Consider the following 109,566-nt stretch of genomic DNA (forward strand, 5'->3'; position numbering starts at 1 on the left):
GTTGGGCCTGACCGCGGCGCCGGCGATGATCGAGGCCCGCGAGCGCGTGGCGCAGCGGTGTGGCGGCTTCGTTCCGGGCGACAAGCTGGGCGCTGCGCTGGTGCTGGCCGAACGCCGCAAGGCGGCCGCGCAGGGCAACCTGGCCGCAGAAGCATCGTTGTTCGCCGAGGGTGAGCCGTTGCATGACAGTGCCGAGTACCGCCGCGACCTGGTCGAGCGCGTGCGTACTTCGCGTGACCCGGAGGCCTATATGGCGATCGCGCCGGGCATGGGCGTGCGTGCCGCCGGTGACAGCGCACTCGACGGTCTGGTGGCGGGCGAACAGCTCAGTGAGCTTGCATGGCGGCTTGCGGCCTGCGAACTCGGTCTACCGTGTGGAGCGGACAGCGTGCTGGTCAACAGTTTTTGTGCGAACGGAGGGATCTGTTCGCAGGATGGAGCGCAGGATTTCCGGGATTTCGTGTATGACGCTGCGGTATCGCGGCAAGGTGCTGGGAAAATGAAGGAATGGATCAAGCGATTGATTGGAAAGAGGGACGGGCGATGAATTACCGTCGATTCCTGCATGGGGCCAAGTTCTGGTTCTGGGTGGCGCTGTTCGTGGCCTACTCTGCCGGTGCGGTCGGCCTGCTGATGATCGATACCTACGAGGATCGGTACCGGCATCTGTCGAAGGTGGAACTGACCACGGTGAAGGCGCAGGAAGATGTGCGCCGCGCCGGCGCCAGCCAGGTCGCTGCGGTCTATCGCGCGCAGACGGGCATGCCGTTCGCTTCACTGCCGGCTGGCAGCACCTTCCAGGTGGTGTGGCCGGATGGCTCGACCGAGACCATGGTGATCGTCGATCCGACCTCGCCCAATGGCGTGCGGCCGCTGGCCAATTCGCAGATTCCGGCGACGGCGGCGGACGCGCGCTGAGGCCGCATCAGTAGAGCCGAGCCATGCTCGGCTGCACTCGCCCGCAAGCCGGGAACGGCTCGGCGCTGCCGGAAGGAAAACAGAAAAGGGCGGGGATATCCCCGCCCTTTCCATGTCCAGCATCGGGTGACGATCAGGTCAGCGCGATCGGCTTGTTCTTGCGCTCGGCAAGGCGCTTTTCCAGATAGTGGATGTTCTGTCCACCGGCCTGGAAACCCTTGTCGCGCATGATCCGCTGCTGCAGGGCGATGTTGGTCTTGATGCCATCGACCACCATCTCGCTCAGCGCCACCCGCATGCGGGCGATGGCGGTTTCGCGGTCCGGGCCGTGCACGATCAGCTTGCCGATCATCGAGTCGTAGTTGGACGGCACGCGATAGCCACTGTAGATGTGGGTATCCACGCGCACGCCGGGGCCGCCCGGCGGATGGAAGCCGGTGATGGTGCCCGGGCTCGGCACGAAGGTCTCAGCATCTTCGGCGTTGATGCGGCACTCGATGGCATGGCCGGTCAGTACCACGTCGCTCTGCTTGATCGACAGCTTCTGGCCAGCGGCGATCTTCAGCTGCTCGGCCACCAGGTCGATGCCGGTGACCATTTCGGTGACCGGATGTTCCACCTGGATGCGGGTGTTCATTTCGATGAAGTAGAAGCGGCCGTCCTCGTACAGGAACTCGAACGTGCCCGCGCCGCGGTAGCCGATGCGGATGCAGGCTTCGGTGCACACCTTGCCGATCTGCTCGCGCTGTTCGGCGGTGATGCCCGGTGCCGGTGCTTCTTCCACCACCTTCTGGTGGCGGCGCTGCATCGAGCAATCGCGTTCGCCGAGGTGGATGGCGTTGCCCTGGCCGTCGGCCAGCACCTGGATCTCCACGTGGCGCGGGTTCTCCAGGAACTTCTCCATGTAGACCTCGCCATTGCCGAACGCGGCCTTGGCCTCGCTCTTGGTGGTTTCGATCGAGGTCTTCAGCGAGGCTTCGGCGTGCACGACGCGCATGCCACGGCCACCACCACCGCCGGCCGCCTTGATGATGACCGGATAACCGATCTCACGGGCGATCTTGGTGTTGGCGACGATGTCATCGCCCAGCGGGCCGCCCGAACCGGGCACGCACGGCACGCCGGCGGCCTTCATCGCGCGGATGGCTTCGACCTTGTCACCCATCATGCGGATGGTGTCAGCCTTGGGGCCGATGAAGATGAAGCCCGACTCTTCCACGCGCTCGGCGAAGTCGGCGTTCTCCGACAGGAAGCCGTAGCCCGGGTGGATGGCCTGGGCGTCGGTGACTTCAGCAGCGGCGATCAGTGCCGGGATGTTGAGGTAGCTCTGCGGCGACGGCGCCGGACCGATGCAGACCGACTCGTCGGCCATGGCCACGTGCTTGAGGTTGCGGTCGACCGTGGAGTGCACGGCCACCGTGCGGATGCCGAGGGTATGGCACGCGCGCAGGATGCGCAGCGCGATCTCCCCTCGGTTGGCGATGACGACTTTGTCGAGCATGGCGCGCCCCTCAGCCGATCACGAACAGCGGCTGGTCGAACTCCACCGGCTGGCCGTTCTCGCCGAGGATGGCGACGATGGTGCCGGACGTGTCGGCTTCGATCGGGTTGAACATCTTCATCGCTTCGATGATGGCCAGGGTTTCGCCTTCCTTGACCTGCTGGCCCACGGTGACGAAGGCCGGCTTGTCCGGGGCGGACGAGGCATAGAACGTGCCGACCATCGGCGAGCGCAGCACATGGCCTTCCGGCAGCGCCGGGCCCGGCTTGGCGGTGCCGCCGGTGGACGCTTCGGTCGGCGACTGCATCGGCATCGCCTGCGCCGCCGGCGCCGCCGGGGCGGCGTACACCGGAGCTGCGACCGGCGCGGCATAACCAGCGACCGGAGCGCGCGACAGGCGCACCGACTCTTCGCCTTCCTTGATTTCGATTTCAGCCAGGTTCGACTCTTCCAGCAGGTCGATCAGTTTCTTGATTTTGCGCAGATCCATGAGGGCCTCTTTGGTTTCTATCTAGGTGAGGAGAGCGCCGTGGGCGCCCGGGTCGACAATCAGGTGGCGGATACGCGCAGCAGCGCCGCGTCCATCGCGTAGCGGTAGCTGTCGGCACCGAAGCCGCACACCACGCCCACCGCCTTGTCACTGAAGTAGCTGTGCTGGCGGAAGGGTTCGCGGGTATGCGGGTTGGACAGATGGATCTCGATGAACGGCACCGCCACCGCTGCCAGCGCATCGCGCAGGGCCACCGAGGTGTGGGTGAAGGCGGCGGGGTTGATCAGGATGAAAGCGGTTCCGTCGTTGCGCACAGCCTGCACGCGGTCGACCAGCACATGCTCGGCGTTGGACTGCAGGCTCTCCACGGCGTGCCCGGCAGCGGATGCCTGCGCGGCCAGGGCCTGGTCGATGTCGGCCAGCGTGGTGTGGCCGTACACCTCCGGCTCGCGGGTGCCGAGCAGGTTGAGGTTGGGGCCGTGCAGGACCAGCAGCTTCGCCATGGGATCCGGAAGACGGGAAAGGGCGGCAGTCTGGCGGAACCGGTGGATGCTGTCCAGTTCGGCGAAGTTTGCAGCGTTTCAATCGTATGTTTGAAACGTGCCGGAGGGCCTGTGGCTGTATGGCGGACGCCGGATCAAGGCGCGCTGAACGTCTTGCAGGCGGTGGATGCGAGCACATAGGCCGACGATCACGGCAGGGCCGGGCGAGGGGCGATGCCGCAACGGCCCATGATGCGGTAGATCCACGCCATGCGTGGATGAAGGAAGTGCGGTGCGCAGCAAGCTACGCAGCCACCGAGGGGGCTGCGCAAGGTGCGCTGCACACCCCCAGCGCCCCAATCGGACATCCGCTCAGGTTTCCAGCGGCACCGTCGGCACCACGTTCGGGAATACCTCCTCCAACGGCTCCTGTTCCCCCGGTTGTGGCGCCGGCCAGTTGTAGGCGTTCACCGGCTGCGCGCGGTTCACCCACAAGGCGTAATACAGGTGATCGGCGCGACCGTCGCCGGTATTGGGGTGGATCAGGATGGTCAGCCCCAGGCTGTTGAGCTGCAGCCAGGGCACCAGCACCGGCAGCAGGTCGTTGGTGAAGCCGAAGTAGAAAGAGGGCGTGACGTGCGGGCCGCGCGGCTCCAGGTTCCAGTTGCCCAGCTCCACCGGGAAGCGCTCGGCGGCCCAGCGCCGCAGCAGGGCTGCCTTCTCGAAGCTGTCCTCATCGAAATAGATATGGGCGTGGTAGCTCTTGATGTCGGTGTAGGCGCGCGGGGCGGTGGGCAACGTGGCCTCGCCGGGGCGCACGCTGGCCGGGCGCGGGGTCGGTTCGCTGGCCGTGGCCTGGCCCCAGGGGCTGCGGCCCTTGGGCGCTGGCGGAACGATGGCGCGGAAGCCAGGTCGCCCGGGTTCGGTGGTGTTCACGGCGCTGCCGACGCGCGCGGCGGCGGTGGCGGTGGACGCGCTGGCCAGGCCGCCGGCGGCCAGGCCGGCCGACGCGATCAGGCGCCGGCGGGTGGGCGAGAGCAGGTCGGCCCAGTGGGCGTCATCGTCGCCTGCGTCGGTGAGGGGCTGCGGGTCCGGGTGCATGAGGTGCTCCGTGGCGGCATTGTGGGGGCAGGCGTCCACGCTCGGGCAGGGCTGCCGGTGGCGTCCAATGAGCAGCCGGCATCACTTCATGCACGGCTGCCTTCGTCGCCTTGAGCGCGACCGAACGGCGGGCTAGGGTGCAGGTCTACCGCCCCGGAGCCCGCCATGGCCTCGCCTGATGCCGACACCCTGCGCAAGCGCGCCAGCTTCCGCCAGTTGCATGCAGCAGGATGCTTCGTGCTGCCCAATCCGTGGGACGTCGGCAGTGCGCGCTATCTGCAGCGGCAGGGCTTCCAGGCCCTGGCCACCACCAGTGCCGGCTGCGCCTGGAGTGAGGGGCGGCCGGACGGCGCGGTATCGCTGCAGGCCACGCTGGAGCACCTGCGACTGATGGCGGCGGCGACCCCGTTGCCGTTGAATGCCGACTTCGGTGATGGTTTCGGCGCTACGCCACAGGCGGTGGAGGAGGCGGTGGCCGCGGCGCTCGCTACCGGCATTGCGGCGTTGTCGATCGAGGACGCCAGCGGCCTGGCCGATGCACCACTGAGGCCCATCGAGCAGGCGGTCGAGCGATTGCGCGCGGCGCGTGCGGCCATCGACCGCGCGGGCGGCGACGTGCTGCTGGTCGGGCGAGCGGAGAACTTCTTCGTGGGCGCACCGGATCTGCAGGACACCCTGCGGCGCCTGCGTGCCTATGCCGAGGCCGGAGCCGATGTGCTGTACGCACCGGGCATCAGTACGCGCGAGCAGATCAGTGCGGTGGTCGCCGCCGCGGGCTCGAAGCCGGTGAACCTGCTGGTCGCTGAACCCACAGCACTGAGCCTGCAGGACATCGCCGCACTTGGCGTTCGCCGGGTCAGCCTGGGCGGTGCGCTGGCGCGTGCCGCGTGGGCTGGATTGATGCAGGCGACCCAGCCGATCGTGCAGGACGGACGCTTCGATGGCCTGCAGCAGGCGACGTCCGGGGCTGCCTTGAACGCGTTGTTCCAGTAGCCCCGCGCCCTGCATGGCGGGAAGGGCCGGCGACTACAACGCCTCGATCTCCCGCTTGGGCAGGATCACGCCGGGTTCCAGCGCTGGCAGCAGTTGGCGAAGCAGGCGTGGATTGTCCTGCAGCCCCGTGCCATCCAGATACGTCCACCCGGAACCGCCAATGCGGCGCACGGCCACCATGAACGTGGTGCTGCGCATCGGGGTTTCACGCACCCGTACCAGGGATTGGCGTGGCACGAAGCAGACTTCTTCCTCCCCCGCCGCATAGGTCCGGGTCGGCACACCGACGTCTTCGCTGATGACCACCACGCCGCCGCTGTGCTGCTTCTTCAGCGCATCGCGGGTGATCGCCTGGAAGGCCTCATCGCCGCCGGCCAGCCGTTTGAGGCTGGGATGCGTACGCTCGATGAGGAAATCCGCATCGCCGCGGGCGTAGGCAGTCATCAGGGCGCGCACATCATCGCGCAGGGCCTTCGCGTCACTGGGACTGAGCTCACCCGCGAAGGCGGATGGCAGCGACAGCGACAGCAGCAGCGTCAGTATCGTCAGGGGCAGGCGTCGATCCATGTCCGGGTGTCCCACAGGGCATCGCTGCACTATACGTTGGACGCGAAAACAGCGTCCCATCGGTGGCGCTGGTTTCCCCGGAATCGCTACTTACCATTGGTAGGTATTGGTTCCTGGAGATCCCCATGCACAGCCTCATTGTCATCGCCCACCCTGAGCCCGGTTCGCTGACCCACGCGATGGCGCGTCGCATCGGTGATGCCATTGCCGCGGCCGACACCGGCAACACCGTGGCCTATGCCGACCTGATGGCCGAAGGCTTCGATCCGCGCTTCAACCCGCAGGACCAGGCCTTGTTCCGCAGCACCGGCGCGGTACCCGCCGATGTCGCTGCCGAGCACGCGCGGCTGGATGCCACCGATACCCTGGTGCTGGTGTTCCCGTTGTACTGGTGGTCGTTCCCGGCGCTGCTGAAAGGCTGGATCGACCGTGTGTTCACCAACGACTGGGCCTACGCACAGGATGCGCAGGGCAGGCTGGTGAAGAAGCTGCAGCGCCTGAATGTGCATCTGGTCGGCTTGGGCGGCGCCGACGCAGCCATGGTCGAACGTCGTGGCTACGACGCGGCAATGAGGACGCAGATCGACATGGGCATCTTCGACTATTGCGGCGCACGCGTGCTGTCGTCCCACCTGCTGCTGGACGCCGATACCGGTGCCGCTGACGCGCATCTGCAGACCGCGCTGGCGATCGGCCGTAAAATTGGTGTTCCAATGCGCTGATCGCCGTGCTCCGCCGATGCCCGCCAACGCCACCCCCACGCGCCGCCGAATGACCCGGGAGCAACGCACCCGCCAGTTGCTGGATGTGGCCTGGGCACTGGTCCGCGGAGAAGGTACCGGAGCGTTGACGCTGGGGCGGCTGGCCGAGGCGGCGGGCGTGACCAAGCCTGTGGCCTACGATCACTTCGTGACCCGCAATGGCTTGCTGGCGGCGCTCTACGATGACTATGACGGACGCCAGACCGTGGTCTTCCACGAGCGCATCGGCCGCGCCCGGGCGCAACTGGTCGATCGGGCGGCGGCCATCGCCTCCGGCTACATCGACTGCGTCCTCAGCCAGGGCAGTGAAGTGCAAGGCATCCTCGCCGCGCTGGTGGGGGCGCCGGAACTGCATGAGGTGCGACGGCGCTACCAGCAGGATTTCATCGACAACTGCCAGGTCTGGCTGGGCCCGTTCGCCGCCGACGGCACGGTGTCGCTGGCGGGGCGCTGGGCCATTCTCGGTGCGGCTGAAGCCCTTTCAGAGGGCGTGGCTGCCGGCGCGCTGGACAAGGCCGGTGCCGTGGCCGAGCTGCAGCGGCTGATCGTGGCGACGGTCAAGCGGCGCTGAGCCGCACGAGCGGTCAGCCGCCGGCCAGGGCGGCGAATCCCGCGGCCAGCTGGTCGCGCACCAGTGCGTCGCGCGCGTCGCGGCTTGCAGAGCCCAGCACCACGGTGATCAGCCGTACCGGCTGGTCCCGCCCGGGTACTGGCCGGCACGCGGTGGCGGCCAGGCAGAAGCCTGCGGCCTGGGTGTAGCCGGTCTTCAAGCCGTCCACGCCGTCTTCGCCGAGCAGGGCGTTCTGGTTGCTGCGGTTGAAGCTGCCATGGGCGAACGCGCGCTGCGCGGTGATCGCCAGGATCTGCGGATGGTCGTTCAACAGGCGGGCGGCCAGCACCGCCATGTCGCGCGCGCTGGAGACATGGTGCGGTGTGGTGATGCCGGACACGCTGGCAAACCAGGTGCTGCGCAGCCCGAGCTGGCGTGCGTGCCGGTTCATGCGTTCCAGGAATGCGGCCTGCGATCCGTCCAGGTGACGCGCGATCGCCAATGCAGCGTCATTGCCGGAAACCACCATCAACCCTTCCAGCAGGCGTGCCAGAGTGATTGTCTCGCCGGGCACCAGGCCCATGCGCGTTTCATCATCGGCCACGGCATGCACATCGTCGGCGGCGATGGTGACCGGGTCGTCCCACGAGCGTCCGTTCTCTTCGACGCACGCATAGGCGGCATAGGCGGTCATCAGCTTGGTCAGCGATGCCGGTTGCCGCGCGGCTTCAGCGTTGTGCTGGTGGATCACCGCGGAGGTTGCCGCTTCCAGGGTGATGGACGAAATCGGTAGGGGGGCGGGCGCAGCAGACGGCATGGCGGGCGGAGATGGCAGCGACGGTCAGCAAGAATAGTTCTTGCCGGCTGCACGAAGCCGCACTGCCGGAGCGCTGCAGCGTCCACGGCAACGCCCGGTTGCGCCCGGGCTGGGGTCGAGGCAGCCTGCGCACATGCAATCGGATATCCGCATCGACGGTCGTGTCTTCACCTACGTCTTCCCGTGTGCGTGGGAGGACTACGCGAAGATCGGCTTTTCACGTGATCCGCTCGGACGCATCAGCGCATTGCATCGGCGATGGTTCGAGTTCTTCGACCTCGATGCCGGTGCGATGGTGGAAGCGGAGGGCGAGCGCGATGCACGTGATCTGGAGCTGCAGCTGCGTTCGCCGTTCAAGGCGCACCGCGCACCGGCACCGATGACGATCCAGCACAAGGCTGGGGGTCGTACTGAATGGGTACGTGGTGCCAACCAGGCCTTGTCGCTGGCAATTGCTGCGTTGGGTGAACAAGGCTATCGCTGTTACCCGCTGAAGGCATGGCTGCAGGCGGCGCTACGCCTGCGCATGGACCGGCTGCACGACTGGGCTGTGGTGCAGCTTCCGGAAGAAGAAGGCCTGCGGATTCCCGGTGGCCCCGGTGAGGGCGTGCTGCGTGACACGCTCGACGGTTGCCGGGCACTGGATATCGATCCAATGCCCTGTCTGCCTGAATACGTCCAACGCTGGTACACAGGTTGAGCCGCGTTCAACGGGTCCCCGGCTGCTGAACCGGCGCGGCCGGTTGCGCCGCGCACGCAGGGGAGGCGGTGGACGGGCTGGCCAGCTGGCGTGCCAGCTCGGCGTTGGCCACATGGCCGTGCAGGAACAACAGGCTGCCGAAGATGTTCATGAGCGTGCCTCCACTTGAGTGGATTGCACGATACGGGCAGCATGGAAGCGCAAAAAGCGATATTTCCGCAAGCATGCCTTGAGAGGAATTCAAGCCTGATGTCCCGTCCGCCCCTTCATGCCCTGCAGGGTTTCGTGGCCGCCGCGCGGCTGGGCAACCTGTCACGGGCAGCGGCGTCGATGAATCTGACCGTCAGTGCGCTCAGCCATCAGATGCGTCAGCTGGAAGAGCGGCTCGGGCAGCCACTGCTGGTCCGCCAACCGCGTGGCGTCGCCCTCACCCTGGAGGGGCAGCGCCTGCTCGACCAGGTCGGCCCGCATCTGGATGCGATCAACGAAGCTTTCCAGCCCTATGCGGCCCGCGCCGAGCACGTGCTGACGATCAGTGCGGTGCCGTCGATGGCGTCGGCGTGGCTGGTGCCGCGCTTGGGTCACTTCGTGGCTGAGCACCCACAGATCGAGATCAACCTGCAGTCGAGTGAGCGCCTGATTGATTTCGAGCGCCAGCGCCAGTTCGACGCCGCGCTGCGGCTGGGCAGCGGGCAGTGGCCGGGCCTGGTGGTTGAGCCGCTGTTCGACGAGTGGCTGCTGCCGATGGCGAGCCCGGCGCTGATCGAACGCATGGGAGGGATCGACCGGGTGCCACTGAACCAGTGGCCACTGCTGGGGGACCCCGATGGTGCGTGGGGGGCCTGGTTCGCGTTGAGCGGGCAGACCCCGCCGTCGCGCTTCGTAGCGGTGCTGGATGATTCGGAGGCACACCACCGTGCGGCGCTTGACGGGGTGGGCGTGGCGCTGGGGCGGGTGACGCGGGCGCGCTTGTTGCTGGATTCCGGCCAACTGGTTGCGCTGTCCAACCTGCGCCTGAAAACCGCCTGGCCGCATTGGCTGGTCTACCCGCAGCGTTCGGCCCGCCACCGCGGCTTTCTTGCCTTCCGCGACTGGCTGCACGCGCAGGCTGCCGAACACGTGCGGCACACGGCGGACGCTACACTCATCGCACCAGCGTGACCGCCTGCCCGCCACGCGCGAACGCCTCCTCCAGCAGCGAGCCGGCCTTGATCGCCTGCACTTCCTTGAACAGCGCCTGCAGCGCCTGCAGCGCGTCGGCGGGGCGCGATGCCGGCGCCGCCACCGCCTGCTGGATCGCGGTGAAACGGTCGGCCAGCACGCGGTGGCCGGGATGCGCCCGCGCCCATGCTTGCAGCGGCTGGCGCACGCCGGCGGCGGCATCCAGGCGCTGCAGATCGAACAGGGTGATCGCAGCCGCCGACGTCTCGGCCCGTTCGATCGTGGCGTGGCGCAGTTCGCGGCTGAGAAACAGGTCGTAGGCTGCACCGCGGCCCACCGCGATGCGCAGCCCCTCGCGGTCGAGGTCGGTCACCTGCTGCGCGGGACTGTCCTCGCGCACCAGATAGGTGCCTTCGATCTCCACGTACGGAGCACTGAAGGCGATGCGGTCGGCGCGTGCCGGATCGATGGCCAGGAAGGCCAGATCCCAGCCGTCTTCGCCTGCCGCAGCGACCACCGAGGCTGCGGCATCGTGACAGGTGAAGCGTGCCTGCACACCCAGGCGCTGCGCCAATGTCGTGGCCAGCTCCACCGACGGTCCGCGCGGTGAGTGCGCATCGCCCTGCGCCAGCACCGGGTTGCCCAGGTTGATCGCCACGCGCAGGAAACCCTGCGGTGCGAGCGCACTTTGGTGTTCGGCCAGGGACATGCAGGACTCCGCGAGGAAAGGGGCAGCCAGCATGCCAGCACTGCCCTGCAAGGGGTGTCATGCTGCACGACTGCAGGATGGCCTACCTTCCGTTTGCCGACGAGGCCGCAGGTGTCGGTATGGACTTGGAGGTGAGCCTGGCGCGTGGCCGAGATCTGCGACAGTGAAGGCAACCGCATTGCGTTGCAGGCGCACGCAGCTCTGTAGAGCCGAGCCCACGCCCGGCTGCTGTTGGCCCAGCCGCCCAAGCTCAGCCGAGCATGGGCTCGGCTCTACAAGGTCGCGGCGCGTGAGCGCTGCAGCCAGTCGTTGATCGCCGGATCGAGCCGCGGGTCGTCCGGCAGCTGCATGCCGAAGCCTTGCTGCAGCACGTCGCGCACGTCGGCAACATCGTGCAGCGGACGCTTGTCCGGTGCCTGGCCGGGGCGGTACTCGGTGTAGTTGCCGCTGCCGATGGTGCGTCGCCAGTCCGGCCCGGTCAGCGACGCGCGCAGCTGGCCAGGGAAGCTGGAGTCGGGATGGGTGCACACGTACCAGTTGCCCACCACGTTGTCGATCGGTGCCGGCACGTGCAGGTCGAAACGGTACATCGCCCGCCAGCCGTCACCGGATTCGGCGGACAGCACGAAATCCCCCTCGCCGGGCAGCCGCTGCAGCAGATAGCGTTCGTGCGGCGTGGCGTGCGGCTGCGGATCATGCAGCCGCAGCGGCACGGTCGGGGTCAGGCTGCCGAAACCGGCATCCACCAGCCAGTCATCGCCGTCCACCTGCACGCGCAGCAGCAGGTGGGTCCGTGCGGTCAGTTCGCCGTCCTGGGCAGCCAGCAGCACGCGCGCGCTCAATGGCTGTGCATCGAAGCCCAGCGCCTGCAGCAGCGCCAGCAGGCCGCCGTTGAGTTCGAAGCAGTAGCCGCCACGACGGTCGTCGAGCAGCTTGCGCTGCACGCTGTCCAGGTCGATCGGTACCGCATCGCGCAGCAGGCAGCTGAGGGTCTCGAACGGCAGCACTGCGTTGTGGCGCTGCTGCAGCAGGGTCAGGCCGGCCAGCGTCAGCGGTGGCGGGGCATCCAGCTGCAGGCGCTGCAGGTAGCGGGGGACATCGAGCGTCGTCATGGCGGCACCGGGCGGGAGGGGAGGTCCACTGTGCTCCCCCAACCGGGGTTGAGGTCAAGGGCGCTGGTCGTGTCACGCCAGCGTCGCCTGCACCCGGTACAAAGGCCGCGTCCGCCCGTCACCGCTGGGCCAGGACAACGAAAGTTCTAAAGTTGCCTTGAATCCGGCCGATACAGGGGCGTCCTTCTGCCTGGAGTCTGTCATGTCGGCCGTTGTCCCCCACCTCCGGTCCCTGCGCACGCGGCTTGCGGCGCTGCGCCCGGCGTCCTCCGGTCTGCTGCTGTGGCTGCAACCGCATCGGCTGAGCGTAGCCAACAAGCTCAAGGCGACCTTGTGGGTCTGTGGCCTGGGACTGGTCGCAATTGCCGCCGCCTATGCCTGGACCGGGCATGCCAGCACGCAGGCTGCGCGCAGCCAGGCCAGCTACCAGCGCGGCAGTGATCTGGCCGCGCGCCTGGCCACGCGGGTGGCCGAAGCGCGTCGCCTGCAGATCCAGTATGGACGCAGTTTCGATGATGCCGACCGCGCGCAGCTGCTGGCCACGCAAAAGGCGCTGCAGGACGATCTGCAGGCGCTGCGCACGATGCCGATGGATGCCGGCCGGCGCAAGGCCCTGCAGGCGCTGACCGAAGCTGCAGACGCGTTCTCGCAGGGTGTTGCCGCCCTGTTCGAACGGGTCGACGAGATGGGCCGTGGTGAGGCCGGCCTCGCCGCGCAGCTGCAACAGGCTGCAGACACGCTGCAGGGGCAGGTGGATGCGCAGCAGCGGGATGCGCTGGCGTTGTCCCTGCAGAAGATGCGGCGACAGGAGGCCCTGCTGCTGCTCGACGGTGATTCCACCCACGCCGATCGCGCCAGCGAAGAAAAGCTGCCGTTCGATCTCGCGCTGGCGGGCCTGCCCGCGGATGCGCAGGTCACCCTGCGCACCGGGATGGATGCGTATCAGGCCGCATTGCTGGGGTATACCGCGGCCCGCGTCGGCTTGGATGTGGAAGCGCAGTCGCTGCTGGATACCGCCGCGCGCGTAGCGCCTGCGCTGGCCGCATTCCAGCAGGCACAGGTGGCGGCGCTGGCCGGGGCGCAGGCACGCCAGCAGGCCGGCGCGCGCACCATGAGCGTGCTGTTCGCACTGACCCTGCTGCTGGTGGCCGGCGTGCTGATCACCAGTCTGGTCCTGGTGCTGCGTGCGGTGCGCCAGCCGATCCAGGACACCCTGCGCTTCGCCAGCGACATCGCTGACGACTGCTTGGACACCACCCTGCGCGTCTACAACGCCAACGACGAGATCGGCCAGCTGGCGCAGCGCCTGGTCGACATGCAGCAGCGCCTGCGCGCGCGTATCGAGACCGAGCGTGCCGTGGCGCGCGGCAACACCCGGGTGCGCCAGGCATTGGACAGTGCACAGACCGGTTTGATGGTGATCGATGCGGAAGGGCAGGTCGCCTACGCCAACCCGGCATTGCTGCAGCTGCTTGACCTGCGGAACGAAGCGCTGGTGGGCAGCGACGCGGTACGCCTGCATCCGGCGTTGGCCAGCCTGGCCGGCGTGCGCCAGCGCGAAGAGCGCGAGATCGGCCATGCCGGCACGCGTTACCAGCTGATTGCCAACCCCGTCATCGATGAAGGGCAATTCCTCGGCGTAGCGGTGGAATGGCGCAGTCGTGCGCTGGAGACCCTGCTGGAAACCGAGGTCGCTGCCCTGGTCGATGCTGCAGCACACGGCGACCTGCACGGTCGCATCGCGCTGGAGGGCAAGCAGGGCTTCGTGCGCACGTTGTCGACCAGCATCAACCGCCTGCTGGCGACGTTTGAAACCAACCTCGGCGACCTGCAGGCATTGCTGGCTGCGCTGGCCCGTGGTGACCTCAGCGTGCGCATGGAGGGTGAGCTGCAGGGCGTGTTCGCGCGCATGCGCGATGATGCCAACGCGACGGTCGCACAGCTGGGCCACATCGTCACCCGCATCCAGCACGCCACCTCCAGTCTCGATACCGGCGTTGGCGAGATCGTTGCCGGTCATCAAGATCTGTCACAGCGCACCGAGCAGCAGGCCGCCAACCTGGAAGAGACCGCCGCTTCCATGCACGAACTGACCGATACGGTCGGTCGCAATGCTGATGCCGCAGGCCGTGCCGACGCGCTGGTCAAGGGAGCGGCTGCGGTGGCGCAGCGCGGCGGCGAGGCTGTCGGCCAGGTGGTGGCGACCATGCAGGGCATCAGCGCGGCATCGCGGCGGATCGGCGACATTACCCAGCTGATCGACGGCATCGCCTTCCAGACCAACATCCTGGCGCTGAATGCGGCGGTGGAAGCGGCCCGTGCCGGTGAGCAGGGCCGCAGTTTCGCCGTGGTAGCCGCGGAAGTGCGCCTGCTTGCACAACGCAGCGCAGAGGCGGCCAAGCAGATCAAGGGCCTGATCGAGGATTCGGTGGCGCGTGTGGGAGAGGGCAACCAGCAGGCCGAACAGGCCGGCACCACGATGGGCGAGATCGTCGGCAGCGTGCAGCAGCTGGCCGAGCTGCTGGCGGGTATCCGCAGTGCGTCGCAGGACCAGCATGCCGGCATCGCACAGGTGAACCAGACCATCGTGCAGATGGAAGCCAGTACCCAACGCAACGCCAGCCTGGTGGAAGAGGCCGGTGCCTCCACGGCGCAGATGCAGGTCCAGGTGCGTGCCCTGGCCGACGCGGTGGGCGCGTTCCGGTTGCGGTCGATGCCGCAGGCGCGCGCCGCCGCGGCCTAGTCAGCCGAGCGTAGGCTCGGCGCTACATCGGCTGCAGGAACACTGTAGAGCCGAGCCCATGCTCGGCTCACACCAGCGTTCGGCGGCAGGAATCAATACACGTCGCGGCGGTAGCGCCCGTTTTCCAGCAGCATTTCCACCGCTTCATCGCCCAGCGCCGTTCGCAGCACCTGGTCCACGCCCTCGGCCATGCCCTGCAACGACCCACAGACATGGATCACCGCGCCGCGCCGCATCCAGTCGCGCAGCGTTCCGGTGGCCGCCTGCAGGCGATCCTGCACATAACCGCCGTCGCCATCGCGCGAGAACGCCAGGTCCACCCGCGCGAGATGGCCATCGGCCTGCCACGCTTCGATCTCGTCGGCGAACAGGAAATCGTGTGCACGCTGGCGCTCGCCGAACAACAGCCAGTGCCCGTGTTCGCCTGCACGGGCGGCTTCGCGCAACAGGCTGCGCAGGCCGGCGATGCCGGTGCCGTTGCCGATCAGCACCATCGGCGCGCCAATGACACGATGGAAACCGGGGTTGCGATGCACGCGGGCGACGATGCCGGCACCGATCGGCGCATGCAACGACAGCCAGCCCGAGCCCAGCCCGGCTCGACCGGAGGCGTCATGCACCAGCCGCACCACCAGCTCCACCACGCCATCATCCGTGCAGGAGGCGATCGAATACTCGCGGCTGGGCAGCAGCGGCTGCCCGGCCAGCCACAGGCAGGCATCCTGCACTGCCAGCGCGGCATCGGCCTCGGGCAGCTCGCGTTCGCTGGCCAGCGCCAGCAGCGTGCGCGGATGGCCATCGACCAGCAAGGGCAGCAGCGGATCCAGCCCATGCGCCTTCAACACGGCACCGGCATGCTGCGCATTGTGGCGGGGCGCGATGTGCAGGATGTCACCCGCCTGCCACTGCACGTCGGCCGGTGCGGCAAGACGGATACGCCAGATCGCTCCACCGACGCTGCCAGGGTTGAGGCGGTCGCGGCCGAGCAGGCGCCACTCATGCATCTGCGTAGCCGCAGGCAGCACGCTGTCATCGGTGACGATGCCGGTGAGCGCACCCAGCTCCTGCTGCCACCGGCGCAGCGCGGGGACCGAGGCGGCATCGACGTCGACGCGCTCGAACAGTGCACGCGCGCCGTTTCCGATCAACCAGCCATCGACCCGGCGGCCGAAGCCGCAGTAGTGCGGGTACTGGCGGTCACCCAGCGCGAGCAGGCCGAACTGCAGGCCCGAAAGGTCCAGCGCTTGTGCAAGCAACTGCCGCGCTGCGCGCCGTGCGGCGTCGGGCGGCTCGCCGTCGCCGAAGGTGCTCAGCACGAACAGCGCGCTCGATGCACGCAGCAGGAGCGCGGCATCGATGCGCGCCAGCGGCAGCACCTGCACCGCATGGCCGGCCGCCTGCAGCTGGGCCGCCGCGCGCCACGCCAGCTGTTCGCCCAGTCCGCTCTGGCTGGCATGCACCACCAGCCACGCTGCGTTGCCGGCGTCGCTGGCCGGCATCGTTAGCGCCTGGCGCAGCCCGCGCGCGGCACGCTGGCTGCGGCGGCGGTCCAGGTACAGCATCCAGCCGGTGATGAAGAACAGGCTCATGCCCAGGCTGCTGAGCATCACCACCACGCGCCCGGGTACACCGAAGTAGCTGCCCGAATGCAGCGCGAACACGCTGGTGGCCAGCTGTCCGCCCGCGCCCTGGCGTGCGTACGGGCGGGCATCGAGAACCGCACCGCTGGCCGGATCGAGCTGCAGCAGGTCATGCGCACGATCGTGGTGGCCGCCGCGCTGCGACGGATCACCGGCCATCACCCGCACGTTCAGCGCCTGCCCGGGCTTCTCCGGCAGGCGCAGGTCAATGAAGCCGGCGCGCACGCCCGGCAGCGCGTACAGCGTGGCTTCAATGCGGTGCAGGTCCAGCGATGCATCGGTGGCAACCTGGTGCTTGGCCGCCGGTGGGACGCCCAGCAGCGTGCTGGCCGCGCTGCGATACCCGTCGAACGACCACCACAGGCCGGTCAGCGCACTCATCAGGTAGATCAGCAGCACCCAGGTGCCGATTACCGAGTGCAGGCTCCACAGGAAGCCGCGCCCGCTGCGTTTCCACTCCACTGCCAGCCAGCTGCGCCAGTGCCACCAGCGTCGTGGCCAGCGCAGGTAGAGGCCGGACAGGGTGAAGAACAGCAGGGCGATGGCACAGCTGCCGGTGATCCACTTGCCGCGTTCGCCCGCGGCAAGGTGGCGATGCAGGTCCTCGACGAAGTCGAAGAACGCCTGGCCGCGCAGGGCGCTGAAGCGCTCACCGCTGTACGGGTCGAAGTACACCCAGTGGTCCTTGCCGCCGGCAAAGCGCGCGACCGACGGCCGCTGTCCGGTGGCATCGATACGCAGGCGTTGCAGGGGGCGTTCGCTGCCGGCCTGGAGCAGCGGCACCAGTTCACTGAGTGCAAGGGGATGCTGTCCGTCGGCATGGTGCTCGGCGATCTCGGCAAAGCCGGGATTGGCGGCGCGCAGCAGCTCGTCCTCGAAGGACAGCACGGCGCCGCTGAGGCCCATCACGGCCAGGACGGCACCGGCGGTAATGCCCAGCAGCCAATGCAGTTGGAACAGGACGTTCTTGAACATCGAAGGAGAGGGGCCCGGGAGGCTGCCGCCCGCATCCTGCGCAACAGCAAATGAGAATTAGTCGCGTAATTCTCCGTGGCGCCCCGGCTGCGGTCAAGCTGGAGGTACCGGCCGGGCGGCACCCGGCACCCGCGGTAGTGCCGGCCGCTGGCCGGCAACCTCAGAAGCAACAGCCGAAGCAACAGCGGGTTTCCTGTGAGGAGGCGGGGTGGGTCCGGTTGCGGGGGACGGCGCAAGTACGTCCCTGTAGCCTTGGTCACGGCATCCATGCCGCGGACACCCCCTCAACCGGACCCAACCCGCCTTCGACAGTTTCCTGCGATCTGTCGGAACGGCGTTCTGCTTTGGTGGGTGCCGACCGTTGGTCGGCACGGGGTCTGATTCCGTTCTGAATATCGATATCTGACAGATGTGTCGACCAAGGTCGACACCTACCAACAGCCGCCGGAATCTGTCGGAGGCGGGGCGGTGTGGCTGGGCAGGACCGTTGGCGCCATGGATGGCGCCAACGAGCCCCCATGGATGGGTTTACGGCGTGTCCTGCACAGCCGCACCGCCCCGCCATCCCACGGAAATCCGCTTTGGCTCTGGCCGTTGCGGTGGCCTCGGCAGGTGCAGGGCGCAGCCCTGCCGAACCCTCACTTCACCCAGCTGTCGATCTCGCCGTGGGCGAACGGTCCCAGCTTTGCCTTCACCAGCCGCCCCTGCGCATCGAACAGCACGCTGTAGGGCAGCAGCCCCTGTGTATTGCCCAGCTGCACGCTGGCATCGCGCGGGCCCGGTGTCTCGATCACGATCGGGTAGTCCACCGGCACCTGCTGCAGGAAACCGCGCACGTCGTCCGTGGTGTCCAGCGCCAGGCCCAGCACCTGCACACCGTTGTCGCCCTGGGCATCGGCGAAGCGCGCCAGTTCTGGCATCTCTTCCACGCAGGGCGCACACCAGCTGGCCCAGACGTTGATCAGCAGCGGCCGGCTGGCGAAGTGATCGCGCAGGACCAATGGCTGACCCGCCAGGTCCGGCAGTGTCAGCGCAGGCAACTGATCACCCACCTGCAGCGTGGGCTTCACGGCCTTCGCCCTGGAAGCCGTTGCTGGCGCGGCAGGTGCTGATGTGCCGGGTGACAGCCGATGCCCGGCCCACAGGCCGAGGCCGGCGGCCAGCACCGCTGTCCACAGCAGCGCTGGCCGTTGCCACTTCATCGTGCGGTGCGCAGCAGCGCTTCCTCGACCACCGCCTGGGTCAGCAGGGTCGGCAGCACGGTCGGCGGCGCGCCGGGGCCGTACACCACGTACAGTGGTACGCCAACCGCCTTGTGCTCTTCCAGGAACGTGGTGATCTGCGGGTCGACGTTGGTGTAGTCACCGCGCATGTACACCGCATTGGTGCGCTTGAGCAGTTCCTTGAACTCCGGCCGTGACAGCACCGCACGTTCGTTGGCCTTGCAGCTCACGCACCAGTCGGCGGTCATGTTGACGAACACCACGCGGTTGTCGGCGCGCAGGCGGTCCAGCAGCTGCGGCGAATACTCGACCACGTTGTCGCTGGCGGCCTGTGCTGCCCTCGCCGGCGGTGCAAGCTGGGTCACGCCCCAGGCCGGAACCAGCGCACCGATCGCCAGCAGCACGCCGAGCAGGGTCACCGCACGCGAGCCGGTCCAGCGGTTGCGTTCAAACAGCCACAGGCCGAACGCGAACAGCAGTAGGCCACCCAGCACCAGCGCCATGCCGTCCACGCCGCGCTGCTTGCCCAGCACCCACAGCAGCCACAGCGCAGTGGCGTACATCGGGAAGGCCAGCACGTGCTTGAGCGTTTCCATCCACGGGCCGGGCTTGGGCAGGCGGCGTGCCAGCGCTGGCACGAAGCCGATCAGCAGGAACGGCAGCGCCAGGCCCAGGCCGAGGAACAGGAACACGGTCATCGCCTTCAGCGGCGGGGCAATGAAGGCGTAGGCGATCGCACCGCCCATGAACGGGCCGACGCAGGCACTGCCGACCACGCAGGCCAGCGCACCGGTGAAGAAGTCACCGGCCGGGCCGCTGCGGCTGGCCAGCGACTGGCCAAGATTGCCGATGCCGCCGCCGAGGGTGAACACGCCGGACAGGCTCAGGCCCACCGCGAACATGATGTAGGCCAGCGCCGCCACCACGCCCGGGTGCTGCAGCTGGAAGCCGATGCCGACGGCGTTGCCGATCGCACGCAGGCCTACCATCAGCGCGCCGATCCCCGCGAACGCGACCAGCACGCCCAACGTGTACCAGAGGGCATGGCTGCGCGCGCGCTCGGGGCTCTCGCCGCTCTGCGCCAGGCTCAGCACCTTCAGCGACAGGATCGGCAGCACGCAGGGCATCAGGTTCAGTACCAGGCCACCGGCCAGCGCCAGCAGCAGCACCCAGACGAATGATCGGTCCGGGTTCGGGGTGGTCGCCGGCGGACGCGTGCGCAGGGCGTTGCCATCGCGCGCATCGGCGGCGAACTCATTGCGCGCGCCCTCACTGCCGCTGGCGGCGGGAGCGGTGTTGCCGTCGTTGGGTACGGTCGGCAGCAGGCGCAGCGGTACGCCATTGGCGGATTCACGCGGCGCGCCGGCAGCGCCCAGCGCATTGACTGCTTCCTCGCGCACTGGCGCCTGGCCGGTGCCGGCGTTGAGCTTGCCGGCCGGAATCGACAGCTTCACCCGACGGGTCATCGGCGGGTAGCAGATACCATCGGTCTGGCAGCCCTGGAAGGTCACCACCAGGGTGCTGTCGACCGCATCAGTAACGGTGCGGCGCAGCGGCAGCGGCACTTCCACCTGGTTGAAGTACACCGAGACATCGCCGAAGTGCTCGTCGCGATGCGACTGCGCGGCCGGCCAGCGCGGCTTGTCGGCGAGCACGCCGGCGCTGCCTTCCAGCTTCAGCGAAGTGCGGTCGCGGTACAGGTAGTAGCCGGGTGCCGGGCTGAAGCGCAGCAGCAGGGTGTTGCCGTCGCTGGCGATGGCATCGAAGCCGAACGCCTGTTCCGACGGCAGCGGCAGCGCCTGGCTGTTGTTGGCCGCGCCCGGCAGGCGCAGGCCACCGCTGTTGCCGGCACCGGCCAGCGGGTTGTTGAACGGACTGGCGGCACCGGTACGCGCGGCAGGCACCGCGGCCGCCGCACCGGCACCCGGCAGGGTGACCTGCACCACGCGCTTCTGCGGTGGGTAGCAGACGCCGGCATCGGCGCAGCCCTGATAGCGTACTTCCAGGCTGATGGTGCCGGCGGCGTCGGTCGGCGTGCCGGGCAGGGTGGCCTGCAGGCGCTCGCGATAGGTTTCGACCTCGCCGAAGAAATCATCGTGGTGCCTGTCACCCTTGGGCATCTGCAGCGTGCCGGCATTGAAGGCCGGATCCGCCTTGACGCTGGTGCGGTGGCGATACAGGTAGTAGCCCGGTGCGATCTTGAACTGCAGTTGCACCTGGCCCCGTTCGGGGGCAGTGGCGGTCAGCGCGAACGCCTGGTCCACCGGCAGCAGGTCCTTCTCATCCAGGGCCAAGGCGGGCAGCGAGAGCCACAACAGGGCGCACAAGGCAGCGCCACGCGCAAACAGAGTCTTCAATCAGTGTCCTCCCGGGTCTGTGCCCGGATCCAGTCCAGATATGCCGGCAGGCCGGCCCGGGTTTCGACCGCGATGCACTCCGGGAGTTCATACGGATGCAGTTCGACGATCCGGGCGATTGCGTCATCGACGCGGCTCGCGGTGGTCTTTACCAGCAGCTGCAGCTCGGCATCGGTGGTCACCTCGCCCTGCCAGCGGTAGGTGGACTGCGCGCCATCAAGGCGGGTCACGCACGCGGCCAGGCGCTCGCCGACCAGCGCGTGCGCGATGCGCTCGGCACTGGCCCGGTCCGGGCAGGTGGTCAACAGCAGCAGGACGGGATCGACGGTCGGCATGACCGTCGAGTATAGGGCCGCCGCCGGGTCTGGGCCCGGCGGCGGCAGTGGACCGCAGCGTTGCGCGGTCAGTTGGCCAGCTGGCAGGTGGCTGGCTTGGCCGAGGTGAACAGGGCCGGGGTGGCCCACTCGGGGTGATCGATGAAGGGGTTGCGATTGCCCTGGAAGCTGTAGACCACGTCATTGCGGGCACGCTCGGCATCATCCGGCGGATCGGACAGGTGCCAGTCGATCAGCGTCGACAGCAGGCCCATGTAGGCCGGCGAACTGCTGGTCTTGACGATCTTGCTGCGGTCGTCGGTCAGCTCCAGGTCCGGCTCGGACTGACCGGTGGCCGCATCCTTGCCACCCTCATAGCGGATCGCCATGTACATCACCGCACGCGCCATGTCGCCCTTGCGCTTGCCCCACACCTCGAAGGTGCCGGTGTTGCCGTCCGGCGTGCGCACCCAGTTGGAATTGCCCGGGTAGCCACCGCTGCCGCCGCCCTGCCCATTGTTGGCTTCGGTGGCACGCTCGCCGCAGCTGGCATCGCACTTGGCGAACGGCTTGTTGCCACGGTCGGCGTTCCACTGCGCGTCGGTCAGGTACAGCATGTGGGTGTCGGTGTACGGCGCGTAGGGCAGGCCCTTGTCACCGGTGGTGGTGGCAAAGCCCAGCGAGTTCGGCCAGGTGTGCTCGCGGTTGTAGGTCAGGCCGCTGCCGGTGCCCGCACGATCACTGACCTTGGCGTAGCTGCGGTTGCGGTAGGCATCGAGGATGCGGTTCGGGTTGTTCGGATCCTCGTCGGCGATTTCCAGGATGGTCCAGGTGCTGGTGCCCGAGCCGCTGTACGGGTAGGCGGTGTGGCCCTTGATGGTGGCGTGCAGCGAGCAGCGCAGCTGGCTGGGGCTGCTGGTGTTGACCCTGGAGTAGTAGCCGGCCGGCACGCCCGGGTTGCCCGGGTCCGGATTGCCGCCGGTGCTGGCCACGGTGAAGGCGATGCGGCTGTCGGCGGCCGGATGCGCGCCCTGCAGGTCGGTGATGCGCGCGGCGCGGATGTCGAAGCGGCAGGCTTCACCGGCCACCAGCGCGGTATTGGTGGACAGCTTCACGCTGCGGCCGCTGGCCGGGAAGGTCAGCGGCACGCTGCCGGAGGTGCCGCAGCTCAGGGCGAAGGCGCCACTGGCCAGGTTCACCGTCTCGCTGAACACCACTTCCAGGTCGGCGGCAGCGGGGAAGGTGCTGCTGCCCTGCGCCGGGGTGGTGGTGGAGACTGACGGCGGCGTGTTGGGGCCGGGCGTGCCACCGCCGCTGAAGGTCTGGCCGTTGTTGCAGCTGCCGAACGTCTGGCCGGCCGATTCGGCCCAGGTGAAGTGGGCGTACTGGCTGCCGCTGCCGGTCAGCTGCAGCGAGGTGCCCGGCGCGGTGCTGTTGCTTTCGGCCACCGGGATGTTCTGGCTGGTCATGCCCGCGGCAGGGCCGCCGGAGGCGGTGATGGCACCCTCGTAGCTGAGGAACTGGACCACCTTGCCGCTGGCATCGACCAGGGCGATGCCGTCGTTCGGACCATTCTGGAGGCCGTTGGTCGGGTAGTTGACCACGGCGATGGTGGCGCTGCCGCAGCCGGCGGCGGTGCCGGCCGGGACCGGGGTGTTGGCATAGACGGTGGCGGCCGACGGATTGCTGCCGTTGTAGAGGTACAGGCGGTAGCCGGACAGGTCCTCACCGGCAGTGGCTACGACCTCGATCGCTTCGCCGACGTCACCGGCGGCGGTGCTGTCGTCGTAGTGCAGTTCGTTGATGAAGACCTCGGCCTGGGCCGGCGCGGCGGCCAGCGCCAGCAGGCAGGCGGCGGCAAGCGGGGACAGCAATCGCATCGACTACTCCTTGTGATTGGGAATGCCTGACCGAGCCTAAGGCCGATCCAGTGACACTTTGTCGTAAATGAACGTCAGATATCTGACAGTGCGACGCTTGTCACCGAAATTGTCCAGGACCGACGCCTTGGCCGACGCGCGCGGGCGGAAAAATTTTTTTCATTCCGCCCTTGAAAGGGGACGGCGGGGCTCCATCTCTGCCCTGCTCCCGACGTTGTCGGGTTTCTTCACGTGCGGTTCTGGCACTCGCCTGGGGCGAGTGCTAACATCGCCGGACTTTTTTAGACCAATCAATCACTTAAGAGGTCTCCTATGAGCATCAAGCCGCTGCACGACCGCGTTGTGGTCAAGCCGATCGAAGCCGACGAAATCTCCGCCGGTGGCATCGTCATCCCCGACTCGGCCAAGGAAAAGTCCACCAAGGGTGAGGTCGTGGCCGTCGGCCCGGGCAAGCCGCTGGACAACGGCAACGTGCGCGCGCCGTCGCTGAAGGTCGGCGACAAGGTCATCTACGGCCAGTACGCCGGCAGCTCGTACAAGAGCGAAGGCGTCGAATACAAGGTCCTGCGCGAAGACGACGTGCTCGCCGTCATCGGCTGAGCCTCGGCGCGACCTGTTTCAACCTGATCCCAAACTCCCAGCCGCCGGGCCTCGTCCGGCGCTACCAATGAGGTAAATGCAATGGCTGCCAAGGATATTCGTTTCGGTGAAGACGCCCGTTCGCGCATGGTGCGCGGCGTCAATGTTCTCGCCAATGCCGTCAAGGCCACCCTGGGCCCGAAGGGCCGCAACGTCGTGCTGGAAAAGAGCTTCGGCGCCCCGACCATCACCAAGGACGGCGTCTCCGTCGCCAAGGAAATCGAACTGGCTGACAAGTTCGAGAACATGGGCGCGCAGATGGTGAAGGAAGTTGCGTCGCGCACCAACGACGATGCCGGCGACGGCACCACCACCGCCACCGTGCTGGCCCAGGCCCTGATCCGCGAAGGCGCCAAGGCCGTTGCCGCGGGCATGAACCCGATGGACCTCAAGCGCGGTATCGACAAGGCCGTTTCGGCTGCCGTCGCCGAGCTGAAGAACATCTCCAAGCCGACCGCCGACGACAAGGCGATTGCCCAGGTCGGTACCATCTCGGCCAACTCGGATGAGTCGATCGGCCAGATCATTGCTGACGCGATGAAGGAAGTCGGCAAGGAAGGCGTCATCACCGTTGAAGAAGGCTCGGGCCTGGACAACGAGCTGGACGTGGTCAAGGGCATGCAGTTCGACCGCGGCTACCTGTCGCCGTACTTCATCAACAACCAGCAGTCGCAGACCGCTGACCTGGATGATCCGTTCATCCTGCTGCACGACAAGAAGATCTCCAACGTCCGTGACCTGCTGCCGGTGCTGGAAGGCGTCGCCAAGGCCGGCAAGCCGCTGCTGATCGTCGCTGAAGAAGTCGAAGGCGAAGCGCTGGCGACCCTGGTGGTCAACACCATCCGTGGCATCGTCAAGGTCGTGGCCGTCAAGGCCCCCGGCTTCGGCGACCGCCGCAAGGCGATGCTGGAAGACATGGCCGTGCTGACCGGTGGCACCGTGATCTCCGAGGAAGTCGGCCTGTCGCTGGAAAAGGCCACCATCAAGGACCTGGGCCGCGCCAAGAAGGTGCAGGTCTCCAAGGAGAACACCACCATCATCGACGGCGTCGGCGACAAGGCCAACGTTGATGCACGCGTGGCGCAGATCAAGACCCAGATCCAGGACACCTCCTCGGATTACGATCGCGAGAAGCTGCAGGAACGCGTGGCCAAGCTGGCCGGCGGCGTTGCCGTGATCAAGGTCGGCGCCTCGACCGAAATCGAAATGAAGGAAAAGAAGGATCGCGTCGACGACGCCCTGCACGCCACCCGTGCAGCCGTTGAAGAAGGCGTGGTCCCGGGCGGCGGCGTTGCCCTGGTCCGCGCGATCACCGCGCTGGCCGGCCTGAAGGGTGCCAACGAAGACCAGAACCACGGCATCCAGATCGCCCTGCGTGCGATGGAAGCCCCGCTGCGCGAGATCGTGGCCAACGCTGGCGACGAGCCGTCGGTCATCATCAACAAGGTGAAGGAAGGCACCGGCAGCTTCGGCTACAACGCGGCCACCGGCGAGTTCGGCGACATGCTGCAGTTCGGCATCCTGGACCCGACCAAGGTGACCCGTTCGGCGCTGCAGAACGCGGCCTCGATCGCCGGCCTGATGATCACCACCGAAGCCATGGTTGCCGAAGCTCCGAAGAAGGACGAGCCGGCCATGGGCGGCGCTGGTGGCATGGGTGGCATGGGTGGCATGGGCGGCATGGACTTCTAAGTCCACGCCTCCGGCGGTCGTCGCCGGCCTCGGTCGGCACGCCTTCCCGATGTGATGTAAGGAAGAACCCCGCCGCAAGGCGGGGTTTTTTGTTGCCCGGTTGCCGTCGCCGCAGTGCATGCTACGCTCGGTGACCATGCCTACCTCGTTCATCGTCGTTGACGACTTCCTTTCTCCCGCCGATGCGCAGGGGTTGCGCCAGGCGGCACTGGGCCTGGACTATCCCGTCCAGGAGGGCGCATTCCCCGGCCGCAATTCACAGCAGCGGCTGGAGTTGGAGGGACTGTCCGGCGCGGTCTCGCGACTGGTCAACGAACCGCTGCGGCCGGTCAACCCCCTGCAGTCGCACGGCAAGTTCCGCCTTACCCTTGCCGGCGACATCGGCCGCGCCAAGGTACACGCCGACCACTCGCACTGGTCGGGCATTCTCTACCTGAGTGCACCGGAGCACTGCGAGGGCGGCACCGAGTTCTTCCGCCACCGTCGTACCGGCACCGAACGCATGGCCCTGGATGCGGCGGAGCTGGCCGCATTGGGCTACGCCAACGGCGGCGACATGCATCGCGACATCATCGAGCGCGACAGCAACGACGACAGCCAGTGGGAAATGACCATGCGCATTCCGATGCGCTTCAACCGGCTGGTGCTGCTGCGGCCCTGGTTCTGGCACACCGCCGGGCCAGCGTTCGGTGATCGACCGGAGAATGGCCGGCTGGTGTACCTGATGTTCTTCGAGCAGGCGCGCTGAGGAGTGCCATCCACGCATGGCGTGGATGCTCCCCTCCCAGCCGCGTTCGCCATGCAGGCGTCATCGCACCCTCATTCGACGAATACCTTCGCCGCGCCATATTCCCACTGCCACGGCACGCCGGTATCGCCCAGTACGAATGCCACCAGTGCCGGGAACGCAGCTTCCGCCCGTACATCGTTGCCCAGAATCACCACGCAGCGTCTGTAACGTTCGATGCACACCAGCGTGTTGCCGACCGCATCGTCGTGGCCACCCTTGTAGAAGCCCGCGCCCTGCGGGCCGCGGAACGTCACCACGCCCAGGCCCGCAGCCAGATCCTTGCGTTGCTGCGCCACGGGCAGCTCTGGCTGCAACGTGGGGAACTGGCTGGCGGTGGTGATCGGCAGCTGCGGCCGCACCAGTTCCCTGCGCATTGCAGGCGACAGCCCATCGCCGCGGACATAGCCGGCGGCGAAGCGCGCCATGTCGGCGATGGTGGTATCCATCGAACCGGCCGCACGCACGCGGCTGCGTTCATCGTGCGGCTCGGCCGTGCCTTCCGCCGTCCAGCCATCGGCCAGGTTGGCGGCGAAATCCTCACGCCACATCATGCTGGTGCGGACCATGCCGAAGCGGTCGAATACCTGCCGCTGCATCAATGCACCCACGTCCTGGCCAAGCCGTCCACGCTCGATCACGAACTGCAACAGGATCAGCCCTTCGCCGGAATACCCATAACGACTGCCCGGATCGAAGTGGAACTTCAGGCGGCCATCGGGTTCCAGGAACCCGAAGTTGGCAAAGCCACTGGAATGGTTGAGCAGCAGGCGCGGAGTGAGCTGGCGCCAGCGCGCATCATCGGCCAGTACGCTGTAGTCGGCGTACTTCTTCGGCTCTGGCGGGTAGTCCGGCAGCGGCTTGTCCAGCGCCGTGGCGATGCTGGCGTCCAGCTCGATCCGTGCGTCCTGGGCAAGCTGTGCGACCAGGTGGCCGAACGCCATCTTGGTCAGCGAGGCGGCGTACATCACGGTATCGGTGCGCAGCGGCTCGCCTGCGGCGTTGCGTTCGCCGTAGGCGGCCACGTGTACCACCTTGCCGCCATCGATCACCGCCAGCGCCATCCCGCGCGCATGCGCCGCCTGCATCAGCCGCTGTGCTTCGGCATCGATGCGCGCGGGCGAGGGTAGCGGCGGCGCGGCCAGCACGGCCGGCGGGAGCAGCGTCAGCAACAGCAGGACAGCACGGCGCATGCGTGGAACTCCTGGCAGGACGTGGCGCGATGCTACGCCTGCCAGGTCCCGCCGTCATGCGCCGGACGTCAGCCGGGTCGGCGCAGGCAGATCCGCGCGGCACCCGCACCGATGTCCACCTGGCCATCGCGCATCGCGTCGGCACCGAGGATCAAGGCCGGTCGCGCCTCCAGGCCGATCGCCCTGAACACCGGCAGTTCGCTGATCCGGACCTCCATCGGCGGGTGCTGCCAGTTGCCGCCGGTCATGCCGGGCAGGGTGTACAGCCAGGTTGCCTGTGCACCGCCACCCAGCCCCCCGGTGCCCTCTTCACGTGCACGCACCCGAGCATCGCTGCCGTCGGTGCGCAGGCCCAGTGCGCGGGCTGCTTCGGCGTTGAGGACGGTCTGCGCGGCACCGGTGTCGACCACGGCGATGGCGTCCACGCCGGGCGTACCCAAGGCAAGCGTGATGAAGCCGAACTGGCGCAGGCCTTCATTGCGGCCGGGCAGCGCATTGGGTTGGCAACCCGGTCCTTCCAGGTCCAAGCCGCCGGGTGTCCACAGCGCCAGTTGATTTCGGCCGAAGTCCCAACGGGTGTCCCAGCGCCCGGTCAGGTCGTTGCCGATCAAGCCGTCAATGGCCGGATCATCGCCCTTCGCCAGCGATGACAGGTCGACCTGCATGCCGCTGGCCTTCAATTGCCAGCTGCCCAGCTGCCACGCTGTGCTGCGCATGCGCTGCAACTGCGCCGCCTTCGCGCTCGCGCCCTGGGCCTGCGACACTGCCGCTTCCGCATCCTGCAAACCGTAGCGCCGCACTACGCGTGCATCGACCAGGGTTGCCCCGGCGGCACTGTCGACCACGAAGCGCAGCGGCTCTGAACGCCCGTCCAGCGAGACGGCCACTGCCGGATGACCGCCCTGCATCCACATCGGCAGGACGTGCTCGGCGGCATCGGAGGCGAGCGCCGGCAAGGGGATGGCGAACAGGGGCAGCAGGAACAGGCGCAAGGGGAGACTCCGCAGTGATCGTGGGCGACCATTGGCGCGCAGCGGCGTATCAACGCGATATCTGCATTGATACCGTCCTGATACACAGGTGCGGGATACTGGGGCAATGAACACTCCCATCCGCGTCATCGTCGTCGATGACGATGCCAGCATTCGTGACGCCATCGCCGACCACCTGCTGCTGCACGGCTACCAGGTGCGTGTGGTGGCGGATGCAACAGCGCTGGACGTGTTGCTGCAGGTTGAACGTCCTGACCTGATCATCCTCGACTGGATGATGCCCGGTGAGGATGGCCTGTCGGTATGCCGCCGGCTGCAGGCGCGGGCGATCCCGATCCTGATGCTGTCGGCGATGGGGGCCGCGCCGGATCGCGTGATCGGCCTGGAGATGGGCGCGGACGACTACCTGGCCAAGCCGTTTGACCCGCGCGAGCTGTTGGCGCGGGTGCGCGCGCTGCTGCGCAGGCAGGACAAGCTGCGCGCACAGGTGGCCAGCGAGCTGCGGTTTGATGGCTGGCGATTGCTGCCTGACCAGCGTCGCCTGTTCGCGCCGGATGGTGCCGAACTGGCGCTGAGCCGCGGTGAATTCTCCCTGCTGCTGGCACTGGCTGAACGTCCCGGGCGGGTGCTGGCGCGCGAGCAGCTGCTGCAGTTGAGTCGCGGAGAAGCCAGTGACAGCGTGGACCGTGCCGTCGACCTTGCGATCAGCCGCCTGCGCCGTAAGCTCGGGCAGGCCGCGTCCGGCGCTGAAGCCCTTGTGCAGACACTGCGCGGTGAAGGGTACCGCTTCAACGCGGAGGTAGGGGTGTTGTGAGCAGCCGGTGGTCGACCACCCGCTGGATCACGATGCTGGCCTTGGCCAGCCTGCTGCTGGCAACCCTGGTCAGCGTTGCGGTAGTGGGGTGGATGCCCCGGCCCGCGCCGCCACCGATGCGGCTGGACCATGCGATGCAGGTGCTGCGTGGGGAACAGGCGCCGGCGCCACTGGGATTGCATATGTCGACGCAGGACGCGCCACCCCGGGGCAGCGCCAGTGACTGGCTCACCCAGTTGGCGGCGGTGCAGATGGACCTGCCGGCCAGGAATGTACGCCTGGTGTGGACGGGGCAGGGCAGGGCGCCCGATGTGCAGGTCATCGAGGGTGGCGCGGTATTGGACGCCTCCGCTCGTGCTGGCGTGCTGAAATCGCAGGCCGCGTTGCTGACCGCCATGCAGTGGCCGCCGTTCGAACTGGGGATGCGGCAGGCCGATGGCCGATGGCGGGTGGTCGGCAGCGACCACAGTGACCTGGCGGCCTGGCGCCGCCAGGTGATGCTCGCCCTGCTGGGCGGTGCGATCCTGCTGGCACCTCTGGCGGCGTGGGCGGCGATCCGGCTGGGGCGCCCGCTGCGACGCCTGGCTGAAGCCAGCGCACGGGTCGACCTGCAGGCTGAAACGCCATTGCCTGATGACGGTCCACGCGAAGTGCAGGTACTGGCCACAGCGATCAGCACCGGTCGCGAACGTCTGCGCGCCCAGGCAAGGGACATGACGCATATGCTGGCGGCCGTGGCGCATGACCTGCGCACGCCCCTGACCGGCCTGCGCCTGCGCGCGGAGTTCGCTCCCGCGCCACAGGCCGCCAGGATGGTGGCAGACATCGAGCGCATGGATACGATGATCGAGCAGGTGCTCGACTACGCACGCGGTGAGCTGCAGCCGTTGCAGATGCGGATGCTGGATCTTTCAGCGCTGCTGGAGGAGTGCGTGCAGGCGGCGCTGCTGCGCGGGGTCGACATTTCCCTTCAGGGCCCGGATACGTTGCCGTGGCATGGCGATGCGCTGCTGCTCCGGCGCGCGGTCGACAATCTCATCGACAACGCCGAGCGCTACGCGGGTGCCGTGGAGCTGTGGGTCGCCATGGCGGGTGACGGGGTTCAGCTGGACGTGATGGACCGCGGCCCTGGCATCGCCGAGATCGATCGCGCACGCCTGCTGCAACCGTTCCAGCGTAGCGAGGGCTCGCGTAGCCGCGCCACCGGGGGCGCCGGACTTGGACTGGCCGTGGCTGCCAACGTGGCAAAGCGCCACGCAGGCGAACTCCAGCTGCTGCACCGTGAGGGCGGGGGACTGATCGCGCGGCTGCTGCTGGGACGCACTTCCTGAGTCAACTCCGATTTGCTTCCAGTGGCGACTCCTCCATATGATTAGGTGCCTAATCATGATGTGAGGAAAGGATGATCGAAGCCAAGCATCAGGCGTTGCTGGAGGAAGCGCAGCGGCGCGGCCACGCCAACATCGCGCAGCTGCGCCTGTGCTTCCAGCTGCTCTCGTTGTCCTCGTCGATCGATCGCGACTGCGCTGCACGGTTGGCACCGCACGGGCTCAGCGAGGGTCGCTTCATCGTGCTGTTCCTGCTGCATGGGGCCGGCGGCGCACTGGCGCCGCACGCGCTGGCCGAGCGCGCTGGCGTGACCCGGGCCACCATCAGCGGCCTGCTCGATGCCCTGCAGCGCGAAGGCCTGCTGCAGCGTCGCAGCGATGGCGAGGATGGCCGTCGTCTGCAGATCGTGTTGACCGCACCGGGCAAGCGTTTGGTCGAGTCGCTGTTCGAGCAGCACACACAATGGATCAGCGGCCTGTTCAACGGCCTGGATGCTCATGAACGGCAGCAGCTGTCACAGCTGCTGCGCAAGGTCTGGCAGCACACGGACACCGGGCGGGAAGCCTCCGCATGAGCACGCCCATTCACGCGCAACGGCTGCGTGCACTCAACAGCGGTGATGCCGCTGCCACGCATCTGGCCGAATGCCTGGCAGTGGATTTCGCCGCACTGCTACAGGGGGTGGCACCTGTGCTCGAGCCGGAAGCGCTGCAACGTATGCGCAACGCCTCCGGCAAGGGCATCACCCAGCGCATGGCGCTGGCGGCGCGGTTGCTGCGCGAAGCCGGGCAGGGTGATCCCGCGCGCTGGCAGGCACACGCATCAGACACCGTGCGTGGCTGGGCCTGTTACCTGATTGGCAGCGATGCCGGCGCGGCGCTGCCGGCCAAGCTGCGGGCGATGCGTTCGCTGGCTGACGACCCGCACTTCGGCGTGCGCGAATGGGCATGGCTGGCGCTGCGCAGCGACATCGTTGCCGCACCGTTGCAGGCGCTTGAGTACCTGCAAGTGTGGGCGCAGGAAGCATCGCCTAACCTGCGCCGCTTCGCCTGCGAAGCGCTGCGCCCACGAGGCGTGTGGTCCACGCATATCGTGCTGTTCAAGCAGCATCCAGAACTCGCATTGCCGATGCTGGAAGCAATGGCCAACGACCCGGCGCGCTACGTGCAGGACTCGGTCGGGAACTGGCTCAACGATGCCGGCAAGACTCAACCGCAGTGGCTGCGTGAGCTGTGCGCGCGGTGGCAACAGCAGCACCCTGGCGATGCCAATGCCTACATCCGCAAACGCGCCCTGCGCTCGTTGCGGTAGTGCCGGCTGCCGGCCTGCAATCTCATCAACCTCAAGGAAGACCTTCCATGTCCTACACCCTCATCGAGCTCTACACCGCCACCCCGGCCTGGACCGCTCTCCCGCCTGACCAACGCACCGCCTTCTTCACCCGCATCGGCGCAGGCATGCAGCAGTTCGATCCGGTTCGCATCGCACCGGTGGCGATGGGGCGTGTCGCGGAGGGCGCAGCGCACGGTGGCAGCGAGCAGTTCTACGCTGTATGGAGGTGCGCGAGCCGGGGAGACGCCGACGCCCTGCTGGAAGGCATTGCCGCCACCGGTTGGCATCAGTACTTCGCCACCACCAATGCCGTCGGCGCAGACGATGGGATGGGGCAGCACCTTGCCGACCTGGCCGCCTTGTAGCAGCGCCTCCGGACGCGCATGGCACATGCGCCTGTCACCCGGACGCGGTAAACAGGACATTGCCCATGTCCATCCGCAGGGAAGTTGATCATGCAGAGCACGCTCCAGGTAACGCTGTACGGCCCGCAGGGTGATACGCCGGCACTGCAGCTGCCGCAGATGGAAGAGCCCTCGGTGGCCATCCCGGAAGCGGTACTGCGCCGGCTGGTGTCCGATCTCTACACCGCCCGTTCCCTGCTCAATCCCGAGCAGCTGGACGAGGCCCGGCAGGAGCTGGACCGCGTGCTGGAGCGCTGGGCCGACATCCACGAAGGCCTGCTGCTGGACGTGGAAGTGCATGGCAGATGAGCGACGTTGCACAGCGGCCACCGCGTGCGCTGCGCAGTCAGGCGCATCACTGAACCGCGCCCCCAGTTGCGGATGAAACATTTTGCACTGCGCAAAAGCTGTGCTATCAATAGATCCCATGAACGCAGCCGCTACCCGCTTTTACTGGTATTACTTTCCGAAGCCACTGGCGGAGGAAGGACTGCGCTCACCCTGAAGAAAGCTTCAGACGCATTCCCGAAAGCCGCCAGCGAACCTGGCGGCTTTTTTCATGCCGCCACGCTGGGGACCCCCAACGTTCCGGAGATCTCCTGCAATGCCCCCGCACACCGACGACCTGCGTATCCGCACCATCGAACCGCTGACACCGCCTGCCCAGCTGCTGGCGATGCTGCCCTGTGACGATGAAGCTTCCGACACCGTCAGCGCCTCGCGCGCGGCCCTGCACCAGATCCTGCACGGCCGCGACGATCGCCTGGCGGTGGTGGTGGGCCCGTGCTCGATCCACGACCCGAAGGCCGCCATCGAGTACGCCCAGCGCCTGAAGCCGCTGCGCGATGCGCTGGCTGGCGAGCTGGAAATCGTCATGCGCGTGTACTTCGAGAAGCCGCGCACCACGGTGGGCTGGAAGGGCCTGATCAACGACCCGGACCTGGACGGCAGCTTCAGGATCGACAAGGGCCTGCGCATCGCCCGTGGCCTGCTGCGCGACATCAACAAGCTCGGCCTGCCGGCCGGTGTTGAATTCCTCGATGTGATCTCGCCGCAGTACATCGCCGACCTGGTGGCATGGGGCGCGATCGGCGCACGCACCACCGAAAGCCAGGTGCATCGCGAGCTGGCTTCGGGGCTGTCGTGCCCCGTCGGCTTCAAGAACGGCACCGATGGCAACGTGAAGATCGCCGCCGACGCGGTGGGTGCGGCATCCAATCCGCATCATTTCCTGTCGGTCACCAAGCAGGGGGGCACTGCCATCGTGTCGACCACCGGCAACCCGGATTGCCATGTGATCCTGCGCGGTGGCAAGCAACCGAACTACGACGCTGGCAGCGTGGCCGAGGCCTGCCAGGTGCTGGCCAAGGCCAAGCTGCCGGCGCGACTGATGATCGATGCCAGCCATGCCAACAGCCTGAAGAACCCCGAGAACCAGCCGAAGGTGATCGACGACATCGCCGCTCAGATGGAAGACGGCGAACAGCGCATCGTGGGCGTGATGATCGAGAGCCATCTGGTCGGGGGCCGCCAGGAACTGGTGGAAGGCCAGCCGCTGGTCTACGGGCAGAGCATCACCGATGGCTGCATCGACTGGGACACCACCGTGACGGTGCTGGAGCGACTGGCTGCGGCCGTGCGCGCCCGTCGCGACGTGAAGGTGTCCGAAGCCGCCTGAGTGCGGCACGTGTGTGGATGGCGGCCAGCGCCTGCGGGGGTGCGGCCGCGATCAGGGCCGGCCGGAGTTGGAGACCGGCCCATCTGCACCGGCGATGCGCCTGGCGCTGCGCATGAGCGACAGCGCCAGGTACATCGCCGGGGTGGTGATGCCGATATTTGTAGCGTCGAGCCATGCTCGACGTGCGCGCGACGCGCGTTGGCTTCCTGCAAAGCGCAGTCGAGCATGGCTCGACGCTACGAAGAGGCTCAATGCACTTCGTCGTGGTACACGAACTTCGGCATTTCCCAGCGATAGTGGATCGCCAGCAGGCGCAGCGCGAAGCCGCCGCCGAGGCAGCACAGGATCGCAGTGGCATCGGCCACGCCCCAATGCAGCAGCAACAGATAGGCCGCACCGGTCAGCAGTGCGATGATCGCGTACAGCTCCTTCTGGAAGATCAGCGGCACCTCGTTGCAGAGGATGTCGCGCAGCACGCCGCCGAACGCGCCGGTCAGCATGCCGGCGATCAGCACGATCGGCATCGCATGGCCGGCCTCGCGCGCGATCGAGCAGCCGATCAGGGTGAAGGCGATCAGGCCCAGGCCATCGAGCACCAGGAAGGTGCGCCGGAAGTGGTGCATCCAGCGCGCCACCCAGGTGGCGATCAGCGCCGCGCACACGGTGAAACCCAGGTACTCGGGATGCTTCACCCAGCCCAGCGGGTAGTGGCCGAGCAGGATGTCGCGCAGCGAGCCGCCCCCGAGGGCGGTGACGCAGGCGATCATGACCACACCGAACAGGTCCATGCGGCGGCGGCCGGCAGACAGTGCACCGGTCATGGCTTCGGCGGAAATGGCAATCAGGTAGATGATGGACAGCAGCATGGGACAGGCTCCGGGCGCGGTGGGGCCGGCCATGCGCAACTGCCACCACTGCCTGCGCAATGACGGGATGACGATGACCGGTGCCGCTCCCGCTGTCCTTTTGCCTGAGAGTTCAGCGGCGTTGGCCGCGTGCCCCTTCGGCGGATCGTCCCGGGCGTGCCCGGTGACCTCTCTCCAGCTCGGCGAGTCGAATGCATGGTTGGTGGGATTCCAGCCCACCGGCCTGAGCGATCATGGGAGCCTGCGCCTTCGGCGGGCACCAGCGCGGCGCCACTCTCCTGCATTCGGGCGCCAGTATATCCGCTGCAGTGCAGCACGGCATAATCCGGGCATGGCCCCGTCCCTCCGCCCGTGGTTCCTGTACCTGCTCGAATGCCGCGATGGCAGCTATTACGCCGGCATCAGCACCGACGTGGATGCGCGTTTCGCCGCCCACCAGGCCGGCAAGGGCGCGCGCTACACCCGGGCCCGGCCACCGCTGCGCGTGCTGGCCGTGCGCGAGTACCCGGACCGGGCCGCCGCCTCGCGGGCCGAGTGGCAACTCAAGCAGCAGCCGCGCGAACGCAAGCTGGCCTGGCTGCAGGCGCCGGTCCTGTAGATCCACGCCACGCGTGGATGGGCTACCCGGCCCATGCGATGATCGCCCCGCGCCCAGAGCTGGAGACCCGGATGTCCACGATCGCCCTGCTGTTCGCTCTTTCCGCAGCAACGAGCCCTGCCCCCGACCCGGCCACCCTCGCGGCCATCGAAGCCACCTGCCACGACTACGTCGACGGCCAGCTGGAGGCCGACCCGCAGCGCGTCGCCCGCTCCCTGCATCCGGACCTGGCCAAGCGCGCTGTGCTCGGCGATACACCCGACGAACGCCTGGGCCTGCGCCGGATGTCGAAGGAAGAACTGGTCTCGCTGACGAAGCAGGGCGTGCTGAAGACGCCGAAGGATCAGTGGGACCGCCGCTGCACGGTGCTGGACGTGACCGGCAACGCGGCCTCGGTGCGGCTGGAAACCCCGTGGTTCGTCGACTACTTCCACATGGGGCACTTCGGCCAGCGCTGGGTCATCGTCAACGCGTTGTGGTACCCGAAGCCGAAGGCGCAGTGAGCGATGCGTGCCGCTGGCAAGGCATGGATCTCCGTCGTCGTGCTGGTCGCCGGCATCGCGCTGCTGCCTGGCCTGCTGTACCTGCTCGGGCTGGCATTGGCAGGCGGTCGGCCGACGCCGGCCGACCGTGCGCCCAGTGGTGTGGCTGCGTGCAGCAGTGAGCCACGGGCGGGATACCAGCCGATGAACCCCTGGCGCTACACCGCCCAGTTCTTCGACAACGACGCGATGAAGAAGGTGCCTGAAGTGGAGCGGGAGGCCTTCTGGATTGCCCGGCGCTACCTGTGGCGGCAACCGCAGCGCGGCATGCTGCGCTGGCAGCTCAGCAGTACCGCATTGACGATCTGGATCACCCGGCATTGGAGTACCGCGCAGATTGCCGACACCGCAAGGAAGGAGGACTTCTGCCGGACCTGGTCGAAACGACGGGTGTCCGGTGGCCCGATGAACCGGTAGATCCACGCCATGCGTGGAGGGTGTTGACCGGGTCAGAGCCCTTTCCTGCGGAAAGGGATCGGACCCCGTTGCGTGCAGCCCTACCGCTTCGGCCGCCGGTCGTCGCGGTCATCACCGAAGATGATCCGCGCACTGCGCTGGTAGCTCCAGTACGCGACTGCCCAGTTCAGCAGCACCACGATGCGGTTGCGGAAGCCGATCAGGAAGAACACGTGCGCGGCCAGCCAGAACCACCAGGCCAGCACGCCGGAAAGCTGCAGCCGGCCCAGGTGCACGATCGCGGCCATGCGGCCGATGGTGGCCAGGTTGCCGTAGTCGGCGTACTTGAACGGGCCGGGCTCGGGCTTGCCGTGCAGGCGCGCGCGGATCACCTCGGCCACGTATTTGCCCATCTGCTTGGCGGCCGGTGCCACCCCGGGTACCGGCTTGCCGTCGGCCTGGCTCAGTGCGGCCAGGTCGCCGGCCACGAACAGCTCCGGGTGACCGGGCAGGGTCAGGTCCGGTTGCACCGGCACGCGTCCGGCGCGGTCCAGTGGCACGTCCAGCGTGCGCGCCAGCGGTGAAGCGGCCACGCCGGCGGCCCAGACCACGGTGCGCGCCGGTACGAACTGTTCGCCGAGCTTGAAGCCCTGGCTGTCGATGTCGCTCACCGGGGTACCGGTCAGCACTTCCACGCCCAGCTTTTCCAGTTGGCGGCGCGCCTTCAGCGAAAGCACATCCGGGAACGAGGACAGCACGCGCGGCCCAGCCTCGACCAGCCGCACCCTGGCGCTGGCCGGGTCGATGTGGCGGAATTCGTTGCGCAGCGTGTGGCGCGCGATCTCGGCCAGGGTGCCGGCCAGTTCGACGCCGGTGGGACCACCGCCGACGATGGCGAAACTCAGCCACGCCGCCTTCTTCGCCGGGTCCGGTTCGGCCTCGGCGCGTTCGAACGCCAGCAGCAGCTTGCGGCGCAGCGCGATGGCATCGTCCAGCGTCTTCAGGCCGGGCGCATCATCGGCCCACTGATCGTTGCCGAAGTAGGCGTGGGTGGCGCCGGTGGCCAGCAGCAGGCTGTCGTAGTCCAGCGTGCTGCCATCGGCCATGCGGATCTGCCGCGCCCGCTTGTCGATGGCCACCACTTCGCCGAGGCGGACTTCCACATTGCGCTGGTGGCCGAGGATGTGGCGCAGCGGTGCGGCGATATCCGGCGCGGACAGGCCGGCGGTGGCCACCTGGTACAGCAGCGGCTGGAACAGGTGATGGTTGCGGCGATCGACCAGGGTGATGCGTATGCGCTCGCGGGCCAGGGCACGGGTGGCCCAGAGACCGGCAAAACCGCCGCCGACAACGACCAGGTGGGGAACGCGCTCGCGACTCATCGACTCACTCCAGTGGGGCATCGGGGGAAGCGCCTGGCATCTTCGCACGGCGGCCACCTGTCACGTCAGCGCCTGCCCGGATCGGCGATACTCGGGTTCAGGCAACGGCCCGTGAGGAGCCCATGAGCGAACCGGAAAAGCGCATCGCCCTGTTGATCGACGCCGACAATGCGCCGGCCTCGAAGATCGACGAGGTCCTGGCCGAAGTCGCCCGCTACGGCGTGGCCAACGTGCGCCGTGCCTACGGCAACTGGAAGAGCCCGCGACTGAAGGGGTGGGAAGCGGTGCTGCATGAGTATGCGATCCGCCCGATCCAGCAGTTCGCCTACAGCAAGGGCAAGAACGCTTCGGACATGGCGATGGTGATCGATGCCATGGACCTGCTGTACGCGCGCAACCTTGATGGCTTCGCCATCGTCTCCAGCGATGCGGACTTCACCCCGATGGTGATGCGCCTGCTGACCGATGGCGTGAAGGTATATGGCTTCGGCGAGAAGAAGACGCCCGAGCCATTCGTCAATGCGTGCTCGAAGTTCACCTACCTGGAGGCACTGGGCCAGACCCATGCCAGCGTGCCCGATGCCGAACAGGCGTCCAGCGAGCAGGCCTCGAACGAGCCGGTGGCCAGCGACGATGCGCGTCCACGCAAGAGCGGTGCGGAAATGCGCAGTGACACCCGGCTGGTGAAGATGCTGCGCCGTGCGGTGTCCGCGGCCGAGGGTGAGGATGGCTGGTCGCACCTCGGCCCGGTCGGCAGCCAGATCGGCAACCAGGCCTCGTTCGATCCGCGCAACTATGGCTACGGCAAGCTCAGCGACCTGCTGGCGGCGATCGGCCTGTTCGAGCTGAAGAAGGACGGCAAGTCGTCCTACGTGCGCGCGCTGCCAAAAAAGAACAGGTAGTGCCTGCCGCTGGCCGGCAATGCCCGGATGCCAGATCCCGCATCCGGCACGCACACACCCGTAACGATCAGGCGTATCGTTGCCGCTCGCATTGCCAGCAAGGAAAACCCGCATGTTGAAGATCTGGGGCCGCCGCAATTCCAGCAACGTCCGCAAGGTACTGTGGTGCGCCGAGGAAATCGGCCTGCCGTACGAATCCATCGAAGTCGGTGGCAGCCATGGTGGTACGCAGACGCCGGAGTACCAGGCGATGAATCCCAACGGCCTGGTGCCGGTGATCGAAGACCACGGCTTGCCGCTGTGGGAATCGAACGCCATCGTGCGCTACCTGAGCGCCCGCTATGCACTGGGCACCCTGTACGCTGAGGACCCGATGGAACGCGCCCAGGCCGAGAAGTGGATGGACTGGAGCACGTCGCGGATGGCGCCGCTGTACAGCGACCTAGTCTGGGGCATCATGCGCACCGCGCCGGCCGACCGCGATGAAGCGCGGATCAATGCCGCCATCGTGCGCGCCGGTGACTACCTGGCGATGGCCGACGCTACCCTGGCCAGGCAGCCGTGGCTGTCGGGCGAGACGTTCGCGATGGGCGACATCCCGCTGGGCTCGCTGGTCTACGCCTGGTACGAGCTGCCGATCCAGCGACCGGAGCTGCCGCATCTGGCTGACTGGTATGCGCGGCTGCGTGAGCGCCCGGCCTACCAGCGCGGCGTGATGTCGCCGCTGACGTAAGCGAAGGCGTCCGGGGTCAGAGCCCTTTTCTGCGAAAAGGGATCCGACCCCAGGGCATCGGGGTCGGATCCCACCCGACGGGTGGGCTCTGACCCCTCAATACAGGTCCGTTGGATCCACATCCAGCGACCAGCGCACCTTGCGTGCTTCCGGCAGCGCATACAGCTGCGGAACCAGCTGCGCGAGCACGCCATGCAAGGGTGGCCGCTGCGGCGCCGACAGCAGCAGCTGTGTGCGCTGGTAGCCCGCGCGCCGCGGCATCGGCGCCGGCATCGGGCCGTACGCCTCCACCACGTTCTGCTCGCCCAGCAACTGCCGCGCAGCCAGCAGGAACGCATTGGCGTGCTCGACCTGCTGCGCTTCGGCGCGCATCAGCGCCAGGTGCGCGAACGGGGGGAACCCTGCGGCTTGCCGCTGGTTCAACTCGGCCTGCGCGAACGGGTGGTAGCCACCGCTCACCAGGGTTTCCAGCAGCGGGTGACCAGGGTGATGGGTCTGCAGCCAGACCTCGCCGGGGTCACGCGCACGTCCTGCACGACCGGCCACCTGGATCAGCTGCTGCGCCAGCTTCTCGCTGGCGCGGAAGTCGGCGGAGAACAGGCCTTCGTCGATGCCGACCACCACCACCAGGGTCAGCTTCGGCAGGTCGTGGCCCTTGGCCAGGATCTGCGTGCCGACCAGGATGCCGGGCTGGTCGCCCAGTTTCGCCAGCTGCTGCTCCAGCGCATCGCGGCGTGAGGTGGTGCCACGGTCGATGCGCACCACCGGGAAATCGGCGAAGGCGGCGGTGAGGTGTTCTTCCAGGCGTTCGGTGCCGATGCCCTGCGGCTGCAGCGCCAGGCTGCCGCAGGCCGGGCATGCCAACGGCGCCGGTTGCCGCGCACCACAGTGGTGGCACTGCAGGCGTCGGCCGCCGCCATGCACGGTCATCGGCGCATCGCAGCGCTGGCAAGGCGCGGTCCACCCGCAGTCGTGGCACAGCAGCACCGGTGCGTAGCCACGGCGGTTCTTGAACACCAGCACCTGCTGGCCACGCTGCAGGTGTTCGCCGATGCCGGCCAGCACATCGGCCGAGAGGCCATCGTGCAGCGGCCGCTTGCGTACATCGAGGATGCGCACGCGCGGTGGCCGCGCATCGCCGGCGCGCTGCTTCAGGCGCAGGTGCGTGTAGCGCCCGGCGTAGGCGTTGTGCAGCGTTTCCAGCGAAGGGGTGGCGCTGCCGAGCAGCACCGGAATGCCCAGCGCCTTGGCGCGCACCAGAGCGAAATCGCGCGCGTGGTAACGGATGCCGTCCTGCTGCTTGTAGCTGCCGTCGTGTTCCTCGTCGACGATCAGCAGGCCGGCCTGCGGCAATGGCGTGAAAACCGCCGAGCGGGTGCCGACGATGACCCGCGCTTCGCCGCGGGAGGCGGCCGCCCAGACGCGCGCGCGCTCGTTGTCGTTCAACCCCGAATGCAAGGCGTGCACGGCGATGCCCAGGCGGCCGCGGAAACGTGCCAGGGTCTGCGGGGTCAGGCCGATTTCCGGTACCAGCACCAGCGCCTGCCTGCCCTGCGCCAGGCAATGGATGATCGCCTGCAGGTAGACCTCGGTCTTGCCGCTGCCGGTCACGCCGTCCAGCAGGAACGGCTGGAAGCCGTCGGCAGCGTTGATCGCAGCCACCGCCCCGGCCTGGTCCGGGTTGAGCGTGGGGCCGGGCAGCGGCTGCGCATGCTGCGGTGCCACCGTCATCGCCACGCGCTCGGCCAGTTCGCGCTTGGCCAGGCTGCGTGCAGCGGTGCGCCAGTCGGCCATGCGTTCGCCGAGCACGTCCTCATCCACGATCGCTCCTGCCAGCAGCTCGGCCAGCTGCCGCGGACGGCTTCCGGCGCGCAGCTTTTCGCGCTGGGCGTGGCCTTCGGTGGTCAGCTGCCAACCCCAGTGGTGGGTGTCGGGCAGGGCCTCGCCATGGCGCAGCGGGCCGGGCAGGGCGGTGCTCAGCACCTCGCCCAGTGGCGCATGGGTGTAGCGCGCCAGCCACTGCAGGCTCTGCCAGAGTTCGCCCTGCAGCAGCGGCTGCCGGTCGCACCAGGCCAGCGCCTGGCGCAGTCCCTGGCCGTCGTCGGTCTGGCCGTGGCCGGCCACCACGCCGACCAGCTCGCGGTTGCCGAACGGCACCTTCAGGCGGCAGCCGACCGCGGCCGTGGGGCCATCGCCCTCCGGCGACAGGTAGTCGAACAGGCGGGGCAGGGGGACGGGCAGGGCGACCTGCAGGGTCGGAATGGGTGAAAGCATCGGGCCAGTGTAACGGGCCATGCATGCGCGAATGGCAGGGGGCAGACGTGCCCGGGCGACGACCGTTGAATCATAAATGTCACCTAAATATCGGTGTCCATTGGAGATTCAGTCTTATCCACATGTTCTGTGGATAACGTTGTGCGTTACCGGTCGACGGGAACGCAGGAGGCCGATGGCGACGAGCTCACCCTTGGGTTGGTCAAAAAATCGCCACACTTCAAAGTTATTCAAAATCAACAACTTGAGTGTGAAACATTGCTGAAACAGAGTGAATTCAGCGGCATGCCGCAATTTCCCGCGCGGGGAGCGTGGTGCTGTGCACAACCTGCAGCACGAAGTGCCTGTGGGCGCAAGTCCTACGGGTGCCGATGGGCTGCCGCTATCATGCCGGCAGACCTTTGGAGTGACCGATGACGGCTGTGCCCGCCCCTGTTTCCTCGACCGCGGCCGGCGCGCTGTCGGCGTTCCTGCGTGGCGTCGAACGCCGCGCCCTGGTGGTGGCTGAACTGCAGTGCGGCGATGCCGCGCGTGCCGAGCAGACCCTGGTGGCAGTGATGCGCGCGTTTGCGGCGGTCGCCAGCGACCTGCCGATGGCGCAATGGCCGACCCGCTTCTGGACCCTGCTGGGCCAGCGCCAGGCGCTGCGCGAGCCGGCGGGCGGGCAGTGGGCCCCGTCGTTGGCCGCGTTGGGCGCGATGCCGCCACTTCCACGACTGGCGCTGCTGCTGCGGGTGGGCGGCAGCCTGGACGAGGGCATCGCCATGCGCGTGCTCGACCAGGACGAGGCCGGTTACCAGCACCTGCTGGCCGATGCCTGCCCGCGTGATGCCCAGGGTCGGCCCGATGCCGTGGCCTGGCGCCAGTTGGCCGAGCAGGTACAGGCCCGTGTCCGTGACCTGCCGGCCGCACGCCTGCAGCAACTGCAGCAGCCGGCCGCACCCACCACCCACAATGAAGCACCGGCCTCCAGCTGGCGCGCACCGCAGCGGGACGAGCGTGCGGCCGCCAACGGCAAGCGCCGCCGCGCGAATGCCAGGCCGCGCTGGCGCGGTCCGCTGATCCTGCTGGTGACCGTGGCGGTACTGCTGGCCGCCGCGCTGGGGTGGCGCCACCTGCAGGGACATTCGTTCGGCAGCGATGCACCCTTGCCGGAGGGCGTGGTGGGCGAAGCCGGTCCGGTGACCGTGGAAGCCCTGCCACCGAGCAAGGTGGACGCCGCACCGGACGCGGGCCAGGCGCAAGCCAATGATGACGCAGCGATGCTGGCAGATCGCGACTACCCGCTGGTCGCCGATGCCGACCTGTACGCGTGGACTGCCGCGGGCGGCCCGCTGCCGGTGGATGAATCGCAAGCCAAGCCGAGCCGGCCGGAGCCGGCCAGTGCCACGCTGGAAACGGCTGCCGCCGATGAATAAGTACGTGCTCGCCAGCTTGCTGCTGGCCCTGCCGCTGTCGCTGTCCGCCGCACCGCAGCCGTTGAGCGTGCCGTTGCCGCCACCGGTTCCGGGCAGTTCGCCGGCCACGCCGGCGTCGACCGCTGCAACAGCACCTGCCGAATTCGTCCAGCTGGATGCGCAGCAGCAGCGACAGCGCCGTGCCGACTACGCCGCCTGGCGCGCATTGCCGGAAGCAGAGCGCGAGCGCATCCGTCAGGCGGCTGCGCGCTTCAATTCGCTGCCGGCCGATCAACAGCAGCGCATGCGGCAGCAATTCCAGGCGCAGGATCAAGCGTTCCGCGACGGATGGCGGCTGGGCCCGCAGCTGGGCCTGGAATTCCCCAAGCTGCACGGACTGTTCGGATTCGTGCCACCGGAGCAACGCGAGACCGCGCTGGCCGTGCTGCGCCAGCTCAACCCGGCGCAGCTGGCCCAGCTGGCCCTGGTCGCGCAGCGCACGCCGCCGCAGGAACGCGACACGGTACGCAGCGCCTTCCTCGCCGTGCCCGCCGCCGAGCGCGACAGCTGGCTAAAGCGCCAGGCCGGCCAGTAGAAAAGGGGACGGAGGGGATTAAGTCGTATCAGGCCAGTCAGTGCCGAATGCGACTTAATCCCCTCCGTCCCCTTTTTGCTTGGGGCGGCTGAAACCCAGCATTCACGCCATGTCATGGGAATGCAGGCGCCGCCCGCGTAAGATGGGCGCCCGCAACCCGGTGCCTGTGCCCTTCGCGCGCAACCGCAGTTCGCGTCAAGCACCTTATGTCTACTGCAACCTCCACGCCGCGCTTCAGCAAGGAAGTCGGCGCCACCGGTCTGCTCGCCCTGCCGCTCGTGCTGGGCCATGTGTCCACCGGTCTGATCTCCTTCGTCGACAACGTGATTGCCGGCCACCACGCTACGGCGACCCTTGCCGCAGTCACCATCGGTACGGCGTTGTTGTGGCTGCCAATGCTGATTCCGATCGGCACCCTGATCTCGCTCACCGCTTCGGTGTCGCAGCTGCACGGCGCCGGCCGCGAGCGCGAGATCGGCCCGCTGTTCCGCCAGGCACTGTGGCTGGCGCTGGGGCTGGGGCTGATCATGTTCACCTTCCTCACCGTGGTGCCGCCGCTGCTGCCGGCCTTCGGCATCGCGCCGGACATCGTGCCGGGGGCGACCGCGTTCCTGCATGCGGTGCGCTGGGGTGGCCCGGCGCTGACCCTGTACTTCTGCATGCGTTATCTCAGCGAGGGCATGCACTGGACGCTGCCGACCATGCTGCTCGGCTTCGGTGGCCTGCTGGTGCTGGCACCGATGGGCTACGTGCTGGCCAATGGCAAGCTCGGCTTCCCGGAGTTAGGGGCCGAGGGCCTCGGCATCGCTTCGGCGGTGATGATGTGGCTGCAGGCGACCGCATTCGCCCTGTATCTGTGGCGGACCAAGCGCTTCGCCCATCTGCAGCTGTTCTCGCACTTCGAGGGACCGCGCTGGAAGGCGATCTGGGAGCTGCTGCGCACCGGCCTGCCGATCGGCATCACCGTGCTGATGGAAGGCGGCCTGTTCATCGTCACCGCCTTGCTGATCGGCCGCCTGGGTGCCAATGAAGCGGCGGCACACCAGATCGCGATCAACGTCGCGCAGCTGTGCTTCATGATCCCGATGGGCGTGGCCGAGGCCACCACCGTGCGCGTCGGCCATGCGGTCGGCCGTGGTGACGGCTTCGGCGTGCGGCGTGCGGCGTGGGCCGGTTACGCGATCATCATGGGCACGCAGACGTTGTCAGCGGCGGTGCTGCTGTTCGGCCACGATGCCATCGTCGGTGTGTACACCAACGACCTGGCCGTGGCCGGCCTGGCCTCGACCCTGCTGCTGTACGCGGCCACCTTCCAGTTCCCGGACGGCATCCAGGTGCTGTCGGCGGGTGCGCTGCGCGGCCTCAAGGACACACGCGTGCCGATGTTCATCGCCATGTTCGCGTACTGGGGCCTGGGCATGCCGCTCGGCGCCGGGCTCGGCCTGGGGCTGGGCATGGGCCCGCAGGGCATGTGGATCGGCCTGATCGTCGGCCTGACCGCCGCTGCCATCCTGATGGGCTGGCGCCTGCGCCGTAGCAGCCAGCGCATCGGGCAGTCCGCGCTGTCCTGATCTTCCTGCCCGCCATGCCGCCCCATGGCGGGCGATCCCCTGACTTGTGTCCGATGCCGCATCACGCGGCACCGGCTATGCTGGTACCACGGCAAGAAGCCATCCGGAGCGTTCCATGAATCAACCCGTGCCCCCGCTGCCCCCGGCGCGTCGCAACCCCGTCGCCAGTTTCTTCATCGGGCTGTGGGACGTCATGAACTTCACCCGCCGGTTGATCCTCAACCTGGTGTTCTTCGGCCTGCTGTTCCTGCTGCTGGTGATGTTCGTCATCGCCGCCGGCATGGGCGCCGGTGCCAGCAAGTCACTGCAGGACCGCACCACCCTGGTGATCGCGCCGGAGGGCCGCCTGGTCGAGCAGTTCAGTGCCGATCCGGTCAGCCGCGCACTCGCCAAGGCGGTGGGTGACAACGGTGCCGAAGAGATCCAGCTGCGCGATCTGCTGCGGGTGATCGAGTCGGCCAAGGACGACAAGAAGATCGAGCGCGTGGTGCTGGAGCTGGACAAGCTGCAGCCGTCCGGCTTCGCTTCGCTGCGTGAAGTGGCCGCCGCGCTGCAGGATCTGCGTGCCTCCGGCAAGCAGCTGGTGGCCTACAGCGAGAGCATGGGCCAGTCGCAGTACCTGCTGGCCGCGCAGGCCGACGAGGTCTACCTGGACCCGATGGGTTCGGTCGTGCTCGAAGGCCTCGGCCGCTACCGCCAGTACTTCCGCACCGGCCTGCAGGACAAGCTGGGCGTGGACGTGCACCTGTTCAAGGTGGGCGAGTACAAGTCCGCGGCCGAACCGTACGTGCTTGACGCCGCGTCGCCGGCCTCCAAGGAAGCCGACCTGTTCTGGATGAACGATGTGTGGCAGCGCTACCTGGGCGACATCGCCAAGGCGCGCCGCCTGGATCCGGCGCAGCTGGCTGCCGGCATCGACACGCTGCCGGAAGGCATTGCCGCCGCCGGTGGCGACCTGGCCAAGTTCGCGCTGCAGCAGAAGCTGGTGACCGCGCTGAAGACCCGCGAGGAATTCGAGGATCTGATGATCGAGCGCGGCGTGGCCGACGAAGACGCCGACGGTGGTTTCCGCAACGTCGACTTCGGCCGTTACCTGGCCCTGCTCGACGCCCGCCGCAACCCGGTGGACTCGCGTCCGCAGGTGGCCGTGGTGGTGGCTGCCGGCGAGATCAGCGGTGGCGACCTGCCGGCCGGCCGCATCGGCGGCGAGTCGACCTCAGCGCTGTTGCGCGCCGCGCGCGACGACGACAACGTGAAGGCCGTGGTGCTGCGCGTCGATTCGCCGGGCGGTGAGGTATTCGCCTCCGAGCAGATCCGCCGTGAAGTTGTGGCGCTGCAGGCTGCCGGCAAGCCGGTGGTGGTGTCGATGGGCGACCTGGCTGCCTCCGGTGGCTACTGGATCAGCATGAATGCCGATCGCATCTACGCCGATCCGTCGACCATCACCGGTTCGATCGGCATCTTCGGCATGGTGCCGAACTTCAGCCGCGCGCTGGACAAGATCGGCGTGCACACCGATGGTGTCGGCACCACCCGTTTCGCCGGTGCATTCGATGTCACCCGCCCGATGGATCCGGCCGTGGGCCAGGTCATCCAGTCGGTGATCAACAAGGGCTACGCCGACTTCACCGGCCGCGTCGCCGACGCCCGCAAGAAGCCGGTCGAGGCGGTGGACGAGGTGGCTCGCGGCCGCGTGTGGAGCGGTGCGCAGGCCAAGGAACGCGGCCTGGTCGATGCCTTCGGTGGCCTGAAGGATGCCGTGGCCGACGCTGCCAGCCGTGCCAAGCTGGGCAAGGCCGACGCTTATCGCGTGCGCTACATCGAGAAGGCGGCCACGCCGTTCGCACAGTTCGTCAGCGGTTTCGCCGGCAGCCGCGCCGGTGCCTGGATGCTGTCCGATTCGGGCATGGCGCGGATGATGCTGGCACGCACGATGCCGGAAGTGGACACGCAGCTGCGCTTTGTCGAGAACGCGGCCCGCGAAAAGGGCAACGGCGCACCGGTGAAGGCGCTGGCGTACTGCTTCTGCGGGTTCTGACCGGCAACGCTATCGAATGAAAACGCCCGGCTCAGGCCGGGCGTTTTCGTTCATGGGGTCGGATCCCTTGGCTTCGTAAAGGGCTCTGACCCCATAGGCCACTCGTCATTGCGCCGCGTCGGCCTCGGCCTTGCGCTCGCGTGCGGCGGCTTCATCCACGGCCTTCTGCGCGCCCTTGGCGCGGTCCAGCGGCTCCTGCATCGCACGCGACATCGCTTTGGGCACCGGTGGCTTCTCCGGGTTCGGCGTCGGCGGACGCTGGCAGGCCACCAGCTGCACGATGGCCAGCAGGGACAAGAACAGGATCAGGATGCGCATGGCGGTACTCCGCGGTGGGCGTTCGCGCAGTGTCGCATCTCCGGCAACGCCCTGCCGTGAGCGCGTATCCTTGCGGCATCGAAACACAGCGGGCGCGGCCCCGGAGGACACATGACCCAGCAACGGTGGCGCCTGGACGGCCAGACGGCCCTGATCACCGGCGCCAGCGCCGGCATCGGCCTGGCCATCGCGCATGAACTGGCGGGGCTCGGCGCCGATCTGATGATCGTCGGCCGCGATATCGACATGCTGGAGACCGCGCGCGACGAACTGCTGGATGTGTATCCGCAGCACCAGGTGCATGCGCTGGCCGCGGACGTCTCCGATGACGAGGACCGCCGCCAGATCCTGGACTGGGTGGAAGACCACAGTGATGGCCTGCACATCCTGGTCAACAACGCTGGTGGCAACGTCACCAAGGCGGCCACGGAGTATTCCGAGGACGAGTGGCGCAAGATCTTCGAAACCAACCTGTTCTCGGCCTTCGAGCTGTCGCGCTACGCGCATCCGCTGCTGGCCCGGCACGCGTCGTCGTCGATCGTCAATGTCGGCAGCGTGTCCGGCCTGACCCACGTGCGCAGTGGCGTGGTCTACGGCATGACCAAGGCCGCGATGCACCAGATGACCCGCAACCTGGCCGTCGAGTGGGCCGAGGATGGCATCCGGGTCAACGCGGTGGCGCCCTGGTACATCCGCACGCGGCGCACGTCCGGTCCATTGTCGGACCCGGACTACTACGAGGAAGTGATCAACCGCACGCCGATGCGCCGCATCGGTGAACCGGAGGAAGTGGCCGCAGCCGTGGGCTTCCTGTGCCTGCCGGCGGCCAGCTATGTCACCGGCGAATGCATCGCAGTGGATGGCGGTTTCCTGCGCTACGGGTTCTGATCTCTCAGCGGGTAGTGCCGGCCGCTGGCCGGCAACTGCAGACATCTGAAGATCCTGCGATTGCCGGCCAGCGGCCGGCACTACCGCATGGCAGTCACCCCGGTACCGGGCAGTTGCTGTCCTCCAGCACGCCCTGCAACCGTTCGCGTTCCCCGCGGGCCTTGTCGCGGTTCTCCGGCGAGGCGAACCGCTCGCGGCCACGTGCGTCGCGGAAGCGTTGCTGCCACCTGCTGCAGCGCTGCGCTTCCGGCAGTTCCTCGCAGCGGTCGCGCACCACTTCGCAGCCTGCAGCGTTGACCGGTGTGGCGCCGCCCAGGCCCTGCACGGTCATCAGTTCGCAGCGGCCTGGGGCAGCTTCGTATTCGTGCAGGTAGCCACCGCCCTGGCTGTCGGTGCACTGGAAGATGGGCGGCAGCGGCGGCTTCGGCGGCGCATTGCTGTCCGGCGCGGCATCAGCCTGGCGTGGCAGCGATGCACTGTCGAGTATCAGATCGCCGCCTTCACGTTCGACCATGCCGGCTTCCATGATCGTGCGTCCTTCGCCCGGGCGGCGGGGGCTGGGCACCGAAGCGGGCGATGTACCCGCTGTCGCCGGTTCGGGCGGCGGCGCAGGTGCTGCTGTGACTGATGCAGGCGGCGCACTGGCGGACGCCGGAATCCGCACCACCTGCTGCTTGCTGCCGGTGGGGCAGGGCGTGCGTTGCAGGGTAGGCACATCGCTGCTGCTGGAAGTACAGCGGTAGATCACCCCGTCGTCGGCCACTGCGTTGCCGGCGAACAGGCCCAGGGCCAGCCAGATCAGGTTCTTCATGCGCACAGCGTACATGCCACGGCAGGTGCTGCGCTCAGCGGTCGCAGTCCCGCGACAGGCGTGCGTCGATGCCACGCTGTTCGTTGCTGATGGCAGTACGCTCGCTCTGCAGCGCACTGTTGTAGCGGCGGTCCAGTTCCCAGCGGCGGTCGCGCAGGCGCGCGCAGACTTCCTGCGGCGGCAGCGCATGGCAGCTGTCGCGGACCAGCACGCTGCCGGCCGGAACCTGCACACCGACACCCACCGCGGGCGGCCGGTAGCCGGTTCCTTCACCGATGGGGGTGCCGACCGGCGTGCCGAAGGCCGGGCGTGGGCCGGGATGGACCGGGCCGTGGTGCCCGTGCGGAAGCCAGACGCTGGTCCATAACGGTACCCAGCGCGGATTGCCCTCGTTGTTGTCGCTGGTATAGCGGCGACCGTCGTCGCTCACGCATTCGTACAAGGGCTGTGGCGGCTGGATGTAGACGTGGCGGACTTCGCGATCGCGCATCACCGGAACCTCGTCGGGAGGCGCGGGCGTCGCATCGCTGCGCACCACCCGTGGCGTCGGGTCGCGCGGGCGCTGCAGGTCGCGCACTTCCTGCCGGCCGCTGCTGCAGGGCCTGTCCTGCAGGGCCACGGCACCATTGCTGGCGACGCAGCGATAGACGCGCACGTCCTCTGCGGCCGGTGCGGTCCATGGCAGCAGCAGGCACAGGCCCAAGGCGGTGCGCAACAGGTTCATGGCGGCAGGGTGCGTGATTGTGCGTGGCAGTGCAATCGTCCGCTCAGGAGCGCAGCACGTTGCCGCTGAGCGCGTCGCGGATCGGGGTCGGTTGGGCCAGGCCACCGGTCTCGCCATCGAGCAGGCCATCGAGCAGGCGCAGCAGGCGCGGATCCAGCTCGGCGCGACTGCGTGCCGGCGGTTCACCGGCCAGGTTGGCGCTGGTGGAGATCAGCGGCCCGCCCCAGGCGCGGCACAGCGCGGCGACCAGTGGGTGGGCGCTGATGCGTACGGCGATGCCGCTGTGTTCACCGGTGACCCACGGTTGGGCGCGCGGACCGGCCGGCAGGATCCAGGTGTTGGCGCCCGGCCAGCTGGCCAGAACCGCACGCTGGCGGGCGTCGGGCAGCGCCTGCAGGCGGACCCAGCCCTCCAGCTGCGACAGTTCGGCGGCGACCAGGATCATGCCCTTCTCGATCGGGCGCTGTTTCAGCCGCAGCACCGCGTGCACCGCGGCTTCATGTGACGGATCGCAGCCCAGGCCCCAGACCGCTTCGGTCGGATAGGCGATCACGCCACCGGCGCGGAGCGTGGCGACAGCAGAGTTCAGGGTGAGTTCTTTCATGACGGCGACCGGCCCGACGTGGGACTTCATTATCCCCCTGCTGCGTGCAGAAGGGGTGGAACGCGCCCGCTCGGTAGTGCCGGCCGCTGGCCGGCATCCGAGGCTTCCAGGTGTTGCCGGCCAGCGGCCGGCACTACCCCTCATCCGCGCATGGCGTGGATCTACTTCTTTGCAGCGGTCTTCTTGACGGCCTTCTTCGCCGGTGCCTTCTTTGCGGCAGCTTTCTTCACAGCCTTCTTGGCCGGCGCTTTCTTGGCCGCGGCCTTCTTCGGCGCTGCTTCCTTCTTCACCGCAGCCTTCTTGGCCGGTGCCTTCTTCGCAGCGGCCTTCTTGGCGCCGAAGCCCTTGCGCACCGGCTTGCCGGTTTCTTCCATCAGCTGCTGCACTTCAGCCAGGGTCAGCGATGACGGCTCGCGATCCTTGGGGATCTTGCCGTTCATCCTGCCATCGCTGATGTACGGGCCGAAGCGGCCGTTCAGCACCTGGATATCGCTGCCCTCGAACTCCTTGATGATCCGGTTGCGCGCGATCTCTTCCTTCTCTTCGATCAGGAATACGGCGCGGGCCAGGTCGATGGTGTACGGGTCGTCTTCCTTCTTCAGCGAGGCGTAGGTGCTGCCGCGCTTGGCGAACGGGCCGAAGCGGCCGATGCCGACGCTGACCGGCTCACCCTTGTCCTCGCCCAGTGCGCGCGGCATCAGGAACAGTTCCAGCGCGTCTTCCAACGAGATGGTGTGCATCGACTGGCCGGGGCGCAATGAGGCGAACTTCGGCTTTTCCTCGGCGTCCTCGGCGGTGCTGCCGATGGCGGCATACGGCCCGAAGCGACCCAGCCGCACGCTGACCGGCTTGCCGGTCTTGGGGTCGGTGCCGAGCTCGCGCGCGCCACTGGCCTCGGCGCGGTCGACCGATTCCTTCTTGTCTTCGACCAGCTCCTTGAACGGCTCCCAGAAACGGGCCATCAGCGGGATCCATTCTTCCTCACCGCGCGAGACGGCATCGAGCTCGTCCTCAAGCCTGGCAGTGAAGTCGTAATCCACGTACTGGGTGAAGTGGCTGGACAGGAACTTGGACACCGCGCGGCCCACGTCGGACGGGCGGAAGCTGCGGCCTTCCATTTCCACATACTTGCGGAACAGCAGGGTCTGGATGATCGAGGCGTAGGTCGAGGGACGGCCGATGCCGTACTCTTCCAGCGCCTTCACCAGCGCCGCTTCGGTGTAGCGCGGCGGTGGCTGGGTGAAATGCTGTTCGGCCAGGATGCGTTCCAGCGGGATGCGGTCGCCCGGCTTCATCGCGGGCAGCTTGCGGCCCTCATCCTCGTCCTCGGCGCTCTTGTTGTCCTTGCCTTCCTCGTACACGGCCAGGAAGCCGGGCACGACCACGGTGGTGCCGCTGGCGCGGAACACGTGTTCGCTGCCGGCCGACAGGTCGACGCTGACCGTGTTGAGCGTGGCCGGGATCATCTGGCAGGCCACCGCACGCTTCCAGATCAGCTCGTACAGGCGCCGCTCGTCGTCGGTAAGGAACCGGGCGACCTGCGACGGGGTGCGCAGGGCCGAGGTCGGGCGTACGGCTTCGTGCGCTTCCTGGGCGTTCTTCGACTTGGTCTGGTAGGTGTTGGGCTGGTCCGGCAGCGAGGCGATGCCGTAGTCGCGGGCGATCACGTCGCGGATTTCCGCCAGCGCGTCCTGCGACAGGTTCACCGAGTCGGTACGCATGTACGAAATCAGGCCGACGGTGCCTTCGTCGCCGATGGCCACGCCTTCATACAGCTTCTGCGCCACCTGCATGGTCTTGCGGGTGGTGAAGCCGAGCTTGCGCGAGGCTTCCTGCTGCAGGGTGGAGGTGGTGAACGGCGGCGCCGGGCGGCGCTTGCGCTCCTTGCTGGCGACGTCGGTGACGTGCAGCGAGCCCTGCGCGGCCTGCTGGATGCGCATGCGCGCCGCTTCAGCGGTGTCGCCATCGGTGACGGTGAACTGCTCGAACTTCTGCCCGTCCAGCTTGACCAGCTTGGCATTGAAGTGCTGGGACGGGTGCGCGCACTCGGCAGCGATCGACCAGTACTCGCGGGCGATGAAGGCTTCGATCTCTTCCTCGCGCTCGACGATCATGCGCAGCGCCGGGCTCTGCACGCGGCCGGCAGACAGGCCGCGCTGCACCTTGCGCCACAGCACCGGCGACAGGTTGAAGCCGACCAGGTAGTCAAGTGCGCGACGGGCCTGCTGGGCGTCGACGAGGTCGCTGGCGATCGCACGCGGCTGGCTGATCGCTTCCTTGATGGCGCGCGGGGTGATCTCGGTGAACACCACGCGCTGCATCGGCTTGTCCTTGACCAGCCCGCGTTCCTTCAGGATCTCGGCGATATGCCAGCTGATCGCTTCACCCTCGCGATCCGGGTCGGTTGCCAGCAGGATGTCGTCGGCGCCCTTGGCGGCCTTGGCGATCGCATCGACATGCTTTTCGTTCTTGTCGATCACGTCGTAGTGCATGGCGAACCCGTTGTCCGGGTCGACCGCGCCTTCCTTCGGAATCAGGTCACGCACATGCCCATACGAGGCCAGGACGGTGTAGTCCTTGCCGAGGTATTTGTTGATCGTCTTGGCCTTGGCCGGCGATTCGACGATGAGCAGGTGCTTGGGCATGGCAGCAGTGTCTGTGGGGCGAGCCGCAGGGAAGGGGCCGCTAGGGTGGAGCAAACGGCCGCATTAGTGAAGCGGCCACGGACAAATCAATACGCTGAACGCCCGGTAGTGTGCCGGGCGTTCAGGTTTCACCTTATTAGAGGAATCACGCCCGGCCAGCCCCTGTCAAGCAGCCAGACGTGAGGATGGCCGTTCATGAGGCCATCTTGGCGATGAAGCCGACCGCAGCCACCAGCAGCACCAGGCCCGCCACCGTCAGCAGGCCGGTCAGTACCAGGATCACGATGGTGACCGTACCCAGCTCATGGCGCTGCAGCTGCGGCTGGTCGGTGTAGGCCCAGCGGTCGACCACCAGGGTGTCGCAGATCATGTCGTGCAGGCCCTGCTTGCGCTCGGTGAAGGCGGCCATCAGGAAGCCGATGCCCAGGGTGAAGCTGCTCAGCAGCATGGCCCAGTAGCGACCGAAGGCGCGGCCACGGGTCAGGCGGCCACCATTGCTGCGCACGACCTTGATGCCGACCGCCATCTTGCCCAGCGTGGCGCCGCCCTGCGAGGAATGGAACCAGGTGTAGTAGGCCACGCCGATGGCCATGTTGATCAGCGCGCTGGCCAGCTGCGCGACGATTTCGATGGAGGTCTCGCCACTGCCCACCGCGCCCATGCTGGCGCCAAGCACCACGCCGATGATGGCGCCGATGATGCCGCCCGGCACGGCCAGCACGAAGTAGTCGATCATGTAGGCCGCGACGCGCTTCCAGAAGCCGGCGTAGACCACCTCGCCGCCGATCACCGGCCGCGCGCCACCGGCAGCGGCGGCGGCCGGTGCGTTGTAGGGTGAGCTGCTGAGCGCGCCCGTGCCAGGCAGCGGCGCAGTGCCGTTGTCGATGGCGGCGTAGTCGCTGCGCAGGTCGAAGCCGCCACTGGCAGTGGCGGTGCTGGCGTCGGCCAGCGTCTGCAGGCCCAGTTCATCGACCACCTGGCGCAGTGCAGCCCACTGGGCCATGCCTTCGCGCCAGACCAGGGTGTCCAGGTTCAGTTCGCCGCGCTGGAAGCGCTGGCGGATCTCCTGGACCGACAGCGGGCCCTGGCGTTGCTGTCCTACGGCGTAGTACCACTCAGTCATTGCATGTTCCCTGTTGGATCGTCCTTGGATGTGCTGCCGTGCGCGTGGCTCAGCCGCGGCATGACGTCGGCAGGTACTTGTCGTCGCTTTCACCGCTGCATTCCCAGCGGCCGCTGTCGCGATCATATTCCAGCCACAGCAGGTCGCCATCGAGGCTCTTGCCGGGCACGGCCAGCGTTGCTTCGATGCCACAGTGGCCGTTGTTGAAGCGGCCGATGTTCACCGCCGACAGGCCGGCCTGGGTGAAGTCACCCGGGGCCGGGAAACCGGCATCGTTGGCACCGGGGCAGCGGCCTTCATCGTCGGCGAAGTGCTGCACCTGCTGCTTCAGCGGCTGCAGGGCATTGACCGCAGTCGCGATCCTGGCACGCACGGTGTAGTCGTTGTATGCGGGCAGGGCGATCGCCGCGAGGATGGCCATGATCGGTACCAGTACCAGCAGCAGGCCGCCGCCGATGATCGCGGTCAGGGCGCAACCGGAGAGCTTCTTCTTCGGCGGCGGCAGGACCCCAGCCGCCGCCTGGGTGGCATAGGGCGTGGACGGCGGCAGTACAGGCGGCTGCGGCGGAGGCGGGGCCACCGGTTCCGGTTCCGGCTCGGGTTGCTGGGCCGGCGCAGCAACGTCCAGCGCCGGCACGATCAGGCCCAGCTCGTCGACAACGGTGCGCAACGGCTGCCATTGCGGCAGGCCGTCGCGCCAGACCAGGGTGTCCAGGGAGATCTGGTTGTTTCGGAACAATTCGACCAACTGTTCCGCCGGCAGCGGGCCTTGCTGCCGGTTGCCTTCTGCATGGAACCACTCGCTCACGGGGACGCTCCTGAATGCGCTATGCCCCCAAGTGTACGGTCAGTGAAGGGGTTCTGGCTCGTCCATGAACATCTGCGTCTCCATCCAGGCATAGGCCGCTTCGGAGCCGGGCTGGTTGAACAGCACCATCAGCACGACCCATTTCAGGTCATCCAGGTCCAGTTCGTCCTGGTCCAGGGCCATCGCCCGGTCCAGCACCAGCTCGCGCTGGTCGGCGTCGAGGATGCCGTGCTGTTCCAGGTACAGCAGGAAGCCGCGGCATTCCACATCCAGCTTGTCCAGCTCGGGGCCATGGTAGATGCGCACGGGGCCATCGACCCGCGCCTGGGCCACGCTCGGCCGCTGCGCGGCCAGGGCATCGAGCCAGTCGAACGCCTTGTTGATCTCGGTGGGGCTGAAACCGGCCTGGATCAGGCCGTTCTGCAGCGAATCGCGGTCACGGATCAGGTCCGCATCTTCGCTGAAATAGTGTTCAAACAGGTACAGCAGTACATCCAGGATGCTCTCTTTCATTGCCCCTCGGCCTGCGTCGCGCGACGCTGTGGAGGTGAAGAAACTAGGGAGTTCGACAGTAGCGGCCGTGTACGCACACCACGATTCCCGCCAGTTCCATGGCCAGCAGCATGGAGGACACCTGGGGCGCCGTCAATCCACAGCGCGTGATCAGTGAATCCATACCGCTTGGGTTGTGGTCCAGGGCTCGCCACAAGCACTGGTAGTCAGGGTCGTCGGCCCAGCGCGCCGGCAGGAGGGCCGGCAGTGCCTGTTCAGTGGGGGTGGACAGCCGCGATTGCAAGCCCGGCAGCTGCAGGCGAAGGGCAGGGGCGAGCAGTTCCAGAACCTCCTCGGGGCGCTCGACCAGCGCCGCGCCCTCGCGGATCAGGCGGTGGCAACCAGCCGCGCGCGGGTTGAGCACCGACCCGGGCAGGGCACAGACCTCGCGGCCTGCCTCGGCGGCCAGGCGCGCGGTGATCAGCGCGCCCGAACGCTGCGCGGCCTCGACCACCACGGTGGCCAGCGCCAGCCCGGCCACCAGCCGGTTGCGCGCGGGGAAGTGACCTGGGCGGGCCGCCGTACCTGGCAGGTACTCGCTGAGCACCACGCCCTCGGCGGCGATGCGCGCCTGCAGCTGGGCGTGGCTGTCCGGATAGGCGCGGTCAGGGCCCGTGCCGATCACCGCCACGGTGCAGCCACCGGCCTCGAGCGTGGCCTGGTGCGCAGCCGCATCGATGCCTGCGGCCAGGCCGCTGGTCACCGCCAGGCCCGCTTCGACGAAACAGCCGGCAAAACGCGCGGCCAGTGCGCGCCCGCCCGGGGTGGGGGAACGGCTGCCGACCAGCGCCACCGACGGGCGCCAGGCCAGGCTTGGGTCGCCGGCGACGAACAGCGCCAGCGGCGGGTTGGGCACCTCCAGCAACGAGGGTGGAAAGGCCGGATCGGTGCACGGCAAAAGGTGATGGTTGTCCTGTTCCAGCCAGCGCAGGGCGGCTGCACGCGCCCGGGCGTCGGGACGTTCCAGCGCGGCGCATTGCTCCGGCGTGCAGCCGTGCGCGCGCCAGTTCGCCGGGCCTTGCGCGATGGCGGCTTGCGCACCGCCTGCGGCCTGCAGCAGGGCCCGTCGTGGCGCCAGTGCGCCTCCCGCCATCAACAGGCGCAGCAGCGCCTCATATGCATGCGTGGTCATCCCCCACTATCGGCCGCACACAACAAAGGCGCCCTAGGGCGCCTTCGCACGTGATCGTCAGGTTTTCCCGCAGACGCCTGCCGGGCAGCGGCCGGCACGCCCGGCAACGGTTACTTCGCGTCCGGGTGCAGCGCGTTGTAACCGACCTGCACCGGCTTCACGCCCTGCATCACCAGCGCGTAGCTGACGTTGTCGAAGGTACGGAACACCATCGCGTGTGCGGCATACTCATCCGGCAGCGAGACCCGGCCCGCGCCGGTGCTGAGCGAGTCGTCCATGCGCGAGGAGTTCGGGTACTTCATGCGGTGCGCCACATGGCGGCCCGGGCGCCACAGCGAGAACACGGTGCCGTTGTCCACGCCCTGGGCACGGCCGGCCGAGATCGCGATCACGTCGCGCGGGCCACCGGCATTGAACATGTCGGTGACGGCCAGCACGCGCACGTCCACACCCTCGACACCGGCAGCGGGTACATGAGGGATGAACTGCAGGTCGTACGGCTTGGCTTCGACCGGCACCAGGCGGTCACCGGCGCGCACTTCGCGGCCGCCGTCGTTCTTGTCCAGCACCAGCGTGGAGGCCTCGACCTTGCCGCCGGCAATCTGGGTGATGGTGCCGGTAGCGACCTGGGCCAGCTCGTAGCCGAGCACGCCACGGCGGGCGTTGGGCGCGTTGTAGGCCTTCCACAGGTTGCCGCTGCCCGGGGTCACGTCGCCATTGGCGGTCAGGTCTTCAGTCGGCTTGGGCTGGGCGTACCGTACGGTCGGGCGTACCACGGCCCAGCGCTGGCCCACCTGGGCATCGGCCAGGCGCACGTAGACGGTGTCACCGCCGGACACGCGCAGGCGGCTGTCCTCCAGGCCGACCACGTAGGGCAGCTGCTTGATGCTGTCGACAACGCTCAGCTGCTTCAGGAACGGCTCGACCTGGGCCAGCGGAATGGCGTCGATCGGGGCCTCCTGGCGCGGGCCGGCCTGGGACACGGTCACCCGGTCCAGGTAGGCAAGGCTCAGCACGTCACCTGGATAGATCAGGTGCGGGTTGGCGATCTGCGGATTGGCTTGCCAGATCTCCGGCCACAGCCAAGGCTTCTGCAGGAAACGTGCGGCGATATCCCACAACGTATCCCCTTTTCGGACCACATAGGTGTCCGGGTGCCCGCCATTCACTTCCACGGCGGTAGCATAGGCAGCCACGGTCAGCATCGCCGCGGCGACGACCGTACGAAAACGAAGCAACATAGGTGTGAAGCCCTGATTCCCCAACAGGTCCACGCACTATAGTCCAGAAACCGGGGCGCAAGGCAAGCGTTGGAGCTAGAATCTGCGACGTATGCCGGCGTGCCGGCTCCCTATCCGGAAACAGCCATGGCCCTTCTCCCCATTCTCGAGTTCCCCGATCCGCGCCTGCGTACCAAGGCTGCGTTGATCGACGCCGCCGAAGTCACCACGCCGGCCTTCCAGGAACTGATCGACAACATGTTCCAGACCATGTACGACGCCCCGGGCATCGGCCTGGCGGCCACCCAGGTGGACGTGCACAAGCGCTTCATGGTCATCGATGTCAGCGAAGAAAAGAATGAACCGCATGTGTTCATCAACCCGGAAATCGTCGCCAGGGACGGGGGCCGGGTGTACCAGGAGGGCTGCCTGTCGGTCCCGGGCATCTTCGCCGACGTCACCCGCGCCGACACCATCACCGTGAAGTACCTGGACCGAAACGGCCAGGAACAGCAGCTGGAGGCCGGTGAAGTACTGGCCACCTGCATCCAGCACGAGATGGACCACCTGGACGGCAAGCTGTTCATCGACTACCTGTCGCCGCTCAAGCGCGAGATGGTCCGCAAGAAGCTGGCCAAGCAGCGCAAGCACGTGGCGTGATCGCCCATCCGGGCCGCCCTTTGGGTGGCCCGTGCCTGCGCGACGCGCGCGGGCTGCACGGCGCCGGCCGACGGCGCCGTTTTCTTTCCTGCACGAATCCATCCTGCAAGTGGGGTAGCCATGAGGATTGTCTTTGCCGGTACGCCGGAATTCGCGGTGTCGTCGCTGCGCGCCGCGGCGCGCCACCACGAGGTCGTGGCCGTCTATACCCAGCCTGACCGGCCGGCCGGCCGTGGCCGTGGCCTGGCACCGTCGCCGGTCAAGCTCGAGGCGGTGGCCCGTGGCATTCCGGTCTACCAGCCCGAATCACTGAAGGACGAGGCTGCACAGCAGCAGCTGCGCGACCTGCAGCCGGACCTGATGGTGGTGGTGGCCTACGGCCTGATCCTGCCCAAGGCGGTACTGGCGATCCCGACCCACGGCTGCTGGAACGTGCATGCCTCGCTGTTGCCACGCTGGCGCGGGGCGGCGCCGATCCAGCGTGCGATCCAGGCCGGTGACGCAAAGACCGGTGTGTGCCTGATGCAGATGGAAGCAGGCCTGGATACCGGCCCGGTGCTGCTGCACCAGGAACTGCCGATCGCTGCCACCGATACCGGTGGCCAGCTGCATGACAAGCTGGCCGAGCTGGGTGCACAGGTCCTGTCCGACGGCCTGGGCCTGCTGCGGGCCGGCATCAAGCCGATCGCGCGGCCGCAGCCGGAGCAGGGCGTGACCTATGCGCACAAGCTGGACAAGGCCGAAGCCCGTCTGGACTGGGCGCAGGGCGCCGATGTGCTGGCGCGTACCGTGCGTGCCTTCAATCCGTGGCCGATCGCCGAAGCGACGCTGGCTGGCGAACGCGTGCGCATCCATGGCGCGGTGGCGCTGGAGGAGGCCCACGGCCAAGCGCCGGGCACGGTGCTGGCGGCCAGCCGCGATGGCATCGACATCGCCTGTGGCCAGGGCGCACTGCGCTTGCGTACGCTGCAGCGCGAAGGCGGCAAGGCGATCACCGCCGCCGACTACCTCAACGCCCGCCGTGATCTGCGCGTGGGAGCATAAGCGGTGTCGAAGCAGAACGATTTCTCCGTGGCCAAGGCGGCGCCGGGCGCGGCCACCCGCATGCTGGCCGCACGTGTGCTGGCACAGGTGTTCACCCGTGGCCGTTCATTGAAGGCCGAACTGGCCTGGGCGCTGCCGAAGCTGGCCGACAGCCGCGATCGTGCCTTGCTGGAAGCGCTGTGCTTTGCGGTGCTGCGTCGCCGCAGTACCTATGACGCTGCCTTGCAGTCGTGGATGCAGAAGCCGCTGTCGGCGCGCGACGCCGATCTGCGCACCCTGTTGATGGTGGGCTTCGCCCAGCTGGACGTTCTGGAACTGCCGGCGCATGCGGCGCTGTCGGCCACGGTCGATGCCGCGCGTGCGCTGGGCCGTGAGCGCCAGGCCGGCCTGGTCAATGCGATCCTGCGCCGCGCGCAGCGCGAAGGTTTCCCGGAGCAGCCGGCGCGCGATGCCTTCCCGGAATGGCTGGCCGATGCGGTGGAACGCGATTGGCCGGTACAGGCCGACGCGATCTTCAGCGCCAGCCTGCAACCGGCACCGTTGTGGCTGCGTGCCAACCGCCAGCACGGCGGCCGTGACAAGGCACTGGCGGCACTGGCCGAGGCGGGCATTGCCGCCGAACCCAGCGCGCTCTGCGCCGATGCACTGCGCCTGGCGGCCCCCGTTGCGGTGAACCAGCTGCCGGGTTTTGCCGACGGTGCACTGTCGGTACAGGACCTGTCGGCGCAATGCGCAGCCGACGCGCTGGCGCCCGCGACCGGCGCCCGCGTGCTGGACGCCTGTGCGGCACCCGGTGGCAAGTCGGCGCACCTGCTGGAACGTGACCCCAGTCTGCGCCTGCTGGCGCTCGATATCGATGCGCGTCGACTCGCGCGCGCCCGCGATACCTATACCCGCACCGGTGTGGGTGAGGGCGCGCAGACCCGGGTGGCCGATGCCAGCGATCCCGGGGCTTGGTGGGATGGCACGCCGTTCGACGCCATCCTGCTGGATGCCCCGTGCTCGGCCACCGGCGTGATCCGCCGCCAGCCGGACGTGATGTTCCACCGCCGCGCCGAGGACATCGATGCGCTGGTCGGCGTGCAGGCCCGCCTGTTGGAGGCCTGCTGGTCGATGCTGCGCCCGGGAGGCGTGCTGCTGTACGCCACCTGTTCGATCCTGCGCGCCGAGAACGTCGATCAGGTGCGAGCCTTCCTGAAGTGGCATCCGGACGCAGCGGCACAGCCTCTGGATGACACATTCGGCCTCGATTGCGAGGGGATTGCGCGCCAGCGCCTGCCGGGTGACAACGATGCTGACGGTTTCTTTTACGCGCGTCTGCTAAAAACAGCCTGACCCCGCTGACGTTCCGAGTCCCATGCTGAAATCCCGCGCGTCGCGCGAGACGTGGTTGTTCGTGGCGATGGCCCTGCTGGTGCTGGGGGCCGGGCTGGGCCTTCGTGATCCGTGGCCGTCGGACGAACCGCGCTTCGCGCTGGTGGCCAAGCAGATGTTCGACAGCGGGCAGTGGCTGTTCCCGCATCGCGGCACCGAGCTGTACTCGGACAAGCCGCCGATGCTGATGTGGTGGCAGGCCACGCTGTACAGCCTGGTCGGGCAGTGGCGCGTGGCCTTCCTGCTGCCGTCGCTGCTGGCGGCCCTGGGCACACTGTGGTGCGTGGTCGACCTGGGGCGACGCCTGTGGACGCGGCGGGTGGGGCTGTACGCCGGCTGGGCGCTGCTGTTCGCGCTGCAGTTCACCTTCCAGGCGAAGAAGGCGCAGATCGACCCACTGCTGCTGCTGTTCATCACCCTGGCCAACTACGGCCTGCTGCGCCACCTTTTGCTGGGACCAAGCTGGCGCTGGTGGTGGCTGGGCTGGTTCTTTGCTGGCATCGGCGTGATCACCAAGGGCGTGGGGATGCTGGCGCTGCTGATGCTCGTGCCTGCGGCCATCGCCGCGGCGTTGCAGTGGCCACGGGTGGGACTGCATGCGCGCGACGCGCGTTTCTGGCTGGCGCCGCTGGCCTTCCTGCTGGCGGTGTCGTTGTGGCTGGCGCCGATGCTGCTGGCCGGCTTTGCCACCGGCTCGGACGAGTACCTGGCCTACATGGACGACATCCTGTTCCAGCAGACGGCGCGGCGCTACGCCCATTCCTGGGACCATCACCAGCCCGCCTGGTACTTCCTGGCGACGATGCCGCTGATGTGGATCCCGGCGTTCCTGGCCCTGCCCTGGGCGATTCCGGCGTGGCGCCGCCGGCTGCGCCGCCGCGACCCGCGCTACCTGCTGCCGCTGGCCTGGTGGCTGATGGTGGTGCTGTTCTTCTCGATTCCCGCCGGCAAGCGCGATGTGTACATCCTGCCGGCACTGCCGATGTTCTGCCTGGTGCTGGCGCCGCTGTTGCCTGGATTGCTGAGGCGGCGCGATGTGCAGGCCGTGGTGGGGGTGTTCACCGGCCTGCTGTCACTGGGCCTGGCCCTGGCCGGTGCGATGGCGGTGCTGGGCGAGCCGGCCTTCGAGCTGCGCCTGACCCACAGCCGCGGGCTGGCGCCCGGCGCCGTCGACGCACTGGCCTGGACGATCCTGGCGATGGGCGTGTGGGGCGGAGTGAGCCTGCTGGCCTGCGGCCGTCGCCGGCATCTGGCGCTGGTGTCGACCCTGGCGATGGTCTGGGTGCTGTACAGCCTGGTCGGCTATCCGCTGCTGAACGATTCCAGTTCCGCCCGCGGCCTGATGCGCACGGTTGGTGACCGTCTGGGACCGGATGCCGAATTGGGGCTGGTGGCCTGGAAGGAGCAGCATCTGCTGTTGGCCGACCGCCCCGCAGCGACCTTCGGTTTCGAGACGGACTGGGACGAGCAGCTGATTGCGGCCACGCGCTGGCAGCGGCTGGCGCCCGGACGCCGCTGGTTGCTGGTGCACGAATACGCGATGCTGTCGTGCGTCGACCGCAACCGTTCTGAACTGGCCGGCGTGGCCAACCGGCGGCGCTGGTGGCTGGTGCCGGCAGCAGCGGTGAAGGTGCCCTGCGTGGTCACTGCAGAGGAGCGCGAACGTGAACGGCGTTTGCAGGAACATGACTAGCCACCACGATTCCGGCTTGTCCAGTCTGCCCAAGCGGGCCCAAAGGCAGTAAAACAGCAGGCTGGGACGGCCTCCGTTGGTCCTTCCCGTTCTTCCCGCAGATTGCAGCGATACTTCCCGACGTGCCAGCTTCACCGGACAACCTGAACCCCATGGCCGGCGACCCGCTGGGCGTTCCCGCCGGTGGGCGCCATGGGGCCGCGCATGCGCTGGCCCAGTTGGGCCTGTTCTGCCTGCCGGCACTGGTGCTGACCGTGCCGATCAACCTGCTGCCGTATGGCCTGCTGCTGCTGCTCAGCACGCTGCTGGCGCCGGAGCTGCTGTGGCGCGCGCGCGGCATGGCCGGTCAGCCGGTGAAAGTGCTGGCCTGGCTGATGCTGGCGGTGCTGGCGCTCGGCGTACTGTCGGTGGTGTTGTTCGAGCAGGGCCTGCGTGACGTCGACAACCGCTCGCGATTCGTGGTGATCCCGTGGATCGCGCTCTGGGTCTGCGCGCTGCGTCCCAACCTGCGGTGGCTCTGGTACGGATCATTGACCGGCCTGCTCGCCACCTTCGCGATGTCGCTGTGGCAGGTGCTGGGTGGCGCCCCGCGCGCAGAGTTGTTCACCAACGCCATCGTGCTGGCCGACATCGTGATGGTGTTGATGGTGCTGCTGGTGTTCTGTCGCCCGTCGCGGCGCTGGTCGCTGGTGATCCTCGGCACGGCCGCCGGCTGCGGCACCATCGTGCTGACCGGCAGCCGCGGCGTGTTCGCCGCCCTGCTGGCGCTTCTGGTGGTGCTGGCACTGAGCCTGCGCTGGCGCACCGGTGCGGCGCGCCTGTCGGTGCTGGCCGGCATGCTGGCGATCGGCGCGACCCTGTTGCTGTCGGTGCCGGAGCTGCGTCACCAGGTGCGCCTGAGCGAGCTGCACAGTGACGTGCAGCGGATGGAACTGGGCGACAGTGATTCTTCCGCCGGTGCCCGCGTGGAGCGCCTGCAGGTGGCCTGGGCGACGTTCCTCGATCACCCGCTGGTCGGTGTTGGCATCGGTCATTTCGACAGTGCGATGCAGCGCGTGCCGGTCTGCCGTGAGAACCCGGGAGAGGCGCGCTGCCACCTGGGGCATGCACACAACGATGTTGCCGAATGGGCAGCGACCCAGGGCGTACCGGGCCTGCTGTTGTTGCTGGCGGTGTATGGCATCCCGCTGTGGTTGTTCGTGCGCCTGCATCGCCGTAGTGGCCGGTCAACCTTCCGTGGGCCGGCCGCAGCCGGCATCATGCTGGTGATCACCTACGCGTTGTGCGGACTGACCCAGTCGATGTTCGCGCACCAGATGACCGCCAGCTTCTACGTGACCCTGGTCGGCCTGCTGACCGGCCTGTCGATCGTCGAAGGCGCGCGCTACCGGGCAGCCACCGGGGCGTGACGCATCGGAGCGCCGGGCAGGGCCCGGCGATCAGGGGTTCGTCGGGTCGGCCACGGCCTGGCCGTTGCCCAGCATCCACAGCATGATGGTCTTCTGGCGCACGTAGTTGGCGCGCACATAGGCGTAGACCAGGCCATGCCAGCCGTCGCGGAAGCCGCCACGGAACACGAAGCCGCGCCAGAACCGCCAGGCCGGTGCCAGCACCAGCTTGCCCAGCGTGGCCCGTTTACCGCGCGCGAACTCGTGCTCGGCCATCATCCGCGCGTACTTCTCGGTCTTGGCCAGCTGCTGCTGCAAGGAGCGGTAGGGATAGTGGACCAGGTCGCCGCGCAGGGTACCCACACTGCCATCGACGCTGGCGGCCTCGTGGATCTCGCGCTTGCCGCGCCAGCCGCCACGGCGGCGGTCGAACAGGCGCATCACCCGGTCCGGGTAGGCATTGCCATGGCGCAGGAACTTGCCGAAGTACTCCGACAGGCGTGCGAAGCGATAGCCGGCATGGCCAGCGAAGCCACCGTCGCGGGCCTGTTCGATGGCCGCACGCAGTTCCGGGCTGATCCGCTCATCGGCGTCCAGGCACAGCACCCAGTCGTGGCGGGCCTGCTCGACGCAGTACGCCTTCTGGCTGCGGAAGCCGTCGAACGGGCGCTGCAGCACGCGGGCGCCTGCGGCCTCGGCGATGGCCACGGTGGCATCGGTGGAGTAGGAGTCCACGACGACGATCTCATCGCAGAAGGCCAGTGAGGCCAGGCAGTCGCCGATGCGGCCGGCCTCGTTGAACGCGATAATGCAGGCCGAGATGCGAGGCCGTTCGATGGGAGCGGTCGTGGAGGACATGATGGCCGGGTACCTGTTGTTTGCGACGGAGCGCTATGCGCTGCCTATTCTCGCCCCGTTGGCGCAGGCCTTGCACGCCTCCGGGCAGGAGGTGGCAGCCTGGTTCGAGGGCGGCGCGGCCGGCAGCCAGCTGCCGGGAGTGCCCAACATCGGCCTCAAGCAGGCGCTGGCAATGCGGCCGCGGGCGGTGTTCAGCGCCGCCAACTGGGTGCCGACCTTCCTTTCGGGAGCCAAGGTGCAGCTGTTCCATGGCTTCAACGTGGAGAAGCGGGACAGTGCGCGCGGCCACTTCCGGGTGCGCGGCATGTTCGACCTGTACTGCACGCAGGGGCCGGCCACCACCGGGCCGTTCCGCGAGATCGCGGCCCTGCAGGGCCACTTCGCGGTGGCCGAGACCGGCTGGCCGAAGCTGGATCCGCTGTTCCGCGACGATGGTGGCGAGAGCGCCGCGCTGCGCGCCGCCGCTGGAGGACGCCCGGTGATCCTGTTCGGTTCGACCTTCACCGAACGCCTGAGCGCAGCCCCGCACCTGCATGCGCAGATTGCTGCCGACATCGCCGAGGGCAAGCGCTACTGGCTGCTGACCCTGCACCCGAAGTGCCCACCGGAATTGTTCGAACGCTACCGCGCGCTGGCCGGTGCCAATGCGCGCTTCATCGAGCCGGAGCAGGTGATGGCCGCACAGCGCGCCGCCGATGTGCTGGTGTCCGATACGTCCTCGATCGTTTCGGAGTTCATCGTCCAGCACAAGCCGGTGGTGACCTTCCGCAACCGGGTGCCCAAGCCGCACATGATCGACTTCGACGACCCGGTGCAGCTGCCGGCGATGCTGCAGCGCGCGCTGCATCCCGACGCCGCGCTGCAGGCGGAGATCGTGCGCTACGCCGATGCCATCCATCCGTACCGCGATGGCCTGTCCAGCGAGCGCGTGATTGCGGCTACCGAGGATTTCCTGTCCGGCGAGATGGGCGTGCTGCGGCGCAAGCCGTTCGGCAGCTGGGTGCGCGACCTGCAGATCCGCAAGGACCTGGGGTATTGGGGGCCGTCGCAGCGGTAAGCCGAGCGTGGGCTCGGCTCTACAGTAGATCCACGCCATGCGTGGATGCGCGGCCGGGATCCGGCCCCGCCGTCACCAGCGCAGCTTGCGCCGCGCGAGTGCTGCGGCCAGCTGCTCCATCACCTGTTGCGCCTGCGCCTGCGGCAGGTAGTGCAGGATCAACGCCACATCACCATGCGCGCCGGCGGTATCCAGCTGCAGGCTGCTGGTGCCCAACAGCTTGTCCAGTGGCGAGCGCAGCAGGCGCAGGCCCTGCACCTTGTCCAGCTCGGCCCAGCGCCACCAGCGCTTCCACCAACCGCCGCGCACGGCGACGTAGTGGTCATCCAGATACCAGCCCATGCGCGCCATCTGCCGATGTGCCACCAGCAGCGCCAGCGGCAACCAGGCCAGCACGATCAGGCCCCATGATCCCCAGCGCCAGTACGCGGCTGCGGCCAGCACGGGGACCAGCAGCAGCGCACCCAGGCACAGCCGCCACCAGCCACGCTGCGGAATGGACTGCCACTGCGCCGGTGGCCACTGCAGTTGTGGCAGCAGGTGCTGCACCAACTGCTCGCAGCGCATTGCCGGGGCCAGCGGTGCCAGCTCGCGCAGGGCGCGGTCCTGGTCCCGCGAAGGGCCGCCGGCGGCGCTGTCGATGCGCAGCTGGCGCAGGCCGAACCAGCGATGCAGGGTGGTTTCGTGCAGCGTCCAGGCCTGGATGCGGCGACGCGCGACACTGCTGCGGGTTCGGCTGACCAGGCCAGCCGAGACGGTCAGCCGGCGATCCTGCTCGCTGAGAGTGAAGCCGTGATAGCGCAGCAGGGTCAGCACCACCGACAACGCCCGCAGCGCCAGCCAGCCCAGCAGCAGGGCTGCGGCCAGCAGCAGGAAGGCGCCGGCCACGCCGGGATGCAGGTGGCTTGCGTAGCCGAAGGCCTCCCTGCCACCACGCTGGATGGCCGCGTCCATCACCGGCCGCGGCACGGTCTGGAACAGCACGCCGAAGGCGGCGATCGCCAGTGCCCATCCGCGGTTGGAGAGCAGGCCCATGCGCACCACGTCCCAGCTCGACAGGCGCAGCAGCACCTGTTCGGTGTCGGTCCCGGTGATCGAGGGCGTGGCGACGACGTCGGCGGGCTGCGGTGCCTGCCCACGCTGGCGCACCAGCCGTTCCAGCGCCAGCGCCTGGTCCAGCCTCAGTACCCGCATCTCGGCTTCCGGCCGCACGCCGCCGGCCGATTCCAGGCGCAGCTCGGCCACACCGAACAGCCGGTGCAGCGGGTTCTGCCGCACTTCCACGTTGTGGATGCGGGCGAACGGGATCTCGCGGCGGTTGCGCGCCAGCAGCCCGCTGCGCACGGTGATGACATCGCTGCCGATGCGGTAGCGGTAGCTGAGGTACTGCAGCACCGAGACCAGCACCAGTGCCGCGATCGCCGACAGTGGAATCAACTGCGCCCACATCGGGTCGCGCTCGCCACGCTGGCCGAACACCAGCAGCGCGACCAGCGGCAGGAAGTAGTGGCGCAGCTGCATCAGCAGTACGAACAGCCACGACCACGGGTGCAGGCGATGGTCCTCGCCACCGGCAGGCAGCGATGCGGGCAGGGGCGGCGGCAGGCTCACAGGGCGTCGGCGTCCTGGTCCAGCTGGTGCGAGAGGGTGTCGCGCAGGCGCTCGGCGTCGGCTTCATCCAGGCCGTTGACGGTGACCGCGCTCATGCGGGTACCGGCAGTGTGCACGATCAGCGTGGCCAGGCCGGCGCGGCGCTCCAACGGGCCCCGGCGCAGGTCCAGGTGTTGTACGCGCGATATGGGAATGCGGGTTTCCAGCTGCCACATCAGGTCGCGGCGCAGGCCCAGGCCCTGGTCATCCAGGCGCCAGCGGGTGCGGGTCAGTCGCCGGCGGCCGAGCCAGGCGCCGAAGAGGATGCCGATCAGCAGCCCCAGGGTGGCAGTCCACAGGCCGCCGGGCAGATCGAAGAACCAGGCAGCTGCGGCCAGTGGCAGACCTGGCACGAACAGTCCGCCGAAGGCGCCTTCCAGTGCGGCCAGGCGGGCGGCACGTTGCGGCAGCGACTGCCAGGCATCGGTGGGCGGGGCGATGGGGGCGACGTCGGTCACGCGGGCTCCGTCAGGTGGCAGGGCGAGCGGCGGCGGTGGCCGCACCGCGCAGACGGTAGCAGGTCGGCTGCGTTACTGGGCAGCCTGGATCAGCGCATCGACATCCAGCAGGTGGCCAGCACGATCGGCCTTGGTGCGCAGGTAGTGTTCGTTTTCCGCGGTGATCTCGCCGGTGACCGGAATGCAGTCCAGCACCTCGATGCCGGCATTGCGCAGGCGCTGTGCCTTGGTCGGGTTGTTGCTGAGCAGAGCCACGCGCGAAATGCCCAGGCCATGCAGCATCGCCACCGCACTGCCGTAGCGGCGTTCGTCGGCACCGAAGCCCAGCTGTGCATCGGCGTCGATGGTATCCAGGCCGTCGTGCTGGTAGCCATAGGCGCGCATCTTGGCGGCGATACCGGTGCCGCGGCCTTCCTGGTCCAGGTACAGCAGCACGCCGCCGCCCAGTTCCTTCAGCTTGCGCAGCCCGCGCCGCAGCTGGTCGCCGCAGTCGCACTTGAGCGAGCCGAACAGGTCGCCGGTCAGGCACGAGGAGTGCACGCGTACCGGTACCACCGACGACAGGTCCGGTTCGCCGACGATGATCGCGACCTGGTCGCGCTGGGCCACGCCGCCGCGGAACACCGCGAAGGTGGTCATGCCGACGTCGCGCAGCGGTACCGGCGAACGCGCCACCAGTTCGTAGTCGTGGGCCGCATGTGCCGCGCCTTCGGCCAGGTCGCACAGGGCCACCTCGGCGGCACCGTCGAAAGTGTGGTCATCCACGTCCAGGCGCACCGCGACCATCGCCGGCAGCAGCAGGCCCAGGCGGGCCAGCTCCACCGCGCCGGCATCGAAGGCGTCGCCGGCCGCCCAGCCGTCGGGCATGGGGCCGGGCTCGCGCAGGTAACCCAGCGAGGGCAGGGTATCGAAGGCAATGCCAGCCAGCGGCAGGCGCGCGCCTTCCGGTGCTTCCACGCCGAGCACGCGGGCGCGGGTCGCGGTCAGGAACAGGTAGTGGCGCTCGCGCGCGGCACCGGCGAACGTGGCAAAGCTGCTGGCAGTGGCGCTGTCCAGTGCAATCACCGCCAGGCGCTGGCCCTGGCCATCGTGGAGCAGTACCGGGCGACCGGCACGCAGTTCGGCCACCGCGCGTTCGCAGCGGATCGCGGCGGGATCGCCGAACAGGGAAGAGGCAGCAGGCATGGCAGGACCGGGGGAGGCGGACATCGCAGTCTCTATGGGGGCGCCGGCGTCGTATTCAACGTGGTGCGGCCGCCGGTCGCAGGGGCCGGACGGGCCCGCGTGGTGCGACCGTCAGTGCGGATGCTCTTCGGTCGCGTACGGGTCTTCCTCGCCGCTGCCCGGTGGCCGCAGCGTATAGCGCTTGTAGGTCCATTGGTACTGCGTCGGGTCGCGGCGGGCGATGCGCTCGATGCCGGCGTTGAGCGCGGTAGCCGCCACCTGCGGGTCCGGGTCGGCCACGGCCGGGTCGGTCGGCTCGATGTGCAGGGCGAATTCCATGTCCGGCCCAACGCGCTCGCACCAGCCATACAGCACGGTGGCGCCGGTGCGCTCGGCCAGCCGGTTGACCAGGGTCATGGTCAGTGCCTGCACGCCGAAGAACGGCACGAACACGCCGTCGCCGGCCTTGGGTTGCTGGTCGGGCAGGATGCCGGTGGCACCGCCGTCCTTGAGCACCTTGAACAGCTGGCGCACGGCGGGGCCCTCGGCGCGTACCTGCTGCACGTTCTGGCCGCCCCGCACCAGCTGCAGGAAGGCGTCGCTGGCCTCGTCCTCCGGTGGCTTGTAGACGATGGCGATGTGCCCGCGCGAGGCCAGCCACTGGTTCAGCAGCTCCCAGTTGCCGAAGTGGGGTGCGGCCACGATCACGCCCTTGCCGCTGGCCAGGGCCGCGTCGTACAGGGATTCGCCGTGGCGCTGCTTCAGGTGCAGGCGCAGGTTGTCGGCCGGCCTCTGGCTCCACAGCCGCAGCGTCTCGATGGCCTGCAGGGCGGTGGAGCGCAGCAGCTCGCGGTGCAGGCGGTCGCGCGCCGGACCGTCCAGTTCCGGGTAGGCCAGTTCCAGGTTGCGCCGGGTGACGCGGCTCTCGCGAGCGTTGAGACGGACCCACGTCCACGCCAGGGCATGCGCGAACGCCCGCAACAGTGGCCAGGGCAGGCGGGCGAACAGGGTGGTGGCGCGGTAGACCAGCCGGGCTTTGCGTTGCGGATTCATCGGCGCCAGTTTAGCCAAGGGCGCTGCTATCGTGGCCGGCCCTGTTCATTGGAAGCCCACGATGCTCGTCCTGATCCAGCGCGTCAGCCAGGCCGCCGTCCATGTCGACCAGGAAGTGGTGGGGCAGATCGGCCCCGGCCTGCTGGCCCTGGTCGGCATGGAACCGGGCGATACCGAGGCCCAGCTGCGACGGATGGCCGAGCGCCTGCTGGGCTACCGGGTGTTCGCCGACGAGGCCGGGAAGATGAACCGGTCGCTGCGCGACACCGGCGGCGGCCTGCTGCTGGTCAGCCAGTTCACCCTGGCCGCCGATACCCGTTCGGGCATGCGCCCCAGCTTCACGACGGCCGCACCGCCGGACGAGGCTGAACGCGGGTTCAATCGATTTGTCGAGATCTGTCGTGAAAATCACGCGCCGGGGGTGGAAACGGGCCGATTTGGTGCCCATATGGTCGTCAGCCTGGTCAATGACGGTCCCGTGACCTTCCTTCTCAGGCCCTGAGCCTGCGGGACCACCGCCCGGCAGGCGGGGCCCCGGGCTGGTATAATGCTACGTTCCCTATTTCTCCCTAGCCGGTGGCGCGAGCACTACATGGCCAACGAACGTCCTGCCCAATCCGAAATCAAGCAACTGATCAGCAAGGGCCTGGAACAGGGCTACCTGACCTACGCCGAAGTCAATGACCATCTGCCGGACGACATGGTCGACCCGGAACAGATCGAAGACATCATCGGCATGATCAACGGCATGGGCATCGATGTCCATGAAGTTGCGCCGGATGTGGAAACCCTGCTTCTCAACGATGGCAACACCGGCAACCGCGAAGTCGATGACACCGCGGCTGAAGAAGCTGCCGCCGCGCTGAGCGCGCTCGACACCGAAGGTGGCCGTACCACCGACCCGGTGCGCATGTACATGCGCGAAATGGGCACCGTCGAGCTGCTGACCCGCGAAGGCGAAATCGCCATCGCCAAGCGCATCGAGGAAGGCCTTTCGCAGGTCCAGGCCGCCCTGGGCCAGTTCCCGGTCTCGGTCGAGTCGCTGCTGAACGACTACGAAGCCCACAAGGAAGGCAAGAAGCGCCTGGCCGAAGTGATCGTCGGCTTCAACGACCTGGTCGACGAAGAGCCGGCACCGCCGGCGGTCGCTGCCGATGACAGCGCCGATGCGGACGCCGAAGGCGACGAGGACGAGGACGACGATGTCGACGGTGGCGATGAAGAAGCCGCACCGACCGGTCCGGATCCGGAGGAAGTCGCCGCGCGCATGCAGGCACTGAGCGATGCCTTCAACGCTTTCAAGAAGGCCGCGACCAAGGGCGACAAGAAGAACCTGCCGCGCCTGCGCGAAGAGATGTCGGCGGTGTTCGTCACCCTGAAGCTGCCGCTGCCGCTGACCGACGTGCTGACCAAGCAGCTGCGCGACACCATGGCCGACATCAAGTCGCATGAGCGCCGTGTACTGAACCTGGCCACCGTCACCGCGCGCATGCCGCGCAAGGACTTCATCCGTTCCTGGGAAGGCAACCAGACCAACCTGGAGTGGGTGGAAGACGCACTGAAGCGCAAGCAGAAGTGGTCGTCGGCCCTGCGCGAAGTGAAGGACCAGATCATCGCCGAACAGCAGGCGACGATCGACATCGAGAAGCTGACCCAGCTGGACCTGGAAGAGCTGAAGGAAATCAGCCGTGCCATGGCCTACGGCGAAGCCAAGGCGCGCAAGGCCAAGAAGGAAATGGTCGAGGCCAACCTGCGCCTGGTGATCTCGATTGCCAAGAAGTACACCAACCGTGGCCTGCAGTTCCTCGACCTGATCCAGGAAGGCAACATCGGCCTGATGAAGGCCGTGGACAAGTTCGAGTACCGCCGCGGCTACAAGTTCTCGACCTACGCCACCTGGTGGATCCGCCAGGCGATCACCCGCTCGATTGCCGACCAGGCACGCACCATCCGTATTCCGGTGCACATGATCGAGACGATCAACAAGTTGAACCGCATTTCCCGCCAGATGCTCCAGCAGTACGGCCGCGAGGCTACGCCGGAGGAGCTGGCCAAGGAAATGGACATGCCGGAAGACAAGATCCGCAAGGTGATGAAGATCGCCAAGGAGCCGATCTCGATGGAAACCCCGATCGGCGACGACGAGGATTCCCATCTGGGCGACTTCATCGAGGACACCAACGTGGAGTCCCCGATCGAGAACACCACCAACATCAACTTGTCTGAAACCGTGCGCGACGTGCTGGCCGGCCTCACCCCGAGGGAGGCCAAGGTGCTGCGCATGCGCTTCGGCATCGACATGAATACCGACCACACGCTGGAAGAGGTCGGCAAGCAGTTCGACGTGACCCGCGAGCGCATCCGCCAGATCGAAGCGAAGGCCCTGCGCAAGCTGCGTCACCCGAGCCGTTCGGAGCAGCTGCGCAGCTTCCTGGATATCGATTGATAGCCAGCGGCTGTTGAAGCGTTGAGAAAAACCCCGCCTGGTGCGGGGTTTTTCTTTGGTCGTTCCCGGCCATGCCGCTCGGATCCTGACGATGTCGCGTCTGCCATTTGATTACTTCCTGCAGTGGCCGCACGCTGACCGTGCAGATGCTCAACACATCGCGTAGGCAGGCCGGTCTCCATCGGCGCTGATGCAAGCGCGCAGCAGGTCACGTACATCACATGCGGCCTGCGGCACTGATTTGCCATGCATCCGGAGTAACGCCATGAATGATGTGGAGCACGATCTGTCTGATTCCCGGCAGACTGATTTTTCGTCGCTGCTTGATTGGGATGAGGTGATGCAGGATGAGCGTGAGGATCGGCTGGGGTTTGCCCGCCGCACGACGTATGCGTTGCTGACGCTGTCTGGTGCGGAACTGGTCGAGGGCTTTGACGGCGGCAACCAGAAGGCACTGGAAGAGGCCAGAAGGACGGTGGCGCTGTTCCAGGCACATCTGCGGCGGCAGATGTGGTTTGCGGACGTGGCGGAGAAGCGGTTGGGGCGTGTTGCTGAGGCTCTTGCTGCTGCCGGGTAGCCGATCGAGCGTGGCCTCCACTACACTGTGACGCTGCGCAGGGCCTATAGCTCAACGGTTAGAGCAGGGGACTCATAATCCCTTGGTTTCAGGTTCGAATCCTGGTGGGCCCACCATAAAAAAACAGGCACTTAGGCTTACGCCCAAGTGCCTTTTTTGTGCCAGCGGGAAAATTCGGGGGAAAACTCAACGCTTGCGAGGTGGTTTCACGACTGGCAAGTCGTGATCGTAGCGGCCCGTAGTGGCGGGCGATTGTGCCCGGCCGCATCCTGCTTGTCGCCACGGTTGCCCTCGTTGTTGGACGTGAGCCACGCGCGCCTGATGGGTGGCCGGCGTTGCGAGGACGCGATCTGGCGCCAGATCGTGACCGTTCTCGATGCGGCCGGCCGTGGCTGTGACCTGTTCGATATCGAGGAACTACGCCGCGACTACAGCGCCGAGGAATTTGCCAACCTGCTGATGTGCGAGTTCGTGGACGACAGCGCCAGCGTGTTCCCGCTCACCATGCTGCAGCCCTGCCGGGTCGATAGCTGGGTCGAGTGGGCGGACGACTACAAGCCGTTTGCCGTCCGGCCCTACGGCGACCGCGCCGTGTGGATCGGCTACGACCCGGCTGAGACCGGCGACAGCGCGGGCATCGTGGTGGTGGCCCCGCCGCTGGTGCCTGGGGGCAAGTTCCGCGTGCTGGAACGCCACCAGTTCAAGGGCATGGAGTTCAAAGACCAGGCGGCGTTCATCGAGCAGATCACCAAGCGCTATTGGGTGACCTACATCGGCGTGGATGCGACCGGTATGGGCACCGGCGTTGCTCAGCTGGTGCGCCAGTTCTTCCCCGGCGTGACTGTCTTCAACTATTCGCCCGAGGTGAAAACGCGGCTGGTGCTGAAAGCCTATGACGTAATCAATGACGAACGGCTGGAATACGACGCCGGCTGGATCGACCTCACGTAGTCACTGCTGGCGATCCAGAAAACCATCACCCCGAGCGGGCGCCAGGTGACCTACACCGCCGGGCGCTCGCGCACCACCGGCCATGCTGACTTGGCTTGGGCACTCACGCACGCGCTGCAGAGCGAGCCGCTGGAAGGCGGACAGGCTGCGCGCGGCACCATGGAGATTTTCTGATGACCGACACCGACCAGAGCACCATCGCCGCGCCGCCGGTGAGTATCGAAGCCTTCACCTTGGCGAGGCCAGCCCTGTGTTGGAATCACGCGGCTTCCTCGACTACCTCGAATGCTGGCGCAATGGCCGCTACTTCGAGCCACCGGTGGATCTGCAAGGGCTGTCGCGCGCAACGCGCTCCAACCCGTACCTGCACAGCGGCCTGACATTCAAACGCAACATGCTGGTGCGCACGTTCCAACCGCACCGGCTGCTGAGCCGTGAGGCGTTCTCGCAGCTGGCGCTGGACTACACCACCTTCGGCATGGGGTATGTCGAGTGTCGCCGCCCCATGTCAGGAACCGCGCACAGTCTGGCGGTTCCGCTGGCGCAGTACGTACGCCGTGGCGTGCAGCCCGGTGAGTTCTTCCCGGTGCGTGCCGCACGGGTAGAGCATGAGTTTCCCGCCGGTGAGGTGTTCCAGCTGCGAGAGGCAGATGCTGATCAGGAGATCTACGGCCTGCCGGAGTGGATGCCAGCCGTACAGGCCGCGCTGCTGAACGAGTCGGCCACGCTGTTCCGCCGGAAGTATTACAACAACGGTTCGCACGCCGGCTACACCCTCTACATGACCGACCCCCAACCCGAGGGCTTGGACGTGGACGCGTTGCGCGACGCGCTGCGGCAGTCGCGCGGGCCGGGCAATTTCAAGAACCTGTTCGTGCACTCGCCCAATGGGAAGAAGGACGGCTTGCAGGTGATCCCGGTCAGTGAGGTGGCGGTCCGAGATGAGTTCACCGGGATCAAGAGTGTGACCCGCGATGACATGTTGGCGGTGCTCCGGGTGCCACCGCAGCTTCTGGGTATCGTGCCGCAGAACAGTGGCGGGTTTGGGTCGATCCGCGACGCGGCGGGCGTGTGGGCGGCGATGGAACTGGCGCCGCTGCAGACGCGCATGGCAGCTATTAACGAGTGGCTGGGCCAGGACGTGATCCGCATCGAACCCTTCGAACTGGAGGCGACCGCATGATGATTCGAGAGCGTCCGAGCTGCAGCGTGGGCGCTCACTTGTGGGCCAAGGCGGTGGAATGAATGGCGCCGATAGCACAGTGACGGCTTTATCTCGAGAACGATGGCCCGTCTTGCGTATGCGCCTGCTGTGCCGGTTGTTGTTCAAGGCTCGCTGCTTGTGATTGGCTCAACGCATCAGCGCGATGGAGCGATTCCGCCTCCGGTGCGCGAAGCGCATCCATCGTATTCATATGGCCTCGACGATGGGCGGGATCGTCCATTGCTCCCTCGACTACGAAGACCCTCTCACCTCGAGCTAGGTTCTCTGTCGGGTTGTTCAAGACAACATGGTCAACCCGTGAAAGGCCCTGCTCTTTCGCCAGTACCAGCAAGCTTGCAGACATGCGCTGACTCGCCTCGTCCCAAGGTTTCCCATGCTCTGCGTCCAGGCGTTCCACACCTACCCTAATCTGCATGTAGAGAGAGCGGTCAGCATCGCCGAGTTCAGGGGCTGAGGAGGATGCTCGCTGCCGTGAGGGCGAGTCGTCGGTGTCCGAACCGACTCTTTCCGCAACCGCAATGCGCTCGGCGTCAAATTCTGGATCTGGCCTACGCCGCCGTTGCGTGGGTGCTATTTCCCGGTCGTAGTAGTCGCCATAGTAGAGTTCGTATGTCGCATGAGGACCAACAGACGGCGCCTCTGTCTTGAACACCTCAGCGATCTGCCCAAGTGCTTGGTTACGGTTGATCCGTCCGGCTTGCAGTTCCGCCGCAATGGTTCCGTATTGTTGTGGACGATTACCTGTGCCGGAAACGCCAATATCTGGACCGCCAGCTGCAACGATCTCACGCTGGACCTGGACATTGCTGAGAGTCGCGGCGGCTTCTCCTCGCAGCTCGCTGTTCACATAGGCTTGCTTGGAAGTTCGATTTTCGGGTTCGGTGAAGAGATGGTGCCCAACTTCGTGAGCAAGAGAACTTGCGATCCTTGAGCCTTGCCCAATCGCATTCTCGTCAATAACGATCTTGACGCCGGGAATAAGATAAGTGCCTTCACCGGCTGCCCCCCCATTGGATAACGATACCTTCACGCCTCGCCTGGGTGAGGCCCGCCTGAAGTGTTGGGGATTTTGCTAGAAGCGGCGCCAAGGAGGGGTCGTCCAATGGCGATGCAGGACGCCGTGTGGCTCCTGGGCGGCCTCCCTCCTGCGGCTGTGGCAGTCCAGATTCTTCAGTACGCTCCATGCTCCGGCTCCTTCGCAATAACAGGGGTCAGCGCTGACTGATCGATATGTAGGTCAGCGTCACGTTATCGGAATCGAGTCCGAGCACGACCTTTGCATCGTTCACCTGCGCAGACCAGTAAGGGCGAGAGCCAGGCGCGTCAGGCCGAGGTGGATGTTTGGTCGAGTTTTCCCAGATGATTTCCTCGAGCGCAATGCTTGGTGGTGCGATCTCAAAGATCAGGTTCGCGAGCGCAGGATCGTCAGCAGCACTTCTCAGCCTGATGTTCCGGACCTCAAGGTCGCCCAACATTCCGTGTTCTGCGATCCGTTCGTCCATCACGTCCTGGCGTGTCGGCTCTCCCAGATGCGTGTGGAGCTGTTCATTTAACGCGTCGACATCATCAAAACGTACACTGGACAGGCGCTCGATGTCGTTCTTGAATCGCTCCATACCAATTTCACTCCCTGATTTGACGGACTGTCTTTGATTAGATTTATGCGATGGGGTTGGTGAGGCACCGCTCGAACACGCTGACAGTATCAACGCTGAAACGGCTATTGAGAGGCAGCGATACGCTGCAAGCCGGAGGTGACTCCGATCTCCGCGCCTTGATGAAGTAGCGCATTTGTCGAGCCATGCATCCATGAAGGTACCTCTCGCGCCAGGAACACTGTCCCGAATCTAGCACAACGTCTTGTGATGCACGGGTCGGAACCCCCGCCTGACAGCGATTTTGGGAGATTTCGCGCAGTGTTGGATTATTCGTTTAGTTGGAAGGGGCGAGCTGTGGGTGGGCAAGAGGAAGCAATTGCGACAATCAAGGAGGTTGCAATCAACCATTTCTTCGAAATCATTGCTTTCATCGTGCGCCATGTTGGGTGAGTAGGAAACTTCTGTTGGGTTACAAGCAGCAGGCTCTGTATATGGCCTCAGACATCTCGTTGGATCGCTCTATCTGGTTGGGCTGCAACAGTTTGGAGAGTCTCGCAATGGATGCCGCTGATTGGCTGTTGGGGTGCGCGCGCTGATATGCGAGCCAGTATGCAAGGCTCTTTTCAGGGGATTTGTCGGCAATGATCCCGCGGTCATGGATGTCAGCAAGGGCTTCAATCGAGTCGACGCTTCCTTGCGATACCGACTCATTTAGATAATCAATCGCATCCCTTCGATAATTGGTTATCCGTTCCGGATCCTTGAGCGCTTCCGTCAAGTTTCCAATGATGGCTTTCGGGTCTTTGGCGAAAATCAGTCTCGCTTCGACCGACCCTTGGGCGGCAGCAAGAGAGAGCCAATTCTCATCTCCGAGTTCCGTTCGCCCTATCAGCCCTTGGCAATGGTCAATCTCCTGGTCGATTTTCCTTGAGTACTGCTCCCCCAGGCCCACTGATGCGTAGGCCTTGTACTCATCGGCATCACCTGAGTTAAGCGCCCGCTTGCAACTGGCAATGCGGTTATGGATCTCATAGCTCGACTGGGCATCGCCCGCCCTTGCAGCCGCGATGCGCCTGTCAATGTATTCCGAGGCGTCGCCTTCGTAGTGAGGTGTTTCGATCTTGAGCAGAAATGCCTTGCCACCCAAAGCCACTGTTGATTCGATGGATTGGTGTGGCGAACGCAAGGATTGATGAATGCTTGATTCAGATGCGATATCCGTTGACGAAGTGCTTTTTTCACTGAGAGGAACCTCATCTCCTTTGCTTCCTGTGACATCGGATGGTCTGCAGGCCAACCAGGAAATGGTTGCGACTACGCCGATGACGAACATTCCATATATGAGAATTCTACTGATCTTCACCTGATTCCTTTTCCCTTGTCGTCGCGGAGCTTTGCGATGGACTGACCTCGGGCCGTGGTGATAGCTGATTTCGGCGCTGATCCCCTGCCTCTCGATTCCCGGGATTTCATATTGCGGGGTGATATTCACTGTCAACCAGAAATCCGTTGCAGCGGGCTACGCTTTGCACTTGCGTGTTCTCAGTCACGCATCGGTGGACGTAAAGCGACAAATACCCTTCCTCGGAAGGCGAGCGCATGAGTGGCAAAATGGCCATTCCGTGCCGCGGTAGCAATTGGCTTGTTCTCTCGCTAGACGGCGCGCCGCAGTTGCGATGTCTTCGCGAAGGTTGCGCCCTCCCTCCTGGTGCGGCCGCGACGCGATCGCGTTGACTGTTGGCCTTGGTGTATCTGCAGCGGAACCTGAGCCCACCGCCGGCGAGCTTCCGCACATCCGGGCAGCCCACACCATGCGACGCTGGATCCGAGGCCCGTTGGCCGATCGGCAAGGTGGCCAGTCCGTTCTCTCCGAGCATTCCCTTCATTGCGCCCATTGGCGACCGCTCGGCGACCTTTTGTCAGCGGAAGGAGGTGCACAAAGATGAGCGAAGATGGTCGCGGGGCCTGGGAATCAGCCGCGTGGTTTACGGCTGGAAGGTCTGTGGAGGCGCGAGGAAGCGCTGTAGAGGTCCCATAATCCGTCGATTCCAGATTCGAATCGTGATGGGCCCCCACGCGACCTCGCACGACCTGTTGCAGATCTCATTGCCCCCGCCCCCCGCGCGCCCCGCAGCGTCGGTACCATCTGATCCGCACACAGGGATCGACCATGCCCAGCACCGAAACGCCGTTGGAGGACTTCACCACCGAAATCGAAGACAGCCGGCACCTGTTCGCCTGGTGCCTGGTCCACCATGGCCAGGTGCCCGAGGCGCAGGCGCTCGAACAGGCACGGAAGCGCTATCCCGACCAGAGCCCCGGCCGCGAATACGAACACGCGCTGATCTTCCACGACGAGCCCTGGCACTGGGCGATGCTGCACATGAAGGGCGAAGGGTATTGGCAGCAGCACCCGGAACTGGCGCATCCGTCGCTGGACTACGAAGCCGAATCGGACGCACTGTGCCTGGCCCGCGGTGAGCAGGTGCCACTGCTGGATGAGGACGAGTACCTGGGCGCGCTCGCGCATGCACGCCACATGCGAGCATGGACGCTGGTCCATCAGGCGGGTCGTTGGCCGGATGAAGCGCGCCAGGAGGCGCTTGGCCACTACGCGTATCATCCGCGCCATCATCGCGGGCGATTTCAGGTTCACGATCCGCGTGACGGCTGGTGCCATGTGATGAGCGCATTGCATGGCAACGACTACTGGGCGCGACCAGAGCTGCGGGAACCGCCACAGGCCTATTGGAGCGAGTCCCGCGCCTTTGTTTCGGCGCAGGGAATCCGCTTGCCGGACCCTCCGGGCTGAGGCCTGCTCAGCCAGCGAAGGCGCAGCTCCATCGATCACCGCACTCTGTGCCGAATGACACATGCCCTGCCATTTCTGCTGGCGGGAAGATGGCGGCATCCTGAAGTGGAGTGATCTGATGCCTGTTACGCTCAGTCGTCGCACCTTCCTGGCCAATGCCGCAGCTGTTCCGGCGGCCACGCTCATTCCCACCGGTGTTGCCACCCCGGCGCGGCCAAGCGTCACCACCGCGAGCCTGATCGACGCGGAACGCAGCGTGATCCGCTCGGCCATGGACGGCAGCGGCATCGGTGCCGCTGCCGTCTGCCTGGTCGAAGGCGGGCAGGTGCGCTGGACTGAAGGCTTCGGTCACGTATCAGGCCAGGGCAGCGTGCCCGTAGACGCCAGCACGATGTTCAGCATCCAGTCCACCTCGAAGAACTTCGCGGCGGTGGCGGTGCTGTTGGCCGTGCAGGACGGCATCCTTGATCTGGACGCGCCCATTACCCGCTATCTGCCGTCGTTCACGGTGCGCAGCCGCTTCGAGCATGCTCCACAGGAGCGCATCAGCCTGCGCCTGCTGCTTGCCAATCGCGCGGGATTCACGCACGAGGCGCCCCTGGGCAACAACTACGAACCGGCGTCGCCGGGCTTTGATGCGCACGTCCGCAGCATCTCGCAGACATGGCTGCGCTTTCCGGTGGGTACGCGCTATCGCTACTCCAACCTGGGCTTCGACCTTGCCGGTCATGTCCTTGAGCAGGTTGCGGGCATCAGCTATCCGGCCTGGCTGCAGCGCCGGATCTTCGAGCCGCTGGGAATGCACGACAGTACGGCCGATGCGTCGGTCTACCTGGCAAGCAAGGTGCGGGCACTGGGAACCCAGGAAGGCCATACGCAGGTACCGCCGGTGACGCCGCTGGTGGTGTCGGGAGGCGTGTGGACCAGTGCCGCCGACATGGCGAAGTATCTTGGCTTCCTGCTCGGTGGCGGCCGATCCGGTGCGCAGCAACTGCTTGAGCCCCGTCTCTGGGACGAGATGCATGGTTTCGGCCCGGGCGGCGACTACGGGCTCGGTGTCATGCGCAGCGAACGCCTCTACGGCAGTACACCGGTGCGGCTGCTGCACCACCGCGGCGGGGGCTTCGGATTCGGGTGCGTGTTCACCTACTGCAGGCAGGCAAACGCTGGATTTGCCGCGATGTTCAATCGCGCGACGTCTGCGGGGTACGGCATCGGCGAGCGTCTGCTCGATCAGCTGTTGTCGGCGCGTTTCGGGCCCCGTCAGCCGCGTGTGCCCCTATCAAGCCTGGCGCCGATCAGGTTGAACCAGGACCAGATGCAGCGGATGGCAGGAAGCTGGATCGGGCGCAGCGGCAAGGCGAAGATCGGGGTTGCCGGAAATGGGGAGCTGCAACTGCATCGAGGGGCGCACGCCGAGGGTACCCGCTTTGCGGCCATCGACGGCGATCAACTTTTCACTGTGGACACCGATGGAGAGGTTGCGACGTACCGTTACCATGCGGCGACGGACATGCTGCCGGCGTACCTGGAATGCAGCAACGGCGAGGATGGCCTGGACCAGAACGATCCCATCGATGGGCCCACCGGGCCGCAGGCGCCCCATTGGCAACCCTGGCTGGGACGCTATCGCGTTGACCAATGGGGCAAACCATCGATGTTCGTTGTGCTGGAGCAACGACACGGCCGGCTGTACATCGATGGCATCCGCCTGGTTGCTGAGGTGGAGCCAGGATTGTTGTTCACCAGCGATGGCGAAGCGGTGGATTTTCGCGGCTCCCAGCCGACATGGCGCAACCTGCGCCTGCGGCGCGTCGCGCCCATGGGCCAGGGGTGATGGCGGCATGCCGCGCGCTCATCCGCGCCGCCCACGCCCATCGATGCTGTAACGTCCCGCCCCGGTGCACGCCAGCAGCAGGAAGCCGCCGGCGAGGCCCAGGTTCTTCAGGAACATGATCTGCTGGGTCTGATCGGCGAAGTTGTGGTGGAAGATGAAAGCGGTGACCAGGCTGAAGCCTGCGAGCACGACCGCCACCAGCCGGGTCTGGAAGCCGAGCAGGATGCACAGGCCGCTGCCGATTTCGAAGGCGATGGTCGGCCAGAGCAGGATGCCGGGAACTCCCATTGCCTCCATGTAGCCCTGGGTACCACTGAGATCGCCGAGCTTGCCCAGCCCGGAGACCAGGAACAGGGCCATCAGCAGGATGCGTGCAAGCAGGTAGGCGAGCGAATGCGATGAAGTGCTCACGTCGAGGTCCTCGGAGATGGCCGACGCAGGCGATCGGAGCCCACCGGCGGTGAAGCCCGTGTCTACGCGCCGGGCAGGGCGCCTTGACAGCTGCCGCGCTGCAGTAGACCTTTCCCGCATGACGATCGATATTGAATCGCTCAGCCTTCGCGAGCTGGGTGCCCTGGTGGTTGCCGCTGAACGGCGGAAACAGCTGATTTCCAGCCGCCGTCCGGCCAGTGCGGTGCGGCGGATGCTGAAGGCCGCCGCCGCCGAAGCCGGCTACACCCTTGAAGAACTCTTTGGCGGCCAAGCCTCGGAAACACCTGCGCCGGCCCGAAAAGCCGTCCGCCGTAAATCCGGCAAAGTCGCGCCCAAGTATCGCGACCCGGAATACAAGCGCCTGACCTGGACCGGTCGCGGGCGCATGCCGCGCTGGTTGGCGTCCAAGGTGTCGATGGGCCACAAGGTCACCGATTTCCTGATTCCTGGCTTGGCCAGGCCGACCGCTGGCAAGACCAGCACCATCGGCAAGCGGACCGTCATCAAGAAGGGATGACGCTGCAGCACTGCTACCCTGCCCGGGTCTTTCAACCAAGGAGCACGGGATGGCACACGAGAGTGGCATGACGATCACGCCGAAAGTCCTGCACGCAGCCGCAGTGGCGGGCATGTTGGTCAGCCTGCTGGCCTGGGCGGTGGAATGGAGCGGGATGGCCTATGTCTGCCCGTACTGCCGCGTGCAGCGCACGGTCATCGGCGTGCTCGGCCTGCTGACGCTGTTCGCGCGCCCGGGGAGCCTCATCGTGCCCTGGTTGTCGTACACCGCGGGTGGCTTCGCGTTCGTGGTGGCAGCGATGCAGCACTTCAACGGTTGGAAACGCATTTCCGCAGGCGACTTCAGTTTCAATGAGCAGTGGTACATCGACCCGTGGCTGCTGTCAGGCTGCGCGATGCTGATCCTGGTGGCGCAGCTGATGCTGGTGCAGGCCGCCTGCCGGCGGAAGTTACGCTGAAGACCCCGCGCGGGGCGCAGCGCTAGGCGTTCTGGAACACCGCCAACTGCGCGGCGAAGGCGCGCTGGTAGGCGGGCCGCTGCGTCGCGCGGGCCACATAGGCGGCCACCGTCGGATACTCGTCGAGCAGCCCGCTGCTCTTCAGGCGCAGCAGCACCGAGACCATCATCAGGTCGCCCACGCTGAAATCGCCGTCCAGCCACGGCGCCTTGGCCAGCCATGTCGACAGTTGCGCCAGTCGCGCCCGAACCCGCTCATCCAGCATCGGCAGCCGCTGTGCGTACCACGGCTGCTCGCGCTCCAGCACCCAGGCCATGGAGCGCTCAACGATGGGGGGTTCCACCGTGTTCAGCGCAGCGAACATCCACATGATCGCGCGCATGCGGGCGTCCGGATCGCGCGGCAGCAGGCCGGGGTGCTGTTCGGCCAGATGCAGGACGATGGCGCCGGATTCGAACAGGGTCCGGTCGCCCTCCTGCCAGGTCGGAATCTGCCCGAACGGATTGCGTGCCAGGTGTACGGGCTGCTTCATCTCGGTGAAGGTGAGCAGTTGTACGTCATAGGCTACCGACAGTTCCTCCAGTGCCCAGCGCACGCGCATGTCACGGGCCAGGCCCTGGCCGCGGTCGGGGGAGGTGGCGAAGGCGGTGAGGATGGGAGGCATGGGGTCCGCAATCAAGGAGGGCTTTGATGATCTGACGAGCGAGTGTGCCGGAAATCGACATGGGTGCCGGTGCTCTGCACGTCGCCTGCACGTGTCCTGCACGCACGCACCGTCGCCGATCCATCAGTCTGCCGGGGTCATCCGCAGAGACAGGTAGCAGGCATGAATACTCCCGGAAAACCGAAACCCAGTTGGCGCCAGAGCAACGTGCTGATGGGAGCGCTCGCCGCAGTCCTGGTGATCGTGCTGATCATCCTTTTCGTACCTTGGTGAGCCTGCCCGGGCTCGCTCGATGTGATCCACGCGCCACTGTGGCGTGAAGCAGTCAGTGCGGGTTGGGTGACGTGATGTGCGTATCAATCGCTGCTCACCCGGGAACCACACAAGCATGTCCACAGTGGATACGCAGGCAGCGCAGTCGAAGCTGCTTTTCTCCCCTGAAACGAAGATACAGGAGCAACGCCATGAGCACCCAGTCCACCATCGAACATCGCCTCAACGACCTGATCGAGATCGCTCGTGACGGCAAGTCGTTCTATGAAGAAGCGGCGACCAAGGTGAAGGATGCCGAGCTGTCGGCCTTGTTCACCCGCATCGCCGGCGTCAAGGGCCGCATCGTCGCGGCGCTGAGTGGTTCGGTGGCTGCCAGCGGCGGCAAGCCGGCCGAGCATGGCACCGTGGTGGGTTCAATGCAGCAGTTCTACGGCAAGGTGCGTGCAGCCTTCGGTGACACCAATTATGGCTATGTGGCCGAGCTGGAAGAGTCGGAGGACCGCCTGCTGGGCGCGTTCAAGGACGTGCTGAAGGACAACGAGCTGCCGCCGGCGGTACGCCAGGAAGTCACCCAGCTGTTGCCGGAAGTGCAGGAATGCCACAACGTGATGCGCGCGCGCAAGCATGCGATGAAGGCGGCCTGACGATCAGCGGCGTCCCACTCCCCAGGGACGCCGCGGCCGGGGCGGCACCGCTGCCCCGGCCACCCTGAATCGGTCGCTGCTACACTCTTGCCGGTTCCGCACTGCCAACAATGAGCACCATGAACAACGGGAACGGTCCGCAGACAGTTCGCTGAGCCGCAACAACGATGCAGACGTTGTTGCGGTGAACATCCCTGCGATGCATGCGAAGTGGATGGATCACCGCCGGACTCACTCTGGGCGGAGACTCCCCATGTTCAATCCACAGGCCCCGCGTTGGACCCATACCCTGCCATCGGCCATTGCGCTGATGGCGCCGTTCGACCTCCTGGCCTCGCTGGCCATGGATATCTATCTACCTGTAGTGCCCTTGATGCCCGGCGCGTTGGGAACATCGCCTGCGCGGGTGCAATTGACGCTGAGCATCTACCTGCTGGTGCTCGGCGTCGGCCAACTGCTGTTCGGCCCGTTGTCCGACCGGATCGGGCGCCGCCCCGTGCTGTTGCTGGGGGCGCTGCTGTTCACCGTTGCCTCGTTTGCGCTGGCGCTGTCCAGCAATAGCGGGTTCTTCCTGGCCTGGCGCACAGTGCAGGCGATTGGCGCGTCGGCTGCGCTGGTAGCGACGTTTGCCACCGTCCGCGACGTATACGCGGATACGCCGCAGGGGGCGTCCTTGTATGGACTGTTCGCTTCGATGCTGGCCTTCGTGCCGGCACTGGGGCCGATGCTGGGTGCACTGGTGGCTGCGGCAGCAGGCTGGCGTGCGATCTTCGTGCTGCTGGGTGTGCTTGGCCTGGTCGCCGTCCTGCGCGCGCAACGCCTGTGGCAGGAAACCCGACCCGCAGGGCGCAGGGACGCTGGACCGGCACTGCAGAAAATTCTTCGCAGTGGTGCCTTCTGGGTCTACACGCTGGGATTCAGTGCCGCGATGGGCACGTTCTTCGTGTTCTTCTCGATCGCACCGCGCGTGCTGGTCGAGCGCATGCAGTACTCCCAGATCACCTTCAGCCTGGCGTTCGCGACGGTGGCACTGGTGATGATCCTCATGTCGCGCATGGCGAAGACGTTCATCGCGCGCTGGGCGGTGCCTGGCACATTCGTGCGTGGCCTGTGCGTGATGGTGGCGGGTGTGTTGTTGATGGCGCTCGCTGCGGAGTTGCCACTGTCATTCGCCAGCGTCGTGCTGCCCATGTGGGGCATCGCGGTGGGGCTGGTGATGGTGGTTTCGGTGGCTGCCAACGGCGCGTTGAGTGAGTTTGCCGATGCGTCGGGTATGGCGGTGGCGCTCTACTACGCGATGCAGAGCCTGATCGTGGCCTGCTTCGGAACACTGGCTACGGTGCTGCTGCCGGGCGATACGGTATGGCCGCTGGTGGCCTATGGGCTGTTGCTGCCAGTGGCCAGCCTGGTCGCCGCGGCGATGTTGCGCGGCTGCCGCTAGCCTCGGCCGGTGATAAAAAAGGGCGGCCATCAGGCCGCCCCAATCCTTCATGAGAACACGTGACGGGAACTAGAAGCGCACCGACCAGCGCACATTCGCACTGTGGTCGCGGCTTTCACTGCCGTACTGGCCGCTGTAGCCCAGTTCCAGCTGCTGGCGCTCGGTCAGCCACGCCGACAGGCCCAGTTCGGCCACCACCGCGTTGTCGGCGATCGGCGCGCCGTTGACCGCAAACGTCGTGCTTCCGTTGGCGAAGGCCAGGTTGGCGACCTGGCTGCGATCACCGGAAGCGCGGCGATAGCCGACGCCACCGCGCAGGTGCAGCCAGCTCTCCTGCTGGAACGAAGCCTTCAGTCCCTTGTCGAAGCGCAGGCCGGCAGTGGCAATCGTGGTTCCGGTATCGTCCACCTTGCCCTGCAGTGCCGCTGCTCCACCGCGTTCGTTGACGCGCTTGAGGTCCACTTCGACACGTGCGACCTGCAGGTAGGGCTCCAGCCCGGCTTCCGTGCCACCGAAGCGGTAGCCGGCTTCGATGAAGGCCTGGCGGGTGCGGGCGTCGTAGCGCGCGCTCAGGCTGTCGCTGAAGCCTGCGAAGGCGACATCACGCGTACTCTTCACCTCGTGCTTGCTCCACGCCACACCACCGCGCAGGCCGAAACCGCCCCAGTTGTGGCTGGCGTAGGCACCAAAGTGGGTGTTGTCGATCTTCGACTTGGCGCGACGCGCCTGCTGCTTCACGTCGGTGCGGCCCGTGCCGGCCAACACGCCGACCTGCCAGCCGGAGAACTCGCGGTCGATGCCGACCAGCAGGCCGTTGCTGTTGGCTTCGGTGCGGGCAGTGTTGACGTCACCGTCCAGCTTGCTGTTGCCACCGATGGCCTGCACCCATGCACCCGTCGCGTCACCCACGTCGCTACCGGGTGCGGCGGCGCCGGCACGGCGTGACAACGCGGCATCGCGCACGTAGCGGCTGCCCTCGATCAGGGCGATGGCCGTGGCCGGATGCAGCTCGCCGCTGAGGCCGTCGAGCACGCCTCCGACCTGCTGCGGGAACAGTTGCGTCAGTGGTTTGGGCAGACCCTGGGCGATCGGCAGCAGGTCGGCGGCCGCTGCCACTGCACGCTGGTTGGGCGTGTTGGCAGCCGTGGTCAGTGAAGCGCCACGGGCGACGTCGATGCGCGTGCCGTTGGTACCGTAGGCCAGGCTGAACTGCAGGAACGGGGAGAACGCGCTGAAGTCGGTCTTGGCGAACTGGCCGTTGACGCCTCCGTCGGCACGCAGGAAGTTGAACTGCTCGCCGAGGTAGTACACGCCCGGCTCCGGCAGCGCGACCAGCGTGCCGCCAAGGGTGGCGGTGCCGGTCACGTGCAACTGGTCACTGCGGCCACCCGGGGCCAGCTCGGCGGCATAGACGCCAGTGGCGCTCTGCACGTAGTTGCCGTTGATGGTCAGCGTGCCGATCGAGTTGCCCGGCGCGATGATGCCGTCCACGCGGGTATTGCCGAGCGTGCCGACGCCCTTCAGCAGGCCATTGGCGCCGACCGTGGTGGTGCCGCCGGTCTGCGTGCCGTTGAAGGACACCACGCCGCCGTTGATCACCAGGTTGCTGTTGTTCAGCACGCCGCTGGCGCTGACCGTGCTCACGCCACCGGTAGTGGTCAGTGCGGTGGAGACCAGGCTGCCGTTGAGCAGCAACTGGCCACCCTGTACTTCGACTGCCGAGGTGAGGGTGTTGGTGCCGTTCAATTCCAGCGTACCGTCCTGCAGTACCGCGCCGTTGAAGCTGTTGTTGCCGCTCAGGCGCAGCCAGCCGATACCGGATTTGGTCAGCTTGCCAGGGCCACCGATGTCGTTGGTCCAGTTGTCCCAGGCATCGCCTTCCCAGACTTTCAGGCCGCCGGCTTTCTGGTTCATCACCACGTTGGTGTCCACGCGCAGCGAGCCATAGCCTTCGATGGCCTTCTTCAGATCCACCATGCCCCAGCCGTAGATCGGATCGATGCCCGCTGCACCCAGGTCGCGTGCGGTGGTCAGCAGCACGTCGCGGACCTGGGCGTTGTCCAGATAGGGGAAGCGCTCCATCAGCAGGCCGAGCGCGCCGGTGATGTGCGGCGCCGCCATCGATGTGCCCGTCTTGGTGCCATAGACATACTGGGTGTTCTCGCTGTCGATGATCAGCCGCACGTAGGCGGAGGTGTTTTCGATGCGGCCCTGGATATCCCCGGAAACGATGGTGCTGACGATGTCGGTGCCGGGTGCCGAGATGCACCAGTTGGCGGCAACGCCACAGATGCTGGAACTTCCATCGATCACGTAGTCCGTTTCGCCCGCAGCGGCGTTGGGCCGGCGGACGTTGGCCACGGCCAGCCAGTACGGTTCCAGTTCGGGCTTCCAGCGCGGCATCGCGGCCGTGATTCCGGCGACGGCGCCGCTGCCGTTGCCAGCCGACCAGACCTGGATGAGGGTGGAGCCCGGGGTATCGCCATTGCTGGCGTAGATGCTGCCGTACACGCCGTAGTCGGCACCGATGTTGGCGTACTGCTGGTCCAGCGCGGCGGCGGTCATGTTGCGCGTGGAGATGCCCCAGCTGTGGTTGATGGCACGCACGCCCTGCGCCTGGATCTGTGCATACATGTCCAGCGTGGCGGCGTCATCCGGATCGGTGCGGTACACCGCGCGCGGACGATAGTAGTTGTCCGGATCCAGGCGCCACTCATAGTAGGTGTCGCCGAACACGCGGGCGGCGGTGAGATCCGCACCAAAGGCCACGCCATGCATGCCGGTGCCATTGCGGTTTGCGCCGATGGTGCCAAGCACATGCGTTCCGTGGTCGGCGTAGCTGAAGCCATAGGGCTGGCCGGCCGCGATCAGGCGTGCCGCGAGTGCGGCCGGAACGCCGGCACCGAGGCCATAGTAGTTGTAGCCGGGCTGTTCGCCGCGGGTCTGCCCGCAGGCACCGGTCCCCGCAACCACACCCGGCGTCGCGCAGTCGGCACCGATGGTGATGCTGGAGGTATTGCGTCCTGCAAACTCCGGATGCGCCAGTGCGGACCCCGAGTCGAACAGCGCCAGGCGCACACCCTTGCCGGTCAGGCCGCGTGCATAGGCGTAGTCCGCGCCCATCGCACCCAGGCCCCAATCGGCGTTGAACTCATCGCTGCGCCAGCTGGCCGGATCGCCCGGCTTGCCAAGAACGGCGGTGCTGCTGGCGGCAGGTGCAGCGGCCGTCGCTGCGGGTGCAGCGTTGGCAGCAGGCTGTGCCCATGCAGCCTGCATCTGGCGCTGCTGCTGCCAGGCCTCGAGTGATTCGCTGGCCATGGCCGGCAGTGCAGCGGCCAGCAGCAGCGAGCTGGCGACGGCAAGCGCCAGCGGGCGGTGCGACAGGGAGCGGGACGAACGGCCGTACAGCGGGTGATTCATCGGACAACTTCCTTGGTTGACGGACATCAAGGCCGTTAACGCAAAGGCATGGCGATATCCCCCAGTAATGTGAAGGGATTTTTATGAACGTGTTAATGTTTTGTGATCGGTGCACGACGTGGCTCCGCCGGGCCGGGCACCGCGACCTTTCTTTCCGAGGCCTTGGAGCCGTCCATGCGTAACGCATTGCGTAAACCACAGTTGGCGATACTGGGTAGTGCCGATCCTGGCAGTGACGCATTCGAGCGCGCAGCTGAAGCAGGGCGTTTCCTGGCCGTGCAGGGCATCACGCTGGTCAGCGGCTGTGGCAGTGCCGCTACGCGGATAGCTGCCGAGCAGGCAGTAGCCGCCGGTGGCCAGGTGCTCAGCGTGATCCCGGAAAGCAGCATGCCGCCGGCCGATTGGCCGGCCACGGTGGTGGTGCCCTGTGGCATGGGCGATGCGCGCAACCTGATCATGGCCCTGGCCGGCGACGCCTGCATCGTGATCGGCGGGCGCGCCGGCACGATCTCGGAGGTTTGCCTGGCCTGGCTGCACAAGCGGCCGCTGCTGCCGCTGGTGGGGGCCGGTGGCTGGTCCGATGCGCTGCCGGACAACCCGCCGGACGAGCGCGGCAATTCGCCGATCCTGCCGTGGCGCAACATTGATGAGCTGGCCGGACAGCTGCGTGTGCTGGGGTTGCTGCACCGCTGAGTCGAGCGGCATCGGCCTTCACCCAGCGTCCCGTGTGCAGCGCTAAGGTGGCCCGGCCTGGGCTCACCAGGCTTATCAAGGAGCGATGTCGATGCGTACTTTCAGGAAAGTGATCGCCGGTGTTGTGTTCGCGTTGGCCTGCAGCGGCTCGGTGGCCGTGGCCGGACCGGTCCAGCCCTGCGATCTGCCCTGCTGGAAGGCTTACCAGGCATGTGTGTCCGGTGGTGGTGATGCCATGGAATGCCAGTACGAATACGATCGATGTGTCATGGAGCGCTGCGGCGCGGTGTAAGCCCAGCCATGCTCGGCTGAAGACGGGCCTCGTCCGTGACGAGGCTCTTCTGTTCGTGCGCAAGGTCGGGCAGTCTCGACACGTTCTTCCTGGTGGAGTGGAACATGGCCGTCAAGCGTGTCGTCGCCAACATCGCCACGCCCGATCCCTCACGTGCCGCTGCGTTCTATGGCGAGCTGCTCGGCATGCCGGTGGTGATGGACCATGGCTGGATCGTCACCCATGGCGGGCAGAGCAGTGCGGTGGCGCAGGTCAGCTTCGCCAGTGAAGGAGGCTCGGGCACGCCGGTGCCGGACCTGTCGATCGAAGTGGACAATCTGCAGGACGTGCTGCAGCGCATGCGCGCGGCCGGCATCGCGCTGGAATATGGCCCGGCCGACGAACCCTGGGGCGTGCGGCGCTTCTTCGTCCGCGATCCGTTCGGTCGGCTGTTGAACATCCTCGCCCACGCCTGAGCGGTGGATGGTGCCTCAGCCACGCCTGACGGTGCGCGCGGGACGATGACCGTCTAACGGCGTGCTGGCCCTGCTCGCGGCATTCGGGCTGCTCCGGTAGCACAGGCGCGCCTGAACGCGCCGCGGTCAGCCCTGCTGGCGTTGTGGACCGTCCCTCGTTGGCGTCGCTTCGGCCGCTTGCCGCTGCTGCCGTGCATTGGCGTGGCGAGCGTGCCCGCCTTCGCGGCCGATCGCTGCCATGTGCTGGCGGTTGCGGCTGATCGCCTCGCCGCCCTTGCGGCCGGCCACGCGTGCCTCGGCCGGGCTGAACTCATGTGCATTGCCGGACGCATGCGCGGCGCGTCCTCCCTTTGCGGCGATCGCGCGCTGCTTGTCCTGGTCCATCGAGGCGAAGCCACGATGGGAAGTGCCGTGGTGCTGGCCGGCCATGGGAAGGCTCCCGTTGCATGGAAGGGAAGCTCATCCTTGCCGGTGCCCGGCTAACGGAGTGTCCGCACCGGTGCGGCTGCCTTCACGCCGCACCGTACTGCTTTTCACGGCGCAGGTACGCTGCTGCGCGCGCCGCCCTGCGTGGCTAGGACGAACTGCATCCTTCACCCAGGCCGGCGTGATGGGCTCGACCGAAGAGGAGTACGTGCTCGGCAATACAGCCCCTTTGGCCGCGCAGTGCCGCACGCTGGAGCTGCGCTTGGGCAACGGCGGCTGGACCTTCCTCAGCGAAATCGAAATGGCCGCAGAGCAGTAAGGCTTCAGGGCCGGCGGGCGTCCTGCAGGCGCTGCGCGAAGGGCCGCTGTGCGAGCGCTGCAAGGGCGTCGCGCAGTACCTGCTCCAGCGGCTGCCCCAGATCGGTATCGAGGCTGCGCGCCGCACGCGCGGTGGCCTGCCATTGCGCCTGCAGCGCAGGCATCGCGCGCTGTGCGCGGGGGCTCAACTGCAGGATGCGTTCACGTCCGTCGTCGCCGCTGGACGCGTGCAGCCAACCATCGCGCACCATCGCCGCCGCGGTCTGGCTGAGCGCCGAATGGCTGAGCCCGCAGGCCGATGCCAGGTCCTTGATCCGGCAGGGGCCCTGCGCCATCAGCGTGCGCAGCACCGGCGTGTAGCGGGGCCGGTAGTCCAGTTGCAGGTCCCGGTAGGCCTGCTCGACCGCCGGGTCCAGCTGGTCGAGCAGGGCGCGCAGCAACGTGCCGAGCGTGGCGTGTTGGAGATCCATGACCAGGATGATATATAAGTGCTTATATATCTTCAACGCGGAGGTGGTTGATGGCCGTGTCCTGGATGCTCGCTGCGTTGCTGGCAGCGGCCTGCCCGGCGCAGGACGGAGTGCTGCGCGCGGCGGCCACCGCCGTGCAGGCGCAGTACCTTGACGAGGCGGCCGGCGCCCGTATCGCCGATGCCCTGCGCACCTGGTCGGTGCAGCAGCGCTATGCGGACAGCTGTTCGGATCCGGTTGCGTTCAGCGCACGCCTGAACCAGGACCTGGACATGTTCGATGGCCACTTCCACGTTGAACGCGTGGACGCAGCGGCCGGCCAGGACGATTGGTTGATGGCCTGGCGCGCCGATGCCCGCAGCAATGGTGCCGGCGTGCGCGAGGTGCGGGTGATGGAGGGCAACATTGGCTACCTGCGCCTGAGTACCTTCTATCCGCTGGATCTGGCGCGCCCGAAGTTCGCTGCGGCCCTTTCCCTGCTGGCCGACACCGATGGCCTGGTGCTGGATCTGCGCCAGAACGGGGGCGGCGACGATGCAAGTGCCGACCTGCTGGTACGCACGCTGCTGGACGCGAAGATCGACGCGGTGCAGCAGCTGGACCAGCGCGGCCGGCGCACGCCGGTACCGCTGCCGCCTGCCAGCCTGCCTGCGTACCTGAAACCGCTGGTGGTGCTGATCGACCGCCGCACCGGTTCGGCGGCCGAGTTCGTCGCCTATTCGCTGCAGGCACTGGGCCGCGCGCGGATTGTCGGCACGCGCAGTGGCGGTGCCGCGCATATGTTTGGTGATCCTGTGCTGCTGCCCGATGGCTATCAGATCAGTATTCCCGACCGGCAACCCATCAATCTGCGTACCGGTGGAAACTGGGAACGTACTGGCGTGAGGCCCGATGTGGCCGGCGGCGACGATCCGCTGTTCATCGCGCGGCAACTGCTGGCGCCTGCGAAGTCGTCAAGATGAACGCACGATTGCATGGTTGTCCTATCGCGGATGCGCGATTGCATGCCTAGAATCGAAGCATCCCGGTAGTTCCCGGGCGCTTCGAGTGAATGGACTCAATGAAGATTCTGTTGACCGGCAGTTCCGGCCGCATCGGGCGCGCGATCTTCGGTGCGTTGGCGGCCGCCCACGAAGTGGTGGGGCTGGACCGCAGTCCGTTTGCCACCACGCGCATCATCGCCGATGTCAGCGATCGGCAGGCCGTCGCGCGCGCGGTGCAGGGCATGGATGCGGTCATCCATACCGCGGCCCTGCATGCCCCGCATGTCGGCCTGGTGCCGGATGCGGTGTTCCAGCAGATCAACGTGGAGGCCACCGCACACCTGCTGCAGGCTGCACGCGAAGCAGGAGCACGGCGCTTCGTGCTGACCAGCACCACTGCGTTGTATGGCCATGCCGTGGTGGCCGGTGGCTGCCGTTGGATCGACGAAGACACCGAGCCGCTGCCGCGCACGATCTACCACCGAACCAAGCTGCAGGCAGAGACCCTGGCCGAAGCCGCCGCCACGCCGGGCTTCAGCGTTCGCGTGCTGCGCATGGGCCGGTGTTTCCCGGAACCGCCCGAACGGATGGCGATGTTCCGCCTGCATCGCGGCATCGACGCCCGCGATGTGGCCAGCGCACATGCTGCACTGCTGCTCGACGAAGGCGCCCCGTTCGCGCGCTACCTCGCCTGTGCGCCGACGCCGTTCCGGCGCGAGGACTGCCTGGAGCTGGCCACGCACCCGCGCAGCGTGCTGGCCCGTCGCGCGCCGCAGCTGCTGGCCGAGTTCGAACGCCGTGGTTGGCCGCTGCCATTGAGCATCGACCGTGTCTACGACAGTGCCCGCCTGCGCAGCGAGCTGGGCTGGCAACCGTGCTTCGGGCCGGACGACGTGCTGCAGCAGTATGCCGTCGGCAGCATCGAGGTACTGCCGCGGGCACAGTGGATCAAGGACCGCGTGGCCGAGTGAGGGCATCGCGGGGGGCGCTGAGCCGAGCCTGAGCGGATTCAGGAATGTGCAGGCCGCCCGCCTCAACCTCGCTGGCGGGCGGCCGCTAACCCAGTGCGCTTCCAGCGCCGGGCGCGCCCCGGCGGCCGGTGGCCTGCGCGACGGATCGCGCGCCTGCGCGGTGCCCTCGTGGTGCCGGTCGTCCTGAACTGCCTTGCGGACCCTCCCATGCCTTCTTCCCGCTCTGCCACTGCCCAACGCCCAGGCAGCATCGCCCACAAGTTGATGCTGGGCACCGCCGTGATCGCGCTGCTGTGCTTCGGCCTGACCGCGTTCCTGATCTACCGACAGGCCAGCGCCAGTCTGATCAGCGCCTCGCGCCAGACCATGACCAGCGAGGCCAACGCCGAGGCGCGCCAGGTGGCGGCTGATCTGGGCACCGCTTTCGCCAGCAATGACGCCATGGTCGAGGCCGTGCTGGCCCAGCGTGCCCGTGGTGACATACCCGACCGCGCCAGCCTGGCGGCGGTGCTCGGCGAACAGCTGCGTGCTCATCCTCAATGGCTGGGCAAGAGCACCATGTGGGAGGCCGACGCCTTCGACGGCAAGGATGCGGAGTTCGTCAATACCGAAGCACACGATGCCACCGGCCGCTACATGAGCTATTGGGCCTGGCACGACGGCAAACCGCAGCAGTCGGTGATGACCGACTACACCGAGACTGCCAGCGGTTCCGGTGACTGGTACATGGTGCCCAGCCGCGACAAGTTGCCCAAGGTCAGCGAACCCTATGCCTATGACATCGCCGGGCAGCAGGTGTTGATGAGCACGTTGAGCACGCCGATCATCGAGAACGACAGGTTCCTCGGTGTATTCACCGTCGACTTCTCGCTGGCAGCGCTGCAGAAGCACCTGGCAACGCTGAAGCCGATGGGGGCTGGCCGCGTCGAACTGCTGTCGCCGAAGGGCGTGGTGCTGGCCTCGGCCAATGCCGCCGAGATCGGCAAGCCGCGCAACGATGCCCTGACCCGCACCATGCTGGCCGACATCGCCGCCGACCGTCCGTTCGAGGCCTTCAGCCCCGATGCGGCCGGCAATGTACGCGTGTATGTGCCGCTGCGCGTGGGCGACGCCCCGCAACGCTTCGCGCTGGGCGTGGTGATGCCGCATGCGGTGATCGTGTCTGAGGCACGCCAGCTGCTGTGGCTGACCCTGCTGGTCGGCGTGATCGCCGCGCTGACTCTCAGTGCCGGTGTCTACGTGCTGCTGCGCCGCTTGGCGATCCGCCCGTTGGCCGAAGCGGTGCGCGTGGCCGGTGATGTCGCCGCCGGCAAGCTGGACAGCACGCTGCCGGCGCGCAGCAACGACGAAGTGGGGCGCCTGCTGGACGCGATGCAGGGCATGCGTGGGCAGTTGCAGTCGGTGATGGCTGCGCAGGCCGAAATGGCGCGCCGCCACGATGCCGGTGAACTCAGCTATCGCATGGATGCTGCGGCCTTCCCGGGCGAGTACGGCCGCATGGTGGCCGACAGCAACCAGCTGGTGGCCTCCAGCAATGCGGTCACCCAGCGCCTGGTTGAAGTGATGCAGCGCTATGCCGTTGGCGACCTCAGCGTGGACATGGAAGCACTGCCGGGCGAGAAGGCGGTGTTCACCGCTGCGATGGCCACCACCAAACGCAACCTGGCTGCGATCAACGAGCAGATCCAGCAGCTGGCCGCCGCCGCCGCCGCCGGTGACTTCGCCGTGCGCGGTGATGCACTGCGCTTCGACCATGATTTCCGCCGCATGGTGGAGACGCTGAACACAATGATGCAGGTCAGCGACCACAACCTGGCGGCACTGTCGACGCTGCTGCGCGCGATCGCCGCCGGTGACCTCAGTGCCCGCATGCAGGGCGACTTCCACGGCGTGTTTGCGGTGATGCGCGACGATGCCAACAGCACCGTGCAGCAGCTGACCCAGATCGTCGGCCAGATCCAGCAGTCGGCGGCCAGCATCCGCCTGGCCGCCGGTGAGATCGCCGCCGGCAACAGCGACCTGTCGCGCCGCACCGAACAGCAGGCCGCCAACCTGGAAGAAACCGCCGCGTCGATGGAAGAACTGACCTCCACCGTGCGCCAGAATGCCGACCATGCGCTGCAAGCAAACACGCTGGCCGGTTCCGCAGCGGGCGTGGCCAGCGAAGGCGGCCAGGTGGTCAGCCAGGTGGTGCACACCATGGAGCAGATCGAGGCGTCTTCGCAGCGTATCGCCGAGATCATCTCCGTGATCGATGGCATCGCGTTCCAGACCAACATCCTGGCGTTGAACGCGGCAGTGGAAGCGGCGCGCGCCGGTGAACAGGGCCGTGGCTTCGCAGTGGTGGCCAGTGAAGTGCGGGCGCTGGCACAGCGCTCGGCGGGTGCTGCAAAGGAGATCAAGGAGCTGATCGACGCCTCGGTGGCCCAGGTCGGTGCCGGTGCGCAGCTGGTGCACGGTGCGGGGCGCACCATGCAGGACATCGTCGGTCAGGTCGGCCGGGTCAACGAAATCATGGCCGAGATCTCGGCCGCGTCGCGCGAACAGTCGGCCGGCATCGAGCAGGTCAACCAGACCGTGGTGCAAATGGACGAAACCACTCAGCAGAACGCCGCGCTGGTGGAGGAAGCCAGTGCCGCCGCCCGTGCGATGGAGGAGCAGGCCGAGCAGCTGGCGGTGGCGGTGTCGCGCTTCCGCCTGCAGGCCGAGCCGGAGGGCATGGCCCGCCGCGCGGCCTGATGCCGGAAACGAAGACGCCCAGCGGGTGCCGGGCGTCGGTTGCATCCTTGCCGCGCATCCTGCGCAGGTCTGATGGCTCAGAACATTCCTTCAAACGGGTTCCAGCTGGCGCGTCCTTCCACCTTCTCCAGGTAGTAGCTGTAGTTGGTGCTGGAGGCGACCAGCAGGTTCATGGCGATGAACAGCATGCGCCCGACGACATCCGGCAGGAACATGGTGACGATGGCCAGCGCGATGTTGATGCCGATCACCACCAGTGCCTTGCGCCACATGCCGAGAATCAGCAGGTAGATGGCACCGAAGAACAACGCGAAGAAGTTCAGGTTGATCTTCAGGCGGTCACCAAAGGACAGTGCCTTCCAGGCCTGCTTGAAGCCGGGGTTCTTGGGGGCGCCGTGCTGGCGGAAGAAGTTGAAGCGGAACTGCCACTTCGGGCTGAACTGGGACAGGTCAGTGGTATTCATTGGGATACATCCCTGTGAGAAAACGTTTTCATGATAGGACAAGTCCTATTCAGGATCCAAGCGCTAGCGTCAAGAATGTGACGCCTGCCTTGTTCGCGCGCCTGCGGCCAAGCGCCGCGCCGTCACCCGCCCGCCTTGTTTTTAGGATAGGGTGCGCAGTTCCGCTGCCGCACCGGCTGAACCCGTGCGGCGGCGGGATGTCCATGGAGGTTGCATGACCACACCTGCTACACCGGAAAACGCACCGGGACCGGTGCTCCTGCCGACACCTGAAGTGGTGCAGGCACAACAACTGCTCGCACGCCAGCAACTGGCGGTGGCGATGGACCGTGCGCGCACGGCCGCCACGCGGGATGCGGCACCGGCCGCGCTGGAAAGCGAGTAACCCGCAACACCGTCGATCGCGCTGGCATGTCGCCAGCGCGATCACGGCGCGTGCCGCCGGTCAGAACCGCGCGGTCATGCTCAGGAAGTAGCTGCGCCCGGCGACGAAGTAGTCGGTGGAGCCTTCCGCATACAGCTTCTTGTCGGCCAGGTTGCTGACGCCACCGCGCAGGGTCAGCACTTCGTTGACGTTCCATGCCGCGGTCAGGTCATACAGCGTATAGGCCTTGAGGAAGGTCGTGGCGGTGCCGGTCTGCCTGCCGGTGTACTGCGCCGACAGGCTGCCGGAAAACACCGTGCTGGGCGCCCAGTCCAGCGACGAATAGCCGGAGAACTCCGGCGTATCGATCAGGTTGCGGCCGGTGGTCAGGTTCCTGGCTTCCTTCATCCAGGTCGCCGAGGTGCGCCAGCGCCACTGCTCGCCGAAGCGGACGTTGAGGTTGCCTTCCATGCCGCGGGTGCGCGCGCGCTGTACGTTGCTCATGCGCGTCCACCAGATGCCGTTGAACCGGCCCAGCGGTGCGTACTCGATCTTGTTCCGGAAGTCGGTGTGGAAATAGGTCACGCCGACATCGATCAGGTCATTGTCGAAGCTGATGCCGATCTCGCGGTTGGTGCTGGTCTCCGGATCCAGGTCCGGGTTGCCGGCCATGTAGCACCCGCCACGGGTGTAGCCCAGCGGAATCAGCGAGGTGCAGCCGCGGCCCCCGGACTGGGTAGCGGCACTGGCCGAGTTCTCGGTCAGGCTGGGCGCACGGAAGCCCTTGGAGACGCCACCGCGGATCGTCCACTGTTCGGCAGGGTGCCAGACCAGGTACGCACGCGGGCTGACGTGGCCGCCGAACTGCTCGTGATGGTCCAGGCGCGCGCCCACGGTCAGGGCCAGGGTGCGGTGCAGTTTCAGCTCGTCCTCGGCAAACAGCGCCCAGGTGTCCACGTCCAGAGTGGAGCCGCTGACCGCGTTGCCGGCATAGTCGATCGGCGCGCGGCCGATGGTGTCGGTGTTGGTCAGCTCCTGCCGCTTCCATTGGCCGCCTACGGCGAACTGGTGTTCAACGCCGAGGGTGAACGGCGTGGTCAGGCTGCCCTCGATGATCGTATCGGTGGCTTCGGAACGGCCGGCAGCACCGATGTCGTTCCTGTACTCGGTCCAGTACGCACTGATCTTCGAATTGCCGAAGCGCCACTTGCCATCGTGGTTGAGCGCCAGCGAGCTGCGCTTGAGCTCACTGGCACCCCAGGCACCTTCGTCCTGCTTTTCCAGCGACGCATCGATGAAGGCCTGCTGCACGCCGTGCCCGGCTTCCAGCGACAGTTCCTGTGCGTCGCTCAGCTTCCACTGCAGCAGCGCATCGACATTGCGGTCCTTTTCGCCCGCGTAGGCATTGCCGGAGACACCGCCGTTGGAGCGGTCCGAATCGCGGCGCATGCTGTTGGCACCGATGCGCAGGCCGAAGCGTTCGCCCAGCGGCCCGGAGAACGTGGCGCCGATCTGCTGGGTATCGCCGCGCTTGCCGTCAGCCGGGCGGGTGTAGCTGTGGGTGGCGCTGCCGTTCCATTCGTCGCCGATGCGCCGGGTGATGATGTTGATCACCCCGCCCATCGCATCGGAGCCATACAGCGACGACATCGGCCCGCGCACCACTTCGATGCGCTCGATCTGGTCCGGCGAGATCCAGTTCAGGTCCTGGCGGCCGAGGTCGGGGCGATAGTTGGTCGAGGCCGAGCTGCCCATGCGCTTGCCGTCCACCAGCACCAGCGTGTAGTTGGACGGCATGCCACGCAGCTTGATCTTGGACTGCTCGCCGACGGCGCTGAGGCCGCCGGTCACGCCCGGTACGCGGCTGAGCAGGGCGGCCAGATCCGGTACCGGCTGGCGCTCGATGTCCTCACGACTGACCACGCTGATGCTGGCCGGGGCATCCTTGATCCACTGCTGGCTGCCTGAAGCCGTGACCACCACGGTATCCAGGTCCTTGGTGGAGGCATCGGCGGCGGCCTCTGCGGCGGCCAGGCCGGGCAGGGCCAGCAGGCAGGCGGTGGCCAGGCGGGTGCGCGGCAGGCGCGCGGAACGGGAACGGGACGACAGGGACATGACGGCTTCCATGGGAGGTGGGGTGACCCGGTGGAAGCAGCAGGCGCAGGCAGACAGCAGGCAGCCGCCCCTTCCGTGGGTCGTCGGGTGCGCGGTCTGGACCGGCGCAGCTGGGTGGGTCGCGGCCGCGCGGAAGACGGTGACCTGCCTGGTTGATTAAATGATAACCGTTCGCGTTTGTTACGATCCAGTACCGGGGGCGATGCAGTGACATCTGGCCATGCCCTGGCGTGATCGCCTGCTATTTGCTGAATGGGGACAAATCCCGGTGTAGACCTTCGCACCCGGCTTACATTCTGGGCCCTAGACTGGGCCGCATTTTCGATTCCGCCCCGTTGGAGATCGTGTGGGTTCCGGTAGTGACAGACATCGACTGTGCGGCGTGAGGCCGACACAGCCAGGACAAGTGCGGGCGCCGGGAAAGCGCGCCGGGAACCTTGGTGCATGCAGCCCGGCCGGGATGGCCGGCCGTGCCGACGGCGCGGAGTAAGCGACGATGGGGGTGCAGACCATCCATGCGGAAGCAGGAACGCCCCGGCTCGATGCCGGCTGGGCGCTGCTGCCCGCTGAATCGCCATTGCCGATGCCCGAACAGACCCTGCGCGAAGGCGCACTGAAGGTCCGGCGGCATCGCACCTCGCCGCGCCTGATCGGCCTGCGCCGGCTGTACCTGTTTGGTGGCACGCTCGGCATGACCGCCGTGGCTACGCGGATGATGTGGCGGGTGCTGTCGGCCAATGGCATCAGCGTGCTCGAAGCCTGCCTGCTGGTGCTGTTCGTCGGCCTGTTTGCCTGGATCGCGCTCTCCTTTGCCAGCGCCCTGGCCGGCTTCCTGACCGCGGTGTTCGACCGGGGCTATCGCCTGGGCATCGACCCGGACAAGCCGTTGCCGGCCGTGCACAGCCGTACTGCGCTGTTGATGCCGACCTACAACGAAGACCCGCGCCGCCTGCTGGCGGGCCTGCAGGCGATCTACGAGTCGGTGGCGGCCACCGGCCAGCTCGACCGCTTCGACTTCTTCGTGCTCAGCGACACCCGCCGCGAGGACATCGCCGCTGCCGAGGAACAGGTGTTCGCCGAGCTGCGCGAGCGTGTGCCGGAGGGGCAGACGCGCCTGTTCTATCGTCGCCGTGGTGACAACAGCGGGCGCAAGGCCGGCAACATCGCCGACTGGGTCCGCCGCTTCGGCGGTGCCTACCCGCAGATGCTGATCCTTGACGCCGACAGCCTGATGACCGGCGACAGCATCGTGCGCCTGGTGGCCGGCATGGAACACAACGCCGACGTCGGACTGATCCAGACCCTGCCGTCGGTGATCGGCGGCCGCACCCTGTTCGCGCGCATGCAGCAGTTCGGTGGCCGCGTGTACGGGCCGGTGATCGCCCGCGGCGTGGCCTGGTGGCACGGCGCCGAGAGCAACTACTGGGGCCACAACGCCATCATTCGCACCCGCGCCTTCGCCGACCACGCCGGCCTGCCGGCGCTGCCGGGGCGCAAGCCGTTCGGCGGCCATGTGCTCAGCCACGATTTCGTCGAAGCGGCGCTGATGCGTCGTGGCGGCTGGGCCGCGCACATGGTGCCCTACCTCGGTGGCAGTTACGAGGAAGGCCCGCCGACGCTGACCGACCTGCTGGTGCGCGACCGTCGCTGGTGCCAGGGCAACCTGCAGCACGGCAAGGTGGTCGGCAGCCGCGGGCTGCACTGGATCAGCCGCACGCACATGCTGATCGGCATCGGCCACTATTTCACCGCACCGATGTGGGCGATGCTGATGCTGATCGGCATCGCCATCCCGCTGTTCCAGGAAGGCATCGATTTCAACGCCCTGCTGCACCTGTCGCCCAGCGTGTACTGGCGCGCGCAGGATGAAGAGCAGGTGGTGCGCCTGTTCGCCGCCACCATGGCGGTGCTGCTGCTGCCCAAGGTGCTCGGCTACCTGGCAATGCTGCTGGACCCGGTCGACCGCCGCGGTTGTGGCGGTCCGATCCGTGCCTTCGTATCGATGCTGGTGGAAACCGTGCTCGCCGCGCTGATGGCGCCGGTGGTGATGTACGTGCAGTCACGCGGCGTGGCCGAAGTGTTGTCCGGGCGCGATTCCGGCTGGGACGCGCAGCAGCGTGACGACGGCGGCATCTCGTGGATGGCGTTGATCCGTGGCTACGGTGGCCTGGGTGTGTTCGGCGCCTTCATGGGCGTGCTGGCCTGGGCGGTATCGCCGTCGCTGGCGGCCTGGATGGCGCCGGTGGTGATCGGCATGGTTCTGGCCGTTCCGGTGGTGGCGCTGACCTCCTCGCGCGGCCCCGGTGCGTTCCTGCATCGCCTCGGCCTGCTCGATATCCCCGAAGAGAACATCCCGCCACCGGTGCTGGTACGCGCCGCGCAGCTGCGGCGGGAAGCGGCCGCGCAACCGCCGCTGTACTGATTGCCCCGCGCCAGCGGCATAATGCGGCTCGAACTTGAAGGAGCCGCATCATGCTGCAAACGGTGGAACAGGAAACCGGCGCCTCGCCGCAGTGGTCGGTGATCTGGTTGCACGGCCTCGGCGCCGACGGCCATGATTTCGCGCCGATCGTGCCGGAACTGGTGCGGCCGCACTGGCCGGCGCTGCGCTTCGTGTTCCCGCACGCACCCGTGCGGCCGATCACGATCAACAACGGCGTGCCGATGCGCGGCTGGTACGACATCGTGGGCATGGACTTCCGTTCGCGCGCCGACATGGCCGGCGTGCAGGAATCGGTGGTGCAGCTGGACGCACTGATCGCGCGCGAGATCGAGCGCGGCATCGCGCCGGAGAAGATCTTCCTGGCAGGCTTCTCGCAGGGTGGGGCGATCATCCTGACGGCCGCGCTCTCGCGTACCGCGCCGCTGGCCGGCCTGATCGCGCTGTCCACCTATCTGCCCGAAGCCGACAGCGCCACGCGTGTTGACGGCGCGGTGCAGGTGCCGGTGTTCATGGCCCATGGCAGTGGCGACCCGGTGATCCCGCAGGCCGTCGCAGCGCACAGCGCGCAGGCGCTGCGTACGCTGGGCCTGGATGTGGCGTGGCACAGTTACCCGATAGCCCACCAGGTCTGTGCCGAGGAGATCCAGGCACTGGGTGACTGGCTGCAGGAACGCCTGGGCGCCGCCTGAGCCATGTCGCCGGCCAGCACACCGCCGTGGATGCCGGAACTGTGCCGCCTGCCACGGCTGGCGGCGATGCTCGGCCTGGCCGAGCTGGTGGTGGTGGTACTGGCGCTGGCGCCGGACGGCAGCCGTCACTGGACCTTCGGCGAACTGCTGTCGGCCAGCGGATTCGCGCTGTGGCTGGCGCTGGCGGTGACCGCCAGCCTGTGCCTGCTGCGGCAGACCCTGTCGCGGCTGCCGCCGGTGCTGGGCGCCATTGCGGCGACCGTGCTGGCAACCCTGATCGCGGTGGTCTGCGCCGGCATCGTGCACGCGCTGTACGCGGTGCTGGGCGACAGCTTCGCCAGCGGCATCAGCTTCTGGCGTTTCACCCTCGGCAGCGCGGCAACCACGGCGCTGATCGCCGCGCTGGCGCTGCGCTACTTCTACGTAAGCGATCGCTGGGCCGCGCAGGTGCAGGCCAACGCGCGCGCGCAGGCCGACGCGCTGCAGGCGCGTATCCGCCCGCATTTCCTGTTCAACAGCATGAACCTGATCGCCAGCCTGCTGCATCGTGACCCGGCAGTCGCCGAGCGCGCGGTGCTGGACCTGTCCGATCTGTTCCGTGCCGCGCTGGGGGCGGGCGAGGGCGATTCCACCCTTCGCGACGAATGCGAGCTGGCCGAGCGCTACCTGTCGATCGAATCGCTGCGCCTGGGTGAACGCCTGCAGGTGCGTTGGCAGCGCGACGAGCCGCTGCCATGGGACCTGCCCTTGCCAAGACTGGTACTGCAGCCGCTGGTGGAAAATGCCGTGCTGCATGGCATCTCGCGCCTGCCCGACGGCGGCACCATCGAACTGCAGCTGGCGCGCGAGGGCAATGAACTGCAGATCCGCGTACGCAACCCGGCACCCGATCCGCAGGCGCCGGGGCTGGCGCTGGCACGCGGCGCCGGCCATGCCCAGCACAGCATCGGCCATCGGCTGGCCTGGCGCTTCGGCAGCACCGCGCGGATGACGGCTGGCTGGAGCGAGGGCTACTATGCCTGCCAGGTGACAGTGCCGATCCAGTGAGGGAACGATCGTGAGGGTAGTCATCGCCGACGACGAACCGCTGGCGCGCGAGCGCCTGCGCAGCCTGTTGGCGGCACAGGACGGCGTGGACGTGGTGGCCGAGGCCGGCAACGGTGAGCAGGCCCTGCACGCGTGCGCGGAGCTGCAGCCGGACCTGGTCCTGCTGGATATCGCGATGCCCGGGCTGGATGGCCTGGAAGCGGCCCGCCACCTGGCCAGCTTCGAACCCCGGCCAGCGGTGGTGTTCTGCACCGCCTACGATGCGCATGCGCTGTCGGCGTTCGAGGCCGCAGCGATCGACTACCTGATGAAGCCAGTGCGTGCCGAACGGTTGGCGGCGGCGATCGCACGTGCGCGCACGTTCCTGGCCGGCCGCGATGGCCGGCCGCAGGAGCACAGCGGGCAGCAGGCACGCAGCGTGCTGTGCGCACGCCTGCGCGGCAGCCTGCGCCTGATTCCGCTGGACGATATCCACTACCTGCAGGCCGAGGAGAAGTACGTGGTGGTGCACCACGCGCGCGGCGAGGACCTGATCGAGGAATCGCTGAAGTCGCTGGAAGAGGAGTTCGCCAGCCGTTTCATCCGCATCCATCGCAACTGCCTGGTGGCGCGCCACGAGCTGGTGGAGCTGCGTCGGGGCTCGGGCGGGCAGGTGCAGGCGGTGTTGCGGCATGGCAAGCAGCCGCTGGAAGTCAGCCGCCGGTGCGTGGCGACGCTGAAGCAGGAACTGCGGCATCTGTGAGTGGTCCGCGCGGCCTGCGGCCGCGACTGCTGTGAAATCAACAGCAACAGCAACAGCAACAGCGGGTTGTCGGCTCTGTGTTGTTGCGTGTTGGGTGAGGCGGGATGGGCGGGCGGGACACGCCGTAAACCCATCCATGGGGGCTCGATGGCGCCATCCATGGCGCCAACGGTCCCGCCCGCCCATCCCGCCTCACCCTCGCGAATTTCCCGGTGACGGACGGCAAAGGCATTGTTGTTATCGAGGGGGGAAGAGGGGTCAGATCCCTTTTCCTGCGGAAAAGGGATCTGACCCCGGAAGCCGTCGGCTGTTGCTTTTGCTTCTGCTCTTTTCTTTTGATCTTCCGTGGCTGGCGCACACGGAAACTGTCAGAGCTCGGGCGGGATGGGCTGCGCAGGGGCGTGAGCCGCATGGATGCGGCGACCGAGCTTACATGGACGTACTTGCAGCGGCCCCTGCGCAGTCCATCCCGCCCGGCCAAGCACGGCGGTTGCTTTCACGCCCCCCAGCCAGCCACGAGGGGCTCCGCCGTTGGCCGTATCCGCGCCGAAGGCGCGATAATGACCGTATGGAAACTGTCCGCATCGCTACCCGCAAGAGCCCGCTCGCCCTCTGGCAGAGCGAACACGTCGCCGACCGCCTGCGCCAGGCCCACCCCGGCCTGCACGTGGAACTGGTGCCGATGAGCACCCGCGGTGACGAGGTGCTGGACCGCTCGCTGGCCGCCATCGGTGGCAAGGGCCTGTTCCTGAAGGAACTGGAGCTGGCCATGCTGCGGGGTGAGGCCGACTGCGCCGTGCACTCGCTGAAGGATGTGCCGATGGAACTGGACGCGCCCTTCGCGCTGCCGGCGATGCTGACCCGGCACGACCCGGCCGATGGTTTCGTCTCCAACCTGTACGCCTCGCTGGACGCGCTGCCGATCGGCGCGCGGGTCGGCACCTCGTCGCTGCGCCGCCAGGCCCAGCTGCGCGCGCTGCGCCCGGACCTGGAGCTGCTGGACCTGCGTGGCAACGTCAACACCCGCCTGGCCAAGCTCGACAACGGTGGCTACGACGCCATCGTGCTGGCGGTGGCCGGCCTCGAGCGCCTGGGCCTGGGCGAGCGCATCGTCGCGCGCCTGCAACCGCCGCAGTGGTTGCCGGCGCCGGCGCAGGGCGCGGTGGCGGTAGAGTGCGACGGAGGCAACACGCGCCTGATGGCGCTGTTCGCCACGCTTGATGACGCCGCCACGCGCGCCTGCGTGGAAGCCGAGCGGGCCATGAACCGCGCGCTGCATGGCAGCTGCCACGTGCCGGTGGCGGCGATCGCGCAGTGGCAGGGCGACGACCTGCACCTGCAGGGCCTGGTCGGCAGCGCCAGTGATGGCCGCGCCGTGCGTGCCGAAGCGGTGGGCCCGGCCCGTGATCCGGAAGCGCTGGGCCAGCGGGTGGCGAAGCTGCTGCTGGACGCTGGTGCTGGCGAACTGCTGAACGTCTGAGGCACCGCAGGTAAGTGCCGGCCGCTGGCCGGCAACCTCATGCCGCCGATTGAACGCTGTTGCCGGCCAGCGGCCGGCACTACCGAAATGAAGAACGGGCGCCCTGGGCACCCGTTCTGCTTATTTGAACTTGTAGACCACGTTCATCGTGGTCAGCGTATCGGTCTTGCGCTTGTCGACAGCGACGTCGCTGTTGTAACGCGCCTGCCAGCCGGCCTTCAGCGCCAGGTGCTCGTTCATGCTCACCGAGACACCGAAGTCGTTCTGGCCGAAGGTGTTGTACGAACCGGACTCGACCAGCAGCGTGTTCACCAGGTCGGTGTTGTCGGTCAGCGAGTACTTCAGGTCGAACAGGCCACGGCCGATCATGCCGGTACGGGTGCGGTCATCCTCGGTGCTGTGCGTACGGCGCACGCCGGGGCCGATCTGCGCGTCGAACGAGAAGCGCTCGGTGTTCCACAGGCGGGTGCCGTAGCCCAGACCGAACGAGCTCTGGCGGTCGTAGGTGGCGAAGTCGTCGCGCTCGGTACGCACCGTGGCGGTCAGCTGGCGGTGCTCGCCCAGCTGCAGCGCGCTGCCCGCACTGCCGGTGTAGCGGTTGGCGGTGGTGTTGCTGCGGCGGGTGGTGGTGCCGTCGTCGTTGGTCTCGGTCACCTTGGAGCTGGAGCGCAGGCCGAACAGGTCCATGCTGTGCACCCAGTCGCCGTCGGTGTAGCGCAGGCGCAGGCGGCCGTTGAAGCTCTCGGTGCTGCTGTTGCCGCGTGCCGAGGCAAAGCCGAGCTCGCCGCCGCTGCCACTCCACGGCGAGGACATCGCCGCCAGTTCGGAGGCATCCTGCGCGTATGCGAGCGGCGCACACAGCAGCAGGGGGATCAGCAGGGACACGCGCAGGGACATCGAGGCTTCTCCGGAACGGTTAACAGCCGGTGATGATACTGGAAGCGTGATGGCGGTCCGAATCGATCCAAAGCGTGCTTCAGCGAACGTTGCCGCGATCGCCTATTCAGGGCAGATCGACACGCAATGCGGGGTCGTTGAAGCGCGAATAGCGCAGGCGCAGCTGGAAGCTGCGGCCATTGCTGCTGCCGCTGCGCACGATCTGGCGTGGCAGGCCCTGGGCATCCACCCAGTACTCCAGGCGTTCGCCGGGCTGGTTGCCGCGCAGCCGGTAGTGACGGGTCTCGACCCCGTCCAGCGCCTGGCTGCCGAGATCTTCGGCCTTCAGGTCGGCGGGCAGGGCGTCGGCCGGCAGCGGGTTGCGCCACTGCTCGAGCAGGCCGGGCGGGGCCGGCACCTGGCGGATCGCACCGTCGGCCTGCAGGAACAGGGTGTCGCCGATGATGGTTTGCGGCCCGGCCGGGGTCTCCACCCGGAAACGGTCGGGTGCAACGAAGTCCATGGCGCTGCGTACCCGCTGCGGCGCGCCCAGCACTTCCAGTTCGGCGTGGAAGCTGCGCAGGGCGGCGAAACGCTGGCTGGCGCCCAGCACCGCCTGTGCCGGATCGGCGGCGGGTACCGGGGCCTCGGTGCCCGCCGGCGCCGGCGCGCGATCGCAGGCGGCCAGCAGCAGGCAGGCCAGCAGGGACAGGGCAGGCAACCGGCGCATCGGGCATTCCATGGGGTGGGGGCGACCACGATAGCCCAAACGTCCCACACAAGACCCGCGACTCGGACATAATCGGGGGTATGGACCGATACGAACGCATCACCGCCCTGCATCGTCTGCTCAAGTCCGCGCGCTATCCGGTGACGGTGGCGACCCTGCAGGACAAGCTCGGTTGTTCCCGTGCCACCGTCTACCGCGACCTGGCCTTCCTGCGCGATGCGCTGATGGCACCGATCGAGGGCGACGGCGAGGCCGGCTTCCGCTACCAGGCCGACGAGAGCGATCGCTTCGAGCTGCCCGGCCTGTGGCTCAGCTCGGAGGAGCTGCATGCCCTGCTGGCCTCGCAGCACCTGCTGGCGCGTACCGGCGGCGGCGTGTTGTCGTCAGTGCTGGCCCCGCTGCAGCAGCGCATCGAGAGCCTGTTGGCAGCCCAGGCCGGTGTCTCCAGCTGGCCGGTCGACCGCGTGCGGGTGATTCCGCACCGTGGCCGCAAGTTCGATGAAGGCAGCTTCCGCAGCGTGGCCTCGGCGGTGCTGGAGCGCCGTCAGCTGGCGTTCGAGTACCGCGCCCGCTCCACCGACGAGCCGACCAAGCGCACCGTCTCGCCGCAGCGCCTGACCCATTATCGCGACAACTGGTACCTGGATGCCTGGGACCATGACCGCGAGGCGCTGCGCAGTTTCGCGGTGGACCGCATCCACAAGGCACGGGTAATCGACAGTGCCGCCCGCGATGTCGCCGACAGCGAGCTGGACGAGCAGCTCGGCGCCAGCTATGGCATTTTTTCGGGTGCGCCGAAGGGCTGGGCGACCATCCTGTTCAGCGCCAAGGCTGCGCGCTGGGTGGCCGACGAGCACTGGCATTCCAAGCAGCAGGGTCGTTTCCTGGCCGATGGCCGCTACGAACTGAAGGTGCCGTACAGCGTCTCGCGAGAGTTGCTGATGGACGTGCTGCACTATGGTTCGGATGCCGAGATCATCGAGCCGATCATGCTGCGCGAGCAGGCCAAGGCGCTGCTTGAGCTGGCCCTGAGCAACTACGAAAAATCCTGACACTCCCCCCGAGAACCCCGTCCCCCATGAAGAAGACCCTGTTGCTGTCCCTGCTCGCCGCTGCGCTGGCCCTGACCGCCTGCGGCAAGTCCGGCGAGCCCTCGCAGAAGCTGGTGGTGGCCGCCACGGCCGTGCCGCATGCCGAGATCCTCGAGGTGGTCAAGCCGATCCTCAAGCAGGAAGGCGTGGACCTGGACGTGCGCGTATTCAACGACTACGTGCAGCCCAACGACCAGCTGGTGCAGAAGCAGGTGGACGCCAACTACTTCCAGACCGAGCCGTACCTGGATGCCTACAACCGCGACCGCAAGACCGACCTGGTGAAGGTGATCGGCGTGCACATCGAGCCATTCGGTGCGTACTCGCGCAAGGTCAAGTCGCTGGCCGAGCTGCGCGACGGTGCCGACGTGGTGATCCCGAACGATCCGAGCAACAACAGCCGCGCGCTGATCCTGCTGCACAAGGCCGGCGTGATCGAGCTGAAGGACCCGGCCAACGCGCTGTCGACCCAGCGTGACATCACCGCCAACCCGAAGAACCTGAAGTTCCGC

104 protein-coding genes, 1 tRNA gene, 2 pseudogenes and 2 riboswitches (2 of these 109 cut by a window edge) are annotated in these 109,566 nt (G+C 67.2%); of the genes and pseudogenes, 61 read left to right on the forward strand and 46 right to left on the reverse strand.

Annotation, left to right across the window (positions count from 1 at the left end):
* A protein-coding gene (locus AC5P7X_RS00530) for a hypothetical protein (protein WP_065178827.1) crosses the window boundary here: on the forward strand, positions 1-547 show its 3' portion. 419 nt of this gene lie to the left of the window's left edge; the window shows 547 of its 966 coding nt (coding positions 420-966); the start codon falls outside the window, past its left edge; its stop codon occupies positions 545-547.
* A complete protein-coding gene (locus tag AC5P7X_RS00535; RefSeq protein WP_005419699.1) occupies positions 544-918 on the forward strand; it encodes a hypothetical protein in 375 nt (124 codons plus the stop codon). Before AC5P7X_RS00530 ends, AC5P7X_RS00535 begins: the two co-directional genes overlap by 4 nt.
* Before the next feature lie 133 nt (positions 919-1,051).
* Here the strand turns inward: AC5P7X_RS00535 and accC are convergent, their stop codons facing one another.
* From accC to AC5P7X_RS00555, 4 genes are all read right to left on the reverse strand, one after another.
* On the reverse strand, positions 1,052-2,419 hold the full coding sequence (gene accC, locus AC5P7X_RS00540) for an acetyl-CoA carboxylase biotin carboxylase subunit (RefSeq protein ID WP_005419697.1): 1,368 nt from the start codon (positions 2,417-2,419) through the stop codon (positions 1,052-1,054).
* A gap of 10 nt (positions 2,420-2,429) precedes the next feature.
* Positions 2,430-2,909 carry an acetyl-CoA carboxylase biotin carboxyl carrier protein gene (accB, locus tag AC5P7X_RS00545; protein ID WP_019660824.1) on the reverse strand — a complete coding sequence of 160 codons (480 nt, stop codon included), beginning with the start codon at positions 2,907-2,909 and terminating at the stop codon, positions 2,430-2,432.
* A gap of 59 nt (positions 2,910-2,968) precedes the next feature.
* Positions 2,969-3,412, reverse strand: coding sequence for a type II 3-dehydroquinate dehydratase (aroQ, locus tag AC5P7X_RS00550; protein WP_053498267.1), 444 nt, complete (start codon positions 3,410-3,412; stop codon positions 2,969-2,971).
* Positions 3,413-3,763: 351 nt separating this feature from the next.
* Positions 3,764-4,492 carry a DOPA 4,5-dioxygenase family protein gene (locus AC5P7X_RS00555; RefSeq protein ID WP_053498265.1) on the reverse strand — a complete coding sequence of 243 codons (729 nt, stop codon included), beginning with the start codon at positions 4,490-4,492 and terminating at the stop codon, positions 3,764-3,766.
* A gap of 165 nt (positions 4,493-4,657) precedes the next feature.
* On the opposite strand from AC5P7X_RS00555, the gene AC5P7X_RS00560 reads away from it, so the two are divergent.
* Complete coding sequence (locus AC5P7X_RS00560; RefSeq protein WP_495214321.1) at positions 4,658-5,485, forward strand: isocitrate lyase/PEP mutase family protein; 828 nt, start codon at positions 4,658-4,660, stop codon at positions 5,483-5,485.
* Positions 5,486-5,518: 33 nt separating this feature from the next.
* On the opposite strand, the gene AC5P7X_RS00565 is transcribed toward AC5P7X_RS00560, so the two are convergent.
* Positions 5,519-6,052, reverse strand: coding sequence for a hypothetical protein (locus AC5P7X_RS00565; protein WP_070489944.1), 534 nt, complete (start codon positions 6,050-6,052; stop codon positions 5,519-5,521).
* A gap of 125 nt (positions 6,053-6,177) precedes the next feature.
* Here AC5P7X_RS00565 and AC5P7X_RS00570 point away from each other — a divergent pair, with 125 nt between their 5' ends.
* Positions 6,178-6,774: an NAD(P)H-dependent oxidoreductase gene (locus tag AC5P7X_RS00570; protein WP_053498260.1), complete on the forward strand. Its 597-nt coding sequence runs from the start codon at positions 6,178-6,180 to the stop codon at positions 6,772-6,774.
* A gap of 16 nt (positions 6,775-6,790) precedes the next feature.
* Entirely contained in the window at positions 6,791-7,384 is a 594-nt protein-coding gene (locus AC5P7X_RS00575; protein ID WP_032954567.1) for a TetR/AcrR family transcriptional regulator, read from the forward strand.
* Positions 7,385-7,397: 13 nt separating this feature from the next.
* Here the strand turns inward: AC5P7X_RS00575 and AC5P7X_RS00580 are convergent, their stop codons facing one another.
* Entirely contained in the window at positions 7,398-8,180 is a 783-nt protein-coding gene (locus tag AC5P7X_RS00580; protein ID WP_053498258.1) for a D-alanyl-D-alanine carboxypeptidase family protein, read from the reverse strand.
* A gap of 133 nt (positions 8,181-8,313) precedes the next feature.
* On the opposite strand from AC5P7X_RS00580, the gene AC5P7X_RS00585 reads away from it, so the two are divergent.
* Positions 8,314-8,880, forward strand: coding sequence for a GIY-YIG nuclease family protein (locus AC5P7X_RS00585; protein ID WP_329842918.1), 567 nt, complete (start codon positions 8,314-8,316; stop codon positions 8,878-8,880).
* Between the two features lie 7 nt (positions 8,881-8,887).
* Here AC5P7X_RS00585 and AC5P7X_RS00590 read toward each other — a convergent pair whose 3' ends face one another.
* Complete coding sequence (locus tag AC5P7X_RS00590) at positions 8,888-9,031, reverse strand: hypothetical protein (RefSeq protein ID WP_005419683.1); 144 nt, start codon at positions 9,029-9,031, stop codon at positions 8,888-8,890.
* A gap of 98 nt (positions 9,032-9,129) precedes the next feature.
* On the opposite strand from AC5P7X_RS00590, the gene AC5P7X_RS00595 reads away from it, so the two are divergent.
* The gene (locus AC5P7X_RS00595; RefSeq protein ID WP_329842916.1) at positions 9,130-10,041 is read left to right on the forward strand and encodes a LysR substrate-binding domain-containing protein; all 912 of its coding nucleotides are present in this window, start codon (positions 9,130-9,132) and stop codon (positions 10,039-10,041) included.
* Here the strand turns inward: AC5P7X_RS00595 and AC5P7X_RS00600 are convergent.
* Positions 10,025-10,750, reverse strand: a complete 726-nt coding sequence (locus AC5P7X_RS00600) for an ABC transporter substrate-binding protein (RefSeq protein ID WP_495214322.1) — start codon at positions 10,748-10,750, stop codon at positions 10,025-10,027. The two genes, AC5P7X_RS00595 and AC5P7X_RS00600, sit on opposite strands and share 17 nt — an antisense overlap.
* A gap of 272 nt (positions 10,751-11,022) precedes the next feature.
* Entirely contained in the window at positions 11,023-11,862 is an 840-nt protein-coding gene (locus AC5P7X_RS00605; protein ID WP_206619959.1) for an arylamine N-acetyltransferase family protein, read from the reverse strand.
* A gap of 202 nt (positions 11,863-12,064) precedes the next feature.
* Here AC5P7X_RS00605 and AC5P7X_RS00610 point away from each other — a divergent pair, with 202 nt between their 5' ends.
* Positions 12,065-14,605, forward strand: coding sequence for a methyl-accepting chemotaxis protein (locus AC5P7X_RS00610; protein ID WP_171957590.1), 2,541 nt, complete (start codon positions 12,065-12,067; stop codon positions 14,603-14,605).
* Between the two features lie 92 nt (positions 14,606-14,697).
* On the opposite strand, the gene AC5P7X_RS00615 is transcribed toward AC5P7X_RS00610, so the two are convergent.
* The 5 genes from AC5P7X_RS00615 to AC5P7X_RS00635 form a co-directional block, all read right to left on the reverse strand.
* Complete coding sequence (locus tag AC5P7X_RS00615; RefSeq protein WP_346607360.1) at positions 14,698-17,220, reverse strand: PepSY domain-containing protein; 2,523 nt, start codon at positions 17,218-17,220, stop codon at positions 14,698-14,700.
* A gap of 638 nt (positions 17,221-17,858) precedes the next feature.
* Positions 17,859-18,422, reverse strand: coding sequence for a TlpA family protein disulfide reductase (locus tag AC5P7X_RS00620; RefSeq protein ID WP_329842912.1), 564 nt, complete (start codon positions 18,420-18,422; stop codon positions 17,859-17,861).
* A complete protein-coding gene (locus AC5P7X_RS00625; RefSeq protein WP_070489951.1) occupies positions 18,419-20,800 on the reverse strand; it encodes a protein-disulfide reductase DsbD family protein in 2,382 nt (793 codons plus the stop codon). The genes AC5P7X_RS00620 and AC5P7X_RS00625 overlap by 4 nt, the downstream gene beginning before the upstream one ends.
* A complete protein-coding gene (gene cutA / locus AC5P7X_RS00630; RefSeq protein ID WP_005419675.1) occupies positions 20,797-21,135 on the reverse strand; it encodes a divalent-cation tolerance protein CutA in 339 nt (112 codons plus the stop codon). Before cutA ends, AC5P7X_RS00625 begins: the two co-directional genes overlap by 4 nt.
* Before the next feature lie 68 nt (positions 21,136-21,203).
* Positions 21,204-22,994, reverse strand: coding sequence for an endonuclease (locus tag AC5P7X_RS00635; RefSeq protein ID WP_206619963.1), 1,791 nt, complete (start codon positions 22,992-22,994; stop codon positions 21,204-21,206).
* A gap of 312 nt (positions 22,995-23,306) precedes the next feature.
* Between AC5P7X_RS00635 and AC5P7X_RS00640 the strand changes: the two genes are divergently transcribed.
* From AC5P7X_RS00640 to AC5P7X_RS00650, 3 genes are all read left to right on the forward strand, one after another.
* Positions 23,307-23,594 (forward strand): co-chaperone GroES, encoded by a 288-nt coding sequence (locus tag AC5P7X_RS00640; protein WP_005411227.1) that lies wholly within the window; start codon positions 23,307-23,309, stop codon positions 23,592-23,594.
* An 81-nt stretch (positions 23,595-23,675) separates the two neighbouring features.
* The gene (gene groL, locus AC5P7X_RS00645) at positions 23,676-25,325 is read left to right on the forward strand and encodes a chaperonin GroEL (RefSeq protein ID WP_005411226.1); all 1,650 of its coding nucleotides are present in this window, start codon (positions 23,676-23,678) and stop codon (positions 25,323-25,325) included.
* Between the two features lie 136 nt (positions 25,326-25,461).
* The gene (locus AC5P7X_RS00650) at positions 25,462-26,073 is read left to right on the forward strand and encodes a DUF6445 family protein (RefSeq protein WP_061478148.1); all 612 of its coding nucleotides are present in this window, start codon (positions 25,462-25,464) and stop codon (positions 26,071-26,073) included.
* A gap of 71 nt (positions 26,074-26,144) precedes the next feature.
* Here AC5P7X_RS00650 and AC5P7X_RS00655 read toward each other — a convergent pair whose 3' ends face one another.
* Together AC5P7X_RS00655 and AC5P7X_RS00660 are read right to left on the reverse strand one after the other, a co-directional pair.
* On the reverse strand, positions 26,145-27,305 hold the full coding sequence (locus AC5P7X_RS00655) for a serine hydrolase domain-containing protein (protein ID WP_206619964.1): 1,161 nt from the start codon (positions 27,303-27,305) through the stop codon (positions 26,145-26,147).
* A gap of 68 nt (positions 27,306-27,373) precedes the next feature.
* A complete protein-coding gene (locus AC5P7X_RS00660; protein ID WP_495214323.1) occupies positions 27,374-28,297 on the reverse strand; it encodes an aspartyl protease family protein in 924 nt (307 codons plus the stop codon).
* 106 nt (positions 28,298-28,403) lie between these two features.
* Between AC5P7X_RS00660 and AC5P7X_RS00665 the strand changes: the two genes are divergently transcribed.
* The 7 genes from AC5P7X_RS00665 (at position 28,404) to AC5P7X_RS00695 (ending at position 33,854) form a co-directional block, all read left to right on the forward strand.
* The gene (locus AC5P7X_RS00665) at positions 28,404-29,111 is read left to right on the forward strand and encodes a response regulator (RefSeq protein WP_495214325.1); all 708 of its coding nucleotides are present in this window, start codon (positions 28,404-28,406) and stop codon (positions 29,109-29,111) included.
* A 32-nt stretch (positions 29,112-29,143) separates the two neighbouring features.
* Positions 29,144-30,442, forward strand: a complete 1,299-nt coding sequence (locus tag AC5P7X_RS00670) for a sensor histidine kinase (protein WP_032954575.1) — start codon at positions 29,144-29,146, stop codon at positions 30,440-30,442.
* Between the two features lie 71 nt (positions 30,443-30,513).
* Entirely contained in the window at positions 30,514-31,014 is a 501-nt protein-coding gene (locus AC5P7X_RS00675) for a MarR family winged helix-turn-helix transcriptional regulator (protein WP_053496947.1), read from the forward strand.
* On the forward strand, positions 31,011-31,751 hold the full coding sequence (locus AC5P7X_RS00680) for a DNA alkylation repair protein (protein WP_346607361.1): 741 nt from the start codon (positions 31,011-31,013) through the stop codon (positions 31,749-31,751). The genes AC5P7X_RS00675 and AC5P7X_RS00680 overlap by 4 nt, the downstream gene beginning before the upstream one ends.
* A 47-nt stretch (positions 31,752-31,798) precedes the next feature.
* Complete coding sequence (locus tag AC5P7X_RS00685) at positions 31,799-32,137, forward strand: DUF6616 family protein (RefSeq protein ID WP_053496951.1); 339 nt, start codon at positions 31,799-31,801, stop codon at positions 32,135-32,137.
* Positions 32,138-32,227: 90 nt separating this feature from the next.
* Positions 32,228-32,485 (forward strand): hypothetical protein, encoded by a 258-nt coding sequence (locus AC5P7X_RS00690; RefSeq protein WP_053496953.1) that lies wholly within the window; start codon positions 32,228-32,230, stop codon positions 32,483-32,485.
* A 295-nt stretch (positions 32,486-32,780) separates the two neighbouring features.
* Positions 32,781-33,854 carry a 3-deoxy-7-phosphoheptulonate synthase gene (locus AC5P7X_RS00695; protein ID WP_065186318.1) on the forward strand — a complete coding sequence of 358 codons (1,074 nt, stop codon included), beginning with the start codon at positions 32,781-32,783 and terminating at the stop codon, positions 33,852-33,854.
* A 248-nt stretch (positions 33,855-34,102) separates the two neighbouring features.
* Here AC5P7X_RS00695 and AC5P7X_RS00700 read toward each other — a convergent pair whose 3' ends face one another.
* Positions 34,103-34,720 (reverse strand): trimeric intracellular cation channel family protein, encoded by a 618-nt coding sequence (locus AC5P7X_RS00700; RefSeq protein ID WP_005411215.1) that lies wholly within the window; start codon positions 34,718-34,720, stop codon positions 34,103-34,105.
* 84 nt (positions 34,721-34,804) lie between these two features.
* Positions 34,805-34,908, reverse strand: a riboswitch (glycine riboswitch).
* A gap of 13 nt (positions 34,909-34,921) precedes the next feature.
* A riboswitch (glycine riboswitch) is annotated at positions 34,922-35,011 on the reverse strand.
* A gap of 40 nt (positions 35,012-35,051) precedes the next feature.
* Between AC5P7X_RS00700 and AC5P7X_RS00705 the strand changes: the two genes are divergently transcribed.
* The 3 genes from AC5P7X_RS00705 (at position 35,052) to AC5P7X_RS00715 (ending at position 36,277) form a co-directional block, all read left to right on the forward strand.
* Complete coding sequence (locus AC5P7X_RS00705) at positions 35,052-35,318, forward strand: GIY-YIG nuclease family protein (protein WP_005419660.1); 267 nt, start codon at positions 35,052-35,054, stop codon at positions 35,316-35,318.
* Positions 35,319-35,389: 71 nt separating this feature from the next.
* Positions 35,390-35,821 carry a nuclear transport factor 2 family protein gene (locus AC5P7X_RS00710; protein WP_495214326.1) on the forward strand — a complete coding sequence of 144 codons (432 nt, stop codon included), beginning with the start codon at positions 35,390-35,392 and terminating at the stop codon, positions 35,819-35,821.
* A 3-nt stretch (positions 35,822-35,824) separates the two neighbouring features.
* Entirely contained in the window at positions 35,825-36,277 is a 453-nt protein-coding gene (locus tag AC5P7X_RS00715; RefSeq protein ID WP_495214327.1) for a hypothetical protein, read from the forward strand.
* Positions 36,278-36,357: 80 nt separating this feature from the next.
* Here AC5P7X_RS00715 and AC5P7X_RS00720 read toward each other — a convergent pair whose 3' ends face one another.
* Positions 36,358-37,638, reverse strand: coding sequence for an NAD(P)/FAD-dependent oxidoreductase (locus AC5P7X_RS00720; RefSeq protein WP_005419654.1), 1,281 nt, complete (start codon positions 37,636-37,638; stop codon positions 36,358-36,360).
* 122 nt (positions 37,639-37,760) lie between these two features.
* Between AC5P7X_RS00720 and AC5P7X_RS00725 the strand changes: the two genes are divergently transcribed.
* The gene (locus tag AC5P7X_RS00725; protein ID WP_253136384.1) at positions 37,761-38,540 is read left to right on the forward strand and encodes an NYN domain-containing protein; all 780 of its coding nucleotides are present in this window, start codon (positions 37,761-37,763) and stop codon (positions 38,538-38,540) included.
* Between the two features lie 112 nt (positions 38,541-38,652).
* Positions 38,653-39,273, forward strand: coding sequence for a glutathione S-transferase family protein (locus AC5P7X_RS00730; RefSeq protein ID WP_346607363.1), 621 nt, complete (start codon positions 38,653-38,655; stop codon positions 39,271-39,273).
* A 96-nt stretch (positions 39,274-39,369) separates the two neighbouring features.
* Here the strand turns inward: AC5P7X_RS00730 and AC5P7X_RS00735 are convergent, their stop codons facing one another.
* A complete protein-coding gene (locus tag AC5P7X_RS00735) occupies positions 39,370-41,547 on the reverse strand; it encodes a primosomal protein N' (protein WP_005419648.1) in 2,178 nt (725 codons plus the stop codon).
* A gap of 413 nt (positions 41,548-41,960) precedes the next feature.
* Between AC5P7X_RS00735 and AC5P7X_RS00740 the strand changes: the two genes are divergently transcribed.
* From AC5P7X_RS00740 to sppA, 4 genes are all read left to right on the forward strand, one after another.
* Positions 41,961-42,965 (forward strand): hypothetical protein, encoded by a 1,005-nt coding sequence (locus tag AC5P7X_RS00740; protein WP_053496966.1) that lies wholly within the window; start codon positions 41,961-41,963, stop codon positions 42,963-42,965.
* Positions 42,958-43,539 carry a DUF3106 domain-containing protein gene (locus AC5P7X_RS00745; RefSeq protein ID WP_053496968.1) on the forward strand — a complete coding sequence of 194 codons (582 nt, stop codon included), beginning with the start codon at positions 42,958-42,960 and terminating at the stop codon, positions 43,537-43,539. The genes AC5P7X_RS00740 and AC5P7X_RS00745 overlap by 8 nt, the downstream gene beginning before the upstream one ends.
* Before the next feature lie 206 nt (positions 43,540-43,745).
* Positions 43,746-45,110 carry an MATE family efflux transporter gene (locus tag AC5P7X_RS00750; protein ID WP_005419642.1) on the forward strand — a complete coding sequence of 455 codons (1,365 nt, stop codon included), beginning with the start codon at positions 43,746-43,748 and terminating at the stop codon, positions 45,108-45,110.
* Positions 45,111-45,225: 115 nt separating this feature from the next.
* Positions 45,226-47,148, forward strand: a complete 1,923-nt coding sequence (sppA, locus tag AC5P7X_RS00755; protein ID WP_061478137.1) for a signal peptide peptidase SppA — start codon at positions 45,226-45,228, stop codon at positions 47,146-47,148.
* 105 nt (positions 47,149-47,253) lie between these two features.
* On the opposite strand, the gene AC5P7X_RS00760 is transcribed toward sppA, so the two are convergent.
* Positions 47,254-47,466, reverse strand: coding sequence for a hypothetical protein (locus AC5P7X_RS00760; RefSeq protein ID WP_111175347.1), 213 nt, complete (start codon positions 47,464-47,466; stop codon positions 47,254-47,256).
* Between the two features lie 111 nt (positions 47,467-47,577).
* Between AC5P7X_RS00760 and AC5P7X_RS00765 the strand changes: the two genes are divergently transcribed.
* On the forward strand, positions 47,578-48,354 hold the full coding sequence (locus tag AC5P7X_RS00765; RefSeq protein ID WP_014038643.1) for an SDR family oxidoreductase: 777 nt from the start codon (positions 47,578-47,580) through the stop codon (positions 48,352-48,354).
* A 94-nt stretch (positions 48,355-48,448) separates the two neighbouring features.
* Here AC5P7X_RS00765 and AC5P7X_RS00770 read toward each other — a convergent pair whose 3' ends face one another.
* The 9 genes from AC5P7X_RS00770 to AC5P7X_RS00810 form a co-directional block, all read right to left on the reverse strand.
* A complete protein-coding gene (locus tag AC5P7X_RS00770; protein ID WP_171958280.1) occupies positions 48,449-49,165 on the reverse strand; it encodes a hypothetical protein in 717 nt (238 codons plus the stop codon).
* A gap of 34 nt (positions 49,166-49,199) precedes the next feature.
* Positions 49,200-49,889: a hypothetical protein gene (locus tag AC5P7X_RS00775; protein ID WP_065196854.1), complete on the reverse strand. Its 690-nt coding sequence runs from the start codon at positions 49,887-49,889 to the stop codon at positions 49,200-49,202.
* A gap of 43 nt (positions 49,890-49,932) precedes the next feature.
* Positions 49,933-50,523, reverse strand: coding sequence for an L-threonylcarbamoyladenylate synthase type 1 TsaC (gene tsaC, locus AC5P7X_RS00780; protein ID WP_495214328.1), 591 nt, complete (start codon positions 50,521-50,523; stop codon positions 49,933-49,935).
* Between the two features lie 131 nt (positions 50,524-50,654).
* On the reverse strand, positions 50,655-53,138 hold the full coding sequence (locus AC5P7X_RS00785) for a DNA topoisomerase I (RefSeq protein ID WP_206619971.1): 2,484 nt from the start codon (positions 53,136-53,138) through the stop codon (positions 50,655-50,657).
* A gap of 193 nt (positions 53,139-53,331) precedes the next feature.
* Positions 53,332-54,261, reverse strand: coding sequence for an RDD family protein (locus AC5P7X_RS00790; protein ID WP_495214329.1), 930 nt, complete (start codon positions 54,259-54,261; stop codon positions 53,332-53,334).
* Positions 54,262-54,310: 49 nt separating this feature from the next.
* Entirely contained in the window at positions 54,311-55,069 is a 759-nt protein-coding gene (locus tag AC5P7X_RS00795; RefSeq protein WP_053496977.1) for a pilin, read from the reverse strand.
* Positions 55,070-55,108: 39 nt separating this feature from the next.
* A complete protein-coding gene (locus AC5P7X_RS00800; RefSeq protein WP_005419622.1) occupies positions 55,109-55,582 on the reverse strand; it encodes a DUF494 family protein in 474 nt (157 codons plus the stop codon).
* A 43-nt stretch (positions 55,583-55,625) separates the two neighbouring features.
* Positions 55,626-56,753, reverse strand: a complete 1,128-nt coding sequence (gene dprA, locus AC5P7X_RS00805; protein ID WP_065196855.1) for a DNA-processing protein DprA — start codon at positions 56,751-56,753, stop codon at positions 55,626-55,628.
* A 110-nt stretch (positions 56,754-56,863) separates the two neighbouring features.
* Complete coding sequence (locus AC5P7X_RS00810) at positions 56,864-57,994, reverse strand: LysM peptidoglycan-binding domain-containing protein (protein ID WP_005419620.1); 1,131 nt, start codon at positions 57,992-57,994, stop codon at positions 56,864-56,866.
* A gap of 126 nt (positions 57,995-58,120) precedes the next feature.
* Here AC5P7X_RS00810 and def point away from each other — a divergent pair, with 126 nt between their 5' ends.
* The 5 genes from def to AC5P7X_RS00835 all read left to right on the forward strand — a co-directional run bounded on the left by def (position 58,121) and on the right by AC5P7X_RS00835 (position 64,153).
* On the forward strand, positions 58,121-58,633 hold the full coding sequence (def, locus tag AC5P7X_RS00815; RefSeq protein ID WP_005419619.1) for a peptide deformylase: 513 nt from the start codon (positions 58,121-58,123) through the stop codon (positions 58,631-58,633).
* Positions 58,634-58,753: 120 nt separating this feature from the next.
* Entirely contained in the window at positions 58,754-59,677 is a 924-nt protein-coding gene (fmt, locus tag AC5P7X_RS00820; protein ID WP_053496981.1) for a methionyl-tRNA formyltransferase, read from the forward strand.
* A 3-nt stretch (positions 59,678-59,680) separates the two neighbouring features.
* Positions 59,681-61,012: a 16S rRNA (cytosine(967)-C(5))-methyltransferase RsmB gene (gene rsmB / locus AC5P7X_RS00825; protein ID WP_053496983.1), complete on the forward strand. Its 1,332-nt coding sequence runs from the start codon at positions 59,681-59,683 to the stop codon at positions 61,010-61,012.
* 22 nt (positions 61,013-61,034) lie between these two features.
* Entirely contained in the window at positions 61,035-62,744 is a 1,710-nt protein-coding gene (locus tag AC5P7X_RS00830; RefSeq protein ID WP_053496985.1) for an ArnT family glycosyltransferase, read from the forward strand.
* Between the two features lie 152 nt (positions 62,745-62,896).
* Entirely contained in the window at positions 62,897-64,153 is a 1,257-nt protein-coding gene (locus AC5P7X_RS00835; RefSeq protein ID WP_329842890.1) for an O-antigen ligase family protein, read from the forward strand.
* Between the two features lie 30 nt (positions 64,154-64,183).
* Here AC5P7X_RS00835 and AC5P7X_RS00840 read toward each other — a convergent pair whose 3' ends face one another.
* Entirely contained in the window at positions 64,184-64,990 is an 807-nt protein-coding gene (locus AC5P7X_RS00840) for a glycosyltransferase family 2 protein (protein ID WP_329842888.1), read from the reverse strand.
* Between AC5P7X_RS00840 and AC5P7X_RS00845 the strand changes: the two genes are divergently transcribed.
* Positions 64,989-66,047, forward strand: a complete 1,059-nt coding sequence (locus tag AC5P7X_RS00845) for a CDP-glycerol glycerophosphotransferase family protein (RefSeq protein WP_053497033.1) — start codon at positions 64,989-64,991, stop codon at positions 66,045-66,047. The two genes, AC5P7X_RS00840 and AC5P7X_RS00845, sit on opposite strands and share 2 nt — an antisense overlap.
* 72 nt (positions 66,048-66,119) lie before the next feature.
* Here the strand turns inward: AC5P7X_RS00845 and AC5P7X_RS00850 are convergent, their stop codons facing one another.
* From AC5P7X_RS00850 to AC5P7X_RS00865, 4 genes are all read right to left on the reverse strand, one after another.
* Positions 66,120-67,658 carry a PH domain-containing protein gene (locus AC5P7X_RS00850; RefSeq protein WP_495214331.1) on the reverse strand — a complete coding sequence of 513 codons (1,539 nt, stop codon included), beginning with the start codon at positions 67,656-67,658 and terminating at the stop codon, positions 66,120-66,122.
* Positions 67,655-68,155, reverse strand: a complete 501-nt coding sequence (locus AC5P7X_RS00855; RefSeq protein ID WP_346607369.1) for a PH domain-containing protein — start codon at positions 68,153-68,155, stop codon at positions 67,655-67,657. The genes AC5P7X_RS00850 and AC5P7X_RS00855 overlap by 4 nt, the downstream gene beginning before the upstream one ends.
* Before the next feature lie 72 nt (positions 68,156-68,227).
* On the reverse strand, positions 68,228-69,364 hold the full coding sequence (ribA, locus tag AC5P7X_RS00860; protein WP_053496995.1) for a GTP cyclohydrolase II RibA: 1,137 nt from the start codon (positions 69,362-69,364) through the stop codon (positions 68,228-68,230).
* 87 nt (positions 69,365-69,451) lie between these two features.
* The gene (locus AC5P7X_RS00865; RefSeq protein ID WP_053496997.1) at positions 69,452-70,372 is read right to left on the reverse strand and encodes a lauroyl acyltransferase; all 921 of its coding nucleotides are present in this window, start codon (positions 70,370-70,372) and stop codon (positions 69,452-69,454) included.
* Between the two features lie 61 nt (positions 70,373-70,433).
* Between AC5P7X_RS00865 and dtd the strand changes: the two genes are divergently transcribed.
* The 6 genes and pseudogenes from dtd (at position 70,434) to AC5P7X_RS00895 (ending at position 75,529) form a co-directional block, all read left to right on the forward strand.
* The gene (gene dtd / locus AC5P7X_RS00870; protein ID WP_005419588.1) at positions 70,434-70,874 is read left to right on the forward strand and encodes a D-aminoacyl-tRNA deacylase; all 441 of its coding nucleotides are present in this window, start codon (positions 70,434-70,436) and stop codon (positions 70,872-70,874) included.
* Between the two features lie 90 nt (positions 70,875-70,964).
* Entirely contained in the window at positions 70,965-72,818 is a 1,854-nt protein-coding gene (rpoD, locus tag AC5P7X_RS00875; protein ID WP_053496998.1) for an RNA polymerase sigma factor RpoD, read from the forward strand.
* A gap of 265 nt (positions 72,819-73,083) precedes the next feature.
* Positions 73,084-73,395, forward strand: coding sequence for a hypothetical protein (locus tag AC5P7X_RS00880; RefSeq protein ID WP_262221022.1), 312 nt, complete (start codon positions 73,084-73,086; stop codon positions 73,393-73,395).
* A gap of 40 nt (positions 73,396-73,435) precedes the next feature.
* A tRNA-Ile gene (locus AC5P7X_RS00885) sits at positions 73,436-73,511 on the forward strand.
* A 205-nt stretch (positions 73,512-73,716) separates the two neighbouring features.
* Positions 73,717-74,520, forward strand: a pseudogene (locus AC5P7X_RS00890) (phage terminase large subunit family protein).
* Positions 74,520-75,529, forward strand: a pseudogene (locus tag AC5P7X_RS00895) (phage portal protein). The pseudogenes AC5P7X_RS00890 and AC5P7X_RS00895 overlap by 1 nt, the downstream one beginning before the upstream one ends.
* 88 nt (positions 75,530-75,617) lie before the next feature.
* Here AC5P7X_RS00895 and AC5P7X_RS00900 read toward each other — a convergent pair.
* The 3 genes from AC5P7X_RS00900 to AC5P7X_RS00910 all read right to left on the reverse strand — a co-directional run bounded on the left by AC5P7X_RS00900 (position 75,618) and on the right by AC5P7X_RS00910 (position 78,661).
* Positions 75,618-76,601: an XVIPCD domain-containing protein gene (locus tag AC5P7X_RS00900; protein WP_329842883.1), complete on the reverse strand. Its 984-nt coding sequence runs from the start codon at positions 76,599-76,601 to the stop codon at positions 75,618-75,620.
* Positions 76,602-76,782: 181 nt separating this feature from the next.
* On the reverse strand, positions 76,783-77,187 hold the full coding sequence (locus tag AC5P7X_RS00905) for a hypothetical protein (protein ID WP_053497004.1): 405 nt from the start codon (positions 77,185-77,187) through the stop codon (positions 76,783-76,785).
* A 451-nt stretch (positions 77,188-77,638) separates the two neighbouring features.
* Entirely contained in the window at positions 77,639-78,661 is a 1,023-nt protein-coding gene (locus AC5P7X_RS00910; protein WP_495214332.1) for an SEL1-like repeat protein, read from the reverse strand.
* 678 nt (positions 78,662-79,339) lie between these two features.
* Here AC5P7X_RS00910 and AC5P7X_RS00915 point away from each other — a divergent pair.
* Positions 79,340-79,981, forward strand: coding sequence for a hypothetical protein (locus tag AC5P7X_RS00915; RefSeq protein ID WP_329842882.1), 642 nt, complete (start codon positions 79,340-79,342; stop codon positions 79,979-79,981).
* Positions 79,982-80,042: 61 nt separating this feature from the next.
* The gene (locus AC5P7X_RS00920; protein ID WP_495214333.1) at positions 80,043-81,818 is read left to right on the forward strand and encodes a serine hydrolase domain-containing protein; all 1,776 of its coding nucleotides are present in this window, start codon (positions 80,043-80,045) and stop codon (positions 81,816-81,818) included.
* Positions 81,819-81,836: 18 nt separating this feature from the next.
* On the opposite strand, the gene AC5P7X_RS00925 is transcribed toward AC5P7X_RS00920, so the two are convergent.
* A complete protein-coding gene (locus AC5P7X_RS00925; protein WP_019660763.1) occupies positions 81,837-82,229 on the reverse strand; it encodes a DoxX family protein in 393 nt (130 codons plus the stop codon).
* 118 nt (positions 82,230-82,347) lie between these two features.
* Between AC5P7X_RS00925 and AC5P7X_RS00930 the strand changes: the two genes are divergently transcribed.
* Both AC5P7X_RS00930 and AC5P7X_RS00935 read left to right on the forward strand, forming a co-directional pair.
* On the forward strand, positions 82,348-82,767 hold the full coding sequence (locus AC5P7X_RS00930) for an H-NS histone family protein (RefSeq protein ID WP_053497010.1): 420 nt from the start codon (positions 82,348-82,350) through the stop codon (positions 82,765-82,767).
* A gap of 49 nt (positions 82,768-82,816) precedes the next feature.
* Positions 82,817-83,224 carry a hypothetical protein gene (locus AC5P7X_RS00935; protein WP_053497011.1) on the forward strand — a complete coding sequence of 136 codons (408 nt, stop codon included), beginning with the start codon at positions 82,817-82,819 and terminating at the stop codon, positions 83,222-83,224.
* A 22-nt stretch (positions 83,225-83,246) separates the two neighbouring features.
* Here the strand turns inward: AC5P7X_RS00935 and AC5P7X_RS00940 are convergent, their stop codons facing one another.
* Positions 83,247-83,888 carry a glutathione S-transferase family protein gene (locus tag AC5P7X_RS00940; protein WP_206619985.1) on the reverse strand — a complete coding sequence of 214 codons (642 nt, stop codon included), beginning with the start codon at positions 83,886-83,888 and terminating at the stop codon, positions 83,247-83,249.
* A 464-nt stretch (positions 83,889-84,352) separates the two neighbouring features.
* Between AC5P7X_RS00940 and AC5P7X_RS00945 the strand changes: the two genes are divergently transcribed.
* Positions 84,353-84,805, forward strand: coding sequence for a PA2169 family four-helix-bundle protein (locus tag AC5P7X_RS00945; RefSeq protein WP_005419568.1), 453 nt, complete (start codon positions 84,353-84,355; stop codon positions 84,803-84,805).
* Between the two features lie 253 nt (positions 84,806-85,058).
* Positions 85,059-86,246, forward strand: coding sequence for a CmlA/FloR family chloramphenicol efflux MFS transporter (gene cml, locus AC5P7X_RS00950; RefSeq protein ID WP_235642190.1), 1,188 nt, complete (start codon positions 85,059-85,061; stop codon positions 86,244-86,246).
* A gap of 69 nt (positions 86,247-86,315) precedes the next feature.
* Here the strand turns inward: cml and AC5P7X_RS00955 are convergent, their stop codons facing one another.
* Positions 86,316-89,666 (reverse strand): autotransporter domain-containing protein, encoded by a 3,351-nt coding sequence (locus AC5P7X_RS00955; protein WP_329842878.1) that lies wholly within the window; start codon positions 89,664-89,666, stop codon positions 86,316-86,318.
* 174 nt (positions 89,667-89,840) lie between these two features.
* On the opposite strand from AC5P7X_RS00955, the gene AC5P7X_RS00960 reads away from it, so the two are divergent.
* The 3 genes from AC5P7X_RS00960 (at position 89,841) to AC5P7X_RS00970 (ending at position 91,106) form a co-directional block, all read left to right on the forward strand.
* Positions 89,841-90,359 (forward strand): SLOG cluster 4 domain-containing protein, encoded by a 519-nt coding sequence (locus AC5P7X_RS00960; RefSeq protein WP_053497016.1) that lies wholly within the window; start codon positions 89,841-89,843, stop codon positions 90,357-90,359.
* Positions 90,360-90,450: 91 nt separating this feature from the next.
* Positions 90,451-90,651, forward strand: a complete 201-nt coding sequence (locus AC5P7X_RS00965) for a hypothetical protein (protein ID WP_005419561.1) — start codon at positions 90,451-90,453, stop codon at positions 90,649-90,651.
* Positions 90,652-90,755: 104 nt separating this feature from the next.
* Positions 90,756-91,106: a VOC family protein gene (locus tag AC5P7X_RS00970; protein WP_053497018.1), complete on the forward strand. Its 351-nt coding sequence runs from the start codon at positions 90,756-90,758 to the stop codon at positions 91,104-91,106.
* A 126-nt stretch (positions 91,107-91,232) separates the two neighbouring features.
* Here the strand turns inward: AC5P7X_RS00970 and AC5P7X_RS00975 are convergent, their stop codons facing one another.
* Positions 91,233-91,535 (reverse strand): KGG domain-containing protein, encoded by a 303-nt coding sequence (locus AC5P7X_RS00975; protein WP_005419559.1) that lies wholly within the window; start codon positions 91,533-91,535, stop codon positions 91,233-91,235.
* A 181-nt stretch (positions 91,536-91,716) separates the two neighbouring features.
* On the opposite strand from AC5P7X_RS00975, the gene AC5P7X_RS00980 reads away from it, so the two are divergent.
* Positions 91,717-91,851, forward strand: a complete 135-nt coding sequence (locus AC5P7X_RS00980; protein ID WP_329842876.1) for a hypothetical protein — start codon at positions 91,717-91,719, stop codon at positions 91,849-91,851.
* A 4-nt stretch (positions 91,852-91,855) separates the two neighbouring features.
* Here AC5P7X_RS00980 and AC5P7X_RS00985 read toward each other — a convergent pair whose 3' ends face one another.
* Positions 91,856-92,320 (reverse strand): MarR family winged helix-turn-helix transcriptional regulator, encoded by a 465-nt coding sequence (locus tag AC5P7X_RS00985; protein ID WP_329842875.1) that lies wholly within the window; start codon positions 92,318-92,320, stop codon positions 91,856-91,858.
* Positions 92,321-92,370: 50 nt separating this feature from the next.
* Between AC5P7X_RS00985 and AC5P7X_RS00990 the strand changes: the two genes are divergently transcribed.
* The 3 genes from AC5P7X_RS00990 (at position 92,371) to AC5P7X_RS01000 (ending at position 97,013) form a co-directional block, all read left to right on the forward strand.
* A complete protein-coding gene (locus AC5P7X_RS00990) occupies positions 92,371-93,282 on the forward strand; it encodes a S41 family peptidase (RefSeq protein WP_053497020.1) in 912 nt (303 codons plus the stop codon).
* Positions 93,283-93,380: 98 nt separating this feature from the next.
* Positions 93,381-94,274 carry an NAD-dependent epimerase/dehydratase family protein gene (locus AC5P7X_RS00995; protein WP_005419556.1) on the forward strand — a complete coding sequence of 298 codons (894 nt, stop codon included), beginning with the start codon at positions 93,381-93,383 and terminating at the stop codon, positions 94,272-94,274.
* Between the two features lie 207 nt (positions 94,275-94,481).
* Positions 94,482-97,013 carry a methyl-accepting chemotaxis protein gene (locus AC5P7X_RS01000; RefSeq protein ID WP_495214334.1) on the forward strand — a complete coding sequence of 844 codons (2,532 nt, stop codon included), beginning with the start codon at positions 94,482-94,484 and terminating at the stop codon, positions 97,011-97,013.
* Positions 97,014-97,090: 77 nt separating this feature from the next.
* On the opposite strand, the gene AC5P7X_RS01005 is transcribed toward AC5P7X_RS01000, so the two are convergent.
* Positions 97,091-97,477: a DUF2628 domain-containing protein gene (locus tag AC5P7X_RS01005; RefSeq protein ID WP_005419554.1), complete on the reverse strand. Its 387-nt coding sequence runs from the start codon at positions 97,475-97,477 to the stop codon at positions 97,091-97,093.
* 214 nt (positions 97,478-97,691) lie between these two features.
* Here AC5P7X_RS01005 and AC5P7X_RS01010 point away from each other — a divergent pair, with 214 nt between their 5' ends.
* Positions 97,692-97,862, forward strand: a complete 171-nt coding sequence (locus AC5P7X_RS01010; protein WP_005419553.1) for a hypothetical protein — start codon at positions 97,692-97,694, stop codon at positions 97,860-97,862.
* 60 nt (positions 97,863-97,922) lie between these two features.
* Here the strand turns inward: AC5P7X_RS01010 and AC5P7X_RS01015 are convergent, their stop codons facing one another.
* Entirely contained in the window at positions 97,923-99,956 is a 2,034-nt protein-coding gene (locus tag AC5P7X_RS01015; RefSeq protein WP_053497024.1) for a TonB-dependent receptor domain-containing protein, read from the reverse strand.
* Between the two features lie 496 nt (positions 99,957-100,452).
* On the opposite strand from AC5P7X_RS01015, the gene mdoH reads away from it, so the two are divergent.
* The 5 genes from mdoH (at position 100,453) to hemC (ending at position 106,357) form a co-directional block, all read left to right on the forward strand.
* Positions 100,453-102,378, forward strand: a complete 1,926-nt coding sequence (gene mdoH / locus AC5P7X_RS01020) for a glucans biosynthesis glucosyltransferase MdoH (protein ID WP_053497026.1) — start codon at positions 100,453-100,455, stop codon at positions 102,376-102,378.
* A gap of 50 nt (positions 102,379-102,428) precedes the next feature.
* The gene (locus tag AC5P7X_RS01025; protein ID WP_495214335.1) at positions 102,429-103,088 is read left to right on the forward strand and encodes an alpha/beta hydrolase; all 660 of its coding nucleotides are present in this window, start codon (positions 102,429-102,431) and stop codon (positions 103,086-103,088) included.
* A 3-nt stretch (positions 103,089-103,091) separates the two neighbouring features.
* A complete protein-coding gene (locus tag AC5P7X_RS01030; protein ID WP_005419547.1) occupies positions 103,092-104,135 on the forward strand; it encodes a sensor histidine kinase in 1,044 nt (347 codons plus the stop codon).
* 10 nt (positions 104,136-104,145) lie between these two features.
* On the forward strand, positions 104,146-104,877 hold the full coding sequence (locus AC5P7X_RS01035; RefSeq protein WP_053497027.1) for a LytR/AlgR family response regulator transcription factor: 732 nt from the start codon (positions 104,146-104,148) through the stop codon (positions 104,875-104,877).
* A gap of 568 nt (positions 104,878-105,445) precedes the next feature.
* Positions 105,446-106,357: a hydroxymethylbilane synthase gene (gene hemC / locus AC5P7X_RS01040; protein ID WP_053500673.1), complete on the forward strand. Its 912-nt coding sequence runs from the start codon at positions 105,446-105,448 to the stop codon at positions 106,355-106,357.
* Positions 106,358-106,477: 120 nt separating this feature from the next.
* Here hemC and AC5P7X_RS01045 read toward each other — a convergent pair whose 3' ends face one another.
* On the reverse strand, positions 106,478-107,254 hold the full coding sequence (locus AC5P7X_RS01045; RefSeq protein ID WP_049413237.1) for a DUF481 domain-containing protein: 777 nt from the start codon (positions 107,252-107,254) through the stop codon (positions 106,478-106,480).
* A gap of 106 nt (positions 107,255-107,360) precedes the next feature.
* Positions 107,361-107,963: a LolA-like protein gene (locus AC5P7X_RS01050; protein ID WP_069139700.1), complete on the reverse strand. Its 603-nt coding sequence runs from the start codon at positions 107,961-107,963 to the stop codon at positions 107,361-107,363.
* 80 nt (positions 107,964-108,043) lie between these two features.
* Between AC5P7X_RS01050 and AC5P7X_RS01055 the strand changes: the two genes are divergently transcribed.
* The gene (locus AC5P7X_RS01055; protein WP_005419539.1) at positions 108,044-109,015 is read left to right on the forward strand and encodes a helix-turn-helix transcriptional regulator; all 972 of its coding nucleotides are present in this window, start codon (positions 108,044-108,046) and stop codon (positions 109,013-109,015) included.
* Between the two features lie 26 nt (positions 109,016-109,041).
* Positions 109,042-109,566: the 5' portion of a MetQ/NlpA family ABC transporter substrate-binding protein gene (locus AC5P7X_RS01060; RefSeq protein ID WP_053500668.1), read on the forward strand. The gene runs 270 nt beyond the window's last position; only the first 525 of its 795 coding nucleotides appear in the window; the start codon lies at positions 109,042-109,044; the stop codon falls past the right edge of the window.

The sequence above is a fragment of the Stenotrophomonas sp. YJH_SMC_53 genome (assembly GCF_059369995.1).

What these genes read in the sequence shown, in the direction of transcription:
- AC5P7X_RS00535 (WP_005419699.1), top strand. Translation starts at nt 544, where the DNA reads ATGAATTACCGTCGATTCCTGCATGGGGCCAAGTTCTGGTTCTGGGTG.
- AC5P7X_RS00615 (WP_346607360.1), bottom strand. Translation starts at nt 17,220, where the DNA reads ATGTTCAAGAACGTCCTGTTCCAACTGCATTGGCTGCTGGGCATTACC.
- AC5P7X_RS00840 (WP_329842888.1), bottom strand. Translation starts at nt 64,990, where the DNA reads ATGTCCTCCACGACCGCTCCCATCGAACGGCCTCGCATCTCGGCCTGC.
- AC5P7X_RS00675 (WP_053496947.1), top strand. Translation starts at nt 30,514, where the DNA reads ATGATCGAAGCCAAGCATCAGGCGTTGCTGGAGGAAGCGCAGCGGCGC.
- AC5P7X_RS00620 (WP_329842912.1), bottom strand. Translation starts at nt 18,422, where the DNA reads ATGAAGTGGCAACGGCCAGCGCTGCTGTGGACAGCGGTGCTGGCCGCC.
- AC5P7X_RS01005 (WP_005419554.1), bottom strand. Translation starts at nt 97,477, where the DNA reads ATGAATACCACTGACCTGTCCCAGTTCAGCCCGAAGTGGCAGTTCCGC.
- AC5P7X_RS00990 (WP_053497020.1), top strand. Translation starts at nt 92,371, where the DNA reads ATGGCCGTGTCCTGGATGCTCGCTGCGTTGCTGGCAGCGGCCTGCCCG.
- AC5P7X_RS00975 (WP_005419559.1), bottom strand. Translation starts at nt 91,535, where the DNA reads ATGGCCGGCCAGCACCACGGCACTTCCCATCGTGGCTTCGCCTCGATG.
- AC5P7X_RS00715 (WP_495214327.1), top strand. Translation starts at nt 35,825, where the DNA reads ATGCGTGCCGCTGGCAAGGCATGGATCTCCGTCGTCGTGCTGGTCGCC.
- def (WP_005419619.1), top strand. Translation starts at nt 58,121, where the DNA reads ATGGCCCTTCTCCCCATTCTCGAGTTCCCCGATCCGCGCCTGCGTACC.
- AC5P7X_RS00585 (WP_329842918.1), top strand. Translation starts at nt 8,314, where the DNA reads ATGCAATCGGATATCCGCATCGACGGTCGTGTCTTCACCTACGTCTTC.
- hemC (WP_053500673.1), top strand. Translation starts at nt 105,446, where the DNA reads ATGGAAACTGTCCGCATCGCTACCCGCAAGAGCCCGCTCGCCCTCTGG.
- groL (WP_005411226.1), top strand. Translation starts at nt 23,676, where the DNA reads ATGGCTGCCAAGGATATTCGTTTCGGTGAAGACGCCCGTTCGCGCATG.
- AC5P7X_RS00590 (WP_005419683.1), bottom strand. Translation starts at nt 9,031, where the DNA reads ATGAACATCTTCGGCAGCCTGTTGTTCCTGCACGGCCATGTGGCCAAC.
- AC5P7X_RS00765 (WP_014038643.1), top strand. Translation starts at nt 47,578, where the DNA reads ATGACCCAGCAACGGTGGCGCCTGGACGGCCAGACGGCCCTGATCACC.
- dtd (WP_005419588.1), top strand. Translation starts at nt 70,434, where the DNA reads ATGCTCGTCCTGATCCAGCGCGTCAGCCAGGCCGCCGTCCATGTCGAC.
- AC5P7X_RS00740 (WP_053496966.1), top strand. Translation starts at nt 41,961, where the DNA reads ATGACGGCTGTGCCCGCCCCTGTTTCCTCGACCGCGGCCGGCGCGCTG.
- AC5P7X_RS00880 (WP_262221022.1), top strand. Translation starts at nt 73,084, where the DNA reads ATGAATGATGTGGAGCACGATCTGTCTGATTCCCGGCAGACTGATTTT.
- AC5P7X_RS00605 (WP_206619959.1), bottom strand. Translation starts at nt 11,862, where the DNA reads ATGACGACGCTCGATGTCCCCCGCTACCTGCAGCGCCTGCAGCTGGAT.
- sppA (WP_061478137.1), top strand. Translation starts at nt 45,226, where the DNA reads ATGAATCAACCCGTGCCCCCGCTGCCCCCGGCGCGTCGCAACCCCGTC.
- AC5P7X_RS00865 (WP_053496997.1), bottom strand. Translation starts at nt 70,372, where the DNA reads ATGAATCCGCAACGCAAAGCCCGGCTGGTCTACCGCGCCACCACCCTG.
- tsaC (WP_495214328.1), bottom strand. Translation starts at nt 50,523, where the DNA reads ATGAAGTCCCACGTCGGGCCGGTCGCCGTCATGAAAGAACTCACCCTG.
- AC5P7X_RS00965 (WP_005419561.1), top strand. Translation starts at nt 90,451, where the DNA reads ATGCGTACTTTCAGGAAAGTGATCGCCGGTGTTGTGTTCGCGTTGGCC.
- AC5P7X_RS00650 (WP_061478148.1), top strand. Translation starts at nt 25,462, where the DNA reads ATGCCTACCTCGTTCATCGTCGTTGACGACTTCCTTTCTCCCGCCGAT.
- AC5P7X_RS00845 (WP_053497033.1), top strand. Translation starts at nt 64,989, where the DNA reads ATGATGGCCGGGTACCTGTTGTTTGCGACGGAGCGCTATGCGCTGCCT.
- AC5P7X_RS00575 (WP_032954567.1), top strand. Translation starts at nt 6,791, where the DNA reads ATGCCCGCCAACGCCACCCCCACGCGCCGCCGAATGACCCGGGAGCAA.
- AC5P7X_RS00730 (WP_346607363.1), top strand. Translation starts at nt 38,653, where the DNA reads ATGTTGAAGATCTGGGGCCGCCGCAATTCCAGCAACGTCCGCAAGGTA.
- ribA (WP_053496995.1), bottom strand. Translation starts at nt 69,364, where the DNA reads ATGTCCGCCTCCCCCGGTCCTGCCATGCCTGCTGCCTCTTCCCTGTTC.
- AC5P7X_RS00945 (WP_005419568.1), top strand. Translation starts at nt 84,353, where the DNA reads ATGAGCACCCAGTCCACCATCGAACATCGCCTCAACGACCTGATCGAG.
- AC5P7X_RS00595 (WP_329842916.1), top strand. Translation starts at nt 9,130, where the DNA reads ATGTCCCGTCCGCCCCTTCATGCCCTGCAGGGTTTCGTGGCCGCCGCG.
- AC5P7X_RS00770 (WP_171958280.1), bottom strand. Translation starts at nt 49,165, where the DNA reads ATGAAGAACCTGATCTGGCTGGCCCTGGGCCTGTTCGCCGGCAACGCA.
- AC5P7X_RS00670 (WP_032954575.1), top strand. Translation starts at nt 29,144, where the DNA reads ATGCTGGCCTTGGCCAGCCTGCTGCTGGCAACCCTGGTCAGCGTTGCG.
- AC5P7X_RS00930 (WP_053497010.1), top strand. Translation starts at nt 82,348, where the DNA reads ATGACGATCGATATTGAATCGCTCAGCCTTCGCGAGCTGGGTGCCCTG.
- rpoD (WP_053496998.1), top strand. Translation starts at nt 70,965, where the DNA reads ATGGCCAACGAACGTCCTGCCCAATCCGAAATCAAGCAACTGATCAGC.
- dprA (WP_065196855.1), bottom strand. Translation starts at nt 56,753, where the DNA reads ATGACCACGCATGCATATGAGGCGCTGCTGCGCCTGTTGATGGCGGGA.
- AC5P7X_RS01045 (WP_049413237.1), bottom strand. Translation starts at nt 107,254, where the DNA reads ATGTCCCTGCGCGTGTCCCTGCTGATCCCCCTGCTGCTGTGTGCGCCG.
- AC5P7X_RS00960 (WP_053497016.1), top strand. Translation starts at nt 89,841, where the DNA reads ATGCGTAACGCATTGCGTAAACCACAGTTGGCGATACTGGGTAGTGCC.
- AC5P7X_RS00985 (WP_329842875.1), bottom strand. Translation starts at nt 92,320, where the DNA reads ATGGATCTCCAACACGCCACGCTCGGCACGTTGCTGCGCGCCCTGCTC.
- AC5P7X_RS00560 (WP_495214321.1), top strand. Translation starts at nt 4,658, where the DNA reads ATGGCCTCGCCTGATGCCGACACCCTGCGCAAGCGCGCCAGCTTCCGC.
- AC5P7X_RS00790 (WP_495214329.1), bottom strand. Translation starts at nt 54,261, where the DNA reads ATGACTGAGTGGTACTACGCCGTAGGACAGCAACGCCAGGGCCCGCTG.
- AC5P7X_RS00570 (WP_053498260.1), top strand. Translation starts at nt 6,178, where the DNA reads ATGCACAGCCTCATTGTCATCGCCCACCCTGAGCCCGGTTCGCTGACC.
- AC5P7X_RS00695 (WP_065186318.1), top strand. Translation starts at nt 32,781, where the DNA reads ATGCCCCCGCACACCGACGACCTGCGTATCCGCACCATCGAACCGCTG.
- AC5P7X_RS00810 (WP_005419620.1), bottom strand. Translation starts at nt 57,994, where the DNA reads ATGTTGCTTCGTTTTCGTACGGTCGTCGCCGCGGCGATGCTGACCGTG.
- AC5P7X_RS00640 (WP_005411227.1), top strand. Translation starts at nt 23,307, where the DNA reads ATGAGCATCAAGCCGCTGCACGACCGCGTTGTGGTCAAGCCGATCGAA.
- AC5P7X_RS01055 (WP_005419539.1), top strand. Translation starts at nt 108,044, where the DNA reads ATGGACCGATACGAACGCATCACCGCCCTGCATCGTCTGCTCAAGTCC.
- AC5P7X_RS00555 (WP_053498265.1), bottom strand. Translation starts at nt 4,492, where the DNA reads ATGCACCCGGACCCGCAGCCCCTCACCGACGCAGGCGACGATGACGCC.
- AC5P7X_RS00955 (WP_329842878.1), bottom strand. Translation starts at nt 89,666, where the DNA reads ATGAATCACCCGCTGTACGGCCGTTCGTCCCGCTCCCTGTCGCACCGC.
- AC5P7X_RS00665 (WP_495214325.1), top strand. Translation starts at nt 28,404, where the DNA reads ATGAACACTCCCATCCGCGTCATCGTCGTCGATGACGATGCCAGCATT.
- AC5P7X_RS00800 (WP_005419622.1), bottom strand. Translation starts at nt 55,582, where the DNA reads ATGAAAGAGAGCATCCTGGATGTACTGCTGTACCTGTTTGAACACTAT.
- AC5P7X_RS01025 (WP_495214335.1), top strand. Translation starts at nt 102,429, where the DNA reads ATGCTGCAAACGGTGGAACAGGAAACCGGCGCCTCGCCGCAGTGGTCG.
- AC5P7X_RS00750 (WP_005419642.1), top strand. Translation starts at nt 43,746, where the DNA reads ATGTCTACTGCAACCTCCACGCCGCGCTTCAGCAAGGAAGTCGGCGCC.
- aroQ (WP_053498267.1), bottom strand. Translation starts at nt 3,412, where the DNA reads ATGGCGAAGCTGCTGGTCCTGCACGGCCCCAACCTCAACCTGCTCGGC.
- AC5P7X_RS00680 (WP_346607361.1), top strand. Translation starts at nt 31,011, where the DNA reads ATGAGCACGCCCATTCACGCGCAACGGCTGCGTGCACTCAACAGCGGT.
- AC5P7X_RS00565 (WP_070489944.1), bottom strand. Translation starts at nt 6,052, where the DNA reads ATGGATCGACGCCTGCCCCTGACGATACTGACGCTGCTGCTGTCGCTG.
- AC5P7X_RS00980 (WP_329842876.1), top strand. Translation starts at nt 91,717, where the DNA reads ATGGGCTCGACCGAAGAGGAGTACGTGCTCGGCAATACAGCCCCTTTG.
- AC5P7X_RS00970 (WP_053497018.1), top strand. Translation starts at nt 90,756, where the DNA reads ATGGCCGTCAAGCGTGTCGTCGCCAACATCGCCACGCCCGATCCCTCA.
- AC5P7X_RS00705 (WP_005419660.1), top strand. Translation starts at nt 35,052, where the DNA reads ATGGCCCCGTCCCTCCGCCCGTGGTTCCTGTACCTGCTCGAATGCCGC.
- AC5P7X_RS00735 (WP_005419648.1), bottom strand. Translation starts at nt 41,547, where the DNA reads ATGCTTTCACCCATTCCGACCCTGCAGGTCGCCCTGCCCGTCCCCCTG.
- AC5P7X_RS01030 (WP_005419547.1), top strand. Translation starts at nt 103,092, where the DNA reads ATGTCGCCGGCCAGCACACCGCCGTGGATGCCGGAACTGTGCCGCCTG.
- AC5P7X_RS00690 (WP_053496953.1), top strand. Translation starts at nt 32,228, where the DNA reads ATGCAGAGCACGCTCCAGGTAACGCTGTACGGCCCGCAGGGTGATACG.
- AC5P7X_RS00830 (WP_053496985.1), top strand. Translation starts at nt 61,035, where the DNA reads ATGCTGAAATCCCGCGCGTCGCGCGAGACGTGGTTGTTCGTGGCGATG.
- AC5P7X_RS00710 (WP_495214326.1), top strand. Translation starts at nt 35,390, where the DNA reads ATGTCCACGATCGCCCTGCTGTTCGCTCTTTCCGCAGCAACGAGCCCT.
- AC5P7X_RS00915 (WP_329842882.1), top strand. Translation starts at nt 79,340, where the DNA reads ATGCCCAGCACCGAAACGCCGTTGGAGGACTTCACCACCGAAATCGAA.
- mdoH (WP_053497026.1), top strand. Translation starts at nt 100,453, where the DNA reads ATGGGGGTGCAGACCATCCATGCGGAAGCAGGAACGCCCCGGCTCGAT.
- cutA (WP_005419675.1), bottom strand. Translation starts at nt 21,135, where the DNA reads ATGCCGACCGTCGATCCCGTCCTGCTGCTGTTGACCACCTGCCCGGAC.
- cml (WP_235642190.1), top strand. Translation starts at nt 85,059, where the DNA reads ATGTTCAATCCACAGGCCCCGCGTTGGACCCATACCCTGCCATCGGCC.
- AC5P7X_RS00580 (WP_053498258.1), bottom strand. Translation starts at nt 8,180, where the DNA reads ATGCCGTCTGCTGCGCCCGCCCCCCTACCGATTTCGTCCATCACCCTG.
- AC5P7X_RS00600 (WP_495214322.1), bottom strand. Translation starts at nt 10,750, where the DNA reads ATGTCCCTGGCCGAACACCAAAGTGCGCTCGCACCGCAGGGTTTCCTG.
- AC5P7X_RS00940 (WP_206619985.1), bottom strand. Translation starts at nt 83,888, where the DNA reads ATGCCTCCCATCCTCACCGCCTTCGCCACCTCCCCCGACCGCGGCCAG.
- AC5P7X_RS00745 (WP_053496968.1), top strand. Translation starts at nt 42,958, where the DNA reads ATGAATAAGTACGTGCTCGCCAGCTTGCTGCTGGCCCTGCCGCTGTCG.
- accB (WP_019660824.1), bottom strand. Translation starts at nt 2,909, where the DNA reads ATGGATCTGCGCAAAATCAAGAAACTGATCGACCTGCTGGAAGAGTCG.
- AC5P7X_RS00905 (WP_053497004.1), bottom strand. Translation starts at nt 77,187, where the DNA reads ATGGAGCGATTCAAGAACGACATCGAGCGCCTGTCCAGTGTACGTTTT.
- AC5P7X_RS00720 (WP_005419654.1), bottom strand. Translation starts at nt 37,638, where the DNA reads ATGAGTCGCGAGCGCGTTCCCCACCTGGTCGTTGTCGGCGGCGGTTTT.
- accC (WP_005419697.1), bottom strand. Translation starts at nt 2,419, where the DNA reads ATGCTCGACAAAGTCGTCATCGCCAACCGAGGGGAGATCGCGCTGCGC.
- AC5P7X_RS01010 (WP_005419553.1), top strand. Translation starts at nt 97,692, where the DNA reads ATGACCACACCTGCTACACCGGAAAACGCACCGGGACCGGTGCTCCTG.
- AC5P7X_RS00655 (WP_206619964.1), bottom strand. Translation starts at nt 27,305, where the DNA reads ATGCGCCGTGCTGTCCTGCTGTTGCTGACGCTGCTCCCGCCGGCCGTG.
- AC5P7X_RS00725 (WP_253136384.1), top strand. Translation starts at nt 37,761, where the DNA reads ATGAGCGAACCGGAAAAGCGCATCGCCCTGTTGATCGACGCCGACAAT.
- AC5P7X_RS01000 (WP_495214334.1), top strand. Translation starts at nt 94,482, where the DNA reads ATGCCTTCTTCCCGCTCTGCCACTGCCCAACGCCCAGGCAGCATCGCC.
- AC5P7X_RS00760 (WP_111175347.1), bottom strand. Translation starts at nt 47,466, where the DNA reads ATGCGCATCCTGATCCTGTTCTTGTCCCTGCTGGCCATCGTGCAGCTG.
- AC5P7X_RS00785 (WP_206619971.1), bottom strand. Translation starts at nt 53,138, where the DNA reads ATGCCCAAGCACCTGCTCATCGTCGAATCGCCGGCCAAGGCCAAGACG.
- AC5P7X_RS00835 (WP_329842890.1), top strand. Translation starts at nt 62,897, where the DNA reads ATGGCCGGCGACCCGCTGGGCGTTCCCGCCGGTGGGCGCCATGGGGCC.
- AC5P7X_RS01015 (WP_053497024.1), bottom strand. Translation starts at nt 99,956, where the DNA reads ATGTCCCTGTCGTCCCGTTCCCGTTCCGCGCGCCTGCCGCGCACCCGC.
- AC5P7X_RS00920 (WP_495214333.1), top strand. Translation starts at nt 80,043, where the DNA reads ATGCCCTGCCATTTCTGCTGGCGGGAAGATGGCGGCATCCTGAAGTGG.
- AC5P7X_RS00995 (WP_005419556.1), top strand. Translation starts at nt 93,381, where the DNA reads ATGAAGATTCTGTTGACCGGCAGTTCCGGCCGCATCGGGCGCGCGATC.
- AC5P7X_RS00775 (WP_065196854.1), bottom strand. Translation starts at nt 49,889, where the DNA reads ATGAACCTGTTGCGCACCGCCTTGGGCCTGTGCCTGCTGCTGCCATGG.
- AC5P7X_RS00700 (WP_005411215.1), bottom strand. Translation starts at nt 34,720, where the DNA reads ATGCTGCTGTCCATCATCTACCTGATTGCCATTTCCGCCGAAGCCATG.
- AC5P7X_RS00610 (WP_171957590.1), top strand. Translation starts at nt 12,065, where the DNA reads ATGTCGGCCGTTGTCCCCCACCTCCGGTCCCTGCGCACGCGGCTTGCG.
- AC5P7X_RS01050 (WP_069139700.1), bottom strand. Translation starts at nt 107,963, where the DNA reads ATGCGCCGGTTGCCTGCCCTGTCCCTGCTGGCCTGCCTGCTGCTGGCC.
- AC5P7X_RS00685 (WP_053496951.1), top strand. Translation starts at nt 31,799, where the DNA reads ATGTCCTACACCCTCATCGAGCTCTACACCGCCACCCCGGCCTGGACC.
- fmt (WP_053496981.1), top strand. Translation starts at nt 58,754, where the DNA reads ATGAGGATTGTCTTTGCCGGTACGCCGGAATTCGCGGTGTCGTCGCTG.
- AC5P7X_RS00635 (WP_206619963.1), bottom strand. Translation starts at nt 22,994, where the DNA reads ATGCGATTGCTGTCCCCGCTTGCCGCCGCCTGCCTGCTGGCGCTGGCC.
- AC5P7X_RS00935 (WP_053497011.1), top strand. Translation starts at nt 82,817, where the DNA reads ATGGCACACGAGAGTGGCATGACGATCACGCCGAAAGTCCTGCACGCA.